The sequence below is a fragment of the Microvirga sp. TS319 genome (genome assembly GCF_041276405.1).
Lineage (GTDB): Bacteria > Pseudomonadota > Alphaproteobacteria > Rhizobiales > Beijerinckiaceae > Microvirga.
Window position 1 is genome coordinate 4,054,023 of the sequence record NZ_JBGGGT010000002.1, and the last position, 112,513, is coordinate 4,166,535.

Genomic DNA, 112,513 nt, shown 5'->3' on the forward strand with positions numbered 1-112,513 from the left:
CTGCGCCGCGCGGGAACGGTGGAGCGCTTCAGCGCTCCCGACGATGGATTGAGCTTCTCCGTCCTCGACGCCTCGGCGCTGCGCTTCGGCGTGGTCGGCCGCTTTGTCGGGGGACGCTACCTGCAGGATGACAGGCGACTCGTCGGCCTCGACAAGATCAACTGGGCCATCGAACCGGGACTTTTCGTGGAGTACTGGCCCGTCGATTTCCTGCGCGCCCGCGCCGAGATTCGCCACGGCATCAACGGGCATGACGGCTTCGTGGCCGATCTGGGACTCGATCTGGTGCAGACCTTCGGAGCCTTCACGGTCTCGGCGGGCCCGCGCCTGTCGCTCGGCGACGGGGAGTTCACGCGCACCTATTTCGGCGTGACGCCCGAGGAGGCGGCACTCAACGGACAGGTCTGGGCCTATCGTCCGTCCGGCGGCATCACGTCCGTCGGAGCGATCGCGAGCGCGTCCTACAACTGGTCGGAGCAATGGGCCACGACGGCTTTCGTGTCCTACAAGCGCCTGGTGGGCGACGCGGCGGACAGCCCGATCGTTCAGGAATTCGGCTCCGAGAACCAGATCGGTCTCGGCCTCACCATCTCCTATTCCTTCGCCGTGGGTCGGTGAGGTTGAAACGCACCGCGCCCGAAGAGACCTTCGGGCGCCGTACTTCTTGATCTTAGAGCGTCTGACGTGACATCGAGCTCACGTCCGACGCTTTAACATTTTGATCTTGAGCATCGGATTGATCCCAAAAGTGGATTCCAATTTTCCCGTTCGATGCTCTCCTTGCTCGAGCATCTTTTCACGCAAAACCGGTTCCCACTTTTGCGTTCGATGCCCTAGGCCGCGAGATGAGCCGACGGCGTCTCGCCGCGATAGATGCAGCCTTCCGACGAGCCCGACATGCCGCGCTTGAGCTCGACTTCCTCGAGGTTCGGGAAGCGTTCCTTCACGTTGCGCCAGATATAAGTCGTGATGTTCTCGAGCGAGGCGAGGCCGATCTCGTCCTGCTTGAGATCGAGGTTGGCATGGTCGAGGCCTGTGCCGTGATCGCCCTTCAGTTCCTTGATGTAGTTCTCGACGTCATAGAGATTGACCGGCCAGCCATAGACCTCGTCGATCAGGCCGCCGAAGGTCAGCCGCGCGATGAACGTGTGGCCGTGCAGCCCGGAATAGGGATGCACCGAATGGGCGGCTTCGAACGTGAATTCGCAGTAGGTCTTCATGGGTCTTCCTCTGGTTTGTGATGGGATTGACCGCTCGCGTCAGGCGACTTCGGCTTTTCGCCGCTTCGTCGCGAGCATGTGGACGAGTTCGGAGGCAGGCTTGGGCCGTCCGAAGTAATATCCTTGGACCTCGGTGCATCCGGCTGCCGTGATCTGAAGGAATTGGTCCTCCGTCTCGACACCCTCGGCGACGGTCGACATGCCGAGGCTTGCGCCCAGTCCCGCGATCGAGCGCACGATCGCCAGGCAATCCGCCCGGGAGGAGAGCTCGCGCACGAAGCTCTGGTCGATCTTGATCTTGTCGAACGGGAAGCTGCGCAGATAGCTCAGCGAGGAATAGCCCGTGCCGAAATCGTCCATGGCGATGCGCACGCCCATGCGGCGCAGCTGATGCAAGGTCGCGACGGTCAGTTCGTTGTCCTGCAGAAGAACAGACTCGGTGACCTCCAGCTCCAGGCGATCCGGCGCCAGCCCTGAGCGGGCGAGCGCGCGGCTCACGCTCTGGACGAGGGTCTTGTTGCGGAACTGCACGGGCGAGAGGTTCACCGCGACCTTGATCCCTCTCGGCCATCCGGTGGCCACTATGCAGGCCTGCTCCAGCACCCAGTCGCCCAGGGGCGAGATCAGTCCGATGTCTTCGGCGACCGGGATGAATTCGGCAGGCGAGATCATGCCGCGCTCGGGGTGCTGCCAGCGCAGAAGCGCCTCGTAGCCTCCGATCTCGTTCGCCCGCACATCGACCTGCGGCTGGAAATACAGCTCGAACTCGCGGTTTACGAGAGCCTTGCGCAGATCGGTTTCGAGCAAGCGGCGGGCCTGCAGCTCCGCATCCATCTCCGGCTCGAAGAAGCGATAGGTCGCCCGGCCGTCGGCCTTGGCGCGGTAGAGCGCAAGGTCCGCCTGCTTGAGCAGCTGATCGGGCGAGAGGTTGCCCTCGGAGGCGACCGCGATGCCGATGCTGGTGCCGATGACGATTTCCTGGCCCTCGAGATCGTAAGGCATGCTCACCGCTTCGACGATGCGCGTGGCGAGAGTCGCACAATCCTGCTGATCGTCGATGGCGAGCTGCAGGATCGCGAATTCGTCGCCGCCGAGTCGCGCGACCACGTCCTGCGGACGGATGCAGCTGCGCAGCCTCTCGGCCACCAGCTTGAGCAGAGCATCGCCGGTCTCGTGGCCGAGAGAATCGTTCACGTCCTTGAAGCGGTCGAGGTCGAGGCAGAGAACCGCCATCTTCAGCCGCTCGCGCCCGGTTTCGGTGAGGGCGTGTTCCAGCTGCTGGCGGAAGAGCACACGGTTGGCGAGATCGGTGAGCGCATCATGATGAGCCATGTAGGCGATCTGCGATTCCGCCTGCCGGCGCTCCGTGATGTCCTCGTATGTCGCCACCCAGCCGCCATTGGACATGGGCTGATGGGAGATGGCGAAGGTCTGCCCGTCGGGCTCCTCGTGGATGAAGCCGAACTGCTGCCTCTTGAGCATGAGTTCCTGCTGTTCGGCCACGATGCCGCGCAAGGGGCTCACTTCCTCGCGATCCTGCGCCTCCGCCTGGCCGATCAGATGGCCGAGCGTGACGCCGGGCTGCACGGTCCTGTCGATGCCGAAGAGTTCCGCGAAACGCGCGTTGAAAACGATGATGCGGTCGGAGCCGTCCACCATGCACAGGCCGTGGGACATGTTGTTGAGCGCCGCATCGAAGCGCTCGTTCTGCATCCTGAGCTCGTGCTCCTGGGCCTGGAGCGCCTCGTTACGGAGCTGCAGCTCCTCATAGGCGCTGCTGAGAGCCTTGTTGGTCCTCTCCAGTTTCGCCGAGATGTTCTCGAAATTGTCGGCGTAAAGCCGCAGTTCGTTGTGCGCCCGTTCCAGGAGCCGGTTGTGCCATCCCAGCAGGGCCAGCAGGAACAGGCCGAAGACGATCAGGCCGGCCGCCAGACTGGAGAACATCCAGTGCAGGCGGATCAGTTCGTGCTGATCCTGCTCGGCGCGCTGTCCGCCGTAATGATTGGCCGCGGACGCGAGGCCCGCGAGCTTGATCTCCAGCGGTTCCAGCACCTTGAGGGCCGCCATCGCGGCATCAGGCCCGTCCAGATGATCGATGGTGGGCTGGATCGCCTTCAGGGCCTTGTCCAGCTCCTGGGCCACGGCGAGCCATTCGGGCGCGGAATAGAGAAATTCCCGGAAATCGCCCGCGAAGAGCAGGTTCGTTCGGCTGACGATGATGTCGTATCGAAGCGAGACCTCGTCCTGAGAGACCGTTGGATCATGGGCCGCGAAGGCGCTCAGGCGCTGCTCCAGGCGCGTGAACTCGTGCACGGCCTGAGCGGCGTGCCAGGGCGTGTTGTAGCGCGCGACATGCTTGAGGACATCCTGGCGCTCGACGATGAGAATCGAGATGTAGGCTGCGGACACGATGAAGCCGGCAATGACGACGGCAAGCACCAGTTTGAGCGTGCGCAGCGACAAACGAAATTCTCCGAAGCGCTCAGGGGGCGTTACTTCACGACGATCTTGGAGACCTGCCACACCGAGCGGCCGTAATAGGTCTGGTGCTGCAGATCGGGATCGGAATCGAAGGGATAGATGATGAAGATAGGGCCCTTGTCACGGACGGATATGTACTCGCCGTTCACTTTGAGTGCGAAAAGGACCTTGTACTTTCTGACATCCGCGACAGGGATGTCGCTGCTGTAGTCGTTGAGGGCGATCACCATGAGGTGCTCGCCCGAGGCTCCAAGCCTGTCCAGGATCTTCGCGATCGGGATCCCCTCGAATTTCGTCGGCTCGGAATACCAGGGAGTCGTGGTCGTGAAGGTTTCCAGGCCCATGGCCTCCAGCATGGGCCGGTCGAACTCCGCCGTATCGCCCTTGTTGGTGACTTTGATCTTGCCGGAAATGGTGAGAATGGGTTTTTCCGTGGGCGCCGGAAGCGGTGCGGCTTCCGCAACTGCAGCCCCAAACCATGCCGAGAGCGCGACGAGCGCACATAAGAAAAGAGCTCTCGCTTTGAACTTAGACATCATCAGCCCCATCATAGTGCTCAGTAAATACACGCTTATATGGGGTGTGGTAAAACTTTATTTATCGGGACAGACGAGACCTTCGTACACACCCAACTATGTAACATGTTCGTTCCTGCGCTCAGGCCTCTCGCCCGACATCGCCTCAGCCATCGCTTTCTCTCGGTCAAAGGCCGGAGCGACTGCGATTTCCAGCCACCCTGCCGCTTCGGCAAGGCGGCTGGAATCGAGGATATGCAAGGCGTTCAGGCCCTGAGCGGCTTCAGGCCCGCCTCGATCTCGGCGCGCCGCGGCTCCAGGAAAGGCGGCAGGGCGAGACTTTCGCCGAGCGCCTCCATGGGCTCGTCCGTGGCGAAGCCGGGACCATCGGTGGCGATCTCGAACAGAATGCCGTTGGGCTCGCGGAAATAGAGGCTGCGGAAATAATAGCGGTCCACCGGGCCGCTCGACGGCGCGCGCAGGCTCTGCAGCCGCTCCCAGCACTCCTGATAGGTCTGCTCGTTCGGAGTGCGGAACGCCACGTGATGCACACCGCCGGCACCCGGCTGCGCGAACGGCAGATCGGGCTCCACGGCCATGTGCAGTTCCGCGGCAGGCCCGCCCTCGCCCATCTCGAACACATGGACGGGCGTGTCGCCGATGCGATACTCGCGGGCCGCCCGCATGTCCATGGCGGCGGTCAGCACGAGAGCCGTGCGTTCGGGCTTCGGAACGCTGATGGTGATAGGGCCGAGGCCCCGGATCTGGTATTCCGCCGGGACGGGGCTGCGCTCCCACGGATGCGCCTCGCCCCGCCCGCCGTCATCGATGAGGCTCAGGCGCTGGCCTTCGAAATCCTCGAAATCGAGAACGAGCCGGCCATCGCGCTCGGCGACCGGCTGATGCGCGATATCGAGGGAGGCCAGGCGGTCCTTCCACCATTGCAGCGCCTTCTCGCCGTTCACGCGAAGACCCGTGCGCGTGATGCTGTGGGTGCCGCGCCGCTCGGGCGCCACCGGCCAGTCGAAGAAGGTGATGTCGGTGCCGGGCGTGGCCCTCCCGTCCGCATAGAAGAGGTGATAGGCGCTCACGTCGTCCTGGTTCACGGTCTTCTTCACGAGCCGCATACCGAGCGCCTGGGTGTAGAAGGCGTGGTTGCCGGACGCGTCGGCCGTGACGGCGGTGAGATGATGAATTCCGGTCAGTTTCATGGGAATGCTCCATGGGTGTTGACCGGAAGATAGGGCCGGGACGTCAGGATCGCGACCCTGCCGCGCGCCAAGGGAACTTTGCTCAAATGCAAGGACTTGGCCGCTCTCAAGCCAAATCCTTGCAGCTTTGAAAAGACGGGTGTCGGGCGGCCCGTTAGGCAGCCTTGGCGCGCAGATCGTCTGGCGTCACCTCCGGCGGAATCGGGCAGAGATAGGCCCTTCCGCCCGTGCGCTCCTTCAGCTCCGCCTTCGCGCGGACGATGATGTCGGGATTGCGCAGGCAATCGGCCGCCGTGGAGGCCATGGCCTTGGCGGCGAGCACCATGCCCTTGTGGGCCGCTGGCAGGTTGCCCTGGGCGACGAGCTGCCAGGTGTGGAACGGGGTTCCGATGGCGAAACAGGCCGCATGGCACTGCACGGTCGGGACGATCCAGCTCACGTCGCCGACATCCGTGGTGCCCATCTGGACCACCTCCCGGGTCGGCATGCAGAGCAGGCCGTCATGCAGCACCTCGGTGGCGAGCGAACGATCGTGCGGGGTGACGCTCGCGAGGATTTCCTCCTTCGTGAGCGCCTTCTTCTGCAGCTCGCCCGCGAAGGCATAATCCGTCTCGTCGAAGCCCGGGCCGCCGAGGCGCTTCATGTTCTCGTACATGACCTCCTGCAGCACCTTGTTGGGCACGACGTTCGAGGTCGCATCCGTGATCTGCACGGTGAAGGACGTCTCGGTCATCAGGGAGGCGCCTTCTGCGATTTTCTTCACGCGCTCGAACAGGCGCTCCGCGTCCGGCAGATGCGGCGAGCGCACGAGATAGAGCGATTCCGCGTAGGCCTGCACCACGTTCGGCGCGTCGCCGCCTGTGTTGGTAATGGCGTAATGCACGCGCGCGTCGGAGGGCATGTGCTCGCGCATGTAGTTCACGCCCACATTCATGAGCTCCACTGCGTCAAGCGCGCTGCGGCCCACATGCGGAGCCGCCGCCGCATGGGCGGCGCGGCCCGTGAAGCGGAAATAGGCCTGGATACAGGCGAGCGACGAGGTGGTCTGCACTTCGTTGACCACGCTCGGATGCCAGCAGAAGGCGGCGTCGAGATCGTCGAACAGGCCCTCGCGGGCCATGAAGGTCTTGCCGGAGCCGCTCTCCTCGGCCGGACAGCCGTAATAGCGCACCGTGCCGGCGATGCCCTCCGCTTCCAGCGCGTCCTTGAGCGCCACTGCGGCCAGCGCCGAACCGGAACCCAGGAGGTTGTGCCCGCAGCCGTGCCCCGGCGTGCCCTTCGTGGTCGGCCGGTGCTCGGTCAGGCCCGACACCTGGGCAAGATCGGGCAGCGCATCGAACTCGCCCAGAATGCCCACGATGGGGCCGCCTTTGCCGTATTCGGCCACGAAGGCGGTGGCCATGCCGCCCACGTTCTTCGTGATCCGGAAGCCCTCGCGCTCCAGCATGGCGATCTGCTCGGCGACCGAGCGATGCTCCTCGAAAGCGAGTTCCGGCATCGCCCAGATGCGGTCGCTCAGGGCGCAGTAATCGGCGGCCTTCGCATTCACGCGACGTACGATTTCATCAAGGCTCAAGGGATCGTTCTGCATGGCGGGACTGTCTCTTCAATGGTGCGTGGCGGGCAACCTATCTCCGGTTCGCCCAATGGGAAAGAGCCGTGCGTCTCAGGCTTCAATGCCGTTCATGCGCGCACGGCGCTCCTGGTCCGCGCGCACGGCAAGCCTGTTCCTGAGCCTAGTGTTCTCGCGCCGCAACGTCTCGATCTCTCCACGCAGCTGGCGCATCCGTGCCTCGGCGGCGCGGGCGTGGTCGATGCCGTATTCATAGACGGTCCTGACGATGACGTCGCCGGGGCGGATGCGCGGCTGCGGGCGAAAGATCTCGCCCCAGCTGGTTCCCATCGCCCTGATGTGCCGGTGCGCGGCCAGCGCCGCCGCCGCCCGCTCGCCGGCATGATCCGACCCCAGCATCCCCAGGATGCGGACGAGTTTGAGCCGATCGCCTTCCTTCATGCTGCCCCCTTTCCGTTCATCCTCAATGTGTCGTCGAGGCAAAGGAAAAGAAGCGCGAAAGGCGCAGATCCCGTAGAACCGGAGGGCCCTTGCTCGAATCTCCGGGTGTGATATCCGGTCTATATTCCCGGACAATCCGCCTTCACCCCGTCGCGAACAGGTCGCGGGTGTCCGGCGCGGCGACCGGCTCCTCGAAGGCGTTCGGATCTCCCGGACCCGTCTCCCAGCCCAGATCCGGCAGAGCGATGATGCGAAGCCCGCGCGGGTCGTTGCGGGTCACGACGATGTTGCGGCTCTCCATATAGGCGATGAGACGGCGCGCACGGCCCGGCGAGCGGCTGCCGCAGGCGCGCGCGATCTCGCCGTCCGGCGGGCACGCGGAGCTTTCCATCGCGGCGCGGGCGAGCAGCAGATAAACGCCCTGAATGTCCTCCTCCAGCGCGCCCGCGAAGGCGACCGCGCGGTCCCATTCGGTGCCCTCGGCCGTCGCCGTATCGACGCCCGCGCGGGCGACCGCGAGGCGGCGGCGGAAAGTGTTGAGATTCAAGGGCTCGCCGGGAATGCGGCGGATGCGGCAGCGCACGAGGAAATCCTGATAGAGCACAGCCACGGACCGGAAGGCGGCCTCGGGATCGTCCAGGATCTCGCGCAGGATCGCATCGAGAGCCGCCTCGCGCTCAGCCTTCGTCTCCGCAGTGACCTCCTCGGCCTGGGGCTCCGGCGTGGCCGCCGCGCGGGTGCGGGCGAGCTGGGCCAGAAGATCGTTGGTGGACGGCGCCGGCGGCGGAGGCGGGGTGCGGCGCGGCAGGGCCGGGCGGGCGGCCATCTCGTCCTCGCCGGCCTTGAAGATGAGGTCGCGCGCATCCTCCCTCTGCTGCTCGGGCAGCGGCATGAGCTTGAAGGAGCCCGAGCGGGCGGCGGTCTCCACCTCGCCGATGCGGATCGGCAGCGGGCGGCGCGAGAGCGCAGGGCCGAGCGCCACGAAATGGCCGCGCTCGAGATCGCGGAACATCTCGGCCTGGCGGCGCTCCATGCCCAGAAGGTCGGCGGCGCGGGCCATGTCGATATCAAGGAAGGTGCGGCCCATGAGGAAGTTCGAGGCTTCCGCCGCCACGTTCTTGGCGAGTTTCGCCAGACGCTGGGTGGCGATGATGCCCGCAAGCCCACGCTTGCGGCCGCGGCACATGAGGTTGGTCATGGCCCCGAGCGAGACCTTTCTGGCCTCGTCCGACACCTCGCCCGCGGCGGCCGGGGCGAAGAGCTGTGCCTCGTCCACGACCACGAGCATCGGATACCAGAAATCGCGCTCCGCATCGAAGAGACCGCCCAGGAAGGCGGCGGCGCAGCGCATCTGCGCCTCGGCGTCGAGGCCCTCCAGGCTCAGGACCACCGAGACCCGGTGCTGGCGCACCCGGGCGGCGATGCGCTGGATGTCGCCCTCGCTGCGGGAGGCGTCCACCACCACATGGCCGAACCTGTCGGCGAGCGTGACGAAATCACCTTCGGGGTCGATGACGGCCTGCTGGACCAGGGATGCGCTCTGCTCGAGAAGGCGGCGCAGGAGGTGAGATTTGCCGGATCCGGAATTACCCTGGACGAGCAGACGCGTCGCCAGAAGCTCTTCCAGATCGAGCTGGGCCCTTTGTCCTCCGGGGGTGGAGGAAACCGCCCCCATGTCGATCCCGACCTTCATCAGCCTCCCTCTTCCATGTTCGAAATTCGTTCCGGTCCTAGAGCATCGGACCCGAAAGGGGAATGCCCTTCAGGCTCGATCCGCTAACACGGCAAGGCTCGTGAAAGTGCCCGGGACGGCGGGTTCCTCCACAGGCAAGCCCCGCTATCCCCAGGCATGACGCCGCAGGTTTGATGGAAACCAGCCACGTTTCCGGCCACGACCAAGGCCAAGCTGGGATTCTCGCACAAGCTTCGGAGGAATCCGTGCCGCCGCATGTCCTGGCCCCTGGCGTCCTTTCCTTCCTGCCCGCCGGTCGGGACGTGCCGGTTTTCAAAGCGCTCGGTCGCCGCCCGATCCTCGATCAAGGAGCCGATCTCGGCCCGCCCCCGGCCGCGGAGCAGCGGGCCGAGACCGTCTTCGAGACGACCGGGATCATCCTCGTTCTGCTGATCGTCCTCGGCGCCGCGTGGATCCTGATTCGCAGGCGGGTCTGAGATGCATGAGGTCCACGCTCTCGAGCACTTCTTCACGGAAAAACCGGTCCCCGCTTCCCGCGTTCGGTGCCTTCCAGCATCCGACGTGGAATCGAATCCACATCCGATGCTGTAGGTCTATGTTCTTGTGAGCATCTTTTCACGCAAAACCGGTTCCCACTTTTGCGTTCGGTGCTCTAATCGGCGATCGCCGCTTCCGCCGCCCTCGCGGCGCCGCCGCGCAGGGGCCGCTCCTCCATGGCGAACAGGAAGGCCAGCGCCAGGCCGAAGCCCGCGACGGCGGCGACGAAGACATAGGCGAAGATGCTGCCGAGATCGATGCCGCTCTGCGCCGCCGCGCCGGCCAGGCTCTCGAAGCTCGCCGCTCCCGAGAGCCCCGCGCCGCTGAGCACGATGGCGCCGAAGACCGCCACGATGAGGGCGCCGCCGAGGGACCGGAAGAAATTGGCCGTTCCCGTAGCGGTGCCGAGTTCGTGCGGCAGCACCGCGTTCTGAATCGCGACCGTCGAGACCGGAAGCAGCGTGCCGAGCCCGATGCTGATGACCGCGAGCAGAACCTCGACCATGACGAGAGGCAGGGTGTGGGCGAAAGCCGCGAGCAGGCCGGTCGCCACCATGGCGACGAGGAGGCCGATCATGGGCAGGCGCTTGTAATGTTTCACCCTGGCCATGCTGCGCCCGGAGATCGTGGCGCCGCAGACGGTGCCGGCCATGAGCGGGATGAGCGCCAGCCCCGACATGGAAGCGGAGAGACCGCGCACGGCCTCGAAATAGACCGGCAGATAGATGGTGAGCCCGATATAGGTGCCCATGCCGAAGCAGGCGGAGAGCACGCCCATGCGCACGACGGGATTGTGCAGCACGCCCGGCGGGATCAGGGGCTCCGGCGCGAGGCGCATGCGGATCGCGAACAGGCCCCACAAAACCAGTGAGCCCAGGACGAGGCCGAAGATCGGCAGGGAGAGCCAGGGATAGCGCAGGCCGCCCCAGCTCAGGGCCAGGAGCAGCGAGACCGTGGCGCTCACGAGCAGCAGGGCGCCGAGGAGGTCGAGCTTGTGGGGGCGGTCGTGGCGCGGCAGTTTCTTGAGGCTGTGGGAGACCAGGAAGAAGGCGACGAGGCCGAGCGGCAGATTGATCCAGAAGATCACCGACCAGTGCAGGTGCTCCGCGAAGAACCCGCCGAGCACCGGGCCGATGAGGCTCGACGTCATGAAGACGCTGGCGAAATAGACCTGGTACTTTCCCCTGTCCCGGGGAGCCACGATATCTGCCACGATGGTCTGAGCAAGCGCGATGAGGCCGCCTCCCCCGAGACCCTGCAGGCCGCGCGCGAGAATGAGCATGAGCATGCTGGGCGCGGCCGCGCAGGCGATCGAGCCGAGGATGAAGATCACGATGCCGATCAGCATGGTGCCCCGCCGTCCGTGGCTGTCGCTGAACTTGCCGTAGAGCGGCGTGACCGCCGTGGAGGTCAGGAGATAGACCGTCACCACCCAGGGCAGGTGCTCGAGATCGCCGAGCTCGCGGCCGATGGTGGGCAGCGCCGTCGCGATGATGGTCTGGTCGAGGGCCGCCAGCAGCATCGCGAGCATGATGCCGACGATGATGGTGCGGATCTCGGCGTGGCTCAGGGCCGGAGCTGCATGGCCTCTCGTGGCCTTGGGGACTGGCTGATCCATCTTCATCCTTCGCGGTTGGGCTAGCCCGTCTAGGAGATCGGCGCGGGTTTGTCTCAAATCCTTTTGCAGGGCAGATATGCGCCGGAAGTGGCGGCCGCCGGCTCCGGACGCACCGGAAGAGCGACGCCGTCGCTGGAGAGAACGGTTCACGCAACCGGGTGTTTCCCATGAGTGCCTGAAAGGACCGACAGGATGCTTCGAACCTGGAGTCTTGTGACCCTCGGTCTGGCTGCCCTGAGCCTGGGCCCCTCCTTCGCCCATGTCCTGGAGGCGCCGCCGCGCCTGATCGCGTGGCCGCCAGAGCTGTGGCGCGAGGCAACGGTCTTCAACGGCCAGTTCGCACTCTTCGCCCTCGTCGGCGGCCCTCTCGACGTCGCGGCCATCGCGGCAACGGCCTTCCTGGTCTTTCTGCTGCGGCGCGACCTGGAGCGCCGGAGGCCGGCCCTGGCAAGCTGCCTGCTCTTCGCGCTGAGCCTCGCCGTCTGGTTCGCCTGGGTCTGGCCTGCGAACAACGTGCTCGCCACGTGGCGGCCCGGACCAATACCCGAAGACTTTGCCGCGATCCGCGACCGGTGGGAGACGGGGCACATGGCGGTGGCGGCCCTCAAGTTCATCGGCTTCGTGGCGACGGCGCTCGCGGTTGTGCCGCGCACAAGGCCCTTGCCCAAAACCTCGCGGTCACGCTAGCTGGTTGTCTGTTTCGCACCGAGCCCATGACCGTCCGCACCAAGCTCTCCCTCGCCCAGGCCCGCCGCATCGCCCTCGCCGCCCAAGGATTTCACGAGGCGCGGCCGGAGGGCGCGAATGCCCGCCACGTGAAACGCCTGCTGAAGCGCTCGCACCTTCTGCAGATCGATTCGGTGAACGTGCTGGTGCGCGCCCACTACATGCCGCTGTTCTCCCGGCTCGGAACCTATGACCGGGATCTGCTCGAAAAGCTCGCCTATCATCGAAGGAAGCGGGAGACCTTCGAGTACTGGGGCCACGAAGCCTCTCTGATATCCCTCGATCTTCACCCTCAGTTCCGCTGGCGCATGGCGCGCGCCGCCAGGGGCGAAGGGATCTATGGCGGCCTCGCGCGATTCGGCCGGGAGAAGCGCGGCTTCATCGAGGAGGTGCGGCGGGAGATCCAGGCGCGAGGGCCCATCGGAGCCGGCGACCTCTCCATTGGCGGCAAGAGCCAGGGCGCCTGGTGGGGCTGGAGCGACGGCAAGCGCGCCCTCGAATGGCTGTTCTGGGCTGGAGAGGTGACGACCGCAACGCGGCGGGGCTTCGAGCGCATCTACGACCTGCCGGAGCGGGCCTTGCCGTCGGACGTGCTGAACACGGCCACGCCCGCCGAGGATGAAGCACAGCGCGAGCTGCTGAGGCGCTCGATCCGCGCCCTGGGGATCGCCTCGGAGCGCTGCCTGCGCGATTATTTCCGCCTGGAGGCGCAGGACGCGAAGGCCCGCATCCCCGAGCTCGTGGAAGCGGGCGATCTCGTCCCCGTCACCGTCGAGAGTTGGAACGGGCCGGTCTACCTCGATCCGCAGGCGAGATTTCCGCGCCGGATCGAAGCACGCTCCCTCGTCTCGCCCTTCGATCCCATCGTCTGGGAGCGCACGCGCACGGAGCGCCTGTTCGATTTCCGGTACCGGATCGAGATCTACACGCCCGCCGAAAAGCGCGAATTCGGCTATTACTGTCTGCCCTTCCTGCTCGGCGAAAGGATCGTCGGCCGCCTGGACCTGAAGGCCGACCGCTCCCGGGGCGCTCTCGTGGTCCACTCGATCCACCCCGAGGCCTCCATCGCGCCCGAGGAGATCGCCCCCGCTCTGAGCGAGGAGCTTCGCCTGATGGCCGAATGGCTGGGGCTGACCCGCATCGACGCGCCCAAGGCATGGCGCGGACGGCTCGGGCTCTGACCTTAAGGTCCGACATGGCCTCGCCGGATCGCCTCCCGCCCCTATTTCCGGCGGGCATGAACAGGTATTTCTCCCCCATCAGAAGCCTGTGGCTTCGCCTCCGGCTGAACGAAATCGGGCCGCTCGTCTCCATGGCCGCCTGCGGCCTGTTCGCCTGGGCCTTCATCGCGCTGGCCGGCGAGGTTCTCGAGGGCGAGACCCACGCCTTCGACAGCGTCGTCCTTTTGGCCCTGCGCAATCCCCAAAATCTCGCCGACCCCATCGGCCCCGGCTGGCTGGAGGAATCGGCACGGGACTTCACGGGGCTCGGCGGCTACGCGATCCTCACCTTACTGACGGCCGCGACGGTCGCCTATCTGCTGATGGCGGGAAAGCGCGCCGCCGCCCTGCTCGTGCTCGCATCCGTCATCGGCGGCGCTCTGCTCTCGGCAGGCCTCAAGCTCGGCTTCGAGCGGCCCCGGCCCGACCTCGTTCCCCATGCCACGCGGGTCTACACGGCGAGCTTCCCGAGCGGCCATGCCATGCTGTCGGCCATCACCTATCTGACGCTCGGGGCCCTGCTCGCCCGGGTGGAGAGAAGCCGCCGCATCAAGGCCTTCATCATGGGTCTCGCCATCGTCCTGACTCTCCTGGTCGGGACAAGTCGCGTCTATCTCGGCGTGCACTGGCCGAGCGACGTGCTGGCCGGCTGGGCCGTAGGGGCGGCCTGGGCATCCCTCTGCTGGTTCGTGGCCCTGCAATTGCAGCGCAAGGGCCAAGTGGAGAAGCCGGGCGAGACCTCCCTTCCGCCCGAGGCCGACCGGACATGACGGAGGACGAAAAGCCCGTCCGGAAGATCCCGGGAAAGGTCACCCCGGCCTATCTCCAGCGGGCGGCGCTCGCCTATCTCGAACGCTATGCATCCTCGGCCGAGAATCTGCGCCGCGTCCTCCGGCGCAAGGCCGACAGGCGCTGCCGCCTGCGCGGCGAGGATCCGGCGGCGTTTCACGACATGATCGACGAGGTGGTGGCCAAAAGCCTGCGCACTGGTCTTATCGACGACACCCGCTACGCGGAGGCCCGCGTGGCTACCCTACGCCGCCGCGGCGGTTCGGCGCGCGCCATCCAGGCGAAGCTCTCGGCCAAGGGCGTCGACCGCGGCACCATCGCGGCCGCGCTCGAAGGCGGCGAGGAGGAGGACGAGGACAAGGCCGCCCATGCCTTCGCCCGCCGCCGCAAGCTCGGTCCCTATCGCCCCGGCGAGCGAGCACCCTACCGCGACAAGGACCTTGCGGCCATGGCGCGCGCCGGGTTCCGCTTCGACGTGGCGCGCAGCGTCATCGAGGGCGAGGGAGACGATCCCCCCTCCTGAAGGAGCACATCGTTCTTGCGGAAAACCGGATCAACTTTTCGCTAGAGCAAATTGCATTCTGACGGGATCAGAATGCTTGCTCTTTCTCTTTGGCGAAGCATCGTTTTTCGCGAAAAACCGGTTCCCACTTCTTCGCACGATGCTCTAGCGCGGCCCGCTGGGTCCGCACGATGCTCTAAGCCCCCGGATTGTCCCGCGCGAACATGATCATCGGATTGTCCTTGTAGGTCGTGCGCAGCAACTCCCGGTATCCGCATTTCTCCGCGACGCGGATCGAGGGCCGGTTCTCCGGAGCGACGATGCAGACGGTTCGCTCGCCTTCGAAGTGAGCATCGCCCCAGGCGATTGCGGCGCGCACCGCCTCGGTGGCGTAGCCCTTGCCATGGGCATGGGGTGCGATCATCCATCCGACCTCGGGCAAGCCGTCGAACGAAGGTTCGATATGGCGCTTGAAATCCGCGAAGCCGACCTCCCCCAGGAAGCGGCCGGTGGTCTTCTCCTCGACCGCCCAATAGCCGAAGCCCAGGAGCGCCCAATGTCCCACATAGCGAACGAGGCGGGCCCATATCTCCTCCCGGGTGAAGGGCCTGCCGCCGAGGAAGCGCGTCACCTCCGGGTCGCGCCAGAGCGCAAGACTTTCCGTGAAATCCGCGATGCCGTGCATGCGAAGGACGAGCCGCTCCGTCTCGAGCGTGGGAGCGGCGGAATGGGACGATATGGACATCGTGACAATTTGCGGCGACCGCGGGCGCAATGCAATGGAGATGCGTTGCGTCGGCGGTCTCCTGTTTAGAGCAGCCCTGCCCCCACGTTCACGGCAAGAGCCAGGATGGTGGTGTTGAACAGGAAGGCCAGCATCGCATGTGCCAGGCTCAGGCGGCGCATGCGCTTGGAGACGATCACCACGTCCGAGGTCTGGGCGGCTGCGCCGAAATTGAACGAAAAGTACAGGAAGTCCCAATAATCGGGCTTGTCGTCGTGCGGAAAGACCAGGCCTCTCCGCTCGCCTTCGTCGCCGTAATACTCATGGGCGTAGTGAATGGCATAGATCGTATGCACGAAGAGCCAGGAGCACAGGATCGTGACCCCGGCGACAGCCAGACGGAAAGCCTCCTGGCTGCGCGCAGTATGGATGCCCGACAGCTCGATCCCGATGGCCGCGAGACTGGCCACAGCCGCGGACAGGGTCAGGATCAGGAAGACCACCGCCTTTTCGTCCTCCTCCTCCGCCCGCTTTTGCATGATGGCCATCGTCGAGCGCGCAGCCATGATCCCGGCCAGGGTCAGGTAGCAGACGATGCCGACATCCCACGCCACCAGGAACCGCAAGACCGCCCCCCAACTCTGCGGCAGGAGCGCGTAGACAACGATCGCCAGGACAGTCGAACCGAAGAGCCGGGGCCGCAGGCGGGATTTGAGATGAAGCATCGACGTGTCTCGTTCGGCCGGGCTTCGGGGCCGACCCGGCGGCAACGCTGTTTTGCAGGCCCCGACTGGAGTCCCATGAGCTTTGTCCTACATCACCCCCGTCAACCTTCAAAGGAGATCGCGATGAACCGCAAGGCAAGAGCCGTCTGGCAGGGTACGGGCAAGGACGGTTCCGGGCAGCTGACGTCGGATTCGGGCGTGCTGTCGTCCACACCCTATTCCTTCAAGACCCGGTTCGAGAACGAGAAGGGCACCAATCCGGAGGAGCTGATTGCCGCCGCGCATGCCGGTTGCTTCACCATGGCCCTTGCCTTCCAGCTGCAGGGAGCGGGCTTTACCCCGACGGAACTCTCGACCGAAGCCGCGGTGTCGGTCGAGAAGCAGGGCGACGGATTCGTGATCACGAAATCGGCACTGACGCTCAAAGCCAATGTTCCGGGAATCGACCGCGCCAAGTTCGAGGAACTCGCCCGCACAGCCGAGAAGAATTGCCCGGTCTCGAAAGTGCTTAACGCCGAAATCACCATGGATTTCACCCTCGCGTGAACCGACACGATTCCTATGATGGCCGGGCTCGTCCCGGCCATCATTTTTGAATGCTCGCGATTCTCTGGCCCGATCGACAGAACCAATTCCCACTTGGCCCGTTGAGACACCAAGCGGCGCTTCACGCCGTACTCTCACGCTTAGGAGGAATACTCATGGTTGCGAAACATCTTGCGGTGGCTCTGCTGGGTTCGGCTCTGTTCGCGGCTCCGGCCCTGGCGCAGACTTCGTCCGGTTCCACGACGAACCCTTCGACCGGTGCGGCCCCGACGATGAACAACACCACCGGCTCGTCGAGCATGAACAGCGGCAACGTCATGACCCAGATGCAGCCTGGTCAGTGGCGCGCCTCGAAGCTCGATGGCCTGAACGTCTACAACAACAACAATGAGAAGATCGGCGACATCAGCGAACTGCTGCTCGACGACAGCGGCAAGGTCCAGGCCGTCGTGGTCGGCGTCGGCGGCTTCCTCGGCATGGGCGAGCACGACGTCGCCATTCCGTTCGATCAGGTCAAGTTCGTGAACGAGCCGCGCTCCAACACGTCGGCGTCCAATACGGGCACGAGCGGCACGGCCGGCACCGGCAATACGGCCATGAACAACACGACCGCTCCGAACACGGCTGCTCCGAACACCACCGGTTCCGTGGCCGGCACGACGAGCAGCACTGCGGACCGTTCCGCGCCCGATCACGCCCTGGTCAACATGACCAAGGACCAGCTCAAGGGCATGCCCGAGTTCAAGTACAACCGCTAAAGGCTTCGGCGGATACGGGAAAGGGGCCCTCGAGGGCCCCTTTCTCTTTGTTGGATTTAGGATTTCTGGTGCGCGATGATGCGGTCCTTGATCGCATCATAGGCGTTTTGGGGAATGATCTTCTTGTCGATGAGATCGCTCTTCGCCTTGTAAGGGCGGCCCTGGATGATCGCATCGGCCCGGGCGGTGCCGATCTGAGGCAGCTTGTCGAGCTCGTCCTTGGAGGCCGAGTTGATGTCGATGAGCTTGCCGACCGAGGCTGTCGAGCTGGGCGCCGGCTTTGCGGCAGGCGCCGGCATGGCCGCGCTTGCCGGCGGTTTGGCCGGAGTGCTGGTGCTTGGTGCGGTGGTCTGCGCCAGAAGCGGTGAGGTGAGCAGGAAAGCGAGAGCAGTGATCGCTCCGAGACGGGACAGATGCATTGTATCCTCCTTCTGTTCGCCAGCCATGATCAGGCCGCTTTCTTCAAAATGCCGAAACCCGCCGAAGGCTCCCCTGAACGGGCTGTTTTCCGGCGTTGAGATTCGCTCCTGATGCCCATCCTGCGCGTTGAGCCGCCGGCAAGCCCCCCGTTTGCAGATCGCGTCCGGCGTCGCCGCACGACCTGCAAACGGGATGAGGCGAGCAGCCTCGGTCGGCTCACCCACGGCTGCCTTCTGGCGCATTGTGCAAAAAGTGGACTTGGTTTTTCAGCATGCGCGATGCGCTGCGTTCGTCAGGAGCCTCGGATGGATCCAAACGTGCAAATCCACTTTTCGCGTTCGATGCTCAGAACGGGTATCCCTCCAGGCGCCGGTAATAGCCGAGATTGGGATAGCCCGCAGCCGTGCACCAATCCGCTCCCGGCAGGCAAGGCCGCCACTCCTCGGATGGAGGAGTAGGCGCGGTCAGCGGTGGCACTCCGGGGACCGAGCCTGTGATGAGAGGCTCTTCCCCGATGATCGCCCTGCGCTCCAGCCGTCTCTGGTGAGGCGTCCGGTAATAATGCGGCGCCGCCTGCTGCGCGTATTGGGCCGAATCGAGCAGCGCGGCGACGTCGTTAGGCGACCGGTCCTGTGCACGGGACACGGTGGCTGTGCCGGCCAGGATGGCAGCGGCTCCAAACATGGTAACTGCGACGGTTGTGAAGAGGGTTCTGGTCATGTGCACCTCCTTTCGAGGGCCATGATACCAATCGGGATCACCGGATCGGCGTTCCTCGCGAACAGCCATGATCGCGCTCCTGTGATGACAGGGCCGGGCCATGGCAAAACCCCGGCGGTCTGAGCCGGGGTTTTGCGAGGTCTTGCGAGGTCTGTCTGGTCCCGACGGGAAGGCCTTTAGAAGTCGCGCTGCACGCGCAGGCGTCCCTCCCAGCCATGGGACGAGCTTTGGACGGTCCCGGGAACTCCTACGACGCTCGACGGCACGAACACGTCTCCCCGGGGATCGATCTTGGCGTACATGATCTCGAGACCGAGATCGAGGCCGGACACCGGAGACCAGATGAGATTCGAGCCGAGACGCAACTCGTTGAAGTCCGAGAGCCCCACGGCGAACCCGCCCGGAGCGATCGCGGAAGCGCCTCCTCCGTACTCGACCCGCATATACGAGCCGAAGACCGACTGGCGGATATCCGGCGTCCAATAGTGGCGCAGGCCGCCCGCGATGGACCAGCCGCGACCGCGTTTGATGTCTCCGGTGATCGGATCGATATAGCCGTCGACCATGCCCACCGCCCCGGAGGCGCCGAGTTCATTGATCGGGTCGACAGCGGTGACGGAATTGCCGCCGTTCATGTAGGCGAGGGCCCCGTCCGTATAGGTCGCGGCGATCCAGAGAGCGTCTCCTGCGGCGATCTGTGGAAGATTGAAGGTCAGATAGCCCGCGACGGCGAAGCCGTATTCGGTATCCGGGATCGTGCCGACGACGCCTGGACCGAAGATGACAGGTCCGCCGACCGGGTTGGTGAGATCCAGACTCCGAAGCTGATGGAGCGCGCCGGAGAGCTGAGCGTTGCCCCAGGTTCCCACGTATTTGAGGTTGCCGACGATGTCGGGCATCCGGTCGCCACCATAGAAGAGCTCGGCCGCGGCCAACCCGCCCGGAATGAAACCGGTAAGACGGCGGTCATCGGGATCTTCGAGGGACAGGGTGGCCGAGAAGCCGTTGCCGAAAGAGAAGGTGTAGGCCAGCAGGTTGACGTCCGGCGCGTCGTCGAAGCGCAGGGTGCCGAAATGCTCGGTCGGAAGGTCGCCGTCCGAGAAGAACGAGACAGCGCGACCGGCCGTCAGGCCTCCGAACTGGACAAACGCCTCGGCCACCTGCGGGGATGTGGAAATCGTTCCGGTATTGGGAATGCCGTTACTGACGCCGGCCGTTCCGCCGAACAGGTTGAACGGCGTTCCCGTCGTGCGGGTGATCTCGTAGCGCACGAACGTGCGCAGCAGACCGTAGGCCGTCGCGGTACGGACATCGAGCTGGATGCGGCCGCGAATGTAGAAGCCGACCGCATCCTGATCACGGTCGTAGGTGGAACTGTACTGGTACTCGGCACGCGCCCGACCGCCCACACGCAGGCACGTGTCGGTGCCGGGAATGTAGAAGAATCCGTTGCCGTAAGTGGAGCAGACGCGAACATATTCGACGGGAGCAGCTTTTGCGACAGGCAGGTCGGCTGCGTGGGCCCCGGCAACGGTGGCGAGACCCGCCACCGATCCGAGGACAAGGCTCATGAAAGGCTTCATCACAATGGTCCTCCAGGCATCACACCCATTTGGTCCGGACGGGAAGCCTGCTTTCAGCACCCATGGCGGGTAGCGGCCTTCTTTTCCCGTCCGTCCAAGAAACGCCACGACTACTGGTGGAATATTCGTGGTCGGGAACACGACTATTTGCAATGCGATGGGCTTTCCTTCCCTCTGTTATTGAGGATTAATACGATTGAGTTCTTTGCGATGCTTGACAGGGAGCGGCCCAGATGCGAACCGCTCGAATTCCTCGATCCGGCGGGATTCGCACCCTTGCGTCCGGAGCCGGGAGCCGATTACATCCGGCCCCCGCAGCAGGGCGCCTCCCTGTCCGTGCGACCCTCCGCCTCGTCCGGCCCGATTCCGAATCAGCCGGTTTTTATGCTAGAACAAAGCACGAACAATCCAGCGGAAGACCTCCGTTTCCATGGACGAAAAACTCAGCCGCAAGCTGCGGATCCTGGCGGATGCCGCGAAATACGACGCGTCCTGCTCCTCCTCCGGAGCCCATGGGCGCAAGGCCGATATCGATGGCCTGGGCTCCACCACGGGAGCCGGAATCTGCCACGCCTACACGCCGGACGGGCGCTGCGTCTCCCTGCTCAAGATCCTTCTGACCAATTACTGCCTGTTCGACTGCGCCTATTGCGTGAACCGGCGCTCGTCCAACGTGAAACGCGCGCGGTTTTCGGTCGACGAGGTGGTGACGCTCACGGTCGCTTTCTACAAGCGCAACTACATCGAAGGCCTGTTCCTGTCGTCGGGGATCATCCGTTCGCCCGATCACACCATGGAGCAGATGCTGCTGGTGGCCAAGAAGCTTCGCCGTGAGCACGGATTTCGCGGCTACATCCACCTGAAGACGATCCCTGAGGCGAGTCCCTGGCTCATCGAGGAGGCGGGCCTCTGGGCGGATCGGCTGTCCATCAATCTCGAACTGCCCACGGAGAAGAGCCTGGAGCGGCTGGCGCCGGAAAAGGACGGCGCGTCGATCGAAGGCGCCATGGCCCAGATGTTCGAGCGAATCGAGGAAGCGCGCGAGGAACGCCGCCATTTCTCGCCCGCGGGACAGACGACCCAGGTCATCGTCGGGGCGGACGACACCACCGACGCGGAGGTCCTGAGCACCTCCGCCCGGCTCTACGGCCGTTACGACATGAAGCGCGTGTACTACTCCGCCTTCAGCCCGATTCCGGATTCGAGCGCCGTCCTGCCGCTGAAGCCGCCGCCGCTCCTGCGTGAAAGCAGGCTCTACCAGGCCGATTGGCTGATGCGCCATTACGGCTTCCAGGTCGAGGAGATCGCCGAAGGCGGCGAGAAGGGCATGCTCGATCTCGATGTCGACCCCAAGCTCGCCTGGGCGCTCAAGAACCGCCACCTCTTTCCCGTGGATGTGAACGCAGCCGCGCGCGAGATGCTGCTGCGCGTGCCGGGCCTCGGGACCCGCGCGGTCGACAGGATTGTGGCGGCGCGACTGCACACCGCGCTGCGGCTCGAAGACGTGGCCCGCCTGACCTCGGGCCTCAGGCGCTCCAAGCCCTTCCTCGTCACCATCGATCATCACCCGAAGGCTACTCTCGACCGGCAGGATCTGCGCGAACGCCTGATCGAGAAGCCCCGACAACTGAGCCTGTTCGCATGAACCTTCACCGCATCACCCTCCGGAACGCCGCGGATCTCGACGGTTTTCGCCGGGCCGTGCGCTGGCTCGCCTGCGAGGAACTCGCGCCGCAGCACGTCGTCTGGTCGCTCGACGAAGCGCCCGGCCTCTTCGGCGAGGACGCCTTGCGCGATGCGCCGCCGGTGTCTCTGCCGAGAGGCGTGGCGCGCCTCATCGAGCTCGGCGTGTGCCACAGCGATCCCGAACGCTATGCCCTGCTCTATCAGCTCGTCTGGCGCGTCCTGAACGGCGAGCGCGATCTTCTGGAGGTGGCGAGCGACCCGCTCGTCCACCGCATCGACGCCATGGCCCGCGCGGTCCGGCGCGACCTTCACAAGATGTACGCCTTCGTGCGCTTCCGGCGCATGAAAGCCGAGCATCTCGAGCGTTTCGCCGCCTGGTATGAACCGGAGCATTTCGTCCTGGAAGCCGCGGCTCCGTTCTTCATCGACCGCTTCCGCTCTCTCGACTGGACGATCCTGACTCCCGTGGGCTCCATGCGCTGGGACCGGCGGGAGCTGCGCTTCGGCCCGCCCGGGCGGCGAGAGGATGCGCCGGCGGAGGACGGCTTCGAGGAGGGCTGGCGCGGCTATTACGAGAGCGTGTTCAACCCCGCACGGGTGAACCCCGTCGCCATGCGGGCCGAGATGCCGAAGAAATATTGGCGCAACCTGCCCGAAACCGCCTCCATTCCGGGCCTGATCCAAACCGCCTCCCGGCGCGTTGACGCCATGATCGGACAGGAGGCGACCATGCCGGCAAAACGTACACCCGAACGGGCTCTCGAAGCCATGTGGGATCAGGAGCCCGCGACGCTCGAGGATCTCAACGCCATCATCGCCAAGGCGGGGCCGCTGGTGCCCGGCGCGACCCAGGCGGTGTTCGGCGAAGGGCCGAAGCACGCGGATATCGTGTTCGTCGGCGAGCAGCCGGGCGATCAGGAGGACCTGCAGGGGCGCCCCTTCGTGGGACCAGCCGGCAGGCTTTTCGACAAGGCCATGAAGGAAGCTGGCATCGACCGCTCACACGCCTATCTGACCAATGCGGTCAAGCATTTCAAATTCGAGCAGCGCGGCCATCGCCGCATTCATTCCAAGCCCACGGCCGGCGAGGTGAAGCATTACCGGCCCTGGCTGATGAAGGAGCTGGAGCTGGTGCGCCCCAAGCTCGTGGTGGCGCTCGGCGGAACGGCTCTCCTCGCCCTGACGGGCAAGTCCACGCCCATCTCCCGCTCGCGCGGGCGCGCCCGGTTCGGGCCTTACCTGGGCTACGTCACCGTGCATCCCAGCTACCTGCTGCGCCTGCCCGACGAGGTGACGAAGCGCGAGGCCTACGAGGCCTTCGTCGAGGATCTGCGCCGCATCCACGATCTCGCACAAGCCGATCCGGACACGGGCGAGCTGCCGCTCGCGGCTGAGTGATCGTCAGGATGATCGCCAGGGGAATCGCCAATGTGACCGCCAGCGCGATCGCCACGGCCCCGCCGTGAGCTTGCGCCTCCGATCGAGGCGGCGCATCACGGGCGTCACCGTGACGCCGTGAAGCACGATAGAGACGAGGATGACGAAGCCCGCCGTGCTCCAGAGCGCGTCCGGCCGGTCGAAATCCTGATGCCGCAGGGCGTAGGCGAGATAGTAGATCGAGCCGAGCCCGCGAATCCCGAAAAAGCTGATCGCCAGCCTTTCCCCGGCCGGAGACTTGGTTCCGATAAGCCCGATCCAGCCGGCGAGCGGCCGGACGACGAACAGTGCCAGCAGGCCGAAGACCACCGCCTCCCAGCTCAAGGCCCGAAAGAGCTGCCCGCCCGTCATCGCGCCGCCGAGAAGCACCAGCAGCGCCATCATGAGAAGGCGTTCGAGCTCTTCGGCGAAATCGTGCAGCTTCTCGTGATAGGCATCCTCCCGCCTGGTGGCGCGCAGCGCCAGCGCGGCCACGAAGACGGCGAGAAAGCCGTATCCCTCCGCCATCTCCGTAGCCCCGTAGGCCAGGCACGTGATGCCCAGCGCCACGAAGCCGGAGCCGGTGCGCGACAGCTTGGCCCGGTTCGGCAGATTGAAGGTGAGCCAGCCCAGGACCCGACCGACCGCATAGCCCATGACGACGCCGGCCACGATCTTCCACAGGACCGCATAGGCGAACCATTTGGCCAGAGACGTCACGCTGCCGCCCTGTGCCAGAGAAAGTGCGAGCAGGACGAAGGGAAACGCGAGGCCGTCGTTGAGCCCGGCCTCGGACGTCAGGGTGAAGCGCACCTCGTCCTCCTGCCCGCTCCTCGGCGGCCCCACCTGCACGTCGCTCGCCAGCACCGGATCCGTCGGCGCCAGCGCCCCCGCCAGCAGAACCGCGGAAGCCGCGCTCAGACCCAGGAGGCTGGAACCGAGCCAGGCGAGGCACAGGATCGTCAGGGGCATGGACAATCCGAGCAGCCGCCACGTGAAGGTCCACCGCTTCCAGCCGAAGGGCCGGTCGATCTTCAGGCCCGCCCCCATGAGCGAAATGATCACGACCAATTCGCTCGCGTGCTCGACGAGGGGGAGCTGCTCCATGGGGTGAGGCATCACCCCGGGCAGGTTGGGGATGGCGAAGATCAGCGCCCCCAGGCCAATGCAGAAGATCGGCAGGGAGAGCGGCAGCTCCTTCAGGACCATGGGGAGCCAGGCGGTCAGCAGGACGATGACCCCGAAGCCCGCCATCACGACGACGTAAGCGCTCATAGGGCAGCGAACGCGGCCACGACCTGGGCAGTTCCACTGTTGCAGGGGTTAACCGCCCCTTAAACCGCCACAATTAGGGTGCTCCAGAGCGTGAAGGCCGGAATCAAACCGGCATCGAGCGAATGTGCGGGGTTGAGAGAAACGTGGCGAACGGACGTGACCGGCGGGAGCCGGTTTTCGATGCGCCAGCCGCCGATGCGGGGGAGCTGGACTTTCACCTCTCGCCCGAGGACCGGGCAGGGGGATCATCCATGGCGAGACGGCGGAGTTCCAGGCGCGATGACGGCGACAAGCCCCTGCGTCGCGGCTCCCGTCCCAAGAAATCCAAGCGCAAGGGCCGTTCGATCCTCGGCAAGCTCGTCTATGCGGGCGTCGTTCTCTGCCTCTGGGGCGTTATCGCCGTCGGCGGCGTGGTGGCCTATTATGCCTCGCAGCTGCCGCCCATCGACCAGCTCACCGTTCCCAAGCGCCCGCCGAACATCGCCATCATGGCCAGCGACGGCTCGCTGATCACCAATCGCGGCGAGACGGGCGGACGCACCGTCGCCCTGAAGGAGTTGCCGCCCTATCTCCCGAAGGCCTTCGTGGCCATCGAGGACCGGCGCTTCTACGACCATTTCGGCATCGACCTGACGGGCATCGCCCGTGCGGTCTACCGCAACCTCGCCCATTCCGGCGGCCTGCAGGGCGGCTCGACGCTCACCCAGCAGCTCGCCAAGAACCTGTTCCTCACCCAGGAGCGCACCGCCTCGCGCAAGATCCAGGAGGCGATTCTCGCCCTGTGGCTCGAGCGCAACTACTCGAAGGACCAGATCCTCGAACTCTACCTCAACCGGGTCTATTTCGGCGCCGGCGCCTATGGGGTCGAGGCGGCCGCGCAGCGTTATTACGGCAAGTCCGCGCGCAACGTCTCGCTCTCGGAGGCCGCGGTACTCGCGGGGCTCGTGCAGTCGCCCTCCCGGCTCGCGCCCAACCGCAATCCGGACGGAGCCAAGGCCCGCGCTCAGCTCGTGATCGCGGCCATGAACGAGCTCGGCTTCATCACGCCGGACATGACCAAGACCGCGCTTGGCCAGCCGGCCGAGCCCGTGCGCCCGAACGGGGCGGGCTCGGCCAATTACGCGGCCGATTACGTGATGGACGTGCTCGACGACTTCGTCGGCACCATCGACGGGGATATCGCGGTCTTCACCACCATCGATCCCAAACTGCAATCCGCCGCCGAGCACGCCCTGGTGGATGAGCTCAACGCCAAGGGCCAGAAATTCAACGTGGGCCAGGGCGCCTTCGTGGCCATGAAGCCCGATGGCGGCGTCCAGGCCCTGGTCGGGGGCCGCAACTACGAGACGAGCCAGTTCAACCGGGCCACCTCCGCCCGCCGCCAGCCGGGCTCGTCCTTCAAGCCCTTCGTGTACCTGACCGCCGTCGAGCGGGGCTATACCCCCGACATGGTCGTCGAGGACGGTCCCGTCAGCTACAAGGGCTGGAACCCGCAGAACTACGACCGCAAGTATCGTGGCCCCGTCACCCTGCGCGACGCCCTCGCCCTGTCGCTCAACACCATCGCGGTCAAGCTCAACATGGAGGTCGGGCCGAAGAACGTGGCGCAGACCGCGCAGCGGCTCGGCATCACCTCGCCGATCCAGGCGAACGGATCGCTCGCGCTCGGAACCTCGGAAGTGACGCCCCTCGAGCTTGTCGGCGCCTATGCGGCCTTCGCCAACGGCGGCACCGGCGTGACGCCCTACGTGATCTCCGAGGTCAGGACCCTCGACGGCAAGATCGTCTACAAGCGCCCCGCCTCCGCCGGCGGCCTCGGCCGCGTCATCGATCCGTCCGCGGTCGCGATGATGAACGAGATGATGCACAACACCTTCGTGATCGGCACCGCCCGGGCCGCGCAGATCCCGGGCTGGCCGATGGCCGGCAAGACCGGGACCACCAACGACTACAAGGATGCGTGGTTCGTGGGCTTCACGGGCAATCTCGTGGCGGGCGTCTGGCTCGGCAACGACGACGGCGCGCTCACCAAGAAGGTCAGCGGCGGCAACCTGCCGAGGGAGGTCTGGCACACCTTCATGAAGACCGCCCTGAAGGACAAGCAGCCCGTGTCGCTGCCCGGCATGGAGCGCTTCCGCGACGACGTGCCCGTCGCCGGTTCGGGGACCGATCCACGCTATGCCAATGCCGGCAACGGCGACACGGGCTGGGGTCAGCCCCAGCCTCAACCGCAGCCGCAGCGCCGGGTCAGCCGCGAGAAGAACTTCTTCGAGAAGCTGTTCGGGCTCTGAATTCCATTACCTCCCGGGTAATCGCCTGAATTCTCCGGGCACGGCATATTGGCTTCACCCTCAAGCCAAGGAGCACGCCATGCCCGCCTACGCCGTCGCCCGCCTGTACGATGTCGCCATGGGGCCGGACATCGTCGCCTATCTTCAGAAGATCGACGCGACTCTGGCGCCTTTCAAAGGTCGGTACATGATCCATGGAGGTCCGGTGGACAGCCTCGAAGGGGCATGGTCGGGCGACCTGATCATGATCGAGTTCCCGGACAGGGCCCGTGCCCGCGACTGGTACGCCTCTGCGGCCTATCGGGCGATCCTGCCGCTGCGGACCCGGCATTCGAAAGGTGACGTCATCCTGATCGACGGCGTTCCCGACGACCATCAGGCAGCCGACATCCTGGCGGCGTGACGGCCAAGGCCGCTCAGGCGGCCCTGCCCCGCACCCGCCCCGTCGCCGCAAAGACGATCAGGGCCAGGATGCCCGTGCTGGCGATGGCGGTCGGAAGCGGCAGCGCGGAGCCGCCGAGATTCTGGCCCAGCACGATGCCCAGGATCGCCGCGAAGGTCATCTGGCAGATCCCGAGCAGGGACGAGGCCGCCCCGGCCCGCTCCGGGAACGGCATCAGGGCCGAGGCCATCGCCTGCGGCATGGTGAGGCCGACCCCCAGGGCGTAGATCGCCATCGGTCCCGTGATGGCGAAGGACGAGGACACACCGGACGCGACGAGCACAAACATGAGTGCGCCGCCGGCCGCGAGGCCCGCCACGCCGAACCGGATCGTGCCGTCGAGCCCGTGCCGCCCGACGAGATTCTGCGCCAGAAACGTGCCGGTGATGTAGCCCACGACCATGAAGGCGAAGGAGAAGGCGAAAGTCAGCTCATCCAGGCGGTACACCTCCTGCAGCACGAAGGACGAGCCGGAGATGAACGCGAACAGGCCGCCATAAGCGAGCATGGAAAAGCTCACATAGGTGCGATAGGCGGGGTGGCGCAGCAGCATTCCGAACCCCGCCAGGATCGCCGTGAAGGAAAGCGGCGCGTCGGATTTCGTCCGGATGCTCTCCGGCAGCCGCAAGAGCACGGTCGCGGCCAGCGCAACGCCGCAGATCACCATGACGGCGAAGGTCATCCGCCACTCGTAGACCTGCGCGATCAGGCCGCCGAGAACCGGCGCGAGCGCCGGCACGACTCCCATGATGCTGCCCATGCGGGACAATTCCCGTCCGGCGCGCGGCCCCTCGTAGAAGTCGCGCACGATGGCGCGCCCGAGCACGATGGGGCCGGAGGCGCCGAGCGCCTGGAGAAACCGGGCTCCGATCAGGACCTCGATGGTGGGCGCGAGCGCGCAGATGAGGCTCGCCAGGGAGAACAGCCCGAGCCCGAACAGCAGCACCGGCCTGCGGCCGACCCGGTCGGAGACCGGCCCGTAGACGAACTGCCCTGCCGCGAAGCCCAGGAGGAACGCCGAGAGCGTCATCTGCGCCTGCCCGGTCGTCGCCTGAAGGCCCGCCGCGATCGCCGGCAGGGAGGGCAGGTACATGTCCGTCGAAAGAGGCCCGAGCGCGGTGAGCAGCGCCAGGACGACGGTGAGGGCCAGGGTATCGGGTTTGAGCATGGAAGGGCCGGATGAGACGTGAAGAATTTAGGGTTAAGCCGGGAACCCGGTTCTGTCACGGGCTCTCAGAGGACGAAACCCTCTTGCTCACACCGAGTTCACGGTACAACATAACAAATTGTCGTATCGATATGAGCTTCGCCTATGTCCCTCGTTCCCCCGTCCGGTCGGTTGCACCCCGGTCTCGCATTGGCTGTCCACCGCTTCCCGTTCGCCATCCTGGCCGCGAGTCTCGCGACAGTCGGTCTTCTCAGCCTGATTTCGATTTCCGGGGATCAACGGATAGAGACCAGCCCCTGGAAGCCGGACGACGTCATGGACGTGCTATTCGCATTAGTCCTGTCGTTCTTCACGGCCGTGATCGCGGCTTTTGCGGCATCCGGGCAGAGCGTCCGGGTCCGGTTTCTCGCCGAGGGCACAGGATTCCTGATCGGCTTCTCGTTCCTGTACTGGGTCAAGCTCGAAGACGATACGGCCCCGTCCCTCCTCTTTGCATGCCTGTGTTTCATGTCGGTCGCGGCGGGCATCGCCGCGCGGCGCGGCGTGAGCGGCTTCTGGTTCGCCAATGCCCATCTCATCGCCAGTCTCGCCATCGGGCTTATCGCTTTGGGAGTCGTTCTCGCCGGCGGGGCAATCCTGTACTTCACCATCGACACCTTGCTGGGCGATACCTTGCCGGGATGGCCCATCGAGAAGCTCGGGACGGCGTTGGGGACCATTGTCATCTTCTTCGCCTTCCCTCTGCTCTGGCTGACGCTCGTGGCGCCCATCGCTGCGGAACCGATCAGGCCGGATCACGACAATCTCCTGCTGCGCATCATTGCCGTTCTGACCGATGCTCTGCTGGTTCCTCTGACGTCGATTTTCGGCGGCGTCCTTCATCTTTACGCCCTGCGCATCGCGGTCACCGGCGAAATGCCGAAAGGGCAGATCGGCACGATCGTGCCGCTCTATCTCGTGCTCGGGTACGGAACCTATCTCCTCGCCTCGGGGCCGCACGCACCGCTGGCACGGGTGCGGTCCCTGTTTCGAGCCTCGTGGCTGGCGAGCACGCTGGTTCCTCTGGCCCTGCTGACGCTCGCGATCGGCATTCGCGTCAGCGCCTACGGCATCACGGAAGAACGCTATTGGCTGATCCTGGTGATCATCGGCGCGGGCTTCCTCCTGGCGTCCGTTCTCGTTCGGCGGCCTTTCGACATCCGCCTCGTCCCGCTCACGGGCGGCATCCTCACACTCGTCGCGGTGATTGGGCCCCTGAGCGCCGAGAAGGTGACGTTCTATAGTCAGTCGGCGCGGACACAGGCGCCGCAGACCGATGCCGACGCGTTGGACTCCTCCGCCAAACCCTCCTCCGACGTCTCAGCCCTTACGGGACCTGAGACCTTCGACTTCACCCAGCCCGCCATCATCCGGGCCGGAACGGTCACGATTCTCAACGATTTCGCCGTCGACTTCGATCAACAAAGGTCGCACACGATCAGGAGCTTTTCGACAAGCGTGACGCTCACCCTCGAGGGCCAATTCCTGACCCTTGAAGGCGACACCTGGACGAGCCGGTTCGATCTCTCGCCTCTCTTGACGATGGACGGCAGAGCTCTGGCGGATCTTGATTCGACCCTGCACAGCGTCAAGGGCAGAGAGGGCGATTTCGTTCTGTCCCGCTTTCAAAGAACGGCCGAACCCACGGGAGATGCCATCCGCCATCTGAGGGGCACCGTCATTCTCCATTGATCGGCCCCGGAAGGCCAAGGCCAGTGTGGCCCCTTTACACGGTCACCTGGGTTCCCACCTCCACTACGCGGTCGGTGGGGATCTGAAAGAACTTGGTGGCGTCGCTCGCGGACTTGGCGAGGGTGATGAACAATTTGTCCTGCCAGCGCGGCATGTCGCTGTGGAGCGCGGGCCGGATCGAGCGGCGCGAGACGAAGAACGACGTCGTCATGATGTCGAACTTCAGGCCCGTCTTGCGCAGGAGGGCGAGGCCGCGCGGAATGTTCGGCGTCTCCATGTAGCCGAAGCTCATCGTCGCGCGCCAGAACGAGTCCCCGAGAGGCTCGATTCGGGCCCTCTCCCCGTCGGAGATCCGGGGCGCATCCTCGGTCCGCACGGTCAGGATCACGTTCTGCTCGTGCAGGATCTTGTTGTGCTTGAGGTTGTGCAGGAGCGCCGATGGAGCGGTCGTCGGATCGCCCGTCATGAACACGGCCGTGCCCTTCACGCGATAAGGCTGGCTTTTCTGCAGCATCGCGATGAGCTCGAGGAGCGGCACATCCGCCTTGCGGGTCTTCTCGATCAGGAGGCGCGTGCCCCGGCGCCAGGTGAGCATGAGCGTGATCAGGGCGGCACCCACGAGGAGCGGCATCCAGCCTCCCTGTGGGATCTTGAGGGCGTTCGCGACGAGAAAGATCATGTCGACGATCAGGAACGGCGCGATCACGGCAATCGCCAGCCAGAGCGGCCACTTCCAGTATTTCCAGACGACCACGAAAGCCATGATGGCGGTCACCACCATCGTGCCCGTGACGGCCAGTCCATAGGCATGGGCCAGGGCACTGGAACTCTTGAACAGGATGACCAGGAACACGACCGCGATCAGAAGCAGGACGTTCATCCTCGGCACGTAGATCTGTCCCTTCTCGGTTTCGGAGGTCCAGCGGATTTCCATGCGCGGCAGCAACCCCAGCTGGATCGCCTGCTGGGTCATGGAGAAGGCTCCGGTAATCACGGCTTGGCTGGCGATGACCGTGGCGACCGTCGCCATGACGACCATCGGGAGCAGCGCCCAATCCGGATAGAGCAGGAAGAAGGGGTTCTCGATCGTGTCCGGATGGGCGAGCAGCAGGGCCCCTTGCCCGGTATAGTTGATCGCGAGGCATGGCAGGACGAGACCGAGCCAGGCGGTCTGGATGGGTTTGCGCCCGAAATGACCCATATCGGCGTAAAGCGCCTCCGCCCCCGTGACCGCAAGGAACACGGCGCCGAGAGCCAAAAGACCGACTGTCCCGTGGGTGGCCAGGAAGGCGATGCCGTAGGTCGGGCTGAGCGCCGCCATGATGCTAGGATCGTCGACGATATGGACGGCCCCGCCTAGGGCCATCAGCAGAAACCAGATCCCGGTGATCGGTCCGAACCAAGCGGCGACACGGGCCGTGCCTCGGCTCTGAATGGAAAAAAGGCCGACCAGGATGGCGAGGCTCAGGGGCAGGACGTAGCGCGAGAAACCGGACGAGGCGACGGTCAGTCCCTCGACGGCCGAGAGCACCGAGATCGCTGGCGTGATGATGGCATCGCCGTAGAACAGCGCGGCCCCGATCATGCCCAGCAGGGTGATGACGAAGACGTTGTGCCCCATCACCTTCTGGGCCAGCGCCATGAGGGTGAGCGTTCCGCCCTCGCCGTTGTTGTCGGCCCGCAGGATGAACAGCACGTACTTGACCGTGACGATGACGATCAGCGCCCACAGGATCAGGGAAACGATCCCGAACACCATCGGGCGGGTGACGGTGCCGCCTCCGGCCGCCGCGGAGAGGGACTCCTTGAGCGCATAAAGCGGGCTCGTGCCGATATCGCCATAGACTACGCCGAGCGTGCCCAGTGTCAGGCTCCAGAGGCCCGGGCGGTGGGGAACGGTCGAGGAGGCTTCGAGTTCAGCCGTCCGGCCTTCGCGGATTGCTGGCATGGCCCTGTCCGTCTGCGGCGGGCATCGCGTCACTCATCCGACCGGCTCCTGGAGCCGCCGGGCATATGGCCATTCGTCCTCGTCGTCCTGAAGGATACGACATTGCTCGATGCCGGCTCGTTGACCCTCAGCCGCTGGGCCTCGACCAGAGCGCCGAAGAGTGCAAGGATCAGGTTGTCGTGCTGGTATTCGACCACGTCCTCGACCCAGTTGAGGGCCAGGCCCCGAAGGGTGATCATGCAACTCCACCGCCGATCGTCGCATGACAGCCGATGCAGGCTCCAGTCCGGCAGTTCCCAGCCGACGAGCCACACGCCCAGATCGAGCCAGGCATGCGCGGCGAACAGCCGGTCGGCGACTTCGCTGGAATGAGCGCTCGATTGAAGCCGGGGGCAGGCCTCCCGCAGGATCTTTGCCACAAGGCTCCCCCGCGGCTTGTCCGCCGCTTCGATCGCCGCCAGGAGTGCGCGAAGTTCACGCTCCCGATCCCGCTTGGACCACATCAAGGGTGTCCGGATCTTCAGGCCCGCGCCTGACCTAGTTTTCCTTCTACCAGGAAGCGGTGTCAAAATCAGGGCGCGGACGGACTACCGCCCTCACCCGATGCGGTGCAGGGCGCTGCCGTAGGTCTTGAGCCAGGCCTCCGCCTCGTCGGTGCGCGGGCAGAGCTGATAGGTGATCTTCCAGAAGCGCTGGGAATGGTTGAGCTCGCGCAGGTGGGCGACCTCGTGGGCCGCGAGATAATCCAGCACGAAGGGCGGCGCCATGATGAGGCGCCAGGAGAAGTTGAGCGCCCCGTTGGCCGAGCAGGAGCCCCAGCGGCTCTTGGTGTCGCGCACGGTGATCCGCTTGGCGGGCTGCCCGAGCTGAGCCGTGTGCTTCTTCACCGCGAGCGCGAAGTCGCGCTTGGCCTCGGCTTCCAGGAAGTCTCGCACGCGGCGGGCCACATGGGTGGCCTCGCCCGTGACGGCGATGATCGGCTCGCCCGCGCTGTCGCGGGCCGCCTGGGTCAGCCCCCGAATCGAGGACCAGTGGACGATGCGGTGGGGCACACCGCGTAGGGGCACGAGCGCGCCCGGCTCGAACAGCACCCGGTCGGGCACCTTGGCGAGGCGGCTTGCGATCCATGCCCCATGACTATCGGCGAATTTCTGGGCGAGGCCCACATCGGTGCGCTCGGGAATGGTGAGCACGACCTCGCCGGTCGCGTGGGAGACGCGCAGCGTGATTCGTTTCGCGGTCGGACGACGTTTCAGGGCCACCTTGAACGACTGGCCCTCGTAGCAAACCTTGAGATGTGGCGGGTCCGCAGGAACGCGGCGGAACAGAGCGGATTTCATGTCCGCAATCTGCCCGCTCACGTCGATTCTGTCAGCGCAGCCGTTTGCCGCTCCTAAGAACGTATCGAGAACGGATCCGGGCTCTTGACGCGGCCGGTCGAGCTGGTTCTCAGCCCTGATTCTCAATGAATTCAACGATTCGAGGAGCGATTTGAGCCCTGAACCGAGAACCGTTGAAGACGCCATAATGACCGACCCCGGCCTGAAGATGATAGAGTTTCTTGTCTGCGGGAAGGTTGGGGGTCAAGTCGAGCGCGGCCAAGGTCTGGCCGACGCCCGAAATGTCGTCCCGCTCGCCTTCGATGGCCATGATGGCGCAGCGGCGGATGGCCGTGAGATCGACCGGCTCGTCCCGGTGCATCATCTCGCCCTTGGGCAGCTCGTGCCGGACAAAGACCTTGTCGACCGTCTGCAGGTAGAACTCGGCCGTGAGATCCATGACGGCGAGATATTCGTCGTAGAAGTCGCGGTGCTTCTCGGCCGAATCGCCATCGCCCTCCACGAGGTGATTGAACATCTCCCAATGGGCCGTGAGATGCCGGTCGATATTCATGGCCATGAAGCCGGACAATTGCAGGAAGCCCGGATACACGTCGCGCCAGAAGCCGGGATGGGACGGCGGCACCTTCGCGATGCAATGCTGTTCGAACCACTCGATGCCGCGCTCCTCGGCCAGCCGGTTCACGGCCGTGGGCGAGCGGCGGGTGTCGATCGGGCCGCCCATGAGGATCATGGAGCGCGGAATGGCCGGGTCGTTCTCCGCCTCGAGGCGGGCCACCGCGGCCACTACCGGGACCGCCGGCTGACACACGGCCATCACGTGCAGGTCCGGGCCGAGCTGCCGGAACATCGCCTTGAGATAATCGATGTAGTCGTCGAGATCGAAGCGGCCGTCGGCGAGAGGCACCAAGCTGGCATCCGCCCAGTCCGTGATCATCACCCGATGGGTGGGAAGAAAGGTCTCCACGGTGCCGCGCAGAAGCGTCGCGTAATGACCCGACATCGGCGCGACGATCAGGAGCTTGGGCTGAGTCTCGGCGATCGCATGATCGCGCCGGAAGGAGATCACCCGGCAGAAGGGGCGCTCCCACACGACCTCCTCGACGACGGGCACCTGCTGGTTGCCGAGGCTGGTGACGCCCAGTCCGAAGTCCGGCTTGGCGTAGCGGCGGGTGGTGCGCTCGAAGAGCTCGCAGGCGGCGGAAACGGTGCGCCCATAGGGCGTGTTGTTGAACGGATTGACCGGATTGTCGAAAAAGAGCTTTGTAATATCCGAAGCTGCGCGGGCGGGGGTCAGGAGCCAATGCGCCGTATCGTACCAGTAATAAGATAAATTCATTTACATCCCCAAAAGGCTGGGCGCCCGATTTCTCCCGCGCGACGGGGTAGGCTTTATCCTCAACCGTAACTTAAAGATTAAAGTTCCTCCCGATTATTGCAACGTCATTATCGAATTAATCGAATTCAAGGGGGTTTTACCCCTTCCGAATCATCGATTCAGTCCCACCTTAGGATTCCTGGCCTTTATCTTGTTGCTTGGCGAACGTCTTAAAGGCCCTATTCTGTTGGTTCATGGCAACCATCGCGTCCAAAAGTCCGAAGCCCTCGCCCCGCCAATTGCGCCTCGATACGCTGGTCAGGCTGCGCTGGCTTGCGGTGACGGGGCAGTCGGCGGCGGTTGCGTCGGTGCGGTTCGGCCTTGGATTTCCACTCCCCTTCGAGCTGTGCTTCCTCATCATCGCGGCCTCCGTCTGGACCAATCTGCTGCTGCGCATCCAGTATCCCGCGAGCCACCGGCTCAGCGACAATGCGGCCACGGCCCTGCTCGGTTTCGACATCCTGCAGCTGGCGGCTCTGCTCTATCTCACGGGCGGGCTGGAAAATCCCTTCGCGATGCTGTTCCTGGCGCCGGTGCTGATTTCGGCGACGGCCCTAACCCCCGAGCGGACCCTCGCGCTCGGTCTGCTGGCCGTCGGCTGCGCGACTTTTCTGGTGCTCACCCACAAGCCTCTGCCCTGGTACCGCGGGCAGAATTTCAGCCTCCCGTTCCTTTACGTCTCGGGGATTTGGACCGCGATCCTTCTGGGCACGGTCTTTACCGGGATCTATGCCTGGCGCGTCGCCGAGGAGGCGCGCCAGCTCGGCCAGGCGCTCGCGGCCACGGAACTCGTTCTCGCCCGCGAGCAGCATCTCTCGCAGCTCGACGGCCTTGCCGCCGCCGCCGCCCATGAGCTTGGAACGCCGCTCGCCACCATCGCCCTCGTGTCCAAGGAGCTCGGCCATGCGCTGCCCAAGCAGGGCCCCGTCGCGGAGGATCTGCGGCTCCTCCAGGAACAGGTGGACCGCTGCCGCTCGATTCTGACCAAGCTCACCTCCATGGGAGAGGAGGACGAAGAAGGCTTCCTGGAAACCGTGTCGCTCAGCCAACTCGTCGAGGAGATCGTCGAGCCGCAGCGGGCCGTGGGTTTCGATGTGCGTGTCTCGGCCCATGGCGACGGCCATGAGCCCCTGGGCCGGCGCAATCCCGGGGTCGTCTATGGCCTGTCCAATATCCTCGATAACGCGACGGACTTCGCGGAAAGCCAGGTCACCATCGACGCGCGCTGGACCCCTCACGAGGTTTTCATCGAGATCCGCGATGACGGGCCGGGCTATGCGCCCGATATCCTGCTGCGGGTGGGCGAGCCCTATGTCACGACCCGCAGCGCGGCGGAGCGGACCGAGGCCGACAACGACGAGGGCGGCGGACTGGGCTTGGGCCTCTTCATCGCCAAGACGCTGATCGAGCGCTCAGGGGCGGAACTGATCCTGACCAACGCGGCTCCGCCTGCGACGGGAGCCGTCGCACGGATCGTTTGGCCCCGTCATGCGTTTGAACAGGGTGCGGCAATTTCGCCGCAGGGAGAATCCAAGGGGTCTCTCAAAGAACAGGGGAAGAATTCCCACATCTAGGGCAGGCCTCCCGGCCTGTTTCAAGAAGGAATTGTTCCGTTATGCAAGGAGATGTTCTGATGGCCGACGCGCCCGTTGCGTTCGAGGACCGTGCCGACAAGAGCCTCTTGATCGTGGATGACGACCGGCCCTTCTCGACCCGTCTCGCCCGCGCCATGGAGGGCCGCGGCTATCAGGTACGCGTTGCCGAGAGCGTGGCCGACGGCATTGCGGCGATCGACAGCGATCCCCCGGCCTTCGCGGTGATCGACATGCGGCTGAGCGACGGGAACGGGCTCGACGTCATCGAGCGGCTGAAGAACCGTCGCCCCGATGCCCGCGGCGTGATTCTCACCGGATACGGCAACATCGCCACCGCCGTCACGGCCGTGAAGATGGGCGCGTTCGACTATCTCGCCAAGCCCGCCGACGCGGACGAGATCCATGCGGCCCTGATGGCCCAGCCGGGAGAGCGCGCGCTGCCGCCGGAAAACCCCATGTCGGCGGACCGGGTGCGCTGGGAGCATATTCAACGGGTCTATGAACTCTGCGGCCGCAACGTCTCGGAAACCGCACGCCGCCTCAACATGCATCGCCGAACGCTGCAACGCATCCTCGCCAAGCGCGCGCCGCGCTGAGTCCCCTCTCTAAAGACGTCCGTCCGCGATCCTGTCCGGATCGGCCAGCGCATGCAGGGCTGACGCAGCCGCATGGGCGAAGCGCAGGGTCACCGCCTTGCGGCGCGCGCCGGCGAGCGGATGGCGCACGGCCTCCCGCAGCACCGCCGCTCCGAAGCTGTCGGCGACGATCAGGCCGCGATCCTCGGGCAGGATATCGAAGGGCACCGTCTCCGGCACGGCGAAATAGAACCGGTCGCAGAAATCCTCGTAATCGGGCCATTTCCGGTCGGAGCGGAAATCCGCGACGCTCGACTTGATCTCGATGATCGTGAGCATGCCGTCGGGCGCAAGCGCGATGAGGTCGGCCCGCCGTCCGTTGGCGAGAGTGAATTCCGGCAGGGTTGCGTGGCCGAGTTCGGCGAAGAGCCGGCGCACGCCGCGCTGAACGCCGGCGGCGACCGGCGATTGCCGCCCGTCGGCGGGAAGGACGATGCTGGAGGAGATCAGGGCGGACGATTCGGACATGGGGGCAGAGTAACCGCTCCTCCCGGGCCTGCAACGGCACCGTTGTCGCGCATGGGAAGTTGGCCGATTTCCTATCGCGGAGCCGCGTGGTCCGGCGCTGGCGCACGCGCCTCCTCGTATCGGGCGCGATACCCCGGCATCATGCGCCAGAGGACGTCGTCGCGCAGAACGTAGTGATGGAAGAGCGCCGCCAACGCATGGCCCGCGGCCACGATGACGATGGTCCAGCCGATCCACTCGTGGAGCTCGTTGACGAGATGGTGAGCCTCGCGGGAGAAGGGCGCGAAAGGCGGCGGGATCAGGAGACCGAAAAAGCTCATGGCCTCGTTGCCCGACCAGCGCAGCACGAAACCCAGAACGGCCTCGGCCGCCAGGAGGCCGTAAAGCAGGTAATGGACCGCCTTCGAGGCCCGCTCGACCCAGCCCACCTCCGCCGCGCGAACCTGATGCCCCGGCATCAATCGCCATGCAACGCGCACGATCAGCACCACAGTGAGAATGATGCCGAGCGACATGTGCGTGACGATCATCAGGTGTCGCGTCTGCCGTGGCGCAAATCCCCACAATTCGGCCAGGGCGAACTGCGCGATCACCAGCACGGCCGTCAGCCAGTGCAGGGTGATGGCGAAACCGTCGTAGTAAGTCCTGTCGTCACCTGCGGCGATTCGGGTGGCAGCGACGAGGCCGCGATCGGATTGAAGTGCCATGCGGGCTCCCGGGGCCGGCGGATTCTTGCATCCGGCAGCATCGGATGTGACATCGGACTTATGTCCGATGCTGCAATATTTTGATCTTGAGCATCTTTGCACGCAAAACCGGCCCCCACTTTTGCGTTCGATGCTCTAACGCTTTGATCCCCGCATCTTTCCACGCAAAACCGGTCCCCACTTTTGCGTTCGATGCTCTGACGCGAGCAACGTGAAAGGGTGTTCCGTTGAAAGCGCCGCGGCGGAGCCCTCGCCTGCCACCTCAATGGAGCATCAGGTTGTGCGGGGAAAGATTCTCCAGCATATCCCGCAACTCCTCCATGTGGGGATTGAAGGTGAGCGCGATCTGGAAGGCCGCGCGGGCCTCGTTCAGATGGCCGTGGCGCAGGCAGACGTTGCCGAAGCCCGAAATGGCCCCGAAATGGCGGGGCTCCAGCCGCAGCGTCTGCGCAATGTCGAGCAGACTGTCCGCGTCGCGCTTCTCGATATAGGCGACCGTCGCGCGCTTGTTCCAGGCCTCGGCCCAATCGGGGTGCGTGGCCACGAGATGGTCGAGCAGAGGCTTGGCCTTGTGAAGCTCGCCCGACGCGATGGCCTCCACCGCCGCCGCCAGCGTCTCCTCCGCCACGCGGTCCTCGTGAGAGCTCCACAGCATCCAGATCTGGTCTTCGATCTCCTCCACCGGATGGTCCGGATCCGCCTGGGCAAGCGCCGTAAAGAGCCTCGTCAGGCGGCTCGGCAAGGCAGGCGACGGCGCTCGCCCCGGAGCCTCGAGGACGAGATGGAAAACCGGATCGACCGGCAGGGACGACGACATAACGGAGTCCGATCCCCTTCGCTAGAGATGCATCTGGAGGGGGACATAGAGGCGAAAACCGAAGCGACGAGGGGCGAAAGGCGGAGTTTGGACTGGTCGGAGCGGCGAGCCTTCGCTAGTTTCCTCCACGCCTTCGATCCAAGCGCCGTTCGGCCCGAGTGTCCTTCGGTCCGCGCGACCAATCACCAAGGAGATGTCATGGAGCGCGATCCGCTGCGCCTGGCGTGGAAAACCTCTCCGCTTCGTCATGTGCTGGGTTTTGCGCTTCTGGCCCTGTCCGGCCTCCTGCTGCTGGTCGGCCTCGAACTGATCCGCGCCGTCGTGGAGCGGGCCGTGTCGGGAGACGGCGCCGCTCCGGCTACCCTGCTGCGGATCGTTCTCCCGTCCGCGGCCCGCCTCTGGCCGGAGCCGCTCGTCCTGTTTCCGGGTTTCGCGCTCGATCCCGAGACCCTCACGCTCGCCTCCATCGGTGGTATCCTTCTCGTTCCCCTCCTCATCGCGCTTCTGCTGATTCCGCTCGACTGGATCGGCGTGAGCATCGGCTCACGGGCTCTGGCGGCGCTGCGCGCGCAGGCGCTCGAAGCCATCCTCAAGGCCCCGCCCTCCGCGCAGGACGATCTTTCGACGGCGACCGCGCTGGCCGCCCACGGGCTGGCCCGCGAGAACTCCGTGCTGGGCCTCAGCCTGTTCGTCCCGGTCAAGCTCGGGGGCATGATCGGGCTCTCCTGCGCCTATGTGTTCGTCATGGATTGGGCCCTCGGCGCCATTCTTGCGACGGTTCTTGCGGTCGGCGCCGTCCTGAGCGCGCGGCGGGCGCTCCTGCGCTTCGACGCCACCTATGCGCGCAACCGGGAGGGCGAAGTCGCCGAAAGGATCCTCGCCGACCTCGAAAACCGCATTCCGGCCATGCGCGCCCACGGCACGGGCTATTACGAGCGGGACCGAGTGCGCAGGCTTCTCGGCGAAGGCCATCGTCCCGTGATTCGGCGCGAATACCGTCTCGCCCTCGTCGATTCCACCTCGGCCGTCGTTCTGATGCTCGCCCCCATCGCGGTGCTGGCGCTCGGGGCCTGGTTCGCGCAGACGCGTCCGCTGAGCGCCGGCACCGTGGCGGCCTGCGCGCTCGCCTCCGCGCTCGCGGCCTATGGGGTGCGCGAGATCGTGCAATGGCAGCGCATGGCGGCGCGGGCCCGCGCCCTGCTGACCGATGTCGGGCAGAGCCTTTCCGCCTTGAGGCCGCGCGACGTCAGGAAGGGCAAGGCCTCGCTGCCCGGGAGCGGTGCGCTCGTGGCGCAGGGCGTTTCGGCCTACGATCCAGCCAGCGGCGCCCGGATCACTTCGGTCAATCTGAACCTTGCCTTTCCGTCTCATGTCGCCCTCGTGGGCGACGGCGATTCCGGGCCGCGGCTTCTCGCCGCCCTCATGAGCGGCCAGATACACCCGTCCGTCGGTCGCATCACCCTCGGCGGCGTGGACCTGATCGAGGCCAACCCCTTCGAGCGCAGCCAGCGCATCGCGTTCGCGGGAGACACCGTGCTCATCGAAGGCAGCCTGCGGGAGAACCTTCTCTATGGCTGCCGGGCGCCCGCGGAGGAACTCGAGCATCGTCTCTCGGACGCCATCGCGGTCACGGGGCTCGACCGGCTCACCCATGCGCGCGGCCTGTCCGGAACCCTCGATCCCAAGCGGGAGACCGCGATCGCCGCCGCGATCGTGGAGGCACGGCGGTTCGTGCAGGAGGCCTTGAGAGACGAAGACCTCGACCGCTTCGTCGACCCCTTCGATGCCGCGCGCTACAACCGCTACGCCACGGTCGGCGAGAACCTTTTGTTCGGAAAGCCCGTGGGCGACACGTTCCGCCAGGGCCGGCTCTCGGCCCATCCTTACGTCCGCGCGATTCTCGAGGCGAACGACCTCACGAAGGCCCTGAGCCAGATCGGTCTCTCCATCGCGTCGAGCATGGTGGAGATCTTCGCCGACGTTCCGGACGGGCATCCGCTCTTCGAGCGCTTCTCGTTCTTCTCCGCGTCCGACCGCCCCTATTTCCAGGATCTCGTGGAACGGCAGAGCGGCCAGAGGCGTCCCGGGCGCGATCAGGAACGCCTGATCGGCCTTGCGCTGCGCTACAACGAAAGCCGCCACCGCCTGGGCCTCGTCGACGAGACGCTCGAAGCCCGCATCCTGACGGCGCGCGGCGATTTCGCCCGCATGCTGCCGGTCAGCCTGAAGCCATCCATCGAATTCTACGAGAGGTCGAGCTTCTGCTCTGCGGCGAGCGTCCAGGACAATCTGCTCTTCGGGCGCATCGCCGCCGATCAGGCCGGGGCGGCCGAGGCCGTGCAGGGCGTCATTCGCCGGGTTCTCACCGAGCGGGGCCTCGACGGCGAAGTGTCGCGCATCGGTCTCGACCTTCCGATCGACGTTCAGGGCGACGACCTGAATCTGACCGACATCGCCGCCATCGATCTGGTGCGCTGCCTCGTGCGCCGGCCCAGCATCCTCGTCGTGCAGCGGGCGCTCGACGGCCTGACGGGGCCCGCCGCCGACCGTCTTGTGACAGCCCTTCGCCGGTCCATGGTCGGGCGCGGGCTGATCATCGTGACGCCCTCCGTGTCCCCGGCCATGGATCATCCGCCCTTCGACGCCGTTATCCATTTCGAGCGGGGCGAGCCTGTCGTGGCGCCCCGCACGCGACAACCGGAAGCGCTCAGTGCATGAAAGCCTGCACTTGCTATCCGGAATTTCCTGAGGTCATCTCATTGTCATGTGCGGCATCGCACAGAAACAGGATTTTCGACCGGGCATGATTCACGAATGGTAAGCCGAGTTGCATCCTCTGACGCGCTTCAGGTCCGCTTTTGGGGCACCCGCGGCTCCACCTGCGCCTCCGGCCCTCAGTTCATGGAATTCGGCGGCCACACGGCCTGCGTCGAAATCCGCTGCGGCGAGCGCCTCTTCATCGTCGATGCGGGAACCGGCATCTCGGCTTTGGGCAGCGCGCTCGGCGAGGACGTGCCCGACACCATCGACATTCTCTTCAGCCATCTGCATCTCGATCACGTAGGCGGCCTGCCCTTCTTCAAGCCCGCTCTCACCAAGGAGCGGCTGGTGCGCACCTATTGCGGCAATCTCGATGGCGACAGCGCCATGGAATCCCTCGACAAGCTGTTCTCGCCTCCGCTCTTTCCGGTGCGCCTGAGCCAGTTTCCGGCCCGGTTCGAGCATGTGGGCTTCAAGGCCGGGGAAACCCTGACCTTCGACGACGGCGCCGTCGTCGAGACCCATTCCCTGAACCATCCCGGCGGGGCGACGGGCTACCGCTTCCGTCACGGTGGCCGCAGCGTCTGCTACATCAGCGACGTGGAGCACACCGAAGCGTGGCCGGATCAATCCCTCGTCGAGTTCGTGCGCGACACGGATCTCATGATCTATGACGGCATGTTCTCCGAAGCCGAATATCCGCGATGCCGGGGCTGGGGACACTCCACCTGGGAGAAGGGCGTGGAGCTCGCCAAGGCCGCGGGCGTGAAAGCCATCGCCATCTTCCACCTCTATCCCGGCCACGACGACGCCTTCATCCGCGCCATGGAGGCCGAGATGCAGGCGGTGATGCCGAGTGCCTTCGTGGCCCGCGAGCGGCAATCGGTGATCCTGGACGCTTCCGATAGGGAAGCGGTTGCGGATTGGCCCGAGGCCGCTAAGGTGCCCGCCGTCTAGCGCATCGTGCGGACAAGGGGATCCGGGTTTCACTTTCGTGGCCCTTGGGGTCCGCTCCCAACGATGCGCTCACGAAGAGAGCGAGCATCGGACGGATTTGGCATGTCGACACCCATCCTCGTGACCGGAGCGGCCGGTTTCATCGGCTATCACGTGGCCGAACGCCTGATGGCGCAGGGGCATCAGGTGGTGGGCGTCGATTGCTTCACCCCCTATTACGATGTCGCCCTCAAGGAAGCCCGCTTCGCCCGGCTCACCCCCCATGGTCTCTTTTCGGGCGAAAGGGTCGATCTTTCCGATCCCCAGGCCGTGCGCGACCTCTTCCGGCGCCATCGCTTCGAGCGCGTGATCCATCTCGCCGCCCAGCCTGGCGTGCGTTTCGTCGATCCCATGCCCTATGCCTCGTCCAATCTCGTCGGCTTCATGAACATGCTGGAAGCCTGCCGCCATGCGGGCGTCGGGCACCTGGTCTATGCCTCGTCGAGTTCGGTCTACGGCGCGAATCGCACGCTGCCCTTCTCCGAGCATGAGAGCACCGAGCATCCGATCAGCCTCTATGCCGCCACCAAGAAGGCCAACGAGATGATGGCGCATTCCTATGCCTCTCTCTTCGGGCTGCCCGCGACCGGTCTTCGCTTCTTCACCGTCTACGGACCCTGGGGCAGGCCCGACATGGCCGTGTACAAATTCACCCATGCGATCGCCGAGGGCCGCGAGATCCAGGTGGCCAATGCCGGCAGGGTCCGGCGGGACTTCACCGATGTGAACGACATCGTGGAAGGCATCGTGCGGCTGGTCGACAGGGCGCCCGCGGCCAATCCGGCCTGGGATGCGGAGCATCCGGACCCGGCCACGAGCGCGGCACCCCACCGGGTCTACAACATCGGCAATGACAATCCGGAAGAGGTGAACGATCTGATCGCCCTGATCGAGGATGCCCTGGGCCGGAAGGCGAACCGCGTGGACGTGCCCCTGCCGCCCGGCGACGTTCTGGAGACCCGCGCCGACGTGACGGACCTGCGCCGGGACGTAGGCTTCGCCCCCTCGACCTCGCTCGCGGATGGCGTCGGCCGCTTCGTCCGGTGGTATCGCGAGTATCACGGGGCGTAAGATGGTTTACATCACCAACTTGGTCGCGACCATTTTTGGGCCGCTCGAACGTGTGCAATTGCTCGTCGTGCTGTTGGTTCTATCGGGATTGCTGTCATCGGCTTCGATCATCCTGCTGATGCCGCTCCTCAAACGCTATGCGCTCGCTCGTCCGAATGCGCGGTCAAGCCACCGGGTTCCAACACCGCAAGGTGGCGGTATCGCGGTCATCATCGCAGCCTGCCTCCCGCTTATGTTGATCCTCCTGTTCTCAGGATCGGACTTTAAATTTGCGTGGGGAAGCGGGATTGGGCTCAGGTTTCTCTGGCTTACATTCGCGGCTGCCATTGGGCTCGCAATCGTTGGCGCCATCGATGACCTCCGTCCGCTTCCGGTCCTGCCGCGTCTTCTGTTTCAGCTCCTGGCTGTCGTCGCTGTTGCCGCATCCGGATCTGGCGGAAACTTCCTTCCCGTGCCGGAATGGATCACGCTGATCATCGTATACCTTGCCGGCCTTTGGTTCGTGAACCTTGTCAACTTCATGGACGGGCTCGACTGGATCACCGTCGCCGAAATGGTACCGATCACAGCTTTCATCACGATTCTCGGCTGGTTCGGATTTGTCCCCCTCTCAAGCGCTCTCATCGCGGCCAGTCTCTGCGGCGCCCTGCTCGGCTTCGCGCCCTTAAACCGGCCCGTCGCACGCCTTTTCCTCGGCGATGTGGGCTCTCTGCCCATCGGCCTGCTCGTCGGCTGGATGCTGCTCGAGCTCGCCGGAACACATGCGCTCGCGGCCGCGATCCTGCTGCCGCTCTACTATCTGATGGACGCCACCATCACCCTGTTCCGCCGCCTCGCGAAGCGCGAACGCGTGTGGGAGGCGCATCGCAGCCATTTCTATCAGCGCGCTACCGACAACGGCTTCCCGGTCATGGCGGTCGTGACGCATGTCTTCGTGCTCAACCTGGCGCTCGCCGCTCTCGCGGCCGTGACACTTCTCTGGCCGACGGGCGTTGTCCAGGTGGTGGCCCTTGCTGCAGGGGCCGTTCTCGTCTGCCTGGTTCTCAGGCGCTTCTCTCAATCCCGCACGACGGCTCCCGTGGAGGTTTCTCGATGAAGAACGCCCCCTTGATCGCTCTCACCGGCTCAACGGGCTTCGTCGGCCGCCATCTCCTCGCCGAGCTGCCGAAGCGCGGCTACCGCATCCGTGTGCTCCTGCGCCGCCCCTCGGAGGTGCCTGACGGCGCATCGAGCGCCGTGATCGGCGACATCGCCTCGCCGCAGAACATGGCGGCGGCCCTGCGCGACGTGGACATGGTGGTCCATTCCGCAGGCCTCGCCCACGCCATGTCCGGTCACCCCGAAGACGATTACCGCGCCATCAACACGCAAGGAACGATCAGGCTCGCCCAGGCCGCCGAGCGGGCCGGCGTGAGGCGCTTCGTCTTTCTGTCCTCCATCCGGGCACAGAGCGGCCCGGTCGCCGAAGGCGTACTGACGGAAGGCATGGAGCCGGGGCCCACGGATGCCTATGGCCGCTCGAAGCTGGAGGCGGAAAGGGGTCTTGCCGAACTCGGTCTGGACTGGGCGGCGCTTCGTCCGGTGCTCGTCTACGGGCCCGGCGTGAAGGGCAACATGGCGGCGCTCCTGAGCCTCGCCCGTTCATCCTGGCCGCTGCCCCTCGGCGGATTGAAGGCCAAGCGGTCGCTGCTCTCCCTCGATAATCTGACGGCGGCCCTCGATACCCTCATGAGAGCCCAGGGTCCTCTGCGGCGCCCATTCATCGCGGCGGATCCGGATCCCGTGACCGTGCCCGAGATCATCGCGGCCCTGCGCGAGGGGCTGGGGCGCGGCCCTGGCCTCGTACCCGTGCCGTCTTTCGTGCTCGGCGCGGCCGCGGCGTTGACGGGAAAGACGGATGCCTATCAGCGTCTCGCCGGCTCTCTCGTCGCGAGCCCCGAAGCGCTGAGGAGCCTCGGCTGGCAGCCGATCAACCGGACGCCAGACGGATTGGCTCGGCTGGCGCGGGAGGCTGGAGGTTCTGCTGCCGGCGCTTGAATTCTGGGATGGCCTCCTCGAACACGCGCTCCGCCGCGGCCCGGTCGCCTTCGAGGACGGCCTTGTCCAAGGCGTCGAGCCACTGGTTGACCTTGGCGCGGTCCGCGAAGATGGGCTTGGCCGCCATGACGCCGTCGATGCCGATCTCGGCCATGGGCTCGTCGCGGGCGAACAGAATCTCGTGCAGGCGCTCGCCCGGACGAGTTCCCATGACGGCGATCTCGATATCGTCCCCCGGCTCGAAGCCGGCAAGCCGGATCATGCGCTCTGCAAGCTCGTAAATGCGCACCGGCTGGCCCATCTTCAGCACGTAGACCGACGCGCGCTCATAGGACAGCTTTGCGCTGGCGGAGATGTGCCGCCCGTCATCCGCATGCGAGGCGGAGGTCAGCACCAGGTCGGCCGCCTCGCGGGTCGTCATGAAATAGCGCACCATGTCGGGATGCGTGACGGTGATGGGCCCGCCGCGGGCGATCTGCGCCTTGAATTTCGGCACCACCGACCCGACGGAGCCGAGCACGTTGCCGAAGCGCACGGCGATGAGGCGCGGCGCGCCGTGGCGGCTCCTGAATTCCGCGTCGAGGGCCTGGGCGTACATTTCGGCGAAGCGCTTGGTGACGCCGAGCATGGAGACGGGATCGATGGCCTTGTCGGTGGAGATGATCACGATCTCGCCGACGCCCGCTTCCACAGCGGCATCGGCCACGTTCACGGAGCCGAACACGTTGGTCTTCACGCCCTCGGTCCAGTTCCGCTCGAGATAGGGGACATGCTTGAGGGCGGCGGCGTGGAAGACCACGTCGGGGGCGAAATCGCGCATGATCTGGCGAATCCGGTCCCGGTCGCGCACATCGGCGATGACACCGTCGACTTGGGTGTCGCTGGAGAGGAGAGTCGGATTCTCCAGGATGTGGTACAGGGACGGCTCCGAGCTTTCCACGATCATGAGATCGCTCGCCCCGAAGGCCACCACGCGGGTGCAGATCTCCGAGCCGATGGAGCCTCCGCCGCCGGTGACGAGCACGCGCTTGCCGCGAATGAACTTCTCGAGACGGCGCCGGTCGATCTGCACGGTCGGCCGCAGCAGGAGATCCTCGATCTCCAGGGGGGCCAGTTCCGCGTCCCGCATGCCTTCGCCCAGGCTCGTGACGCGGACGAGAGGCAGGCCGAGGCGGCGGGAGCGGGCCAGCAGCATGTCCGGATGAGCCTCGGGCGTAAGGGCGCTCGGAGTCGCCACGAGACGCCGGATGATCTCGCCGCGCTCATGGAAATCCTGCACGACCTGATCGAGATCGGTGAAGGTGCCAAGGACCGGCACGCCGCGGATGTTCTGCCCGAGATCGTCCTCGCGGTAGGACAGGATGCCCATAGGGCGCATCTTCTTGACCGTTCCGGTCTCGATGGCGCGCAGGATCATCTCGATGTCGGTGCCCCGGCCCAGGAGCAGGGTCGGCGTGTTCCCGTTGCGGTCGAGAGTGTGGCGGGAGCGGGCATATTTGAAATAGCGGAACGCCAGGCGTGGTCCGCCCAGCAGAAACATCTGCACCAGCCAATAGAGGGCGATCGTGATCTTGCCGAAGAAGAAGGAGCCGAAGAGCTGGGGCGAGAGAACGATGTAGTCGACGACCAGGAGCGCTAGCGCCAGGACGGCGGAAGCCCGGAAAATATTGAAGAGGTCCGGCAGGGAGGCGAAGCGCCACTTGGACCGGTAGAGATGGAAGAACCAATAGACGATGCTGGCGAAGACGATGAAGAACGGCAGGAAGGCGGGCAGATAGACCAAGCGGTCTCCCAGATGCGGCCCCTCGAAGCGGACGACGAACGTCGCGATGACCGCTACGCCCGTCATCACGAGGTCGTGCACGACGATAAGCGCTTTCTTGAAACCCTGCCGATTCATTGTCCTGCCATCAGTTGAAGTGGGGGTATCATTCCAGCCCGTCTCTTTGTCAATGTAAGACTATCACGTTTTTTCGGGTCTCGGGCCCGCCTGCCCCGTTCCCGGAAGTGGACGGTCCGCCACCACGATGAGGTAGCCTCCATCGTGAGAGACATGGGCCTGAATGCCGAAATGGTCGGCAAGTCCCTCCTCGGTCAAAACCTCCTCCGGCGGCCCCGAAGCGACGACCTTTCCCCGGTTCAGAAGGATGATCTCATCGGCAAAGCGCGCAGCCAAGGTCAGATCGTGCATGATGACGGCGGCCGTTCGGCCGGCCCGCGCCTGGCCCTTCAGCACGTCCAGCACGACGAGCTGATGGCGCGGATCGAGCGCCGCGACGGGCTCGTCGGCCAGGAGCGCCGGCGCCTGCGTCGCCAGGGCCCGGGCCAGAAGCACGCGCGCGCGCTCGCCGCCCGACAGTTCCGTCGCAGCCCGGTCCTCGAAACCTTCAAGGTCCACCGCATGAAGGGCTGCGGCGACCGCCGCGCGCCCGGAGGCGGACAGGCTGCCGGGCTTCTCGCCATGCGGCAGACGGCCGAGGGCGACCACTTCGGCGACGGGCAGCGGCCAGGCGATGCTGCCGCCCTGCGGCAGATAGGCGATCAAGCGCGCCCGCTCCCCGGCCTTCATGCGGGCGACCGGCCGCCCGTCGAGGATCACCTGCCCGCCGCCGGGCTCCAGGAGGCCTGCGAGCGCGCGCATCAGGGTCGTCTTGCCCGCGCCGTTCGGACCGACGATCACCGTGAGGCGGCCCGGGCGCAGGGTGAGATCGATGCCCGAGAGCGCACGCCGGCGGCCGAGATCGACGGAGAGGTTCCGGGCCTGGAGCTCGGTCATAGGGGCATCTCCGCGAGTTCCGCCTTGCGGCGGGCGATGACCCAGAGGAAGAACGGCACCCCGAGAATGGCCGTGAGGACCCCGACCTTGATCTCGGTCTGCGAGGGAATGAGGCGCACGGCGCAATCGGCGGCGAGCAGGAGCGCCGCGCCCACGAGACCGGACGGCAGGAGGGTCCGGGCCGGGTCGTATCCCACGAAGGGGCGGATCAGGTGAGGCGCGACAAGGCCCACGAAGCCGATCGATCCCGCCACCGCCACCGAGGCTCCCGTGCCGATGGCTGCTCCTGCCACCAGGAGCAGCCGCAGGCGCGTCACGTCCGCGCCCAGGCTGCGTGCGGTCTCCTCCCCCAGGGCCAGCGCCCGAAGGCCGTTCGAGGCAGACAGGACGAGCGCCGACGCCACGAGGATGAAGGGCGCCGCGAGCCAGACATGCGTGATCGAGCGATCCTCGAAGGAGCCCAGGAGCCAGAACACGATTTCGGTGACCGCGAAGGGATTGGGCGAGAGGCTGATGGCGAGGGAGGTTCCCGCCCCCGCGAGGCTCCCGATCGCCAGGCCCGACAGGACGAGCACCGCCACGGTGGCCCGGCGCCCCGCGACCGCCACCACGAGCGCCACCGAGGCGAGTGCGCCCAGGATCGCCGCGAACGGCAGCGCCCAGGACAGGGCGCCGACGAACCCGGAATAGATCACCAGCACCGCCCCGAAGGCGGCCGCCTGCGGCGCGCCGAACACGGCCGTATCGGCGAGGGGGTTGCGGAGCAGCCCCTGCAGCCCCGCTCCGGTCAGCCCGAAGATCCAGCCGATCAGGAGGGCGAGCAGCGTCCGCGGCAGGCGGATGTCGCGCACCACGATGGTCACACTGCCCTGATCGGAGGCGAGCGCCGTCAGGGCCCGGACGGGCGAGATCGGGGCCGGCCCGATGACGAGGGAAGCGATGCTCAAGCCCGCGACGAGGAGCATGAGGCCGAGGATGAGGGGCAGCCGGGACGGACGCATGAACCGATTGATGTTGTCCCGTTCGGGATAGCAACAGCGCCGCCGGGTGTCACCTGCATGTTACAGGTTCAATCCCGATGCCCTTCCGTGATACGAACGCATCCACGCCACCGCGCATTGCTTGAGGGACCGGCATGAACCGTCTGTTCGCGAACCTGCCCACCACCGTCTTCGAAGTCATGTCGAGCCTGGCCCGGGAAACCGGCGCGATCAATCTCGGCCAGGGCTTCCCTGACGATCCGGGGCCGGAGGACGTGCGGCGCGCGGCCGCCGACGCGGTGCTCGACGGCTACAACCAATATCCCTCGATGATGGGAATCCCGGAGCTGCGCGCGGCGATCGCGGCGCATTACCGGCACTGGCAGGGCCTGGACCTCGACGCGAATACGGAGGTGATGGTGACGTCCGGCGCCACCGAGGCGCTCGCCGGCGCGATTCTCGGGATCGTGGAGCCCGGCGACGAGGTGGTGCTCTTCGAGCCCATGTATGACGCCTATCTGCCGCTGGTGCGGCTTGCCGGCGGCGTGCCGAAATTCGTCACGCTCCAGCCGCCGCATTTCCGACTGACCGAGGAAGCCCTGTCGCGGGCCTTCTCGCCGAAGACGAAGGCGGTGGTGTTCAACAACCCGCTCAATCCATCGGCGACCGTGTTCTCGGACGAGGACCTGGCCCTGCTGGCGGAGTTCTGCCGAAGGTATGACGCCATCGCGATCTCGGACGAGGTGTGGGAGCATGTGGTGTTCGATGGCATCCGGCACCGGCCGATTCTGGGGCTCGACGGCATGCGCGAGCGTTCGGTGAAGATCGGCTCCGCCGGCAAGATCTTCAGCCTCACGGGCTGGAAGGTGGGCTTCGTGGCGGCGGCCCCTCACATCATGAAGGTGCTGGCGAAGTCCCATCAGTTCCTCACCTTCACGACCCCGCCGAACCTGCAATCCGCCGTGGCCTACGGCCTGGGCAAGGACGATGCTTATTTCGAGGGGATGCGGGCGAATTTCACCCGCAGCCGCGACCGCTTCACAGCGGGGCTGAAGACCCTCGGCTTCGACGTGATCCCGAGCCAGGGCACCTATTTTGTCAATATCGACATCTCGGGTCTCGGCGAGACCGACGACGTGGCCTTCTGCCGCCGGCTCGTGCTGGAGCACGGCGTCGCGGCCATTCCGGTTTCGGCATTCTACGCCGAGGGCGCGGTGAAGACCGTGGTGCGCTTCTGCTTCGCCAAGAAGGACCAGACCCTCGACGCCGGCCTCGAGCGGCTGGAGAAGGCGGTCAAGCGGGCGGCGTAAGGCTCTCCCTGGGTGTGGCGGGCGCCGAGGCCTCGCGTCTTCCGCCCCGGCCGCCTCATCAACAGTCCATCCCGAACGGCCTTGACGCGGGAGACATTAGGACTTCAAGTAAGCGCCTAGCCGAGCACGGCTTTTTCCCGCTTTTCTTAAGGAGTTCCCTCCCCTGATGATCCGTCTTCTCGCTTCGGTTGCTCTGGGCCTCGGCCTTGTCACCGCCGCCGCCGCCCAAGAGCGTGTGGTCAACGTCTATAACTGGTCCGACTATGTGGACCCCAAGGCGCTGGACGAGTTTACGAAGGAAACCGGCATCAAGGTGGTCTACGACACCTACGACAACAACGAGATCGTCGAGACGAAGCTGCTCGCCGGCAAGTCGGGCTACGACATCGTCGTGCCGTCGGGCCCGTTCGTGCAGCGCCTGATCGGCGCCAAGGTGTTCCAGAAGCTCGACAAGTCGAAGCTGCCGAACCTGTCGAACCAGTGGCCGGAAATCACGAAGAACCTCGCCGTATTCGATCCGGGCAATCAGTATGCCGTGAACTACATGTGGGGCACCACCGGCATCGGCCTGAACGTGAAGAAGGTGAAGGACATCCTCGGCGACATGCCGCTCAACACCTGGGATCTGGTGATGAAGCCGGAGATCGCCTCGAAGCTCAAGAGCTGCGGCATCTACATGCTGGATAGCCCCGAGGATCTCTTCCCCGGCGTGCTGGCCTATCTGGGGCTGAACCCCGATTCCAAGCGCACCGAGGATCTGAACAAGGCCGGCGACGCCCTGTTCCGCGTCCGCGGCAATATCCAGAAATTCCACTCCTCCGAATACATCAACGCGCTCGCCAACGGCGACATCTGCGTGGCGGTGGGCTATTCGGGCGACATGATCCAGGCCAAGACCCGGGCAGAGGAAGCCAAGAACGGCGTCGAGGTCGCCTACGTGATCCCGCGCGAAGGCGCCCTGATGTGGTTCGACAGCTTCGTGATCCCGGCCGATGCCAAGAACGTGGCCGAGGCGCACGAATTCATCAACTTCATGATGCGGCCCGAGATCGCCGCCCTGAACACGAACTACGTGTCCTATGCCTCGGGCAACCTGGCGGCCAAGCAGCATGTCGATCCGGCGATCCTCGACAATCCCGGCATCTATCCGGACGACGCCACCATGAAGCGCCTCTTCACCAACACGGCCTATGACGAGCGCTCGCAGCGCACCGTCACCCGCCTCTGGACCCGGGTGAAGACGGGCCGTTAATCGCCCGCTCAGGTTGAGCCTGCATTGTTGTTGCGCCCATCAAGCTCCGCCCCCGGGCGGAGCTTTTGTTTTCAGAAGGACCTTCGACAATGCGCCTCGCCCTTGCAACAGCCTTGGTTGCCGCTCTTGGCCTTGCCACCCCTGCTCTCGCCCAGAACACGCCTCCCCGCCAGCCGACCATCAGCGTTATGGGAACCGGCGACGCCGAACTGAAGCCGGACTTCGCCAATCTCTTTGTGAGCGTCGAGACCGAAGCGCCCACGGTGGCGCAAGCGTCTACCGCCAATAGCGCCGCCGCGGAGCGGGTGCTCGCGCGCATCCAGAGCCTCGGCATCAAGAGGGATGACATTCAGACGGCGAATTTCCAGGTGTTCAAGGTCGAGCCGCCGGTCGAGAAGATGAACGTTTCGAGGGATTCAAAGGATGCACTGAAGTTTCGCGCAACACACCAACTGCGTATCAAGACCCGTGATCTCGACAATGTCGGGAAACTCGCGGGCGAGATCCTGGCGAGCGGAGATATGACCTTCCAGTCCGTCTCGTTCGGCCTCGACCGCCAGGAAGAGGGCGGGGACAAGGCCCGGGAGGCGGCGGTGCGCGACGCCAGGCGCCAGGCCGAGGTCTATGCCGGCGCGGCGGGCGTGGCGCTGGGGCGCCTGATCGAGATCCGCGACGGCTCGGCCCAACCCTTCGAGCAACCCATGATGCGCATGCAGATGGCCGCCAAGGCGGCGGATTTCGTCCCGCTCGTGCCCCCGGCGACGATCCGCTACACCGCCAACGTGCAGCTTGTCTGGGAACTCGCCGAGCGTCCCTGAACCCGTTCACAGGGATGCTCCACTCCTTCAATTGCTCATCGTTTGAGCGGACCCGAAGGGCCATGTTCCTGAAAACCGGGTCCGCACGATGCGCTCGGATCCCCGCGCAGGCGGGGATGCCGCAAGAGGGCGAGGAGGTCGGGGCGTATCTGCGCAGGCAGCGTCAGGCAGCCCTGACGCTCCCGAGGAACCGGTGAATCTCGCGGCCGAGGCGCTCGGCCTGACTGTCCAGCGCGGCGGACAGATGCGCCACCGAGCGGGCGGCATCGAGGGAATGGACGGCCACGGTCTGCGTGGTCTCGATAGCCGAGGCTCCGTTTTGAGCTTCCGACGAGACCTGCGCGACGGAGCGCGCGATGTCGGAGACCGCCACAGTCTGCTGGCTCACGGTTCCCGCGACCGCGGACACGACGCCGGCGAGATCGTCCACGGAGGCCTGCACGGAGCCGAGCGCCACGAGCGTCGCGCGGGAGGCCGCCTGGACCGCCTCGATCTGCCGCGCGATCTCCTCGGTCGCCTTGGCGGTCTGGCCCGCCAGATCCTTCACCTCCGCGGCCACGACCGCGAAGCCCTTGCCGGCTTCGCCCGCGCGGGCCGCCTCGATGGTGGCGTTGAGCGCCAGGAGATTCGTCTGCGACGCGATGGAGCGGATGAGATCGGCCACCTGCCCGATATGGGATGTCGCCTCGGCCAGAACCGTCATGCTGCCGGAGGCACCCCGCGCCTCGGAGACGGCGCGCTGGGACGCTTCCGCCGAGGCGCTCGTCCGGGTCGCCACCTCGGCGAGCGATGCATCCAGCTCCTCTGCGGCGCTCGCCACCGTGGCGATGTTCTGCGACGTGCGCGAAGAGACGCTGCCGGCGACCTGCGCCTGCTGGGTCACCTGGTGGGCCGAGCCCTCCAGCTGCCCTGAGGCCGCGGCGAGATCGCCGGTCGCGCGGCGGACCTCCCCGAGGATCTCCTCCACGGAGGCGTCGAAGCTCGCGATCGCCTCGGCGATGGCCTGGGCGCGCCGGGTCTCGAAGGCGGCCTGCCCTTCCTGCTCCCGCGTGAGCCGCTCGCGCTCCTGGGCATTGTCGCGGAAGACCAGCACCGTTCGGGCCATCGCGCCGATTTCGTCGGAAGCGCCCGTGGAGGGCACGTCGATGCCGGCATCGCCGTCAGCCAGGCGCTGCATGGCCTGTTGGAGGCGAGTCAGCGGCAGGGAGATCGATCGTCCGACGAGGAAGTTGAGCGCGAGCCCCAGAAGCAGGGTGACGCCCATCCCCCAGAGGATCAGCGTGAATGTGCGCTGCTGCGAGGCCGTGAGGGCCTCGGCCGTCCGCTCCGCCTGGCCATGGACCTTCGTGAGGAGCCGTTCGAGGAACGGCACAAGCAGATCGAACTGACCTTTAAGGCGCTCGCCCTGGCCGGAGACCTGCTGCTCCAGCCCGGACCAGGCGTTGAAGGCCGTCCGGTAGGCTTCGCCGGCCTGCTCGATGGATGCTTTCTCGGCGGCGGCTCCTGCGGGAAGCTGCGCCAGGGCGCGCGTGAAGCGGCCCTGATCGACGTCGAAGGCGCCCAGAAGAGTCTCGTCCATGACGTGACGGACGCGGGCCTCCTGCCGGAACATGCCCAACGTGGCGGCCCATAAACGAAAAGCGGCCGCTTCACCGTTTCCGGTCAGCGGCCTGACGAGCTTTTCGAGATCATCCTCCGTGGAGAGAAGACGTCCCAGCGCTCCCTCGTTCACCCGGTAGCCGAGACTGCCGTAGAGTTTGTCGAGAGCCGCCCCCTGCTCGGCGAGATGGGTCGATTGCTGACCGAGCTCCTTGATCTCGTCCGCGATGAGCGCTGCCCCCGGTGCCGTGCCCATCGCCGCAAGCTCGGCGCTGAGCGCCTTCTGCTGCTCGAAGAAGGCTTGGCCGTGATGGCCCTGCCGGGTCGCGATCCAATCCTGGGCGACCGCCTTAAGGGCATCGGCGCGCCCGCGGAACTGATAGGCCTTTTCGGCCAGGGAGAAATAGGTCTGCTGCGTCTCGAGGGCCCTCTCCACCTCGCTTCGGCCGATCTGAAACACGGCGCCGATCACCGCGAAGCCCACCACCATGACGCCGCTCAGGGTTGCGACGCGCACCCTGACCGACGGCCAACGCAACCCAGCACGAGTCAGCATTGTCCGATTCTCCCCTCTGTTTATTGGAGAGGACAATAATCCGGCTAGCTTGCGCGAAGTTGTCGTCGGCGCGAGGCGTCAGGCGGCCTTCGGCAGCTCGGTCATGATGGCGTAGAGGGCCGCCGCATCCTTGGTGGCGCGCACCCGCTCGATGAGGCCGGGCTCGCGCAGCACCCGCGCCACGCGGGCCAGGGCCTTCAGATGGTCCGCTCCGGCACCCTCGGGTGCCAGGAGCAGGAAGAGCACGTCCACCTGCTGACCGTCGAGCGCCTCGAAATCGATCGGCTTCTCCAGCCGGGCGACCAGGCCGAAGATACGGGTCAGCCCCGGCAGCTTGCCGTGCGGAATGGCGATTCCCTCGCCGATCCCGGTGGAGCCGAGGCGCTCGCGCTGGAGAAGAGCCTCGTAGATGGCGCTCTCGGACAGGCTCGTGAGCTTGGCCGCATGGGAGGCCAGCTCCTGCAGAGCCTGCTTTTTGCCGCTCACGCGCAGGGCGGGCAGAACGGCCTGGGGGTCTAGGAAATCCAGCAAGGGCATCGATCACGCTGCGTTAAGGTGTGAAGCCATTATGACCATCCACCGTTCCAGGCAAAAACCAGGCCAGGACGGAGTACTCCCCGTCAAGGCTGAGCGGGCGGCGGATCGACCCAACCGATCGCCCCGTCGCCGCGGCGGTATACGACGTTAACGCGGCCGGTGCTAGCATGGATGAACACGAGAGCCGCGGCCCCGGTCAGATCGAGCTGCATCACGGCGTCGCTGACCGAGAAACGGTGGAGCGCCTTCGTGGTTTCCGCAATGACGACAGGATGATAGCTCCCCTCCTCGACGGCCTCGTCGGTGGGCGCCTCGAAGACGGCATAGGGTGCCTCCAGGCTGACATCCCGCTCGCTGCCCGGATTGGCGTGCTCTTTCAGTCGCTGTTTGTAGCGGCGCAGGCGCTTCTCGATGCGAATCGCCGACTGGTCGAAGCTCGCATAGGCGTCCTGAGCGGCCCCGGATGCCTCGATGGTGATGCCGGAAGTCAGATGCAGCACGCAATCGGTGCGAAATCCCGTGCCGTCCCGGGCGAAGGTGACATGGCCGGAATAGCCTCCATCGAAATATTTCGACATGGCGCCCGCCATGCGCGCCTCTACCTGGGATCGGAGCGCCTCACCGATATCGAGATTCTTTCCCGAAACCCTCAGCGACATGGCGAACTCCCTCTGTAAAGGCCCATTTGGATGGGACTGATTAAACGCATGATGACCCGAACCTGTGGCAAAGCAAGCACCTTCGAGCGTCACGATCTCCTGAAGTGGCTCCTCCTCCGGCGCTCGGCGGATGAGGGAATTCGCAGCAATTCCCTATATTTGGCGACCGTCCGCCGGGCCACGTCGATGCCTTCGGCCTTCAGGATCCGGGCCAGCGCCTGATCCGAGAGCTCCCGGTCAGGGGCCTCGGCCTCGATCAGCTGGCGGATGCGATGGCGCACGGCCCCGGCCGCATGCTCCCCCTCCCCCGTCGCCGCATTGAAGAAGAACCTCATGGGATGCGTGACCCCGCCAGCCCCGATGGCCTTGTTGGCCGTGACCCGGGACACCGTGGATTCGTGCAGGCCGACGGCCTCGGCGACACTTTTGAGGGTCATGGGGCGCAAGGCCGCGATCCCTTCGCGAAAGAACCCCTCCTGATGCCGGACGATCTCGGTCGCGACGGTCAGAATGGTCCGGGCCCGCTGGTCGAGGCTGCGGGTGAGCCAGCTCGCGCTCTGCAGGCACTCGGACAGGAAGGTCTTGTCCTCGCTTCTTCGCACCGCCTTGGCGACTTCGGCATAATAGCTCCGGTCGAGCAGGATGCGCGGGTGCGTGTCGGGGTTGAGCTCTACGACGAAGCTGCCGTCGGCAGCCGGCCGCACCAGCACGTCGGGCACGAGAATGTCGATGGGGGCCGCCGTGAAGGCAAGTCCGGGCTTGGGCTCCAGGCGGCGGATTTCGGCGAGCATGTCGATGAGGTCCTCCCGGTCCACGCCGCAGAGCGTCTGGAGGGCGGCGAAGTCTTGCCGGGCCACGAGATCGAGGCGCGAAAGCAGGATCTGCATGGCGGGATCGAGCCGGTTGCGCTCCTTGAGCTGGATTTCCAGGCATTCCCTCAGGCTTCGCGCCCCGATCCCGGACGGTTCGAAGGCCTGGATGAGCCGCAAGGCGGCCTCGGCCCACCCCAACGGGATGCCGAGCCTCTGCGCCACCTGCTCCAGGTCTTCGGTGAGATATCCCGCCTCGTCGAGGGCATGGATCAGGTATCGGCCGATCTCGCGCAGGGGAGGATCCGCGGAGCCGAGATCGAGCTGGGTTTCGAGGTATTCGGTCAGGCTCTGGGCGTGTGCCAGCGTCGCCTCGACCTCGGGTTTCAGCTCGGAATGGGGGGCGGAGCCGGGCGGGGACGCTCCCGCCACACTCTCCAACCTGCCTGGCGGCGGAGCCGGGATCATCCGTCCTGCGGAATCCGCGTATTTCCGCTTCGCGCGCTGGAAATCGGCGAGGCCCGGAGGCGGGGCATCTCCATGCATCTCGCTCGGCTGCAGGAGGGGATTGCGCTCGAGCTCCGCTTCCACATAGGCGGCCATTTCCGCTTGGGAAAGCTGCAGCAGCTTGATGGATTGCACGAGCTGGGGAGTCATCGTCAGGGACTGGCCCTGGCGCAGCTCAAGCCGTTGGATCGAACTCATCACGGCACCCAGCATAGGACAGGCACGATTTTTGACTTGCCCATCTCTTTTATCGCGAGAGGGGCCATACCGTCAAAAGGCAGTTCGCAAAAGGCAGTTCGTCCCGGCACGGCTCTTGTGGGGCCAGAGCTTGGTCAGAGCCGGAAATCCTCGCCCAGATAGAGGCGGCGCACATCCTCGTTGGCCACGATGGCGTCGGGCGCTCCCTCTGTGAGCACACGACCGGAATGGATGATGTAGGCGCGGTCGATGAGGCCCAGCGTCTCGCGCACGTTGTGATCGGTGATCAGCACGCCGAGGCCACGGCGGGTCAGGTGGCGCACGAGGTTCTGGATGTCGCCAACCGCGATTGGGTCGATGCCCGCGAAGGGCTCGTCGAGGAGCATGAAGGTGGGCTCCCCCGCGAGTGCCCGGGCGATCTCGCAGCGGCGGCGCTCGCCGCCCGACAGCGCGATGGACGGCGCCTTGCGCAGGCGCGTGATGTTGAACTCGTCGAGCAGCGCATCGAGCTTGCGCTCGCGTTCCTTGCGGCTCGGCTCCACGATCTCGAGCACCGCCCGGATGTTGTCTTCCACGCTCAGGCCACGGAAGATCGAGGCCTCCTGCGGCAGATAGCCGATCCCGAGGCGGGCGCGGCGGTACATGGGAAGGCCTGTCACGTCGTGCCCGTCGAGGCTGATGACGCCGCGATCTGCCTGCACGAGGCCGGTGATCATGTAGAAGATCGTGGTCTTGCCCGCGCCATTGGGGCCGAGCAGCCCCACCGCTTCGCCGGCGCGCACGTTCAGGCCCGCATCCTGCACCACCGTGCGGCCGCGATAGCTCTTCTGCAGACCTTTGACGGCCAGAATGCCCGGACCGCCGAAGACGCCCTTGTCCTCTGCACGTCCGGAGAGGTGCAGCGCCGGGCCTGTCGATGGGCGGGCCAGGGTCGACGAATCCGCCGGTACGGATGGAGCGCGGTTGAAAAGAGGTTTCACGAAAGATCCATCACCAGGAGGAGAAGGCCATTGGTTCCGGCCTGCCAGGAAATTACGGCTTAGGCTTGGCGTTGCCGGCCCCCGTGGGAGCCGGTCCGCCGCTGCCGGGAACGAACAGCGCCCGGACCCGGCCGCCGGGCTTGGTGTCGATGCTCGCGACGCCCGTGTTGATGTCGTAGACGACCCGCTCGCCGCGGGTCACGTTAGGGCCATCGCTCAGCGCGGCGTTGCCGTTGAGCAGGATCTTGTTGGCTCCCCGATCGAAAGTGGCATTGTCGCCGGTGGCGACCTGCGTCTTGGACACGATGGTGACGGGCCCCTTGCAATCGATCTTCTTGATCGCGCTCTCGCTCGGCCCCTGGGCCTGGGCGGCGGCGGACGGCTGCGAACCGCCTTCGCGGTTCTGCTCGTAGAACACGGTCATGGTGGTGCACTTCATGGTGCTCTCGCCCTGAACCGCCACCACGTCTCCGGAAAAGACCGCCCGGCCCTCCTTGTCGAACACGTCGAGCTTGTTGGCGTCGATCTTGATCGGCTCCTTGCTGGAACCGAAATTGCCGAAGCCCACCGCGCGCTCCTTCGAGGCTTGGGCCCAGGCGGCAGAAGCCGCCGGAACGAGAAGCGCAAGAGCAAGCGCGTGGCGTGCGAGACTCATCATGGACGAACACTTGTCGGTTGAGCCGCCGTGTGGCCGGCGGCGGGAGGAGAGACGGGAGCCGCGGAACCGGCCCCGGTCGGAGCCGGAGCCTCGGGCCCGGAGGACGACGATGGGGTGAAGGTGGTGCGGACCCGCCCCTTGAAGCTCAGAACCTTGCCGTTGTCGATGACCTTGAGACCCTCGGCCTCGATCCGGCCATTATCGCCGAGGAGCACGGTCACGGGCTCGTTGGACGTCACTCCCCCGGACTTGAAGTCCACGAAAGCGGAGCGCATCTGAACCTGCTGGCCCGCATCCGTCGCCACACGGACGCTCTGCTGCAGGTTCATCTGCTCCTTCTGGGTATCGAGCACGCCGATATCGGCCTCGAGCCGGGCGACGCTGCCCTTCTCGTCGGTGACGATGCGGGCCCTCAGATCCTTCAGTTCCACGAAATTGGGCTTGCGCACGTCCTGCGTGGCCGCGCTGGCCGTGACCTCGTAAGGCCGGTTGTCGTTCTTGAACCCGGTGAGCCTGGGGGATTCCATGGTCACGTTCGTGCCGTTGACCCCGATATGGTCGAAGCTCAGGTTCTCGATCTGGGCGAAGGGCTCCAGATACGCAACGAGAGCCACAGCCCCCATGGCCAGAACGGACCCTAAGGGGATCGCGACTTTGGCGAAGCGCACCCAGCGGGAATGGCGTCTGGCCTGTCGGAAGGCGCGCGCGCGCACAGCCGGCCTCGAGGCCGGGCCACTCTGCATCGTGGTCCCCTGGGTTCCCGCCACGTTTAATCCAATCCCTTCCGTCCCATCGCCCGGCGCCATGCCTATCGGGAATGGCGATGTTGTGACGGAGAAGGGTTTTATGCGGGAAAGTTTAAGTCTGCGTCAACTATGGGCGAAAATATCGGTATCGGGCCAGCCGAGCAGGTCGAGCTGGGCCCGGGTCGGCAGGAACGAGAAGCACTGATGGGCGATGCCGAGCCGGTTCTCCCGCTCCAGCCTCTGGTCGAGCTTCTCCTTGAGGGCATGGAGGTGCAGCACGTCGGAAGCCGCGTAATCGAGCTGGGCCGGGGTGAGAATGTCGGCTCCCCAGTCGGAGGATTGCTGCTGCTTGGACAATTCGACCCCGAGGAACTCCCGGACGAGGTCCTTCAGGCCATGCCGGTCCGTATAGGTGCGCACCAGCCTCGAAGCCACCTTGGTGCAATAAACCGGCCGCGGCATCACCCCGAAGGTGTGAAAAAGCACCGCCAGATCGAAGCGGGCATAATGGAAGATCTTGAGCACGCTCTCGTCCGCCAGGACGCGGATCAGAGTCTCGGGCGCCGGACCGTCCTTCAGGATCTGGACCACATCGGCATTCCCGTCGCCCTTCGAGATCTGGACCACGCAGAGCCGGTCCCGGTGCGGGTTGAGGCCGAGCGTTTCGGTGTCGATCGCGATCGCCGGACCGGGCTGATAATCCGCGGGCAGGTCGCCGCGGTGAAAGCGTGTCGTCATGGAAGGTAAGCCATCTGAGAAAGCCGTCTAAATCCGGCTCTAAACCATCGCGTGACAAAGGGGAATCCGCTTTTGGGCTCACGCCGGCGCCCGCTTTTCAGCAAGTACAGCCTTCGCGGCGGCGGCCGGGCCGCCTTTTTAGCCCCAAGGCCCTGTGGGAACGGGGGCTTCGGATGCATCGGCGTGTCGCACGGCCAGGACAGGCGCCCGAACGACGCCTTCGGGTCCAGCCCGGGCTACCCTATCGATCCAGGCCATCCGGCATGGCGGGTAATTGCCGTTGGGACAGGACCTCATCGAGAGCCGCCGCCAGTGTCTCCCGGCTGACCGGCTTCTCGAGCCAGATCACGCCCTGCAACTCGGACGGGCCGTGGCTCGCCGCAGGCAGGCCGGAATAGATCACGAAGGGAATTCCCCGGCTCTTCAAGGCGCGGGCGATCTCCACCGATGTGCCGTCCTTGAGCATGACGTCGAGAAGCGCGACATCCGGCGTCTCGGTCTTGAGCCAGCTCATGGCCTGAGCATTGCTCATGAACGGTCCTTCCACCCTGAAGCCGGCATCTTCGAGGAACGCTTCGAGCGACATGCCGATCAGGGCCTGGTCTTCAACGATCATGCAGCGGGTCAGCGTCATGGGGTCTGCATACCTGTCAGGCGTGTCACCGGGACCGCAACGAGCCCGTAAGGCGATGGGCTAGGACCCGGATCGGGCGAATCATGGCTCCGCGGCCCGAGATCGAATTTCGGCGAACCGCACCGAGATCTCATTCACTTATGTAATCTTCGGACACTTATGTAATCTTCGGACTTGGCAAAAGCTTAACTCTTCAGATGCGAAACTAAAGTCCGAATGGCGGTTGCATCATGAAAATGACTTCACCACACCATGGGACATGCTATGCATGTGAGGACTTGCCGCCTTCTTCGGACCTATTCGCCCGATGCACGCCTTCCATCAGAATGCAGTTGCGCTTCACATAAGTTAATGCGCCGTCCATCCAGGAGACGTCAGCTGTCAAATTCTGAGATCGGAAGGAACGCATGATGGCGGCCGAGACCCCCTTGAAGGCACAGATGCTCGCCGCCATTCCGCATCTGCGCGCCTTCGCGATCTCGCTTTGCGGCAACATCGACCGTGCCGACGATCTGGTGCAGGGCGCTCTTCTGAAGGGCCTAAGCAACCTCGACAAATTCCAGCCCGGCACCAGCATGCAGGCTTGGCTTTTCACGATCCTGCGCAACGATTTTCTCACGCAGGCCCGCCGCCGGAAGCGTGAGGTCGAGGATCCGGAAGGCGCATGGGCCGAAAGGGTCGCCGTCATGCCCGAACAAGGGTCGCGTCTCGACTTCGACGACATGCTGAAGGCGCTCAGCCAGCTCCCCCTCGACCAGCGCGAGGCGCTTCTGCTCGTGACGGCTGAAGGACTGACCTATGAGGACGCCGCGCGGATCTGCGGCACGAATATCGGGACGATCAAGAGCCGCATCAACCGCGCGCGCCGCCGGCTCGCCGAATTGATGAATTTCGACGCACAGGACGACCTCGGCCCCGACCGTCTCGTCAAGGCCGCGCTCTTCATGCATATATCGGCCTGACGCCGAACGCTCTCCGTCGGCAGGGCGCCCGGTAGACGGAACGCCCTGCCGCTCGAGCAGCAACGATGCGCTACAGCATCGGACGTGACATCGGACCCACATCCGATGCTGTAAGTCTATGGTTTTGTGAGCATCTTTCCGCGCAAAACCGGGTCCCACTTTTGCGCTCGATGCTCTAGGTTTCAAGCATCTTTGCACGCAAAACCGGGTCCACTTTTCGCACGATGCGCTAGGCCGCCTTGCTGTGCTCGATCTGCTGCGGCTGAGCCTTGCTGCCCGTGGCAATTTCGATCCGCCGGGGCTTCAGGGCTTCGGGCACCTCACGCTTCAGATCGACGGTCAGCAGGCCGTTCTCTAGGCTGGCGCCGGTCACCTTCACATGATCGGCGAGGTTGAAGGTCTGCCTGAAGGCGCGGGTCGCGATGCCATGATGCAGGTACTGCCTGCCCTCGTCCGAGCCCTTCTTCTGGCCCGACACGACAAGCTGGCTCTCTTTCTGGGTGATCTCGATCTCGTCGGTCGAGAAGCCTGCGACGGCCATGGTGATGACATACTGGTCCTCGCCCTTTTTCTCGATGTTGTAGGGCGGCCAGTTGGTCATGGTCTCGATCTGCGAGGATTGGTCGAGCAGATCGAACAATCGGTCGAAGCCGACCGTGGAACGATAGAGGGGAGAAAAGTCGAAAGCCGATCTCATAGCTACATCCTCCATATGAGCAACGTAACCACAAGGGCACCGGACACCGCCCGGCGCCCGTAGGACCAAGCCGGAAAGGCCTTGGCGATCATGATGTTGGGAATGCCGATCGGGCTTTTCAAGAGGGAGGGGCGGGCATTTTTGGGCGATGCGCTAATAGGCCTGTCGACGGCTCTCCCGATCGAGAAGGAAGAGGCGCATGTCCATGGGCAGAACGATGGTGCAGCGAAGTCCGTTCGGAGTGAAATCCAATGTCGCCTCGCCACCGAGCTCATAGCCCAGGGTGCGCTCGATCAGCTCGGTCCCGAACCCGTGCCTTCGTGGCCGGTCGTTGGCAAGGGGCACTCCCGTTTCGATCCATTGGAAGACGAGCCGCGGCTGGCCGCCCGCTGCGTCGATCATCCAGGCGACCTCGATACGGCCTTGGGGTGCCGCGAGCGCACCATATTTGACCGCGTTCGTGGCCAGCTCATGAATGGCGAGCGCCAGCGTCTCGGCGGCTTTCGGCTGAAGGCGCGTCTGTGGGCCGGAAATGCTCTTCACCTGCTCTCCCTCGTGGGCCGCAACGGCCCGCAGTTCGTCGGCCACGAGCATTTCGAGATCGAGCCCCGCCTTCGGATCGCGGGTGACGGCGGCCTGGACGCGGGCGAAGGCATCGATCCGGCCCTCGAGATGCATGGCGAAATCCTCCGCCGTCCCGCTGTTCGCCGCCGTCCGGCGCGCGATGGAGCGGATCACGCCGAGGGTATTTCTCACGCGGTGCTGGAGTTCCGCGAGCAGGAATTTCGTGTGCCGCTCGCTCGCCTTCAGGGCTTCCTCGTAAGCCCGGCGCTCGGTGACATCCTGGCCGATCTTGAGAAAGCCCTGCAGGCTGCCGTCCGGCCGGCGCAGGGCCGTGACGCCGCCATCGATGAAAACCCTTCGCCCGTCCTTGCGCAAGTGCCAGCGCCGGTTCGCCGCGTTGGCTCCTGTGCGGGCGACAGCGATCTCCTATTCCGGCTCGCCCGCCTCACGATCCTCGGGGGTGAAGATGAGCTCGCCGGAGCGGCCCAGGATCTCCTCGGCGCTCCAGCCGAACACCGCCTCCGCCCCCGGGAACCAATCGGTGACCCGATCCTGCGGATCGGTAATGAAAATCGCGTAATCATGGGCATTCTCGACGATCAGGCGGAGCCGCTCCTCGCTATCGCGAAGCGCGGCTTCCGACCGATTGCGCTCAGTGATGTTCGTGAAGAGCACCGCTACCCGCCGGCTTTCCGCTCCGCCGAGGCGAAAGACATTGAGGTCGAAGACGCGCCCGAGGATCGCCTCGGTTTCCTCGAAACGCACCGGCTCTCCGGTCTCGACCACACGGCCGTACATTTCTGCCCAGCGTGGGTTGGGCGTTCCCAGGATCTGCGTGGCCGTCCGCCCGACCGGATACGGCATTCCCGTATGCTTCATGAAAGCCGGGTTCACTTCCAGGAACAGGAAGTCGTTCCATCCTTTCGCGGCATCGCGCATGACTTCGACCACGGCATAGGCCTCGTCCATCGAGTTGAAGAGCGCGCGGTAACGATGCTCGCTTTCCCGCAACGCGCGCTCCGCGAGCACGCGATTTGTCTTCTCGATCAACGTCACGAGCACACCGGAAACGGTGCCCGTTTCGTTCCGGACCGGGCTGTAGGTCAGCGTGAACCAGGCATCCTCGAACCGGCCCGAACGGGTGACCGGATGGAACCCGTTCTCGAAGATGAGAGTCTCCCCGGCTCGGACCCGGCAGTAGATCGGTTCGTCGATGTGCCAGACTTCGGGCCGGCATTCGCAGGCCGCCTGCCCCAATCCTTGCGGGTGCTCGGCGCCCTTGAGGTCGCGATAGCCGTCGTTGTAGACCTGAATGAGCTGCGGCCCCCAGAGGGCAACCATGGGAAACGCGCCCGACAGCAGAAGATCGACGGTCGTCTTCAGGCTCTGCGGCCACGCCTCGATCGGTCCCAGCGGGGTCGATGCCCAGTCATAATCGCGGATGCGCTCCGCCATCTCGCCAGTGCCGGCGGGCCAAGGGGCTGGGGTGGGTCGAGGCTGTTCCATGTGCTTATCTCGGCCGATGGTTGGAGCCATGCCTCCATACGGTCAGGCTCTGTCGCATCTCATCCATCGTTGGCATCCAACTCGTATCCCTCACGGTCGAGGTGCAGGCAATTTCCGTTGAACAGGGCAACTTCCTGAAAGGCTTTCAGGTTCGGAATCGTAAGGGTCTTTCCCTTCAGGACGACGAGGTTCGAGGCCCGCAACTCCCGCGGCCTGCGGTTCACATGCGCTGTCGAGAGGCCGAGCGTCTTAAGGTAAGCTGCCATTGCCCGGGCGCCTCTTGCGGCGCGAAGCATAGAGGACCGGGAACGGCGCGCGATTAAGCTATGTTATTCGAAAAGGCGCGCAGGAGACTTATTCAAGCATGCGGAAGCTTCCGCGGTTTCGGGCGAGGAGGAATAGGCATGACGGATCCCGCCAACAAAGGAGCGCTCGCACGCTGCCGGGTTCTCGTGGTGGAGGATGAGTATTTCATCGCCGACGACATGGCGAAGGCGCTCGAGAAGCTCGGCGCGGAGGTCGTCGGTCTAGTGCCGAAGCGGGACAAGGCTCTCATGCTGCTCTCTTCGGGCGAAGGCATCGATGCCGCCGTTCTCGACATCAACCTGCGCGGCGAGGAGGTCTTCCCCGTTGCCGATGCCCTTGCGGAGCGCGGCATCCCGTTCGTCTTCGCGACCGGTTACGACCCGTCCTCGGTGCCTGTTGCCTATGCGGACGTGCCGCGCTGGGCAAAACCCTTTGATCCGGACGCGCTGGCCCAGACCCTGCCGGGAATCGTTCGGTGCGCATGAGGCGCGTACCATCCCACTGCATCCGACATGATATCGAACCCGCATCCGATGCAGTCAATCTACGGTCTCGAGCATCTCTTCACGCAAAACCGCTACCCACTTCCCACGTTCGATGCTCTGGGCGCCTCATACGTCGCGACCCGCATCATGATCCGTAATCGGCGGCAGAGCTTATGGGCGCGCCTCGGTGGGCGTGCCCGGAATCTATGATCGTGCGAGCGCCACGAGCATGGGACGAAGCTCATCCGGCCCCTGCAGCGGCTGCGGGAATGTCAGCCGCTGCAATTCGTCGCCCAAAGCCAGCTGCAATCCCTCGGGATCGATGCCGATCAGCCGCCACGCGCCTTCACGGGCGCCGCAGAGCTTCGTCGCATAATAGGCCACGGCTTCGGCGTGATCCTCGTTCATGTGCTCCACTGCGCCCGCCTCCAGCTCCGCGAAGCCGGGAAAGGCGGAAAGGTCGGTGAGCAGATCCTCCCTCGCCATGCGGTAGGCGCGGCCGAAACCGCCGTTGAGGCTGCCCGACGCGACGTTCAGGCGCCAGAAGGCGAAGTCGGGAAAGTCCACGTAAAGCGCGGCCTTGGGATGCTGCAGCAGGTAGCGGCGACGGATCTGCTGCGCCTTGTCCGAGCCGGGCTCGATCCGCTCGGCCCGAGCGAGCAGGGTAAGGCGCGGATGAGCCAGCGGGTCGCCCTTGCCGATCGCGGAGAGCAGCATGGAACAGCGCCCGTCCGCCGCAAGCAGGCGGGTGTGGACCGAGAGCTGGGAGGTGAGGATCACGGGCGAGCCGTCGAGATCGGTGCCCACCGCCACGAGGCTGGCGAAGGGCATGCCCTCGTCGGCGCCGTTCGTGGCGAGAGCGCCGGAACGCGCGGTGCGCATCAGCTTCTTGGCGAGATGCCGCGCCTCGTCATCCACTGGCAGGGTCGGATCTTTCTGCGTCATGCGGATGATCCTAGGCCCTGCTCCCGTTCGAGACAACCGGCGCGCAGCGCCTCGAACCGGACGAGCTGGTCTTCCTTGAGCGTGCGGTCCTCGTTGCGGCCGACGAAGATCTTGAACATCACCCCGCCCTCCTCGTTCACGAACTGCACGGAGCAGGAGCGCTTGCCGAAGAACGGGCGGTCGACGAAATAGATCGCGCGGCAGCGATCGATCCGCAGATGACCGCCGATGGGGCTGTCGCCGTGGATGTTGAAATAGCCGCGGCCGGACGTCCCCGGGGGCACGCGGCCCTTGCACTCGAACACACCGTCGCGGGTGTGGACCACGAAGGTGATGTCGCCCCAGGTGGTCAGATCCTCCCAGATCCTTTCGAAAAGCTTGCCCGGAGCACGCTCAGCCGCCTCCTGTCCGAGGCAATCGAGAACCTGCTGGAGCGGCACTCCGCGCGTCTCGGCGATCGTTTCGAGCACCCCGTCGGGCCGCGCCGCGAGGTCCTGCCGGATCAAAGCTTCCATGTCCTGTCCTGTCGCCACCGCGGTCACCGGGCTTCCGTCTTGGCCTGACGGATGGTCTGGAACACCTCGAAGCCCTCGAATTCCGGGTGCCCGAGGGTCAAGGGCTTGTTGTCGCCGGTGCTCGCCCGGGTATGCGACGCGCGAAACTGCTCGGAGCGCGTCCAGGCCTCGAAATGCGCCTTCGAGGCCCACAGGGTATGCGAGGAATAGAGCACGTGATCGTCGCGCTCCGGCCCGCGCAGCATGTGGAATTCGAGAAAGCCGTCGAGCTCGTGCAGGTGGCTCTCGCGGGACAGCCAACGCTGCTCGAAATCTGCGGTGACGTCTTTCAGGACCTTGAAGCGGTTCATGGCGATGAACATCGAGAACGATCTCCTTGGATCAGGTGAGGGAGTGGACATCAGCGGCTGGCGAATTTCACCGTGAGGCCGAACTTGGCCGTGAGGCCGGGGCTCGGCTCGCTGTTGAGATATTGGATGTATTGCCGGTCGAAGAGATTCTGGATCGTGATGTCGCCGCTGATGTTCTCGTCATAGCGATAGGACGCGAACAGATCGACGAGCCCGTAGCCTGCGGTCGGGTTCGTGACGTTCTTCTTGCTGGCATCGACGAATGTCAGGCGCGTGCCGACCGTGAGCTTGTCGTCGAACAGCCGCAAGCCGAGCGTGGTGCTGATGCGATTGGGAATGACGGAGTTCAACGGATCGCCCGTGATGTCGTTCTTGCCCTCCATCAGGGTGCCCGCGACCGTCACGAAACCTCCGCCCCAATCATACGCCGCTTCGAGCTCCGCGCCCTGCAGCCGGGCTCTCGCGATGTTCTGATACTGCTGATCCTGGATCCCGATGAGGCACAGATACGGAGCAAAGGCGCAGGCCTCGACCGGCATGCCCGGAACGACGGGCACGTTGTAGACCGGCCCCACCGCGACGGTGTCGATGAAATCGTCGATCCTGTTCTGGAACACGGAGATCTTGGCCCGGAATCGGTCGCCGGCCTTCCACACGTCGTCATACTGCAGGTTGACGCCGCCTTCGAGGTTACGCGAGACCTCGGGGCGGAGATAGGGGTTGGGCAGGATGTTGAAGATCGGGAACGGATGAGAACCCTGGATGAGGGTTTCCGTGATCGACGGCGCGCGATAGCCTTCCGCATAGGTGCCGTAGAACTCGATTCCCTTGACCGGCTCCACGCCGAGCGTGATCTTCGGGGACACACGCGAGCCGTCCGCGTTGATGCCGCCGCCGTTCAGCTCGTAGCTGTCGAAGCGCAGGGCGCCGATGGCTCGAAGCCAGGGTGTGAAGCGCACCTCGTCCTGCACGAAGCCACCGAACAGATTGCGCTCGCCTGACGGCGTGAACGCCGCGCCGTAGCCGCCCGCCCGATCGACCGTTTCGCCCCGGTCGCGCGCTCCGTCGATGCCGAGCGTCAGGGCATGTCCCCATCCGAAGGCCTCGAACCGCGAGGTGTTGCTGATGTCGAAGCCGAGGGTCGCCATGCTATAGTCGAGGGGATCACCCGGCTCGACCCCGAGATAGCCGTAGGTGCTGCTCGGCGTCACGACCCGCTTATGATCGTCGGTCGTGGTGTAGTAACCCTTGACGCTCAGATCGAGCCAAGGGTTGTCGGGCCGGCTGAAGCGGTATCCGAGCGTGTAGGTATTGGCCGCGACATCGTTCCTGAAACGGGTTCCGACGCCCGTGTCGCCATTGTTCGTGAAGGAATAGTTCTGCAGAAGGGCGGAACCGCTCAAGGCATGGCCGTCCGCCGGGAAGAGGTTGAACTTGAACAGGCCCGACGTCAGCTCGGAATCGGAATCTCGGACCGTGTCGCCATTGCCGTCGCGATAATCGCCCGTATTGCGGTAAACGAATTGTCCGAACACATCCGCGGCCGTGCCGATGCGGGCGCCGGCCATGCTGTTGGTGACGAAGCCCGCCCCGTTCGTCCCGAGCCCGAGCCTCTGCACTGCCCCGTATCTCTCGTCGGGGTTCAGGATATCGTCGATGGTCCGAGTCCGGAAGGAGGCGACGCCGCCGATGGCGCCCGAGCCGTAGACGTTGGCCACCGGCCCGCGCACCACGTCCACCTGTCCGATCAGTTCAGGGTCGAGATAGAAGGTGCCGTTCGCGCCGTGGCCGCTCACCTGATAATCCTGCCGGGCTCCGTCGACGAGCACGTTCACGCGGCCGAAATCCTGCAGGCCGCGGATATTGATCGCCTGTCCGGGATCGGTGCCCGTCTCCTGCACGGCGACACCGGGCACGCCCTGAAGAACGTCGGAGATGCGGGAGGATTGCAGCAGGTCGATCTGGCGGCGCGTGACCACGCTCGATCCGGCCAGATCGTTGATCACTCTGTCCTCGGTCTTTCCGGACGTCACCGTGATCGTGTCGAGTTCCAGCGTGACGTCCTCGTTCGGCGCGGGCTGCGTCACGGGAACGCTTTGCGCGTGCGCGGTCTGACAGAGCGAGGCGCTCGCCAGAGGCGCGAGAACGAGAAGGGCAAGAGGTGAAGTAGACGCGCGAAGTCCTTCGCGCAGGAAGGTAATCATCCTGACGATCCCAGTCTTTAACCATGTTTTTTCTTGATGACTGGCTGGCTCGCGCGGAAACGAAATCACGCTGGCTGGCTATCGCCCCACCATCCGTCGGAAGAGGCTTTACATCCGATAGCCAAATCAAGTAACCGCGTCAATAGAGGCTCGCGTGTCGGCAGTTTTACATCATTCTAAACTGCGAATACATAATTTCGCCTCCGATTTTCTACTTTAGAACGCGTAAAAACTGGAGAACGCCGTGCATAACCCGCCCCCACCGAATTCCAAAGGCGACAGGTCGGTCCCGACGCGCGAAATCGACGTGGCGAGCCTGATCGGAACGGAACGCGAGGTGGTGCTGCTGCATCGCGGCGAACGCTACCGCCTGCGGGTCACGGCGAACGGCAAGCTCATTCTGACGAAGTAAGGATCGTGTCCATGCTCCTCGCCCGACCCCTCGCCCGACCCCTCGCCCGGACCCTCTCCCGCCGCGCTCTCATCGTCGGCCCCGCCGCGCTGCTCGTCGCGCATCGCGCCATGGCGGCGGCCTCCGCCCGCCGGATCGTCAGCGTCGGCGGCGCCGTGACCGAGATCGTCTACCGGCTCAGGCTGGACGCCGAGATCGTCGGCGTGGATTCCACCAGCCTGTATCCGCCGGAGGCTCTCGGGACGAAGGCGAATGTCGGCTATGTCCGCGCCCTCGGGGCCGAAGGTGTGCTGTCGCTCGCTCCCTCCCTCGTGCTCGCCCTGGAAGGAGCAGGCCCGCCCGATGCGCTGCGTCTGATCGAGCAGGCGGGCGTGCCGGTCGTGCGCGTTCCCGATCAGCCGAGCGCGGCGGGAATCGTCGCGCGCGTCACGGTGATCGCGCAGGCTCTCGACGTGCCAGAACGCGGCGCGGCCCTGACCCGGGAGATCGAAGAGGCCTTCGCGCAATTGGCGCAGGCGAAAGCCCGCGTGACGCGCCCCGCGCGGGCACTGTTCGTGCTTTCGCTTCAGAACGGCCGCCCCCTCGTCGGCGGACAGGGAACGACGGCGGATGCCATCCTGGCCCTCGCAGGGGCCACCAATGCCGCATCGTCGCTGAACGGCTGGAAGCCGATGTCCGATGAGGGGCTCATCGCGGCGGCGCCGGAAGCCATCGTCATGATGGACCAGGGTCCCGGCGGCGCGGCCCAGGATCCTTTCGCGTTCCCGGCCTTCGCCGCGACGCCCGCCGCCGGAACGCGCAGGCTCGTGGTGATGGATTCGCTCTATCTTCTCGGTTTCGGGCCGCGGACGCCTGCCGCCGCGCGCGATCTCATGGCGGCCCTGCATCCCGACCAGATCGGCAAGGCCGGACAGCCATGACAAGGCTCGCGATGGGCAGGAACGGCTTCACACCCTTACGGAACCGCGGCCCGCTGCTGATCACGGCGCTCGGCCTTCTGGTCGCTCTTGCGGGCATCGCGGCTCTGGGCGCGGGCGCGACCGGCGTTCCCTTTGCGCGCGTTGTCAGCATCGTCACCGGCATTGTCACCGGGCACTCCTCCGCGTCGACCGGCGAAGCGCTGATCATTCTGCAGGTGCGCCTGCCGCGTCTGCTGCTCGGGCTCCTGATCGGCGCGGCGCTCAGCAGTTCCGGCGCGCTCATGCAGGGCCTCTTTCGCAACCCCCTCGCCGATCCCGGCCTCGTGGGCGTTTCCGCGGGCGCGGCGCTCGCCGCCGCCGTCACGATCGTCGTCGGCGATACTCTGCTTGCGCCCGTGATCGGCCCGCTTCCGTTCAGCGCGCTTCCTGTCGGCGCCTTCGCGGGCGGTCTGATCACCACGCTGGGCCTCTATCTCGTCGCGACGCGCCAGGGGCGCACCTCGATCGCCGTGATGCTGCTCGCGGGCGTCGCCTTCGGCGCGTTGTCGGGGGCGCTCATGGGCTTCCTCGCCTATCTGAGCGACGACCGGCAGCTGCGCGATCTCTCGTTCTGGTCCCTCGGCTCGCTCAGCGGCGCCACATGGACCAAGGTCGCCGTGGCGGCCCCCCTGATCCTTCCGGTTCTTCTCCTCACGCCGTTCCTGGCGCGCGGCCTCAACGCGCTCGCCCTCGGAGAGGCGGAGGCCTTTCACCTGGGCGTGCCGGTGCAGCGGGTGAAGGCAGTGGCCATCCTGCTCGTGGCGGTGGCTGTCGGCGCGTCGGTGGCCTGCGCCGGCATGATCGGCTTTGTCGGCATCGTCGTGCCGCATATCCTGCGCCTCACGGCGGGCCCGGATCATCGTATGCTGCTGCCGGCCTCGGCGTTGCTCGGAGCCGCGTTGCTCGTGAGCGCCGATACGGTGGCGCGTACCGTCGCGGCGCCCGCGGAACTGCCGATCGGCATTCTCACCGCCGCCTTCGGGGCCCCGTTCTTCCTCTGGCTCCTGCTGCGCCGTCAGGGTGGGATCGTCCTGTGAGCGCGATCCTGGAAGCAAGAGCCGTCGCGTACGCGACAGGCGGGCGCGCCCTGATCGAAACCATCGACCTGTCGGTCGAGAGCGGGACGGTCGCGGTCATCGTCGGCCCCAACGGCGCGGGGAAATCCACCCTCCTGCGGGTCTTGTGCGGCGAGCTTTCTCCCACGCGGGGCGAGGTCCTGCTCGACGGACATCCGCTTCGTGCGATCCCGGCCTGGCGTCTCGCCCATCGACGGGCCGTCATGTCGCAGGCCTCGGAACTCGGCTTTCCCTTTTCGGCGTTCGAGGTCGCCCGGCTCGGCGTCGAAGGCATCGGGCGCGGCCTGAGTCGCGGCGACCGGCAGCGCATCGTCCTCGACGCCCTCGAACGGGCCGATGTGGCGCATCTCGCGCGCCGCAACTATCAGACGCTCTCGGGAGGCGAGCGGCAGCGGGTCCATTTCGCGCGGGTTCTGGCCCAGCTCGAAGCGGGCCGCACCGTCGAGACGCGGCAGGTGCTGTTTCTCGACGAACCCATCGCCAGCCTCGATCTCAAGCACCAGCTCGCGCTGCTGAGCGAGGCCGGAAAGCTTGCGCGGGAAGGCCGCACCGTCATCGCCGTGCTTCATGATCTTCAGCTTGCCGCCGGCATGGGCGACAGCCTGGTTCTCATGCAGGCGGGCCACCTCGTGGCGCACGGCCGGGCCGATGCGGTGCTGAGCCCCGACAGACTCTCCGACGTCTTCGGCGTGAGCCTGACCGCACCCAGCCTTCCTCAGCCCCCCTGGACGCTGGCACTCCGTCAGGAATGAGCGACAGCCTGCCGGACGTGAGCGGCTGAACCCGCTTGCGGCCGCAGAGCTTCGCGTCTTAACTCGCGCAGACTCGGAAATTCGTCGAGGGAATGCGAGGAAGTGATGGAGCTTCAACCGAGCGTGATCACGAGGATCAACGAGGCGCGTCGCGCCCTCGGCCTTCTCGATATCGAGGCCGTGCTGGCCCTGGCGGAGCGCGGCAACGTCATCCTGGATCCTTTCTCCACCCTGATTGGGGCGCATGCGCGGATCGGAACGGGAAACATGTTCTATCCCTGCGTGACCCTTCATGGTTCGGTCCCCGGCGCACTCCTCATCGGAGACGGCAACACGTTTCACTCAGGCACGTGGCTCGCCGCCGAAACCGGCACGATCACGATCGGCGACGGCAATCTGTTCGGAGAAGGCGGAGGCCTCACCGCGAAGGCCAACCGCCCGGGCGCGCGCATCGCCATCGGGGATCACGGCCGCTACCAGGGCGGCGCGTCGGTCTTCGGCGAGACCACCCTGGGATCGGGCAGCCAGCTCCTCGGCGCGATCACGGTCGACACCTGCTCTCTCGCCGCCGGCGGATCGTTCCGCGATCCCGATCCGGACTGCCGCGGCGCCCTCCTGAAAGGTCACGGCACCGCCCGCAATCTCCGCCTCGGCGCCGGGCAGGTCATTGCCGGGAGCGGCATCTTCCGGATGGAAGACGCAAAGCCGCAATCCTTCTTCCATCCGAAAGTCGCCCATCCATGAACGGCATCACAGACAACGCCTCCGTCAGCCTGGGCCTCGGCCTCGTTTCCATCGGCCGGGCGTGGGGTTATCGCGAGGGTCTTCCGCCGACGGAGGAGGACGCGCTTGCGCTCCTCCATCACGCGGTCTCGCAGGGCATCACGTTCTTCGACACGGCCCCCGCCTATGGCGCCAGCGAACGGATCTTCGGAACCTTCCTGAAGCGTCAGGGGGCGAAGGCACCGCACCTCACCGTCAGCACGAAGATGGGCGAGCACTGGAACGCGGCGGAGCAGAGTGCCTTCACGGATCATTCCTATGATGCCCTGTGCCGGAGCCTCGACCGGAGCCTGGAGCGGCTCGGGCGCATCGACCTCCTCCAGATCCATAAGGCGAGCGCAGCGGCGCTCGCATCGAAGGACGTGGAGCGGGCCATCGCCTATGCGCGCTCCAACGGCATCGACACCCTCGGCGCCAGCGTCAGCGATCTCGATGCGGCGCGTCTTGCCTCCACATCGGGAACCTATGCCGTCATCCAGCTTCCCTATTACCGGCTGTTCCCAACCATGGCGCCTGCCTTCGCAATGGCGCGGGCCGCGGGCATGAGCGTGCTGGTCAACCGCCCCTTCGGCATGGGCCGGCTGATCCCGGAGGAGGCCGGCGACAAGGCCTGCCATCTGAAGGAGGCCCTGGCCTTCATTCTGGAGCAACCCTTCAAGGGCGTCATTCTGACGGGAACGCGGTCGCCCCGGCATCTCGACGAATCCCTTGCGGCCTTCCGGATGGCCCGCGATGGCGAAAGCGCCAGAACAGGGTGAACGATAGGGCAATGCATGGAGCCCTCTGCGGTCCCGCATGAGGGAACAGCGGGGAATCGAGGCGTGTTTCCTTCATCTCCGGAAGAACCCGTCAGGACCCTGACCCATGAAAGCCCTTCTTGTCTCCCTTTTCGCCGCGAGCCTATCGAGCAGCGTCATGGCACAGCCGGCCGCCACAACGCTGAGCATGACATGCAATCAGGCCAGACAGCTCGTCGCGGCTCAAGGAGCGGTCGTTCTGCATACAGGGCCCACGACCTACGACCGCTATGTTCGGGATTCCAGCTTCTGCCTGCGTCCGTTCGTGCTCCGGCCCGCCTGGGTCAGAACCGCAGATGTCGCCCAGTGCCCCATCGGGGGAGTCTGCCGCTCGGCGGACACCGAATCCGGGAATTAGCAACCGGGAAGGTCTCACCGCGAATCTCGGTAGGCGGGGCGCTCCTGAAGCCTGAGTTTTTCCGGAGCGAGGTCGTCTCGGACGCCCCCCGAAGTCACGCATCCCAGGCTTTCACCGCATCCCAGGCTTTCACCGCATCCTAGGCTTTCACATGGCGCATCAGGTCCAGCTCTTCGGCTTTCTGCCCCTTGGATTCATCATCCTGAGCGTCGTCTGGCTCCCGGTTTTCCTGCGCAAGTTTCCCTTGAGCATGCCGATGCTCGCCGTCGCGTTCGGCTATGCCTTCTTCTTTTCCATGCCGGCGGGGCGCTTCTTCGCCACCTACAGCAAAACCGTGGAAGTCCTGCTGGAATTCGTCCTCGTCATTGCCGTCATGGGAGCGGGCCTGAAGATCGATCGCCCGTTCAGCCTGACGACCTGGTCGAGCACCTGGCGGACGCTCGGACTCGGCATGCCTCTGTCCATCGCTGCGATCGCCGTCTGCGGCCTGTGGCTTCTCGATCTTTCGCCCGCAGCCGCGATCTTGCTCGCGGGCATCCTCGCGCCGACCGATCCCGTTCTGGCGTCGAACGTTCAGGTCGGCCCGCCGGGAACCGGCGAGGAGGGAGAGGTTCGTTTCGCGCTGACATCCGAAGCGGGATTGAACGACGGTCTGGCCTATCCATTCGTGACTCTGGGCCTCATTCTTCGCGAAAGCACAGGAGACCTCGGGTCGTTCGAGCGCTGGTTTCTGTTTGATGATCTTTGGAAGATCGGCGCAGCCGTCGGTCTCGGATTCGCGATCGGCCGGGCCGTCACATGGATCAATCAGCATCTTCCGGAGCGGTTTCGACTCTCTCAGTCCAATAACGGTCTGGCTGCGGTCGGGGTCGCACTCCTCGTCTATGGTGCGGCGGAGATCATCTGGTGCTACGGGTTCGTGGCCGTTTTCGCGGCGGCATCGACGATCCGCAATACGACGAAGAATCTCAGTTACACCCGCGACGTTCACAGTTCGGCCGAACAGATCGAACAGCTCGTCTCGATCCTGATCCTGACCCTGTTCGGCGGCGCACTTGCCGAAGGGCTGATTTCCTCGCTCTCGGCAAGCGAGATCGTTTTTGCATTGCTGGTTCTCCTGCTTCTGCGCCCGCTCTCCATGCTGGCTGCATTCGCCGGTTCCGGACGCCCGATGCCGGTGCGACTCGCGATCGGTTTCTTCGGCATCAGGGGCCTCGGCTCGCTCTATTACACGGCCTATGCCATCAACCGGGGCCACGCGGCGGATCCGGAGCGCCTCTGGAGACTCACGGGCTTCATCGTGCTCCTTTCGGTCCTCGTCTACGGAATCAGCGCAGGTCCCGTCATGAACCTTCTCGACCGGCTCAGGAAGCGGCATGGCGAATGATCGTTCGTCCCGTCAGACATCCGGCATGAAGGGAATGAGAGCCAGTCCGCAGACGAACATGATCGATCCGAGCCAGAGGGGGACGGCCTCGACGATGAGGAGAGCCCGGGCCCATATCAGGCTCCATCCGGCGACAGTGAGCAGGATGGCGAGGGCCGTCACCCGATCGACCCGCCCGAGCCGGGACAGGAACCAGAGCCACAAAGCCCCCGGACCGGGGCGGCTGGTGCGGGCAGTTCCTTCTTCGACCTTGGGCATGATCGACCGTTCCTTCCCTCTCCAAGGGTTATGGCCATACCGGCGATGTCGCGCGCCTGCTCATTGCGCGGCTCCATGTTCGGCACGACGCTGTCGATTGCAGTCTCGGGCATGGCTCGATGAGACCATTGCCTTGCCCTCTTTCCCTGAAGCGCGTGGCCCATCGTTCCTGGCCGCCATCGGCTCCTGGCTGTTGTCCCGCCGCAGGATCGCGAGATCGGGTGCTGATGGGCCGGGTGGAATGGCGTCGGAGAAGGTCCGGTCGGCGCCGGAAAGAAACGAAAGCCGGCAGCAGAGCCCTCTCATGCCGAGAGCCTCGAAGTGCCTGGACGGCGCAAATTCCCGCATCTGCGCTCTCCTGTCGGGGTCGATGTATCGGGGCGAACGCCAAGCGCGGGTCTTCTCGCGGCCGTGTCCCACGCTTTGAAAATAAACCTTGCGGCAGGAGCATTGTTCCTGTCGAAAACGGATGAGCGGACAGCCGAGACTTGGCCCAAGCCTCTGCATCGTCGTCCGCGCAGGGCGTTTTGTCGTCTCTTGACCCGGGTCGTTCCTTGTCCAGATCCCTGCCGGGAGGTGCGGTCGATGAGCGATGCCGCGTTCGGACGGATCCTGCCGGTGGCCTGCGTGCTTCACGCGTCGGTCCTGGCACTGGTCCTATGGTTTGCGTGCGCCTCTGCGCAGGCCGGCGAAGGAGGACGCCCCACCATCGTGGAGGACCTTGAGAAGGGGTATGGCGGCTTCTTCGTTTTCACGACGGCCGATGGCCGGAACTACGACATCTTTCAGCGGATCGAGAGCAGCCAAGGACTTTCGGCGGACGCCAATATCGTCTGCATGATGAACGAGTGTCTTCTCGAAATCGCCGCGATGCCCCAATCCGCCGTTGCCCGATACAGCGACGAAACCAGCAATATCGGCGGGTTGCGCCGGCGTCTGAGCGGCATCCGCGATGCCTACTCGGCCATGCGAATGGCCTCACCCGACAACCGGCCCGCCACCATCGATGCCTGGCATGAATCCTTGATGCGCCTGACGCTTTGTCTCAAGACCGCCGAGGAGTGCCGGTAAACCGGGCGACGCCATCCCGGCCGTTCTCCCCTCCCCCATTCGGCTTGAGAGAAAGCGGGATCTATCGGGCGGCTCGATCGTTCTAACCAGAGGATCACTCCGGCCCGCGGGACCATTGTCGTCGCCGTGCACGGGGAGCCCCTCATGACTGCCGTGCCCATCGCCCGGTCTTTAGGCCCACGCCCAAGGTCCATCGCGCTGCCGGTGCTCGCCGGATGGCTCTTCGCGATCGCATGCGGCGGCACCGCCTTCGCCCAGGGACAGGAAAGCACCACCTCGACCCAGGCCCCGCATACGAGCCCGCATCCGGTTCCTCTTCTTTCCACGGAGGATGTGACTTCGGTGCCGTCCGGAAATCCCATTCAGGGCCAGCCGCTGCCGCAGGAGATGCGCCCGCGCGCGCCGGACGCCCTCGGCATGACGGGTCCCGTGGCGATCCCGCAGATCCAGCTCGCCTGCGATACCATTCAGGACGAAACGGCGCGGACCCGATGCGAGGGCCGCACCGGTCCCGCCGCGCCGCCGAAAGGGCTTTCCGAGTAGCGCATATCGACGTCCAGGCCGTTCCGACACGGAGCCGAGCATGAGCGAAATTTCCCGCCGCAACCTCTTCCGCGCAGCCGGCGTGCTCGGCGCAAGCGCCGCCATTCCGGCGGAGCTTCGGGCCGAGGCCCGGCAAAGCCGGCCCTCCCCTGCGGCGCGACAGCAGGCACATCCCAAGCCTGCCGCGCGCGCTCCCTACCGGTTCTTCAACACCCTCGAGGCTGCTTTCATCGAGGCCGCCGTCGACAGGCTGATCCCGCCCGATTCCCAATGGACCGGCGCCGTGGGAGCGGGCGTGCCGGGCTATATCGATCTTCAGCTCGCCGGTGCCTACGGGCAGGGTGCGCGCCTCTACCGGTCGGGCCCGTGGGATACGGGCCTGCCGAGCCAGGGCTATCAGCTCGCGCTGACGCCGGCGCAGCTCTACCGCACCGCCATCGCGAGCCTGGACCGGCAGCTGAAGCAGCACGTCTCCTCCGGCGCGAAGAACGCGCCCGCTTTTGCCCGCCTTAGCTCCGACGATCAGGACGGCGTGCTGCGTGATCTCGAAGCCGGCAAGATGGATCTGTCCGGCATTCCGTCGGCCGTGTTCTTCGAGACCCTTCTCGCCAACACGATCGAGGGTTTCTTCTCCGATCCCATGTATGGCGGCAACCGCGACATGGTGGGCTGGCGCATGATCGGTTTCCCCGGCGCCTATGCCACCTATCTCGGCATCTACACCAATCATGGCGAGCGCTTCACGCGCGAGCCGATGTCGATCGCACAATCGCCGCAAGAGCATCACCCCATGCCCGGAGGATTGCCTCCGTTCGACAGCGGAGTGCAACGCCGTGGCTAGAACCCTTCCTTCCGTCGATGTGGTGTTCGTCGGTATGGGCTTCACGGCCGCCATCATCGCCCGCGAACTCAAGGACAGCAGCGTCAAGATGGTGGGCCTGGAGCGGGGCCGGGCGCGCAACACCGTCCCGGACTTCCAAAGTCCGAGCATGCATGACGAACTCGCCTTCGCCGTGCGTCACGGTCTCATGCAGGATCTCTCCCAGGAGACCGTGACCTTCAGGAACACGCCGGACCAGAAGGCTCTGCCCATGCGCCAGCTCGGCTCGTTCCTGCCCGGAACCGATCTCGGCGGCGCGGGCGTGCACTGGAACGGGCAGACATTCCGGTTTCAGCCGGAAGACTTCCGGCTGCGCAGCCATCATGAGGAGCGCTACGGCCGCGACATCATCGCGGAGGAGCTGACGATCCAGGATTGGGGCCTCACCTACGAGGATCTCGAGCCGTATTACGACCGGTTCGAATATCTGCTCGGGGTCGGAGGCTATGCGGGCAATGTCGGCGGCGAGATCAGGCCCGGGGGCAATCCCTTCGAGGCCAAACGCAGCCGCGACTATCCGAATCCGCCGACGGCCCCCGCCTATCTCGGCGTGCTCTTCGCAAAAGCCGCGATGGAGCTCGGCTACAGCCCCTATCAGGTGCCCAGCTCCAACATGACGCGCGCCTACACCAATCCCGAAGGCGTGCGGCTCGAGCCCTGCATGGTGTGCGGTTACTGCGAGCGTTTCGGCTGCGAGCACTTCGCGAAATCGAGCCCCCAGACGACGCTGCTGCCGGTGGTGCTGCAGCAGCCGAATTTCGCGTTGCGCACGAACGCCCATGTGACGCGGGTCAACCTGACGCCGGACGGCAAGCACGCGACGGGCGTCACCTACATCGATCTCGCGACCGGGCAGGAGACCATCCAGCCCGCCGAGCTCGTGGTGCTTTCGGCTTTCGCTTTCCACAATCCGCGACTGATGCTGCTCTCCGGCATCGGCAAGTCTTACGACCCGTCCACGGGCGAGGGCAATGTCGGGCGCAACTATGCCTATCAGACCATGGGTTCCGTGTCGCTGTTCTACGACGAGGATGTCGAGCTCAACCAGTTCATGGGCGCGGGCGCGTTGGGCACCGTGATCTCCGATTACGTGAGCGACAATTTCGATCACTCGAAACTCGGCTTCATCGGCGGCGCCTATATCTGCGCCTACACCACGGGCGCGAGGCCGATCGAGTATCATCCCGTTCCGCCGGGAACGCCGCGATGGGGGCTCGCCTGGAAGCAGGCCGTCGCCCGGTACTACAACCATACGGGCGGCCTGCAGGTGCACGGTCAATCCTGCGCGCGGCGGACGAACTACGTCGATCTCGACCCCACCTACAAGGATGCGTTCGGCCAGCCGCTCCTGCGGATCACGTTCGATTTTCCCGAGAACGATCTGCGCATGTCCCATTATGTGACGGACCGCGCGGGGGAGATCGCCGAGCGCATGGGCGCATCCCAGGTCGTCGTCAATCCGCGCACCGCACCCTATTCGGTAGTGCCCTATCAGACCACCCACAACACGGGCGGAGCGATCATGGGAGCGGACCCGAAGACGAGCGCCTGCAACCGCTACGGACAAAGCTGGGACGTGCCGAACGTGTTCGTGACTGGCACGGCCCTGTTCCCGCAGAACGCGTCCTACAATCCAACCGACACGGTCGGAGCTCTCGCCTATTGGACGGCCGACGCGATCAAGACCCGCTATCTCTCCTCCCCTGCTCCGCTGGTGCAGCCATGAGACCGGTGCTCCTTGCCAGCGTCGCCGCGACGGCCTGCCTGTCGGTCGCGAGCGGTGCCCGCGCCCAGGCTCCGTCGGCTCCCGACTCGCAGCGCGGCGCCACTCTGGCCGCTCAAGGCAATCCGAACGGGGCCGCGCCCTGCAGCCAATGTCACGGCCAGTCCGGCGAAGGCAATCCGACCGGACCCTTCCCGCGGCTGACCGGCCAGTCGGCCGCCTATCTCTACAAGCAGCTGCAGAACTATACCGACGGATCGCGGCCCAGCGATATCATGACGCCGATCGCGCAGGCGCTCTCCGAGCAGGAAAGACTGGATGCGGCGGCCTATTACGCAGGGCTCCCGAGTCAATGGGCGGCTCCGAGCGAGCTGCGCCCCGAAGTGGCGAGGCGCGGGCGCGATCTTGCGCTGAGGGGCATTCCCTCCATCGGAAATGGCGAAGTCGGCGTGCAGGCCTGCGGCAATTGTCATGGACCGGATGGCATCGGGGAAACTCCCGTCTATCCCGAACTCGGCGGCCAATGGGCCGGGTATGCGTCGGGGCAGCTCTCGGCCTTCAAGTCGGGACTACGCAAGAACGACCTGTCCGCCGTCATGCGGGAGATCGCCGGCAAACTCAGCTCCGACGACATCGATGCGGTGTCGCGCTACTACGAAAGCATCCGCCCGCGCGAGACCACGCACTAATCCGTCGCTCGCGAGAAAGGGCTTGCGTAGGCCAGTGCATGTCCGTCCCGGATCGCCCAACGGATGGCCCAGAACCTATTCGCCAGGACCTATTCGCCGGGACCTATTCGGCCGCCATCGGCCGGCTTGCGCGTCGTCCATGCCTGTCCGCACGGGACAGGACGGCATGGTGCAGCCGGTCGAGGTGACGCACGGATTGCAGCGCCTCCAGCATGGGTCCGCAGATCAGCCGCTCTCCGCAGGGGTCGCGGTGGCACACCGGATCCCAGAGGCCCATCGGCGTCCAGATGTCGGGATCGTGCCATTCCGGCATGCCGAGGATCGGATAAAGACATACGCCCCGGATCGGAACACGTTCGCGCAGAAGAGCTTCCGATTCCTTCGCGACTTCGTGCAGCCATCGGCCCCGATTGTCGCCGATATGGCTGGTTTCCGTGATCATCATCTCTCCCCCGTAACGGTCGGAGACTGAACGAACGAGATCACTCAAGGACCAGCGCCGGGGATCGTCGTCGGCGAGCGGCGGGTTCACGCCGTCCTCTCGCGCGAGCCCGCCCCATTCCCACTGATTCGTCCAATAATAGTTGATGCCCACGACATCGAGATGCGCGCGGCTGCCGCCGAGTTCGGGTAGGAGCGTCCCGCACAGCATGTCCCAGCTCTGGAAGACGAGACGCTCGTTGAAGTCGCGCACCTCGTCTTCCAGCTGCGGGCGACCGGGAGGGCAGGCCACTCGGCACAGGGGATCGACATTGACCATGCGGGCCCCGGGACACGCGGCCCACAGGGCATCGATGCCCTCGATCGCGGCGCGCGCGAGCGCGACCTTCAGCTCCCAGCCGCGCCCTGTCACGTGAGGGGCAAAAAGCCCCTTCTCGCCCCCAGCATAGGCCATGAACGAGGGTTCGTTCACCGGCGTGAAGGCGCAGACGCCCTCCGTCCGTTCGGCGACGTAGCGACCGATGGCGTAGCAGTAATCGGCGAAACGCCCCGGAAAATCCTTGCCCAGGGGATCGAGCCCCTGCGGATAGCCGTAATGGAAGAGATCCCAGATCACCTCGACGCCATGGCGGCGCGCCGCCTCGACGAAAGGCTCGACCGTCGAAAAGTCGTATCGTCCCTTACCCCGATGCCCCTTGCCCCGATCGACAAGCGGCCACCGGATGGTCTCGCGCGCGCCATGAAGGCCGAGTGCCGAAAGCTGCCGGTAATCCTCGTCGACGGTTCTGTCGTGCCCCGTCGCGACGACCTGATCGAACCAGTGCCCATGACGGTTGTAGCCGGTCGATCCCTCGAAGCCGGCCAGAAAGAAGCTGCGAAACACCCTGCCGTCCCCCTTTTCCTCATCCCGACGCGGCTACGGGAGCCAAAGCGGAAGCCAGCATGCCGACGGCATCCGATCCGCCCTTCGCGAGATTTCGATAGGCCACCATTGCAGGCGTCGGCACCCGGCGCAGAGGATCCTCCTCGTCCGGAACGATGTCCCACAATCCCATCGGGGCCAGATGGTCCGTCACCGGGCGCCGCCCCTGGCGATAGGCCCAGGTGACGAGGGAGAACATCGGCCACCAGGTATATCCCACGAGCGGAATGCCCTCGGCGCGCAGCTGCCGCGTGGCCGCGACCGAACGCTCGAGCCAGTCGAGCCGACGGCGCAGGGAGCCCATGGATGCGGTCTCCGAGATCATCAGCGGGACCCCGTAACGCTCATGGTAGAGACGTCCGAGACGGGTGATGAGATCGGCGCCCGCGTAGGGCATGCGGATGCGAAAGCGCCCCCCGGCATCCCGCAGAAGCTTTTTCTGCGTGAACATCGGGTAGAGATTCATGCCGATGACCGGAAGCGGGACGGCGCGATCGCGAAACCAGGCGAGTTCGGTCTCGCGCGCGCCGTTCTTCAGGAGCCAGGACCACAGCGGATGATGCTCGTCGATCCGTCCCGAGACGAGGTCGAGGGCCAGGAAGACGATCTCCTGCCGAAGCCGGGCCTCGTTCTCGAAGAGGGGATCGTCCGTATCGAAGAGATCGGTGGCGTCGACGAAATAGGGGACGATCTCCGGATCGACCTCCTGCAGCGCCCTCACGGTCTCGACCATTCCCTTGGCGATCGCCAGCATCAGCGCCACGAAGCCGGGCCAGCTGCGCCGGAACGGCGGCCACCAGCCGAGGCGTCCGCAATACCAGCCCGTGATGCGGGGCTCGTTGAGCGGCGTGTACCAGGTGATGCGTCCGCGGAAGCGCTCCGCGAGGCGTGCCGCGTATTCGGCGACCAGCTTCGGATAATCGGGATGGAGAAATGCCCCTTTGATCCAGGACGGCAGACCGTAATGGACGAGATCGACCTGAGGCGCGATCCCAAGCTCGAGCAATCGCTCCAGGGTCTCGTCCGGAAATGTCCAGTCCCAGACGTCCGGCCGGGGCTGGATGCGATGCCAGGGAACCCCGTAGCGGGCGCACGGCACGCCGAGCTCGGCCACGAGGCCGAGATCGTCGTGCCATCGTTCGTAATGGCCGGTCAGCTCGTATTCGTCGAGCGTCCTGCCGGTCACGGGATGCGGCGCCGTGATGAAGGTGTCCTCGATGCCGGTGGACCACCAGAATGCGTCGGGCGCGGTCAAGCGGCGGAGTTGAGATCGTGACGGGAGCGCTTGGGTCATGCCGAGGCCGTCCCTTGGGCGTCAGTGCTTCCACTGCAGCACAGCGGTTGGGCCGCGGACGAACCTCGGCCGCATGTGATCCAGCTTGAGAAACGACTCCGGCGCGGGAAAGTTGCACCCGATCCGCCGTTCACGAACCTCCCTCGTCCTTACGCGTTGGTGGGCGACAGGAAGCCGTTCCCGGCGTTCAGCCGCAGGATCCAACCGCAGGCGAGGCGAGCCATGCCGAACCGGACTGTTTCCTCCCGACCGGCACAGCGGGCCGGTGCCGACCAGGAAGCCCCCGGCGGGGAGGATCGCAACAAGGAAACGGGGGATGGGACCGTGTTTGCGCGCAAGGCCGGCGCGGCCCCCGACGGGGCGGACCCGCAAGCGCCGCAGCCGAAGCCGCGCTGCCTGAATTTGACCACTCCCCCGGCCGACCATCGCACCATGAAGGGCCGGTACTGACGGCCCTCGGAAAGACCGAGCAGACGAGATGACTGAGACGATCTCCCCGGCCGATCTTCACCCCCGCCCGCATCTGCGCCGTGATCGCTGGACCGACCTGTGCGGCCCCTGGGGCTTTGCCTTCGACGACGCCGATCGAGGGCTTTTCGAGCACTGGTTCGACCGGGCCGAACCCTTCGACCGCGAGATCACGGTGCCCTTCCCGCCCGAGAGCGAGCGATCCGGCATCCACGAGACGGGTTTTCACCGGGTGGTCTGGTACCGTCGCGAAATCAGCCTTGGCGACGATGTCCGTCATGGCCGTCTCCTGCTCCACTTCGGAGCCGTCGACTTCAGGGCCATGGTCTGGGTCAACGGCCGCATGGCGGTCGAACATGTCGGCGGGCAGACCCCGTTCTCGGCGGATATCACCCCACTGCTCGTTCCCGGAGAGGTCCAGGTGATCACCGTGCGCGCGGAAGACGAACCGCGCGACCTGCAGCAGCCGCGCGGCAAGCAATATTGGGAGGAAGAGCCCGGCTACATCTGGTATCACCGCACGACCGGCATCTGGCAGCCGGTCTGGCTCGAACCGCTGCGGAAGGTGGCGATCGCGGAGATTCGCTGGACGCCCGATGTCGACCGGTTCGGCGTCAGGATGATTCTCAGACTGGACGGTCCGCCTCTCGAAGGCTGGCGCGTCCGCGTGCTGCTGAGGGGCGACCTGCCGACGCGCACGCTGGCCGACGACACCTGCCTCCTGTCCGGCCGTGAACTCCGGCGCGATCTCCTCCTCGACATCAACGACGCGGCAATCCGCCGTCGCCGCACGCTGCTCTGGGCGCCGGAGCATCCCAATCTCATCGAGGCCGCGATCGAGCTTCTTGACGATCGCGGCGCCGTCGTCGACCGGGTCGAGAGCTATTTCGGCCTGCGCCGGATCGAGGCCCGCGACGGCCGTTTCATCATCAACGGCATCCCGATCTTTCTGCGGCTGGTGCTGGCGCAGAACTACTGGCCCAGCTCCCTTCTCGCGGCTCCCGACGCCGATGCGCTCAAGCGCGAGGTGGAGCTTGCCCAATCGCTGGGCTTCAACGGCATCCGGATTCACCAGAAGATCGAGGATCCCCGGTTCCTCTACTGGTGCGACAGGCTCGGGATGCTGGTCTGGAGCGAAGCCGCCAACGCCTATGTCTATTCGGATCGCGCGGCCGAGATGCTGACGCGCGAGTGGCTCGAGGCCGTCAGGCGCGACTACAACCATCCCTCCATCATCACCTGGGTTCCCTTGAACGAGAGCTGGGGCGTGCCCGATCTCGATCGCTCGGCCCAGCAGCGCGACTTCGTGCGGGCGCTCTATCATCTCACCCGGGCGCTCGACCCGACGCGCCCCGTGATCGGCAATGACGGCTGGCAGCATGCCGTCGGCGACGTGTTCGGCGTGCACGATTACGCGCCCACGGGCGAGATGCTTCGCGAGCGCTACGCGGATCGCGAAACCATCGAGCGCACGTTCCGCCATGTGCGTCCGCATCACCATTCCCTGCTCGGAGAAGGGACCGAGATGACCGACGAACCGATCGTCATCAGCGAATTCGGCGGCCTCGGATTCGTGCCGCAGGCCAGCGAGGACTGGTTCGGCTACGGTCAGTTCGCCAGCCCCGAGGCGCTGCTCGAGCGTTACGAGGAGCTCGTCGATGCTCTTCTCGCGTCCACCGCCCTTGCGGGCTTCTGCTACACCCAGTTGACCGACACCGCGCAGGAGACCAACGGCCTGCTCACCGTCGACCGCGAGCCGAAATTCGATTCCGAGCGCCTGCGCGCCATCAACAGCCGTCCCTCGAAGGCGGTGCCGAGCGAAATCCTGGACATGTTGATCAAGCACGAGGTGGAACGGCGTCGGCGTGCGCGCGGCCAGAAATAATTCGCACTCCGCCGGAGCGTGCTTCCGGTTCCACCCATGCCGGTTCGGGCTCGGACGCCGGAGCCCTTTTGAACGCATGCGTCAGCCATGTGGAGAACCGGTCGAGATAGAGATAGATCACCGGCGTCGTGAACAGCGTCAGAGCCTGGCTGACCACCAGGCCGCCGACCATGGCGTATCCGAGCGGCTGCCGGATCTCGGCGCCGGTGCCTGCGCCGATCATCAGCGGCAGGCCGCTCAGGATCGCCGCCATCGTGGTCATCATGATGGGGCGAAACCGTAAGATGCAGGCCCTGCGGATCGCCTCCCTGGGCGAGAGCCCTTCCGCCCGCTCGGCTTCGATGGCGAAGTCGACGAGCATGATGCCGTTCTTCTTGACGATTCCGATCAGCAGAATGACGCCGATCAGCGCGATCAGGTTGAAGTCGATGTGGAAGAGCATCAGCGTCGCCAGCGCGCCGAGGCCCGCTGAGGGCAAGGTGGACAGGATCGTCAGGGGATGGATGTAGCTCTCGTACAGGACACCCAGAATGACATAGATGACCACGAGCGCGGCCGCGATCAGATACGGCGTGGACTGGGTCGATTGCTGAAAAGCCTGGGCGTTCCCCTGGAAATTTCCGATCAGCGCGCCCGGCGTTCCCAGCTCCTGACGGGCCCGGTCGATCGCCGCCGTCGCCTGCCCCAGGGCAATTCCTGGCGCCAGGTTGAAACTGAGGGTGACGGCCGGAAACTGACCCTGGTGGCTGACCGAGAGAGGAGCGACCGGACGCGTGGTCCACCGCGCCAGAACGGAGAGCGGCACCTGCTGGCCCGTCAGCGGCGAGCGCAGATAGATCTGCTCCAGCGTCTCCGGTTTGCTCTGCAGCTCGGGCAGGACCTCCAGGATGACATGATAGGAGTTGAGCTGCGTGAAGTATTGCGTCACCTGCCGCTGACCGAAGGCATCGTAGATCGTGTCGTCGATCAATTGCGGATCGAATCCGAAGCGGGATGCCTGATCCCTGTCGATTTCGAGGGTCAGCGTGCCTCCGTTCGTCTGCTGATCCGTCGCGACGTCCTGCAACTCCGGCAGCTGCTTGAACTTTTCGAGGAGCTTCGGAGCCCACTCGTCGAGTTCCGTGAGATTGGCGTCCTGAATCGTGTACTGGTACTGGGTTCGCGTCGAGCGCCCGCCGACATTGATGTCCTGAGCCGCCTGCAGGAACAGGGCCCCGCCCTGGACCTTCGCAAGCTGCGGACGCAGGCGGCCGATGATCTCCGCGGCGGAAGACTTCCGCTCCGGACGGGGCTTGAGTGCGATGAAGACGCGGCCGTTGTTGAGACTTTGCCCACCTCCCGAGCCGACGAACATGGCGACGGTCGCCACGTCGGGATCCTGGGCGATGATTCCGCCGAACGTCTGCTGGATCTGCGACATCTCACGGAACGACACGTTCTGGCTGGCCTCGGAAATGCCCGTGATGAGACCGGTGTCCTGCTGAGGGAAGAAGCCTTTCGGAATGATGACGTAGAGATAGACCGAGGCCGCCACCGTCGCGAAGAAGACGAGCACGGTCAGGATGGAATGCCTGAGGACCCAATCGAGCCCTCGCTCGTAGGCGCGCAAGATACCGTCGAATATCGCCTCCATCAGCATGTAGAGGCGGCCGTGGCGCGCGTGCTTCTCGTCCTTCAGGAAGCGCGAGGCCAGCATCGGCGCAAGCGTCAGGGACACGAGGGCGGAGATGGCGATGGTCATCGTCACCGTGACGGAGAATTCACGGAACAGGCGGCCGATCACGCCTCCCATGAGCAGGAGCGGGATGAAGACGGCCACGAGCGACAGGCTGATCGAGATGATCGTGAAACCGATCTCCCCGGCACCCGTGAGCGCCGCCTGCATGGGCGTCATGCCGCCTTCCAGATGACGGACGATATTCTCCGTCATGACGATCGCGTCGTCGACCACGAAGCCAACCGCGATCGTGAGCGCCATCAGGGACAGATTGTCGAGGCTGTAGCCCAGGATATACATCGTCGCGGCCGTTCCAAGGAGAGCCAGCGGGACCGTCACGCTTGGAATGATGGTCGCCCAGAGGCTCCTGAGGAACAGGAAGATCACCGTCACCACGAGGGCGATCGTCAGCAAAAGCGTCATCTGCACGTCCGACACCGAGGCGCGGATCGTCTGCGTGCGATCGCTCAGGATATCGACCTTGATGCTCGGCGGCAGCGCGGCCTGAAGGCGTGGCAGCGCGGCTTTGACGCGGTCGACGGTGTCAATGACGTTGGCGCCCGGCTGCTTGAACACGACCAGGAGAACCGCGCGGCGTCCGTTCGACCACGCGGCTTTCAGCGTATCCTCCGGGCCGTCCACGGCCTGTCCGATGTCACGGATCCGGATCGGCGCACCGTTGCGATACGCCACGATGACGTCGTTCCACTGCGCCGCAGCGGTCAGCTGGTCGTTGGTGTAGATCGTAAAGGACCGCGTCTGGCCGTTGATGCTGCCCTTGGGGCTGTCGACGGTGGATACGGCGATCTTGCCCCGCACATCCTCGAGGGAGAGGCCCTTCGCGGCCAGGCGGGCGGGATCGATCTGTACGCGAACGGCCGGCTTCTGCTCGCCCCCGATATTGACCTGCGCAATCCCCGGCATCTGGCTGATCTGCTGGGCCAGCTTCGTATCCGCGTTGTCGTCGACCTCGGAGAGGGGCAGCGTGTCCGAACCGACGCCGATGATCAGAATGGGCGCATCGGCAGGATTGACCTTGCGATAGACGGGGGCGTTCGGCAGGTTCTTCGGAAGCTGGCCGCTCGCCGCATTGATCCCGGCCTGAATATCCTGCGCGGCCGCGTCGATATTGCGATCGAGCTCGAACTGAACGGTGATCGCAGTCGTTCCGAGCGTGCTCGTCGAGGTAATCTGCGTGACGCCCGGAATCTGCGAAAATTGCCGTTCAAGCGGCTGCGCGACCGAGGACGCCATGGTTTGCGGGCTGGCCCCCGGAAGGGCCGCGCTCACCTGAATGGTGGGGAAATCCACCTGCGGCAAAGGCGCGACCGGCAGGAAGGGATAGGCGACGGCTCCCACGAAGAGAAGGCCCAGCATGAGGAGCGACGTCCCGATCGGCCTGCGGATGAAGGGACCGGATATGCCGCCGTGGCTGCGGGAGACGTCCGTTGTACCAGGGCCATGAGCCATGGGTAGCCTCGCTATTCGGTGGAGACGCTCTGAGTTTTCGCGTTCCCGGCGGGACCCGGCGCCTGCGGCGGCTGCCCCTCCGTCTTGCGGATCTTCGTTCCGGGCTGGAGCCGGTACTGACCTGACGTCACGACCTGATCGCCCTCGGAAAGGCCGCTTTCGATGACCGCAAGGCCCTGCGTGATCGGGCCGACGTCGACCCGTCGAAACTCAGCCGTGTCATCGGGCCGTACCACATAGACGGCAAGTCCCTGCTGAGTCCGCTGAATGGCGTCGGCCGGTACGGTGAGCGCATCAAGGGTCTCGAGAAGGGTCCGCATGGTCACGGATTGTCCGGGCCAGAGGGCCCGGTCCTTGTTTTCGAAGGTAGCCTTCAGCTTGATCGTGCCGCTCTCCTGATCGATTTCGTTGTTGATCAGCGTCAGCGTGCCCTGCGCCAGCACGGACTTGCTCCCTTGAGCCAGGGCTTGCACCGTCACCGGCCCCGCCGCCTGAGCCTTCTGAAGCGCGGGCAGACTCTGCTCCGGCAAGGTGTAGAGAACCGAAATCGGCTGGATCTGCGCGACGGTCACGATGCCGCCGGAATCCGTCGATCGGACGATGTTTCCCTGGTCGACGAGACGCAGACCCGTGCGTCCGGCGATGGGGGACCGGATCGTGGTGTAGCCGAGCTCTGTCCTGGCGTTGTCGATCTGAGCCTGATCGCCTTGGATCTGGGCCGTGAACTGGTTGACGGCGGCCTGCTGCGTGTCGACCTGCTGCTTGGACGCGAAGCTGCGCGTCGCCAGTTCGTTGTACCGGGCCAGATCGAGCTTGGCATTGGCCAGTTGCGCTTCATCCTGCGCCTTCTTGGCGACCGCCTGGTCGAGCATGGCCTGAAAAGGCCGAGGATCGATCTGGACGAGCAGGTCGCCCTCTTTCACCATCTGCCCCTCCTCGAAGGCGATCTTCTGAATCTCCCCATCGACGCGCGAGCGGACCGTGACGGTGTTGTAGGCCTGCACCGAGCCGAGACCGATGGTGTAGATGGGCACTTTGGAGTGGGCCGCAGCGGCGACCTGGACGGGCGCGGGAGGCAGATCCTGCCGCGCCGTATTCTGGCGCGATTGAGTCCGGTTGACGGCGATCCAGATTCCGTAAGCACCGGCAAGCAGAACACAGACGATGAGGAGGCGGATCGCCCCGCCAAAAAACTTGGACCGGCGCTGTAAAGGCTTCGTCATGCGCATATCCAATCACGCTGCCCAGCCTCAAGCTCAGCGCCGAACGGCACCTCTGAGAGAGCATCCTCGAACGAGGGCATATAGATTGTGGGCTGGATGCTACCAGGGAAGGAGGATCACACCTGCGTGACTCTCCCGCAGGCCGTCGGTCCGCGATGTCGCGCCCGGCGGTCTCCCGCTTCAGGACGCCGGAATCGGACCGGGAAGCGCCCGTCCGCGAGCATGACCGCGCCAAGCCTGACCGCGCCAAGCCTGACCACGCCAAGCCTGACCGCACATGGGCATGTGGCGATTATTCCGCCGCATCCGAGCGCGCTCTGGACATGGCAACGGCCAGAGCCTGCGCCAGATCCTGCTCGGTATAAGGCTTGACCAGCCGCACCGCGCGCGCCGAACCCGGCTCGGCCGGCAAGGCTTCGTCTCCGGTGGCGAAGACCACGCCCAGACCCGGACGAGCGTCCAACGCTCGCTGAGCCAGCTGAGTCCCGGGCAGGTCGGGAAGCCCGACATCGGTGACCAGGAGGTCGATGGATCGGGTTTCGAGCGCCCTCAGGGCCGATGCCGCATCCTGGGCCTGCAGCACCTCATGGCCGAGCTCGGTCAGGATCTCGGCCGTGCTGCTCCGGATCAGCTCATCGTCCTCGACCAGCAGAATGGTCCGGCCCATGACGTTCCCGGCCATGACGTTCCCGGCCATTCTCGCCTGAACTCCTGCCTGAGACGAGCGCGGCGATGCGGCGCGGTTGCGCTGCTGCTGGTTGGCCAGGACATGCCGGATCTTGCGGGCGAGATCCTCCCGCGAATACGGCTTCGGCAGGAGTTCCACGCCGGGATCGAGGCGGCCGCCGTGCACGATCGCGTTCTCGGTGTACCCTGAGGTGAACAGCACCGCGATGTGCGGCAGGCGCAGCCGTGCCTTGCGGGCCAGCTCCGGGCTGCGCAACGGTCCCGGCATGACCACGTCCGTGAACAGGAGATCGATGTCGAGCCCGCTCTCGATCACGTTCAGGGCGCTTGTCGCGTCGCGCGCCTTGAGCACGCGGTAGCCGAGATCCGACAGGAGCGCGACGGCGGTCTCGCGGACCTCGTCGTCGTCTTCCACCACGAGAATGGTCTCGGTTCCGCCCTGGACCGGCACGGTGCGAAGATCGGTGAGCACATCCTCCTGGCCATGCACCCTTGGCAGATAGATCTTCACGGTCGTGCCCTGGCCGACCTCGCTGTAGAGCTTGATGTGCCCGCCGGACTGCTTGACGAAGCCGTAGACCATCGACAGGCCCAGGCCGGTGCCTTTTCCTTCCGGCTTGGTGCTGAAGAAGGGATCGAACACCCGGTCCAGGATTTCGGGCGCAATGCCGCTGCCGGTATCGGTCACCGCCAGCAGCACGTACTGGCCGGCCCCCACGTCGTGCTGCAGGGCATAGCGATCGTCGAGCAGGGCGTTGCCGGCCTCGATGGTCAGGCGTCCGCGGCCGCCCATGGCGTCCCGGGCATTGATCGCCAGGTTCAGGATGGCGTTCTCGATCTGCCCCGGATCGACCTGGGTGTTCCACAATCCCCCCGAGACCACCGTCTCGATGTCGATCTCCTCGCCCAGCGCCCGGCGCAGCATGTCGTCCATGCCCTTGATGAAGCGACCGACATTGACGACCTTGGGCTCCAGCGGCTGGCGCCGGCCGAAGGCCAGGAGTTGGGCGGCGAGCTTGGAGCCGCGCGACACGCCGGCGAGCGCGTTCTGGACCCGCGCTTCGGCGCGGGCGTTGCCTGCGAGATCCTTGGTCAGGAGCTGCAGATTGCCGCTGATCACCTGGAGCAGGTTGTTGAAGTCGTGCGCCACGCCGCCGGTGAGCTGGCCCAGCGCCTCCATCTTCTGGGAGTTGCGCAGGTGCTCCTCGAGCTGCTTGCGTTCGGTGATATCGCGGCCCGCTGCGTAGAACTGGTCGCCTTCCGGCACGCAGAACCAGCTGAACCAGCGGTAAGCGCCGTCCTGCCTGCGGAGGCGGATATCGAAGTCGCGAACGATCTGGCCCTCCGCAATGCGGCCGAGCTGCGTTTCGAAGGCGCCCCAATCGTCCGGGTGAACCAGAGCATCGAACCGCTTGCCGACGAGTTCTTCGGTCTCATAGCCGAGCGCCTCCGCCCATGCCGGATTCAGGCTGCGGTAGCAGCCGTCGAAGCCGCAGAGCACGAAGAGGTCCTGGCTCATGCGCCAGACAAGATCGCGTTCGTAGGTGCGCTCCTTGACCTGCTGCTCAAGGGTTTCGTTCAGCTGGCGCAGCGCCTGTTCGGCGCGCATCTGGTGCGTGACGTCATGTCCCTCGGCGAAGATCCCCGAGACGGATCCGTCGGCCTCGACGATCGGCTGGTACACCAGGTTCACGAATCGCTTTTCGAGGGGGCCTCCGGGCTCGCGCTGGATATGGACCGGCATGTTGCGGCCGACGAACGGCTCGCCTGTCCGATAGACTTCGTCGAGAAGCTCGAAAAATCCCTGGCCCTCGATTTCGGGCAGCGCCGCTCGAACCGGAAGACCCGTGAGATCGCGGCTTCCGACGAGCAGCTGATAGGCCTCGTTCATGAACTCGAAGACGAGCTCCGGTCCCTGCAGGACGCACATGAATCCGGGGGCGCGCTGGAACAGCGCGCGCATGCGGTCGCGCTCGGCCGTCCGGAGCTCGACCTCGGATTCCAGCCGCGCATTGATGTCCTCGAGAGCCTTGGCGGCCTGCTGACGCATGCCCAGGGCCTCGGCCAGGGCCGCGGCCCGCCGATGCTCCGCCTCATAGGCCTCGGCGCTGGCGAGGCTCGACGAGACCTGCCCCGCCATGAGCTGCAGGAAGCCGAGATACTCGGAATCGAATGGCCGATGGGGATTGAGGCCGACGACCATGGCCCCGATCGGCGCCTCCTTGCCCTGTCCGATCAGCGGCACGACCACTGCCTGGGCCGGAGAACGGTTCCAGGGCCCCATGGGCAGATCCGCGAAACCGGACAGGTCGACCAAGGCTTCGGGCCGTTTGAGCGGCCAAAGGCTCGATGTGGCCGGATCGAGATAGCGGGGCGCAGTGGGGTGCCCGCCGAAGAAGCCGGTGGTGAAGGCGAGCTCGGCCGAGCCGTCGTCCTCGAAAAGATAGGTCAGGGTGAAGGGAAGATCCCACGAATTGGCCGCGAGGCCGGCCTGTGCGGCCTGCAGGACCGCCTTGCGGCTGTCGGCGGCCGCCAATCCGCTCGCGAGCACGCGCAGAGAACCGAGCCGGCGCTCGTTGATGACGCGGTCGGTATCTTCGGACACGGCGCAGAACACGCCGCCGACCCGCCCGTCCTCATCGAGCACGGGGCTGTAGGAGAAGGTGTGATAGGTCTCCTCCGGATAGCCATTGCGCTCCAGGATCAGCAGCAGGGCGCGATCGAATGTCGCCTCGCCGCGCTCATAGACCTCGCGCAGCCGAGGCGCGACATCGTCCCAGATCTCGGCCCAGAGCTCGCGGGTCGGCTTTGCCAGGGAATCCGGATGCTTGAGGCCGAGCGTCGGACGATACGCATCGTTATAGAGAAAGGCGATCTCCGGACCCCAGCCGAGCCACATTTCGAACCGCGACGTCAGCAGGATCCGCGTGGCGACCTTGAGTGCCTCCGGCCATTGCTCCGGCGGGCCCAGGGGCGTCCGGCTCCAATCCTTCGCCCGCATCAGCGTGGCCATCTCGCCATTGCCGACGAAGATTTCTGGTGTCCCGGACATAGGCTTCGACAAGGGCGACCCCTCCGCAATTCGCAAGACGCAGCGATATAAGAACCGAAAGCCTTCCGATCTAGGGTAAATATTCGCCATGCCCAGAGCGGGCCCGGTCACGGGAGCGTGGCGGGAACGGCGGGGCCCGACGGCCACCGCGGCCGGGACGATACGCGGCCATACAGATTCCGTTCAGGAAGGCCACTGTAGGTAGCTGTCTCGGCCATGGAGGTGAGCATGATGATCTGGGCGGCCGTTCCCATCCTGGTTCTCTCGGTCCTTGCCAGCGGACCCTTTCGCGACAGCCTCCCGGCCGTCGTCGAGAACATTGCCCAACTGACGGCGGTTCTCAGCCTCTTCGTTCTCGTCTGCCTGTTCGAGGACAGAGGGCACAACCGCGACAGCAGTCAATAAGGCGGCCTTCGGCCCGCCGATCGGAGACATTCCGGTCCGGACCCGATCAGACATCTCGAGACGCCCGGCCGTCGGGCGAACCCGCCTGGGATGAGCAAGACCGGAGGCCCGATATGTCGAGCCTCCTGGAGCTCCCGAAGGACGGTCTGAACCGCGCCGAGCCCTCCGTTCCTATGGCTGAGGTACTCCCCTCACGACATCCTCTGCCGCTTCATCACCTTGAAGATTCCAAAAGCAAAAGAGCCCGACGCATGCTTCGCTCGTGTATCACACGGGCGCCATCGCAACGGACCTCGATCACGGATATCAAACATTTAGTCCTCGATCAGGTAAGTGCCTGATTTACCTATAGCATTAATCCGTCCCTCAACGATCAGGCTCGGATATGCGCGTGACCCGGACGCCAAGAACGATTATCGTGCCGCCATGCTCATTCGCACCGCCCGCCCCGAAGACGCTCCCGCCGTCTGGTCAATCATCGAGCCGGTCATTCGCGCTGGCGAGACCTATACGCTTGACCGCGACATGACCGAGACGGACGCGCTGGCTTACTGGCTTGGCCCGGACAAGGAGACGTTCATAGCCGAGGAAGACGGGACGATCCTCGGCACCTACTACATGCGCCCGAACCAGGCAGGTGGTGGCAGTCACGTCTGCAACTGTGGCTTCATGACGAGTGCGGATGCGACTGGGCGTGGGGTGGCGAGGCGGATGTGCGAGCACGCGTTGGCGCACGCCCGCTCGCGCGGTTACCAGGGTATGCAGTTCAACTTCGTGGTGAGCACGAACGAGCGGGCGGTACGCCTCTGGCAAAAGCTCGGCTTTGAGATCGTCGGTCGGCTCCCTCTGGCCTTTCACCATCCGGTCCACGGCTACGTCGATGCGTTGGTGATGTTCCAGGCGCTTTGAGAACCGCTCCGCGCACGCATACAGCCCCGTCTCGCGCAACCATCCTTCGCTGAACCCCAGGGAGGGGCTCGAACCGCTTAAAGCACCGGTCTCAAGGTCACGGTAACGAGCCGGCAGGCGGCTTCGGCAGGGTGTGGAGCTGATGTTCTACTGCTATCATAGCAATCCCATCGGAGACATGTTGTGCTTTCAGGCATCGCCTTAGACCTTCTCGCGATCTCGGTTGGGACTCTTGGAATGTTGTGCCTGCTGGTTACTCTGTTCGGTCGGACGCCGCCAATCGTACCCTTTCAGGAACCGTTCGAGGCCGATGAAGCGGATGCCGCAGGCACTGACCCGAGGCCACCGTTCATCCCCATGCCCACCGATCTCAACACGCATGCTGAGATGGTCTCTTGGATGACGCGGGATCTTCCCAGCTTGATCGAAGAAGCGTCCAGGCGACCACACGACCACTGATCGGCCCGCACTTCCATGGCCCGTTACGGTGGGTCGCCCGGAACCGCTTGAGGGCAGCGTCAGCGATGGCGTGAAGGCGCTTGGCCTCATTGGGACCTCGCGTCTGGAGCGACATCTGGACCATGTCACCCACCGTCACCGAGACAAGCCCGTCCGCGAGGGGGAGCGTAACTATCGAACCTTTGAGGTGGCTGAGTAGGGCTCGTGGGGTTCGCTGTCGGAGATGCAGGATACCGGACTTCGAATCCTTCCAAGGACAGGCCGTCGAAAACGCCATGTGTGAGATCCCTGTGAGAGTAGGGACCACCCAAGAGCCTTGAAACTAAGGGTTTGTTATCTTGTACGGAGTTGCGCCAACTGAAAAGTTGGTGCCCAGGAGAGGACTCGAACCTCCACGGCTTTCACCACTGGTACCTGAAACCAGCGCGTCTACCAATTCCGCCACCTGGGCATGCCTGTTCGGCGAGGGTTCGTTTAAGGTGCTTCTCGGGGTTCGTCAATCACTGAAAATGCATCCGATGCGCTTTCTTGGCGCGACGCCCCTTCACAGGGGGACGGCGTTTGACTAGAGACATGGCTCAATTCATGGCCAAGTCATTGATCGGCATATTCTTGACTGGCCTGTCCCTTGAGCGGTCAGATGCTTGTGACCAGGAGGATCTCATGATCGGCGCCCTTCGCACGCCTGAGCAGCAAATTGTCACGGTCTTCGGCGGATCGGGCTTTCTCGGCCGCTTCGTGGTCAGCCTCCTGGCCAAGCGCGGCTACCGCGTGCTGATTCCCACCCGCCAGCCGAATCTCGCGAACTTCCTGCCCATGGGCAAGGTCGGGCAGGTTCACCCGATCCAGGCCAATATCCGCAATCCCGATTCGATCCGCCATGCGGTGATGCGGGCCGATCACGTGGTCAATCTCACAGGCATCCTGCAGGAAGGCGGCCGCCAGACCTTCGAGTCGGTCCATGTGCAGGCCCCGCGCCTCATTGCCGAGGCCGCCGAAAAGGCAGTGTCCTTCACCCATGTCTCGGCTCTCGGCGCCGATGCCCATTCCGAATCGGCCTATGCCCGCTCCAAGGCGGCCGGCGAGGAGAACCTCCTGAAGGTTCGGCCGGACGCGGTGATTGTGCGTCCCTCCCTCCTGTTCGGACCGGGCGACAGCTCCTTCAACCGGTTCGCGTCGCTCGCCCGCATGCTGCCCGTGCTGCCGCTGCCGGGCGCCGACACCCGCTTTCAGCCGGTCTATGCGGGCGACGTGGCCGAGGCCATCGTGCGCGCGGTGGACGGCGCCGTGAGGCCGGGCACCTACGAGCTCGGCGGCCCCGAGATCCGCACCCTCCGCCAGATCATGGAGTTCGTCTGCACGGTGACCGAGCGCAAGCGCGCTATCATCCCGGTTTCCAATGCGGCCGCCCGCTTCCAGGGCATGGTCATGGGCGCGCTCGATATGGTCACCCTCGGCCTTCTGCCGGACGAGTTCGTCACCACCCGCGACCAGGCGATCCTGCTCGAAACGGACAACGTGGTGTCCCAGGCAGCCGTTGCGGAAGGCCGCACCCTCGAGGGCATGGGCGTGACGCCCACCACCATCGAGGCCATCGTGCCGTCCTATCTCGTGCGCTTCCGCAAGACCGGTCAGTTCGACCTCAAGCGCAACAACGCCGCCTCCGCGACGCCCGATCTGCTGGCGCCACGATCAGGAGGCGCGGCGTCCGACTTCCACCCGGAGCGGGCCTCCGGCCCGGCCGTCGGCCAGCCGTCGAGCCATTAGGGCCTTGTGCAGATGGACCATCATCGCCACGCCGAAGATCGGGGTGATGAGGTTCAGAACCGGCACGAGAACGAGACACGCCAGAACGACCCCCGCGCCGAGCACCGTCCCCCTGTGTTCGGCGCGCAGGCGCTTTGCGTCCTCCGGGCCCCAGAAGCGCCCCGCCGCCAGCTCGAAATATTCCCGGCTCAGCAGATAGGCGTTGGCGGCGAAGAACACGCCGATATTGATCCCGGGCACGAACAGCAGGAGCAGGGCGACGAGGTTGACCGCCAGCGACAGGGCGGCAAAGCGCAGGCCGTAGAGAAGGGCCTTGCCGAAGGGCAGCGGCTGCCCCGGCGGATCGGCCGGGTAGCTCCCGCGCTCCACCACCTCGGCCACGTCGTCGAGAAAATAGCCCGCCACGAGGGCGGACACGGCGGGAAGCAGATAAGCGAGCGCGACGAAGAGGCCGAAGCCCGCCAGGAAGACCGCAAGGGTATCGAGAAACGGATAGGCCTCGCTCAGGTGATGGCCGGTCAGGAAGATGTCGAGAAGATGCGTCAGGCCGAGCCAGACCAGCGCCAGCAGCGCGACGGTCAGGCCGATGGACTTCCACAGGATGCGCCGGAGCGCCGGGGAGAACACATCGCGGGCCGCCGCCAAAACCGTCTGAATCAACATGTCTCTGTTCGTCTTTCCTGAAGAGCCGCCTCGCAGGACGAGGCGTGGCCTTTACTTATGAACGGACCTCTCGGATCGCGAGAGGGCGCAGGAAAATGGAAACGATCCGTGCCGAGCGATAGTCTCTCCCCGTCTCATGTCCCGCAGGAGCCCGACGTGGTGATCGTCGGGGCGGGCAGCGCCGGCATCGCCGCCGCGCGACGCCTGCTCGCTTCGGGCCTCACCGTCACGGTGCTGGAGGCGCGGGACCGGATCGGCGGGCGCGCCGTCACGCGCGCCTTCCGCGGGCATCCGCTGGATCTCGGCGCCCATTGGCTTCACGCCGGGCCGATCAACCCGCTCGTCAAGCTGGGTGTGCGGCGGGGCGAACCCCTGCGCCGTGCCCCGACGGACGGGCATTTCTACGTGCGCGGAAAGCCCGCAGGCTGCCTCCGGTCCGCGGCCCTCGACCGCGCCTTCGCCATGGCCGACCGCGCCATGACCCAAGCCGCGAAGGGCCCGGAGGATCAGGCCGCCGCGAAGGCCCTGCCGCCCGGCATGGGCCCCCAGGGCCGGCGCGTCTTCGATATCCACGGCCTCGTCTCCGGACGGCCGCTCGGCGAGGTGAGTCTGCATGACTTCCCGAGCATGGAATATGCCGACAACCTGTTCATCGCGGGTGGCCTCGGGAGCTATGTGGCGCGGCTCGGCCGGGATCTGCCGGTCCGCCTGCGGAGTCCGGTTCACGCCATCGACTGGTCGGGCCATGGCGTGCGGGTCGCGACGTCCACCGGATCTCTTCGGGCGAAAGCCGTTATCGTCACCACGCCCATGGCAGTCCTGCAGGCAGACGTGATCCGGTTCGCGCCCGCCCTGCCGCACCGTATCGAGGAGGCGATCCACGGATTCCGTCAGGGCGTCTACGAGCACGTGATCCTGCACTGGCCGGATGCGCCCTTCAAAGGCCCCGACCGGCTCGCGACGCTGACCGGTACACGCCGTACGCCGCCGGGCCTTCTCACCCGGATCGACGATACGCCCTTTCATTTCTTCGAGCTCGATCAGCCCCATGCGGCGCGCTTCGACGGACGCGACGCCGATGCGCCCGCGCGCTTCGCCCGGGATGTTCTGGCCGAGCATTTCGGGGCACGCGCGATCCGCAATCTCAGCGTCCCGCATGCCACCGCCTGGCACAACGACCCCTGGGCGCGCGCCTCCTGGGCCGTGGTGCCGCCGGGTCTCGCGCCCATTCGTGATGCCTTGAAGGCTCCCGTGGCCGAGCGGATCTGGTTCGCGGGCGAGGGGCTGTCGCGCGCCCAATGGGGCACGGCGGGAGGGGCCTGGGAAGAAGGCGAGAGGGCGGCCGGCGAAATCATCGCCGCTCTGCGGTTTGCCTGGCCGCAAGTCGGGAGTCGCTCGTAGCGATGCTATATTATGTTATGTTAAATCGTGATCCTCATCCTGGCTCAGGAGGAGTGGACTGTGCTTTTTCAATTGTATCTGTTTCTGACGGATCTGCCCGATGCGGTCTATGTCGCTGCATTCGTTCTCGCGATCGTTGCGGCTTTCACAGCCCGCAGACGCCTGTCCGGTAAAGTCCTCTTGATCGGCGTGTTGACCGTTGTCGCAGCCTGGATTCCTCTTCTCCTGATCGGTGCAACCGGCCTGGGAGGAAGCAATCCGGTAGGATTGGGGCTGCTGGCTTGGATCGGAAGCGGGCTGGGCCTTGTCGTGATTGTCGTAGGCCTGGTCCTGCGCGTCTGGGAACTCATCAAGCCCGTTTAGGAAATCTGTCGGGCAAGGGCCGCCGCCCGGAAGCGGATCACCCGGCGCCTCAAGACCTCACGATGACGGCAATCCCGTATCCAGGCGCTTGCGCACCCAAGCGAGGGCCTCGCCCAGGGTCGGGAAGACGGACGGCCGGGACGTCATGAGGATGCTGCAAGGGCCGAACCCTGCCTCCAGGAACCAGCCGCCGGTGCGTCGGGGACTGCCCGCGTTCTCCTCCTCCGAGACCTTGGCGAAGACGGCCACGAGATCGTCGTCGGAAAAGACGAGCCGCCCTTCATGGCCGCCGCCGTCGCTCAGGACGGAGACGGGCTCGAGGCGGAGATTTAGTGCGGATGGTCCCGGCATTTATCGATGATCGTACTGAAGGTTGAGATAGGTCGGCGTGAACTCGCCCACCGCTTCCAGCCGCTCCCAATCGAGAATCGTCAGGGCGTCGCCCTGCCATCGGATAAGGCCTTCCTTGCGCAGCTCCTGCAGCACGCGGTTCACATGTACGGTGGAAAGTCCCAGCGTGTCGCCGAGTTCCGCCTGGGTGAGGGGCAGCTGGATCGTATCGCGGTCCGTGCGGCCGACGGCCTTGAGCCGCAGGAAGAGCTCGCACATGAAATGCGCCATGTGGGCCGTGGCCGACAGGCGCCCCATGGTGGTGAGCCATTCCCGGTGGATGGCGCCGTCGATGAGCGTGTTGAGCCACAACAGCCGCGTGAGATGCGGATGTTCGTCGGTGATTCTCTCGAGCGCCGCATGGGGCACCATGGCGACGCGGCAGGGGGTGAGCGCCAGCACGCCGTGATCCATGGCTTTCAAGAGGAAACTGTGGAGGTCGACGAAATCGCCGGCGACGTGGATGGCCGTGATCTGGCGCCGCCCGTTGGAGAAGATCTTGTAGCGGGCGGCAAATCCGTCGAGGAGCAGGTTGCTCTCGGACGGGGTGGCCCCCTCATGCACGATGTCCTCGTCGGCCTCGACCACCCGAATGCGCGAAATAGAATTTTCGAGAACCCGCTTCTCGTCGTCCGAGAGCCGGTCGCGCTGTTCGAGTTTGAGGACGAAGGGATTGGTGGTCATGAAGACTTTTCAGAAGGAATGGAAGTTCCTTCTGGCCGTTTCCGGCCAAGTCCCGCACTCACATATGTTATATGACAGAGGCTTCTCGGCGGTCCTCGGTCAAAGCATGCTCGGCAGCACCCGATCCGGCGGCCTGTGGCCATCGATGAAAGCCTTGATATTGACGATCACCTTCTCGCCCATGGCGATGCGGCCCTCGACGGTGGCCGAACCCATATGGGGCAGCAGCACCACCTTGCCCTGCTTGGCGAGCCGCACGAGGCGGGGATTGACGGCGGGCTCCTCCTCGAACACGTCGAGGCCCGCGCCCGCAATGGCTCCGGATTCGATGAGCTTGGTGAGCGCGCCCTCGTCGATGATCTCGCCGCGCGCTGTGTTCACGAGAATGGCGTCGGGCTTCATCAGCTTGAGGCGCCGGGCGGAGAGCAGGTGGTAGGTCGCGGGCGTGTGCGGGCAGTTGACGGACACGATGTCCATACGCGCCAGCATCTGGTCGAGGGATTCCCAATAGGTCGCCTCGAGCTCCGCCTCGATCTTCGGCGGCACGTGGCGGCGGTTGTGATAGTGGATCGAGAGGCCGAAGGCCCGGGCCCTGCGGGCGAGCGCCTGGCCGATACGGCCCATGCCGACGATGCCGAGCCGCTTGCCGGTGATGCGCCGGCCCAGCATCCAGGTCGGCGACCAGCCGGCCCATTCCCCGTCGGGGATCACCCTCGCGCCCTCCGGGATGCGGCGGGCGACAGCCAGGATGAGCGCCATGGTCATGTCCGCCGTGTCTTCCGTGAGCACCCCGGGCGTATTGGTGACGGTGATGCCCTTCGCGACGGCGGCCGGTACGTCGATATTGTCGACGCCGTTCCCGAAATTGGCGATCAGCTTGAGCTGGGGCCCTGCCTGCTCCAGCAGCGCGGCGTCGATCTCGTCCGTGATGGTGGGCACGAGCACGTCCGCCACGCGAATCGCCTCGGTCAGCTCCTCGCGGGCGAGAGGCTTGTCCTCGAGATTGAGGCGGGTGTCGAACAATTCGCGCAGCCGCGTTTCGACAACGTCCGGAAGGCGGCGGGTGACGACGACGACAGGTCTCTTTTTCATTGCTGCAGCAATCTCCCGCGTCAGAACGGCCCGGTTTTCGGGCGGGTTTTCACGGTCCCTTAACCCTGCTCCGGCCACAAAGGCGACGAGCCGCCGCGTGGCGGCTCAAGCCAAGCTTCTCTATCAGAGGCTTGGACAGACACAAAGTCGCCGAGAGAGTTTCCATGCGCAAGATCGCCGCCGTCATTGCCGCTTTCCTTCTCAGCGCAGTGTCGGCCGAGGCGCAGCAGCCGCCCGGCGGACGCCTCGGCACCGGCCTGCCGGTGCCGCGCTTCGTGAGCCTGAAGACCGACCGCGTGAACCTGCGCGAGGGTCCCTCCAAGGATCACCGGACGGCTTGGGTGTTCCAGCGCGCGGGCCTGCCTGTCGAGATCGTCGCCGAATACGAGACCTGGCGGCGCATCCGCGATTCGGAGGGTACCGAAGGCTGGGTTCTGCACTCCCTTCTGTCCGGACGGCGCACGGCCCTCGTCATGCCCTGGGCCAAGAAAGGCGAGGCGCCGATCGGCCTTCTCGACCGGCCGGATGACAAGGGAGGTGTCGTCGCCCAGATGCAGCCGGGCGTGATCACCAACGTAAAGGCCTGCGACGGCAAATGGTGCCGCGTCATGATCAGCATGGATCGCGCGCGGGACCTCGACGGCTACGTGCAGCAGGAGAAGCTCTGGGGCGTCTATCCCAACGAGCAGATCGAATAGGCTCCAAAGCGGCGCGCCTGGACCGCCTTTTCCGATTTATCAAGAATTCCCTGTCTTCAGTAATAGAGTATCATCTTTTGTCTCCGGATCCTGATGCATGTCCGTCAACTTAGGCTTCAAGCTCCTGCCGATCCTCGCGGCAATCCTCGGCGTCGCCTCCCTGGTGGTGCCGCGTTTTCTCAATATCTTCGTTGCGGTCTTCCTGATCGCCTATGCGCTGGTTCAGTACGGCTTCATCCGCTGAAGGAGCCTCAAAGGGCCCTCTGGCGCGCGAGGACACGTCCTCCGAACAGGTTGAGGGCGAGGCCCGCCAGGATCACCGCGCCGCCGAGGGCCTCGACGGGCTGCATCGCCTCGCCCAGGACGAGCGCGGAGCCGAGAATGCCCGCCACCGGCACGAGCAGGGCGAAGGGTGTCACGGTCGCGGCCGGGTGCCGGGAGAGCAGATAGGCCCAGACCCCGAAGGCGAAGACCGTGGTGGGATAGGCGAGATAGGCCACGGCGCCCCAGGTGCCTAGGTTCATGGCGGTCAGGGCGGAGGCGACCTGCGCGGGCCCGTCGAGCAGAAGCGACAACCCGAGCAGCGGCAGGGGCGCGACGAGGCTCGCCCAGACGATATAGCCGAGCATGTCGACCCGCCCCGCGCGCTTCGACACGATGTTCGCCACGGCCCAGGCGGCCGCGGCCGCCACCGTCATGAGAAACGGCCCGGCCCCGCTGCCGGACAGGCGCGGCACGGCGATGACGAGAAGGCCGCAGAAGCCGACGAGGCCGCCCGCGATCTGGTAAAGCCCGGGCCGCTCGTTCATGACGAGGGCCGCGAAGAGGATCGTGAAGAAGACCTGCGCCTGCATGACGAGAGAGGCGAGGCTCGCCGGCATGCCGAAGGCGATAGCGGCAAAAAGCAGCCCGAACTGCGCGACGCCGAGGAAGAAGCCGTAGGCCACCACGTTCCCGAGGGACGCCTTGGGGCGAGGAACGAAGAAGACCGCCGGAACGGCCGCGAAGAAGAAGCGCAGGGCACAGAGCAGCAGGGGCGGCACCGCGCCCACGCCGAGCTTGATCACGACGAAGCTCAGGCCCCAGATGACGGCGACGAGAATGGCGGCAAGGCTATGAACGGGCGGCATGACAGGAGCTCCGGGCCGCCGGTCATATACCCTACGCGAATGCTTTTCGAGCGCTCTTTAAGACGATTTGCGGCGAAGCCGCACGATGACCTCGACGCCGGCCACTTCCATCCCCTCCGGGGGGGCGGGCAGGTCGGCTACGCTCACGCCGGAGATGGGCATGTCCACGAGCTCGCCCTCTTCCTCGAGGAAGAAATGGTGATGCTCGGTGGGGTTGGTGTCGAAATAGGCTTTCGACCCGTCGACGGCCAGCTGGCGCAGGAGGCCGGCTTCCGTGAACTGGTGCAGGGTGTTGTAGACGGTGGCCAGGGACACGGGCACGCGGGCGCGGCTCGCCTCCTCGAAGAGGATCTCGGCCGTGATGTGCCGGTCGCCCTTACCGAACAGAAGCCAGCCCAGCGATACCCGCTGGCGGGTGGGCCGCAGACCGACGCGGCGAAGCTTGTCGCGCAGCTCGGACAGGGGGCAACCCCTCCGGTGGGCCGGAGCCGTGGTGGACTCGATATAGGCGGACAAAGGATCGGTCATCATCGGAACTGTTTGCGGGAACGAGCGCTTCTATCATTACAATCATAGGAAAGCGAGGGGGGCGCCGCAAGGTGCTCCGCGGTCGCGCTTAAGGAATGATCCTTAAGACCTGCGTGGCAAAAGAATTGCTGCGTGGCGTCCCGGGTCCCTTTGATGGAGGGCCAAGCCTGTGCTACCAGAGCTCCCGTCGAAGGCCTGGGGACCCGCCCTCAGGCCGCTTTTTGAGAACGCGATGAAAGGATCGGCACCCCGGATGGCCCGCCAGTCCAGCTTTAATTACGAAGAGCTCCTCGCCTGCGGGCGCGGAGAATTGTTCGGCCCCGGCAATGCGCAGCTGCCGCTGCCTCCCATGCTGATGTTCGATCGCATCACCTCCATCGGCGAGGACGGCGGCGAATACGGCAAGGGCCATGTGCGCGCCGAGCTCGACATCCGTCCGGATCTCTGGTTCTTCCCCTGCCATTTCCACGGCGACCCCGTCATGCCGGGATGCCTGGGACTGGATGCTCTCTGGCAGCTGACCGGCTTCTTCCTGGGGTGGGGCGGCTCGCCGGGCCGTGGCCGGGCGCTGGGCGTCGGCGAGGTGAAGTTTTCCGATCAGGTCCTGCCCACCGTGAAGAAAGTGGTCTACGGCGTGGACCTCAAGCGCGTGTTCCGGTCCAAGCTGGTGCTCGGCATCGCCGACGGCTGGCTCGAAGCCGATGGACGGCGCATCTACGAGGCCAAGGACATGCGCGTCGGCCTCTTCCAGGCCGAGACCCCGGCAGGCGGCTGAGTCCCGGCAGGTTCGGGCGGACGCAACGTCACCACACTCATCATGTTGACAAAACGTGATCTTTTTTAAAGAACCGACCCCGCCGCGCTCGGCGGGGGCATCGGATTCGACGGATCAATTCCCGATCCCCGCCGGCTCGCGGTTGAGAATGAGCCGGTCAGGCCTTACGTGTTGGGACACAAGGCTGGCATCCAAGATCCTATGAAGAGGTAGGCTATGAGGCGCGTCGTCGTCACCGGAATGGGCATCGTTTCGTCCATCGGCAACAACACGCAGGAGGTGCTTGCCTCTTTGCGCGAAGCAAAGTCGGGCATTGCGAAGGCCGAGGATTACGAGAAGTTCGGTTTCCGCTGCCAGGTGCACGGGGCCCCGCAGATCGATGTGGAATCCCTCGTCGACCGCCGTGCCATGCGCTTCCACGGCCGTGGCACCGCCTGGAACCACGTGGCCATGGATCAGGCGATCCGTGATTCGGGGCTCGAGGACGGCGACGTCTCCAACGAGCGCACCGGCATCATCATGGGATCGGGCGGCCCCTCCACCCGCGTGATCGTGGAAGCCGCCGACATCACCCGCGACAAGGGCCCCAAGCGCATCGGCCCCTTCGCCGTGCCCAAGGCCATGTCCTCCACGGCGTCCGCGACGCTCGCCACCTGGTTCAAGATCAAGGGCGTGAACTATTCCATCTCGTCGGCCTGCGCGACCTCCAACCACTGCGTCGGCAACGCCTACGAGATGATCCAATACGGCAAGCAGGACGTGATGTTCGCCGGCGGCTGCGAGGATCTGGATTGGACCCTGTCCAACCTCTTCGACGCCATGGGCGCCATGTCCACCAAGTACAACGACACGCCCGCCAGGGCCTCGCGCGCCTATGACGCCAACCGCGACGGCTTCGTGATCGCCGGCGGCGCGGGCGTGCTGGTGCTCGAGGAGCTTGAGCACGCCAAGGCTCGCGGCGCCAAGATCTACGGCGAGATCGTGGGCTACGGCATGACCTCCGACGGCTACGACATGGTGGCGCCCTCGGGCGAGGGCGCGGTGCGCTGCATGCGCATGGCGCTCAAGGACGTGCACAACCCCATCGACTACATCAACCCGCATGCCACCTCGACTCCGGTCGGCGACCAGAAGGAGATCGAGGCGATCCGCGAGGTGTTCGGCTCCGGCGACAAGTGCCCGCCGATCTCGGCCACCAAGTCGCTGACCGGCCACTCGCTCGGCGCCACCGGCGTGCAGGAGGCGATCTATTCCCTTCTGATGATGCAGAACGGCTTCATCTGCGAGAGCGCCCATATCGACGAGATCGATCCGGCCTTCGCCGACATGAACATCGTCCGCAAGCGCATCGACGATGCCAGGATGGATACGGTCCTGTCGAACTCGTTCGGCTTCGGCGGCACCAACGCCACGCTCGTCTTCAGCCGTTATAACGGATAAGACGTCATAAACCTGAGACAGCGCCGTGCGATGTCCCCACGCCTGAAGGGGATCTCGCATGGACACGCTCATTGAAATGAAGACCAAGGCTCCGGATGCACGATTTGCTAACGATCGGCATCCGACACTGGAGCCGACGCATAGGGGGACCCGAATGGGCGGTCTGATGCAAGGTAAGCGCGGCCTCATCATGGGTGTCGCGAACGACCATTCCATTGCCTGGGGAATCGCCAAGGCCCTGGCGTCGCAGGGCGCGGAGCTCGCCTTCACCTATCAGGGCGAGGCGCTGGGCAAGCGCGTGACGCCGCTGGCCCAGTCCCTGGGTTCGGACCTCGTGGTCCCCTGCGACGTGGAGGATCTCGCCTCGGTCGACGCCGCGTTCGAGGCCATCGACGGACGCTGGGACTCCCTCGACTTCGTGGTCCACGCCATCGGCTTCTCGGACAAGTCGCAGCTCAAGGGCCCCTACACCGAGGTCACGACCCGCGAGAACTTCTCGCGCACCATGGTGATTTCCTGCTTCTCCTTCACGGAGGTCGCGCAGCGCGCGGCCAAACGCATGAGGAACGGCGGCTCGCTCCTCACCCTGACCTATGGCGGTTCGACCCGCGTGATGCCCAATTACAACGTCATGGGCGTGGCCAAGGCGGCCCTCGAGGCGTCCGTGCGCTATATCGCCAACGACCTCGGACCGGCCGGCATCCGCTGCAACGCCATCTCGGCCGGGCCCGTGCGCACGCTGGCCGGCGCCGGCATCGCCGATGCGCGGCTGATGTTCACCTATCAGAAGGCCCATGCGCCGCTTCGCCGGAACATCACCATCGAGGACGTCGGAGGCGCGGCCCTCTACATGCTCTCCGACCTGTCCTCGGGCGTCACCGGGGAAATCCACTACGTGGATTCCGGCTACAACATCATCTCCATGCCGCGCCCCGAGGTGCTCAAGGCCCAGGACGCCGCCGGCGTGACGGGCGAGGACGCTTAAAGGCGCATTCACAGCCGGTTCAGGACAACTCGTCTAGTGCCGCCCGCTTCGCCGGGCGGCATTGTCGTTTCGCGCATCGCGCCGTGACTTTTCCTGACTAAGGGCGTTCCCGGAAGAACCCCCTCTCATGACCGAAGGCTTGCGAATGAGTCCCGAACCGCGACTCTCCTCCGTTCCCGATCTTCGCAAACCCACCGGTTCGTTCCGTCTCGTCGGCCTGGCGGCGGTCCTCGGCTGCCTGACAGGCGTCGCCGTCGCCGGAATCCAGAGTTTCGTCATCTTTGCCCAGCGGGCGACCTTAGGGTTCGCCGCCGAACGGCGGATCGTGCTGCCCGACCACGCATCCTATCTGCGCATCGCGCTGGCGCTCATCGGCAGCGCGCTCCTCGTCACCGTTCTGACGCGGCTGCTCTCCCGCTGGAAGACCAGGGAGCCCATCGACGCCGTGGAGGCCAACGCGCTCAGCGGCGGGACCATGAGCTGGTTCGATGCGGTGGGCGTCGTCATCCCGATTCTGGCATCCGTGTCGTTCGGGGCCTCGGTGGGCATCGAGGCCGCCGTGACCCAGCTCGGCGCGGTGCTCGCCAGCCGCATCGGGCGGCGACTGGGACGGCCGCGCTCGGACCTGCGCCTTCTGGTGGGTGCAGGCTCGGCCGCAGCCATCGCGGCCGCCTATCGCGCACCGATCGCCGGCATGCTCTACGCCTATGAGCTCGTCCTCGGCACCTATACCAAGCGGACGCTGGCGCCCATCGGACTTGCGGCCATCTGCGCAGTGATCACCATGTGGCTGCTCACCGGACAGGCGAAGCCTTTCAACCTGCCGCTGGAGACCCAGGCGTCGTGGTCCGATTTTCCGCTCGCCCTGGCGATCGGGCTTCTGGCCGCTCTGTTCGGCATCGGGGTCATGCTGCTCGTGACCATTCTCGAGCGCCTGTTCAAGCGCCTGTTTCCGGGCCATGCGATGCGCCGCGCCGTGGCCGGTCTGCTTCTCACGGCTCTGGCGATCCGGTTTCCCGCCGTGCTGGGCAGCGGCCATGCGGCGGTCGAGCATGCCGTGAACGGCGACATCGCCGGACGCCACGCCCTGGGCCTTCTCGGCGCCAAGACCGTCGCGTCGGCGGCAAGCCTCGGCAGCGGTTTCCGGGGCGGCCTCTTCAGCGCCTCGCTGCTCCTGGGTGCGCTTCTCGGACAATGCGTCGCCTGGATCGTCCCCTTCTTCCCGGGCGTGCCGCCCGTGAGCCCCACGCTCTGCGCCGTCATCGGCATGGCCTCGGTCGGCGCGAGCATCATCGGCAGCCCTCTGACCATGATCTTTCTCGTGCTCGAAACCACGGGCGATTACGATGCGGCCATCGTGGTGGCCATCGGGGCGGTGGCGGCTTCCTTTCTGACCGACCGGCTCTTCGGCTATTCCTTCGCGACCTGGCGCTTCCAGCAGCGCGGGCTCGCCATCGAGGGCGGGCACGACGTATCGCGCCTCGCAGCCTCGCCGATCTCCGGCATCATCAAGCCGCCCAAGCGCTCGATCGCCGCCAATGCGGAGCTGGACGACGTCCTGCGGGCGATCTCGACCGCCGGGGCCCGCGGCACAGCCGTCTATCAGCATGACGGCTCCTTCACGGGCCTGATCGATCCGCGCCTGGTGGAGGCGATCGAGGGGGAGGACGTCCAGTTGCCCGTCGTCGCGGCGGAGCTCGTCTATGAAACCAACCCGGTCGTGACGCCCCGGACCAATCTGGCCGAGCTGGTCGACATCTTCCGCAACGATGACCGCGCGACGGTCGCCGTGATGGACCAGACCGACAGCCGCGCCCTCGTCGGCGTCGTGCGCGCCCGCGACGCCTACGCGCTGGCGTCGCACATCCTCGACATGCAGCGGCGCGAGGACCTCGGCATCGCCAAGTGAGGCCGCCCAGCCGTCCTTTCACAAGTGCATGAGCGCGGGAAGCTTGGCCTTGCTCCCGACACGATCGGACGGCACCAGGGGCCTTCCGTTTCGAGAGTTGCTTTCATGATCCTGTCCCGCCGCACGCTTCTGGCCGGCCTCGCTGCTTCCGGCACCGGTCTCCCCGCCTTCGCCCAGTCCGCGCCCGAGCCGCAGATGGTTCCGGTCGAGCTCGTCGAGGACGCGCTGGCCCTGCCCTCCGCCGTCAGGATCGGGCATCCGCACGGCGACGTGATCATGGTCGAATATTTCGATTACAATTGCCCCTGGTGCCGAAAGTCGGCCGCCGACCTGCCCGCGCTCCTCGAGGCCGAGCCCGAACTCACCTATGTGCTCGTGAACTTCGCGGTCCTCGGCATCCCGTCCGTCACGGCCACGAAGGCCGCCCTCGCCTATCTCCAGGTCTACGGCCCCGGGCGCTACCTGCCGCTCCACCTCGCTCTCTTCAAGCTGAAGGGAGCCGTCGACGGCGGGCGGGCGCTGAAGGAGATCGAACGCCTGGGAGGCGATACCGCGCGCCTGGAGGAGGTCGCGAATGCCGACCGGACCACCCAATGGATGAGGGATGCGTTCAAGATCGGCGATTCGCTGGGCTTCACCGCCACCCCCTCCTACCTCGTCGCGACGGAAGCCTATGTGGGCGGGATAACGCTCGCCCAGAAGCGCGAGGCGATTGCGCGCGCGAGGGGATAGCATCCTCCCCTCGTCCCAGACCCGCCATGAACGGCCGTGAGGACGTTCACCGTCACCATTTCTTAGACATTCGCCGCGGAAGCGTTTAAGCGCGACTCTGCCCATGTCGCTCATCCGCTCCTCCCTTTTGGTCGGCTTCGGCTCGATCGCCTCGCGCATTCTCGGCTTCGTCCGGGACATGCTGTTCGCGCAGGCGCTCGGCGCGGGACCCGTCGCGGATGCGTTTCTCACCGCCTTTCGCCTGCCGAACCTCGTGCGGCGCATCGTCGGCGAGGGCGGGCTCAACCCGGCCCTCGTTCCGCACCTGAGCCGCCTGGAGCCGGAAGAGGCCGCCGAGGCGGCCGGCGACGTGATCGGCGTCTTCGCCCTCGCGCTTCTCGGCCTCAGCGCCCTCGTCGAGATCGGCGCGGGCCCCTTGGCTTTCCTTCTCGCTCCGGGCCTTCACGCCGATGGGGAGACTCTGGCACTGGCGGCCCTCTACACGCGCCTGTCCTTTCCCATCGTATTGGGGGTGACGCTCTCCTCCGTGGCGGCCGCGATCCTCAACATGCGCGGTCGCTATGGGGCGACGGCGCTCGCGCCCCTTGCGGTCAATGCCGGACTGATCCTGACGCTCGTGGCGCTGGAGACCGCCTTCGCCCTACCCCTCGACGCCAAGGCGGCCTGGTTGTCGGGGGCGTCGAGCCTCGCAGGCTTCCTTCAGCTCGCCGCAATGCTGGTCGCGCTGCGGCGGGGCCGGGAAACGCTCGTGCGCTTCCGCAGGCCGCGCTGGTCCCCGGGCCTGCGAAATCTGCTCCTGGCAGGCTTCCCGGCACTCGTCGCCAGCGGCGCCGTGCAGCTTTTCCTGCTGGCGGGAACCCAGATGGCCTCCTTCTGGGCGTCCGGCATCTCCTGGCTTTATTACGCCGACCGGGTGATGCAGCTGCCGCTCGGACTCATGGCGGCCCTGGGCGCCAGCGTCCTGCTGCCGGAGCTCGCCCGGCACCATCGCGCGGGTGAAACGGACGCGATCGTGTCGGCCCAGCACCGGGCGCTCGAAATGGCCCTGCTGCTGGCCCTGCCGGCCAGCGCGGCCCTGCTGATCCTGGCTTTCCCGATCACGGTCGTTCTCTTCCAGCGGGGGGCCTTCCAACCCTCGGATTCCGCCGGAACCGCGCTGGTGCTCGCGGCCTTGAGCCTCGGCCTGCCCTTCGCCACCGCCGCCAAGGTGCTGAGCCAGACCCTGTTCGCGCGCGGAGCTCTGCGCAAGACGGTCGCCGCCGCCGGGCTCGGCATCGTCACG

The 112,513-nt window shown here is 65.4% G+C and carries 107 protein-coding genes and 1 tRNA gene (2 of these 108 only partly in view); 53 read left to right on the forward strand and 55 right to left on the reverse strand.

Going from position 1 to position 112,513, the window contains the following annotated elements; translation table 11 throughout:
• Positions 1-618, forward strand: partial view of a MipA/OmpV family protein gene (locus AB8841_RS28495; RefSeq protein WP_370439102.1) — the 3' portion only. The gene continues 204 nt to the left of window position 1, outside the view; only the last 618 of its 822 coding nucleotides appear in the window; the start codon falls outside the window, past its left edge; its stop codon occupies positions 616-618.
• Between the two features lie 215 nt (positions 619-833).
• Here AB8841_RS28495 and AB8841_RS28500 read toward each other — a convergent pair whose 3' ends face one another.
• From AB8841_RS28500 to AB8841_RS28530, 7 genes are all read right to left on the reverse strand, one after another.
• Entirely contained in the window at positions 834-1,220 is a 387-nt protein-coding gene (locus AB8841_RS28500; protein ID WP_370439103.1) for a 6-carboxytetrahydropterin synthase, read from the reverse strand.
• Between the two features lie 39 nt (positions 1,221-1,259).
• The gene (locus tag AB8841_RS28505) at positions 1,260-3,683 is read right to left on the reverse strand and encodes a putative bifunctional diguanylate cyclase/phosphodiesterase (RefSeq protein ID WP_370439104.1); all 2,424 of its coding nucleotides are present in this window, start codon (positions 3,681-3,683) and stop codon (positions 1,260-1,262) included.
• A 29-nt stretch (positions 3,684-3,712) separates the two neighbouring features.
• On the reverse strand, positions 3,713-4,240 hold the full coding sequence (locus tag AB8841_RS28510) for a molybdopterin-dependent oxidoreductase (protein WP_370439105.1): 528 nt from the start codon (positions 4,238-4,240) through the stop codon (positions 3,713-3,715).
• A gap of 242 nt (positions 4,241-4,482) precedes the next feature.
• A complete protein-coding gene (locus tag AB8841_RS28515) occupies positions 4,483-5,427 on the reverse strand; it encodes a ring-cleaving dioxygenase (protein WP_370439106.1) in 945 nt (314 codons plus the stop codon).
• Between the two features lie 154 nt (positions 5,428-5,581).
• On the reverse strand, positions 5,582-7,018 hold the full coding sequence (locus tag AB8841_RS28520) for a M20 family metallopeptidase (protein ID WP_370439107.1): 1,437 nt from the start codon (positions 7,016-7,018) through the stop codon (positions 5,582-5,584).
• Positions 7,019-7,093: 75 nt separating this feature from the next.
• Positions 7,094-7,441 carry a hypothetical protein gene (locus tag AB8841_RS28525; RefSeq protein ID WP_370439108.1) on the reverse strand — a complete coding sequence of 116 codons (348 nt, stop codon included), beginning with the start codon at positions 7,439-7,441 and terminating at the stop codon, positions 7,094-7,096.
• A 142-nt stretch (positions 7,442-7,583) separates the two neighbouring features.
• Complete coding sequence (locus AB8841_RS28530) at positions 7,584-9,134, reverse strand: helicase HerA domain-containing protein (RefSeq protein WP_370439109.1); 1,551 nt, start codon at positions 9,132-9,134, stop codon at positions 7,584-7,586.
• Between the two features lie 245 nt (positions 9,135-9,379).
• Here AB8841_RS28530 and AB8841_RS28535 point away from each other — a divergent pair, with 245 nt between their 5' ends.
• Positions 9,380-9,610 carry a hypothetical protein gene (locus AB8841_RS28535; protein WP_370439110.1) on the forward strand — a complete coding sequence of 77 codons (231 nt, stop codon included), beginning with the start codon at positions 9,380-9,382 and terminating at the stop codon, positions 9,608-9,610.
• A gap of 176 nt (positions 9,611-9,786) precedes the next feature.
• On the opposite strand, the gene AB8841_RS28540 is transcribed toward AB8841_RS28535, so the two are convergent.
• Positions 9,787-11,289 (reverse strand): MDR family MFS transporter, encoded by a 1,503-nt coding sequence (locus AB8841_RS28540; RefSeq protein ID WP_370439111.1) that lies wholly within the window; start codon positions 11,287-11,289, stop codon positions 9,787-9,789.
• A gap of 192 nt (positions 11,290-11,481) precedes the next feature.
• On the opposite strand from AB8841_RS28540, the gene AB8841_RS28545 reads away from it, so the two are divergent.
• From AB8841_RS28545 to AB8841_RS28560, 4 genes are read left to right on the forward strand one after another with little or no spacing between them, the layout of a single operon-like run.
• Positions 11,482-11,976, forward strand: a complete 495-nt coding sequence (locus AB8841_RS28545; RefSeq protein ID WP_370439112.1) for a DUF1772 domain-containing protein — start codon at positions 11,482-11,484, stop codon at positions 11,974-11,976.
• 26 nt (positions 11,977-12,002) lie between these two features.
• Positions 12,003-13,196 (forward strand): winged helix-turn-helix domain-containing protein, encoded by a 1,194-nt coding sequence (locus tag AB8841_RS28550; protein WP_370439113.1) that lies wholly within the window; start codon positions 12,003-12,005, stop codon positions 13,194-13,196.
• 14 nt (positions 13,197-13,210) lie between these two features.
• Entirely contained in the window at positions 13,211-14,005 is a 795-nt protein-coding gene (locus AB8841_RS28555) for a phosphatase PAP2 family protein (RefSeq protein WP_370439114.1), read from the forward strand.
• The gene (locus AB8841_RS28560) at positions 14,002-14,547 is read left to right on the forward strand and encodes a regulatory protein RecX (protein ID WP_370439115.1); all 546 of its coding nucleotides are present in this window, start codon (positions 14,002-14,004) and stop codon (positions 14,545-14,547) included. The genes AB8841_RS28555 and AB8841_RS28560 overlap by 4 nt, the downstream gene beginning before the upstream one ends.
• 175 nt (positions 14,548-14,722) lie before the next feature.
• Here AB8841_RS28560 and AB8841_RS28565 read toward each other — a convergent pair whose 3' ends face one another.
• Both AB8841_RS28565 and AB8841_RS28570 read right to left on the reverse strand, forming a co-directional pair.
• On the reverse strand, positions 14,723-15,271 hold the full coding sequence (locus tag AB8841_RS28565; protein ID WP_370439116.1) for a GNAT family N-acetyltransferase: 549 nt from the start codon (positions 15,269-15,271) through the stop codon (positions 14,723-14,725).
• Positions 15,272-15,336: 65 nt separating this feature from the next.
• Complete coding sequence (locus tag AB8841_RS28570) at positions 15,337-15,975, reverse strand: DUF1345 domain-containing protein (protein WP_370439117.1); 639 nt, start codon at positions 15,973-15,975, stop codon at positions 15,337-15,339.
• A gap of 123 nt (positions 15,976-16,098) precedes the next feature.
• Between AB8841_RS28570 and AB8841_RS28575 the strand changes: the two genes are divergently transcribed.
• Together AB8841_RS28575 and AB8841_RS28580 are read left to right on the forward strand one after the other, a co-directional pair.
• Positions 16,099-16,521, forward strand: a complete 423-nt coding sequence (locus tag AB8841_RS28575) for an OsmC family protein (RefSeq protein ID WP_370439118.1) — start codon at positions 16,099-16,101, stop codon at positions 16,519-16,521.
• Positions 16,522-16,676: 155 nt separating this feature from the next.
• The gene (locus AB8841_RS28580) at positions 16,677-17,279 is read left to right on the forward strand and encodes a PRC-barrel domain-containing protein (RefSeq protein ID WP_370439119.1); all 603 of its coding nucleotides are present in this window, start codon (positions 16,677-16,679) and stop codon (positions 17,277-17,279) included.
• A gap of 56 nt (positions 17,280-17,335) precedes the next feature.
• Here AB8841_RS28580 and AB8841_RS28585 read toward each other — a convergent pair whose 3' ends face one another.
• The 3 genes from AB8841_RS28585 to AB8841_RS28595 all read right to left on the reverse strand — a co-directional run bounded on the left by AB8841_RS28585 (position 17,336) and on the right by AB8841_RS28595 (position 19,990).
• On the reverse strand, positions 17,336-17,698 hold the full coding sequence (locus tag AB8841_RS28585; protein ID WP_370439120.1) for a ComEA family DNA-binding protein: 363 nt from the start codon (positions 17,696-17,698) through the stop codon (positions 17,336-17,338).
• 346 nt (positions 17,699-18,044) lie between these two features.
• The gene (locus AB8841_RS28590; RefSeq protein ID WP_370439121.1) at positions 18,045-18,419 is read right to left on the reverse strand and encodes a hypothetical protein; all 375 of its coding nucleotides are present in this window, start codon (positions 18,417-18,419) and stop codon (positions 18,045-18,047) included.
• Between the two features lie 176 nt (positions 18,420-18,595).
• Entirely contained in the window at positions 18,596-19,990 is a 1,395-nt protein-coding gene (locus tag AB8841_RS28595; RefSeq protein ID WP_370439122.1) for a porin, read from the reverse strand.
• Positions 19,991-20,432: 442 nt separating this feature from the next.
• On the opposite strand from AB8841_RS28595, the gene AB8841_RS28600 reads away from it, so the two are divergent.
• The gene (locus AB8841_RS28600; protein WP_370439123.1) at positions 20,433-21,647 is read left to right on the forward strand and encodes a putative DNA modification/repair radical SAM protein; all 1,215 of its coding nucleotides are present in this window, start codon (positions 20,433-20,435) and stop codon (positions 21,645-21,647) included.
• The gene (locus tag AB8841_RS28605; protein WP_370439124.1) at positions 21,644-23,086 is read left to right on the forward strand and encodes a UdgX family uracil-DNA binding protein; all 1,443 of its coding nucleotides are present in this window, start codon (positions 21,644-21,646) and stop codon (positions 23,084-23,086) included. Before AB8841_RS28600 ends, AB8841_RS28605 begins: the two co-directional genes overlap by 4 nt.
• A gap of 3 nt (positions 23,087-23,089) precedes the next feature.
• Here the strand turns inward: AB8841_RS28605 and AB8841_RS28610 are convergent, their stop codons facing one another.
• The gene (locus AB8841_RS28610) at positions 23,090-24,379 is read right to left on the reverse strand and encodes a cation:proton antiporter (RefSeq protein WP_370439125.1); all 1,290 of its coding nucleotides are present in this window, start codon (positions 24,377-24,379) and stop codon (positions 23,090-23,092) included.
• A gap of 143 nt (positions 24,380-24,522) precedes the next feature.
• Here AB8841_RS28610 and AB8841_RS28615 point away from each other — a divergent pair, with 143 nt between their 5' ends.
• Both AB8841_RS28615 and AB8841_RS28620 read left to right on the forward strand, forming a co-directional pair.
• Positions 24,523-26,670: a transglycosylase domain-containing protein gene (locus AB8841_RS28615; protein WP_370439126.1), complete on the forward strand. Its 2,148-nt coding sequence runs from the start codon at positions 24,523-24,525 to the stop codon at positions 26,668-26,670.
• Between the two features lie 79 nt (positions 26,671-26,749).
• The gene (locus tag AB8841_RS28620) at positions 26,750-27,073 is read left to right on the forward strand and encodes a DUF1330 domain-containing protein (RefSeq protein WP_370439127.1); all 324 of its coding nucleotides are present in this window, start codon (positions 26,750-26,752) and stop codon (positions 27,071-27,073) included.
• A gap of 13 nt (positions 27,074-27,086) precedes the next feature.
• On the opposite strand, the gene AB8841_RS28625 is transcribed toward AB8841_RS28620, so the two are convergent.
• Entirely contained in the window at positions 27,087-28,280 is a 1,194-nt protein-coding gene (locus tag AB8841_RS28625) for a multidrug effflux MFS transporter (protein WP_370439128.1), read from the reverse strand.
• Between the two features lie 144 nt (positions 28,281-28,424).
• Here AB8841_RS28625 and AB8841_RS28630 point away from each other — a divergent pair, with 144 nt between their 5' ends.
• A complete protein-coding gene (locus tag AB8841_RS28630) occupies positions 28,425-30,011 on the forward strand; it encodes a DUF4153 domain-containing protein (RefSeq protein ID WP_370439129.1) in 1,587 nt (528 codons plus the stop codon).
• A 34-nt stretch (positions 30,012-30,045) separates the two neighbouring features.
• On the opposite strand, the gene AB8841_RS28635 is transcribed toward AB8841_RS28630, so the two are convergent.
• The 4 genes from AB8841_RS28635 to AB8841_RS28650 form a co-directional block, all read right to left on the reverse strand.
• A complete protein-coding gene (locus AB8841_RS28635) occupies positions 30,046-31,959 on the reverse strand; it encodes a potassium transporter Kup (protein ID WP_370439130.1) in 1,914 nt (637 codons plus the stop codon).
• 29 nt (positions 31,960-31,988) lie between these two features.
• Complete coding sequence (locus tag AB8841_RS28640) at positions 31,989-32,465, reverse strand: hypothetical protein (RefSeq protein WP_370439131.1); 477 nt, start codon at positions 32,463-32,465, stop codon at positions 31,989-31,991.
• A 90-nt stretch (positions 32,466-32,555) separates the two neighbouring features.
• Positions 32,556-33,299: a M48 family metallopeptidase gene (locus AB8841_RS28645; protein ID WP_370439132.1), complete on the reverse strand. Its 744-nt coding sequence runs from the start codon at positions 33,297-33,299 to the stop codon at positions 32,556-32,558.
• Between the two features lie 109 nt (positions 33,300-33,408).
• A complete protein-coding gene (locus tag AB8841_RS28650) occupies positions 33,409-34,638 on the reverse strand; it encodes a polyhydroxyalkanoate depolymerase (protein ID WP_370439133.1) in 1,230 nt (409 codons plus the stop codon).
• A gap of 233 nt (positions 34,639-34,871) precedes the next feature.
• Here AB8841_RS28650 and AB8841_RS28655 point away from each other — a divergent pair, with 233 nt between their 5' ends.
• The gene (locus tag AB8841_RS28655; protein ID WP_370439134.1) at positions 34,872-36,251 is read left to right on the forward strand and encodes an ActS/PrrB/RegB family redox-sensitive histidine kinase; all 1,380 of its coding nucleotides are present in this window, start codon (positions 34,872-34,874) and stop codon (positions 36,249-36,251) included.
• 59 nt (positions 36,252-36,310) lie between these two features.
• Positions 36,311-36,868 carry an ActR/PrrA/RegA family redox response regulator transcription factor gene (locus AB8841_RS28660; RefSeq protein WP_370439135.1) on the forward strand — a complete coding sequence of 186 codons (558 nt, stop codon included), beginning with the start codon at positions 36,311-36,313 and terminating at the stop codon, positions 36,866-36,868.
• Positions 36,869-36,877: 9 nt separating this feature from the next.
• On the opposite strand, the gene AB8841_RS28665 is transcribed toward AB8841_RS28660, so the two are convergent.
• The 3 genes from AB8841_RS28665 to AB8841_RS28675 form a co-directional block, all read right to left on the reverse strand.
• Positions 36,878-37,375, reverse strand: coding sequence for an MmcB family DNA repair protein (locus AB8841_RS28665; RefSeq protein WP_370439136.1), 498 nt, complete (start codon positions 37,373-37,375; stop codon positions 36,878-36,880).
• Positions 37,376-37,446: 71 nt separating this feature from the next.
• Entirely contained in the window at positions 37,447-38,082 is a 636-nt protein-coding gene (locus AB8841_RS28670; RefSeq protein ID WP_370439137.1) for a cytochrome b, read from the reverse strand.
• A 262-nt stretch (positions 38,083-38,344) separates the two neighbouring features.
• Complete coding sequence (locus tag AB8841_RS28675; protein WP_370439138.1) at positions 38,345-38,899, reverse strand: tetratricopeptide repeat protein; 555 nt, start codon at positions 38,897-38,899, stop codon at positions 38,345-38,347.
• A gap of 198 nt (positions 38,900-39,097) precedes the next feature.
• Here AB8841_RS28675 and AB8841_RS28680 point away from each other — a divergent pair, with 198 nt between their 5' ends.
• The 5 genes from AB8841_RS28680 (at position 39,098) to AB8841_RS28700 (ending at position 45,763) form a co-directional block, all read left to right on the forward strand.
• Positions 39,098-41,617 carry an ABC transporter ATP-binding protein gene (locus tag AB8841_RS28680; RefSeq protein ID WP_370439139.1) on the forward strand — a complete coding sequence of 840 codons (2,520 nt, stop codon included), beginning with the start codon at positions 39,098-39,100 and terminating at the stop codon, positions 41,615-41,617.
• Between the two features lie 96 nt (positions 41,618-41,713).
• A complete protein-coding gene (locus tag AB8841_RS28685; RefSeq protein WP_370439140.1) occupies positions 41,714-42,616 on the forward strand; it encodes an MBL fold metallo-hydrolase in 903 nt (300 codons plus the stop codon).
• 102 nt (positions 42,617-42,718) lie between these two features.
• Positions 42,719-43,726: an NAD-dependent epimerase/dehydratase family protein gene (locus AB8841_RS28690; protein ID WP_370439141.1), complete on the forward strand. Its 1,008-nt coding sequence runs from the start codon at positions 42,719-42,721 to the stop codon at positions 43,724-43,726.
• Between the two features lies 1 nt (position 43,727).
• Entirely contained in the window at positions 43,728-44,822 is a 1,095-nt protein-coding gene (locus AB8841_RS28695; RefSeq protein ID WP_370439142.1) for a glycosyltransferase family 4 protein, read from the forward strand.
• A complete protein-coding gene (locus AB8841_RS28700) occupies positions 44,819-45,763 on the forward strand; it encodes an NAD-dependent epimerase/dehydratase family protein (RefSeq protein ID WP_370439143.1) in 945 nt (314 codons plus the stop codon). The genes AB8841_RS28695 and AB8841_RS28700 overlap by 4 nt, the downstream gene beginning before the upstream one ends.
• On the opposite strand, the gene AB8841_RS28705 is transcribed toward AB8841_RS28700, so the two are convergent.
• The 3 genes from AB8841_RS28705 to AB8841_RS28715 all read right to left on the reverse strand — a co-directional run bounded on the left by AB8841_RS28705 (position 45,696) and on the right by AB8841_RS28715 (position 49,540).
• Entirely contained in the window at positions 45,696-47,663 is a 1,968-nt protein-coding gene (locus AB8841_RS28705; protein WP_370439144.1) for an SDR family NAD(P)-dependent oxidoreductase, read from the reverse strand. The genes AB8841_RS28700 and AB8841_RS28705 overlap by 68 nt on opposite strands.
• Positions 47,664-47,726: 63 nt before the next feature.
• A complete protein-coding gene (locus AB8841_RS28710; protein ID WP_370439145.1) occupies positions 47,727-48,539 on the reverse strand; it encodes an ABC transporter ATP-binding protein in 813 nt (270 codons plus the stop codon).
• Positions 48,536-49,540: a FecCD family ABC transporter permease gene (locus AB8841_RS28715; protein ID WP_370439146.1), complete on the reverse strand. Its 1,005-nt coding sequence runs from the start codon at positions 49,538-49,540 to the stop codon at positions 48,536-48,538. The genes AB8841_RS28710 and AB8841_RS28715 overlap by 4 nt, the downstream gene beginning before the upstream one ends.
• Positions 49,541-49,674: 134 nt before the next feature.
• On the opposite strand from AB8841_RS28715, the gene AB8841_RS28720 reads away from it, so the two are divergent.
• From AB8841_RS28720 to AB8841_RS28730, 3 genes are all read left to right on the forward strand, one after another.
• Positions 49,675-50,829 (forward strand): aminotransferase, encoded by a 1,155-nt coding sequence (locus AB8841_RS28720; protein WP_370439147.1) that lies wholly within the window; start codon positions 49,675-49,677, stop codon positions 50,827-50,829.
• A gap of 166 nt (positions 50,830-50,995) precedes the next feature.
• Positions 50,996-52,081, forward strand: coding sequence for a polyamine ABC transporter substrate-binding protein (locus AB8841_RS28725; RefSeq protein ID WP_370439148.1), 1,086 nt, complete (start codon positions 50,996-50,998; stop codon positions 52,079-52,081).
• 89 nt (positions 52,082-52,170) lie between these two features.
• Positions 52,171-52,899 carry an SIMPL domain-containing protein gene (locus AB8841_RS28730; RefSeq protein ID WP_370439149.1) on the forward strand — a complete coding sequence of 243 codons (729 nt, stop codon included), beginning with the start codon at positions 52,171-52,173 and terminating at the stop codon, positions 52,897-52,899.
• A gap of 163 nt (positions 52,900-53,062) precedes the next feature.
• Here AB8841_RS28730 and AB8841_RS28735 read toward each other — a convergent pair whose 3' ends face one another.
• From AB8841_RS28735 to AB8841_RS28775, 9 genes are all read right to left on the reverse strand, one after another.
• A complete protein-coding gene (locus AB8841_RS28735; protein WP_370439150.1) occupies positions 53,063-55,054 on the reverse strand; it encodes a methyl-accepting chemotaxis protein in 1,992 nt (663 codons plus the stop codon).
• A 78-nt stretch (positions 55,055-55,132) separates the two neighbouring features.
• On the reverse strand, positions 55,133-55,591 hold the full coding sequence (gene ptsN, locus AB8841_RS28740) for a PTS IIA-like nitrogen regulatory protein PtsN (protein ID WP_370439151.1): 459 nt from the start codon (positions 55,589-55,591) through the stop codon (positions 55,133-55,135).
• An 83-nt stretch (positions 55,592-55,674) separates the two neighbouring features.
• Positions 55,675-56,250, reverse strand: coding sequence for a ribosome hibernation-promoting factor, HPF/YfiA family (hpf, locus tag AB8841_RS28745; RefSeq protein WP_370439152.1), 576 nt, complete (start codon positions 56,248-56,250; stop codon positions 55,675-55,677).
• 89 nt (positions 56,251-56,339) lie between these two features.
• The gene (gene rpoN / locus AB8841_RS28750; RefSeq protein ID WP_370439153.1) at positions 56,340-57,764 is read right to left on the reverse strand and encodes an RNA polymerase factor sigma-54; all 1,425 of its coding nucleotides are present in this window, start codon (positions 57,762-57,764) and stop codon (positions 56,340-56,342) included.
• A 134-nt stretch (positions 57,765-57,898) separates the two neighbouring features.
• Entirely contained in the window at positions 57,899-58,744 is an 846-nt protein-coding gene (lptB, locus tag AB8841_RS28755) for an LPS export ABC transporter ATP-binding protein (protein ID WP_370439154.1), read from the reverse strand.
• A gap of 52 nt (positions 58,745-58,796) precedes the next feature.
• The gene (locus tag AB8841_RS28760) at positions 58,797-59,402 is read right to left on the reverse strand and encodes an LptA/OstA family protein (RefSeq protein WP_370439155.1); all 606 of its coding nucleotides are present in this window, start codon (positions 59,400-59,402) and stop codon (positions 58,797-58,799) included.
• Positions 59,399-60,169: an LPS export ABC transporter periplasmic protein LptC gene (gene lptC, locus AB8841_RS28765; protein ID WP_370439156.1), complete on the reverse strand. Its 771-nt coding sequence runs from the start codon at positions 60,167-60,169 to the stop codon at positions 59,399-59,401. The genes AB8841_RS28760 and lptC overlap by 4 nt, the downstream gene beginning before the upstream one ends.
• 102 nt (positions 60,170-60,271) lie before the next feature.
• Entirely contained in the window at positions 60,272-60,886 is a 615-nt protein-coding gene (locus tag AB8841_RS28770; RefSeq protein WP_370439157.1) for a ribonuclease D, read from the reverse strand.
• 241 nt (positions 60,887-61,127) lie between these two features.
• Complete coding sequence (locus AB8841_RS28775; protein ID WP_370439158.1) at positions 61,128-61,520, reverse strand: response regulator; 393 nt, start codon at positions 61,518-61,520, stop codon at positions 61,128-61,130.
• A 410-nt stretch (positions 61,521-61,930) separates the two neighbouring features.
• Between AB8841_RS28775 and AB8841_RS28780 the strand changes: the two genes are divergently transcribed.
• Positions 61,931-62,482, forward strand: a complete 552-nt coding sequence (locus AB8841_RS28780) for a sigma-70 family RNA polymerase sigma factor (protein ID WP_370439393.1) — start codon at positions 61,931-61,933, stop codon at positions 62,480-62,482.
• A gap of 229 nt (positions 62,483-62,711) precedes the next feature.
• Here AB8841_RS28780 and AB8841_RS28785 read toward each other — a convergent pair whose 3' ends face one another.
• The 4 genes from AB8841_RS28785 to AB8841_RS28800 all read right to left on the reverse strand — a co-directional run bounded on the left by AB8841_RS28785 (position 62,712) and on the right by AB8841_RS28800 (position 65,515).
• A complete protein-coding gene (locus AB8841_RS28785; RefSeq protein WP_370439159.1) occupies positions 62,712-63,179 on the reverse strand; it encodes an Hsp20 family protein in 468 nt (155 codons plus the stop codon).
• 153 nt (positions 63,180-63,332) lie between these two features.
• On the reverse strand, positions 63,333-64,118 hold the full coding sequence (locus AB8841_RS28790; RefSeq protein ID WP_370439160.1) for a sensor histidine kinase: 786 nt from the start codon (positions 64,116-64,118) through the stop codon (positions 63,333-63,335).
• 51 nt (positions 64,119-64,169) lie between these two features.
• A complete protein-coding gene (locus AB8841_RS28795) occupies positions 64,170-65,249 on the reverse strand; it encodes a PAS domain S-box protein (protein WP_370439161.1) in 1,080 nt (359 codons plus the stop codon).
• A 59-nt stretch (positions 65,250-65,308) separates the two neighbouring features.
• Positions 65,309-65,515 carry a hypothetical protein gene (locus AB8841_RS28800; RefSeq protein WP_370439162.1) on the reverse strand — a complete coding sequence of 69 codons (207 nt, stop codon included), beginning with the start codon at positions 65,513-65,515 and terminating at the stop codon, positions 65,309-65,311.
• Between the two features lie 138 nt (positions 65,516-65,653).
• Here AB8841_RS28800 and AB8841_RS28805 point away from each other — a divergent pair, with 138 nt between their 5' ends.
• Positions 65,654-66,040 carry a response regulator gene (locus tag AB8841_RS28805; RefSeq protein WP_370439163.1) on the forward strand — a complete coding sequence of 129 codons (387 nt, stop codon included), beginning with the start codon at positions 65,654-65,656 and terminating at the stop codon, positions 66,038-66,040.
• Positions 66,041-66,244: 204 nt separating this feature from the next.
• Here AB8841_RS28805 and AB8841_RS28810 read toward each other — a convergent pair whose 3' ends face one another.
• The 4 genes from AB8841_RS28810 to AB8841_RS28825 are packed head-to-tail and all read right to left on the reverse strand — an operon-like array spanning position 66,245 to position 70,054.
• Positions 66,245-66,985, reverse strand: coding sequence for a HugZ family protein (locus AB8841_RS28810; protein ID WP_370439164.1), 741 nt, complete (start codon positions 66,983-66,985; stop codon positions 66,245-66,247).
• Entirely contained in the window at positions 66,982-67,500 is a 519-nt protein-coding gene (gene hutX / locus AB8841_RS28815) for a heme utilization cystosolic carrier protein HutX (protein ID WP_370439165.1), read from the reverse strand. The genes AB8841_RS28810 and hutX overlap by 4 nt, the downstream gene beginning before the upstream one ends.
• Before the next feature lie 23 nt (positions 67,501-67,523).
• Positions 67,524-67,862, reverse strand: coding sequence for an antibiotic biosynthesis monooxygenase (locus tag AB8841_RS28820; RefSeq protein WP_370439166.1), 339 nt, complete (start codon positions 67,860-67,862; stop codon positions 67,524-67,526).
• 38 nt (positions 67,863-67,900) lie between these two features.
• Entirely contained in the window at positions 67,901-70,054 is a 2,154-nt protein-coding gene (locus tag AB8841_RS28825) for a TonB-dependent hemoglobin/transferrin/lactoferrin family receptor (RefSeq protein ID WP_370439167.1), read from the reverse strand.
• A 244-nt stretch (positions 70,055-70,298) separates the two neighbouring features.
• Between AB8841_RS28825 and hemP the strand changes: the two genes are divergently transcribed.
• The 8 genes from hemP to AB8841_RS28865 all read left to right on the forward strand — a co-directional run bounded on the left by hemP (position 70,299) and on the right by AB8841_RS28865 (position 76,578).
• Positions 70,299-70,466: a hemin uptake protein HemP gene (gene hemP, locus AB8841_RS28830; RefSeq protein ID WP_370439168.1), complete on the forward strand. Its 168-nt coding sequence runs from the start codon at positions 70,299-70,301 to the stop codon at positions 70,464-70,466.
• An 11-nt stretch (positions 70,467-70,477) separates the two neighbouring features.
• Positions 70,478-71,386 carry a hemin ABC transporter substrate-binding protein gene (locus AB8841_RS28835; RefSeq protein WP_370439169.1) on the forward strand — a complete coding sequence of 303 codons (909 nt, stop codon included), beginning with the start codon at positions 70,478-70,480 and terminating at the stop codon, positions 71,384-71,386.
• Complete coding sequence (locus tag AB8841_RS28840; RefSeq protein WP_370439170.1) at positions 71,383-72,462, forward strand: FecCD family ABC transporter permease; 1,080 nt, start codon at positions 71,383-71,385, stop codon at positions 72,460-72,462. The genes AB8841_RS28835 and AB8841_RS28840 overlap by 4 nt, the downstream gene beginning before the upstream one ends.
• Positions 72,459-73,253 carry a heme ABC transporter ATP-binding protein gene (locus AB8841_RS28845; protein ID WP_370439171.1) on the forward strand — a complete coding sequence of 265 codons (795 nt, stop codon included), beginning with the start codon at positions 72,459-72,461 and terminating at the stop codon, positions 73,251-73,253. Before AB8841_RS28840 ends, AB8841_RS28845 begins: the two co-directional genes overlap by 4 nt.
• Before the next feature lie 105 nt (positions 73,254-73,358).
• Positions 73,359-73,997, forward strand: a complete 639-nt coding sequence (locus tag AB8841_RS28850; RefSeq protein ID WP_370439394.1) for an AraC family transcriptional regulator — start codon at positions 73,359-73,361, stop codon at positions 73,995-73,997.
• Entirely contained in the window at positions 73,994-74,794 is an 801-nt protein-coding gene (locus AB8841_RS28855) for an aldo/keto reductase (protein WP_370439172.1), read from the forward strand. Before AB8841_RS28850 ends, AB8841_RS28855 begins: the two co-directional genes overlap by 4 nt.
• A 106-nt stretch (positions 74,795-74,900) precedes the next feature.
• Complete coding sequence (locus tag AB8841_RS28860) at positions 74,901-75,191, forward strand: hypothetical protein (protein ID WP_370439173.1); 291 nt, start codon at positions 74,901-74,903, stop codon at positions 75,189-75,191.
• Positions 75,192-75,342: 151 nt separating this feature from the next.
• Complete coding sequence (locus AB8841_RS28865) at positions 75,343-76,578, forward strand: cation:proton antiporter (RefSeq protein ID WP_370439174.1); 1,236 nt, start codon at positions 75,343-75,345, stop codon at positions 76,576-76,578.
• Between the two features lie 12 nt (positions 76,579-76,590).
• On the opposite strand, the gene AB8841_RS28870 is transcribed toward AB8841_RS28865, so the two are convergent.
• Positions 76,591-76,836, reverse strand: a complete 246-nt coding sequence (locus tag AB8841_RS28870) for a hypothetical protein (protein ID WP_370439175.1) — start codon at positions 76,834-76,836, stop codon at positions 76,591-76,593.
• Positions 76,837-77,421: 585 nt separating this feature from the next.
• Here AB8841_RS28870 and AB8841_RS28875 point away from each other — a divergent pair.
• The 5 genes from AB8841_RS28875 (at position 77,422) to AB8841_RS28895 (ending at position 81,742) form a co-directional block, all read left to right on the forward strand.
• Positions 77,422-77,907, forward strand: coding sequence for a hypothetical protein (locus AB8841_RS28875; RefSeq protein ID WP_370439176.1), 486 nt, complete (start codon positions 77,422-77,424; stop codon positions 77,905-77,907).
• Between the two features lie 144 nt (positions 77,908-78,051).
• Entirely contained in the window at positions 78,052-78,450 is a 399-nt protein-coding gene (locus AB8841_RS28880) for a hypothetical protein (RefSeq protein ID WP_370439177.1), read from the forward strand.
• 40 nt (positions 78,451-78,490) lie between these two features.
• Positions 78,491-79,291, forward strand: a complete 801-nt coding sequence (locus AB8841_RS28885; RefSeq protein ID WP_370439178.1) for a gluconate 2-dehydrogenase subunit 3 family protein — start codon at positions 78,491-78,493, stop codon at positions 79,289-79,291.
• Positions 79,284-81,056, forward strand: a complete 1,773-nt coding sequence (locus AB8841_RS28890; protein ID WP_370439179.1) for a GMC family oxidoreductase — start codon at positions 79,284-79,286, stop codon at positions 81,054-81,056. The genes AB8841_RS28885 and AB8841_RS28890 overlap by 8 nt, the downstream gene beginning before the upstream one ends.
• Positions 81,053-81,742 (forward strand): cytochrome c, encoded by a 690-nt coding sequence (locus tag AB8841_RS28895; RefSeq protein ID WP_370439180.1) that lies wholly within the window; start codon positions 81,053-81,055, stop codon positions 81,740-81,742. The genes AB8841_RS28890 and AB8841_RS28895 overlap by 4 nt, the downstream gene beginning before the upstream one ends.
• Before the next feature lie 103 nt (positions 81,743-81,845).
• Here AB8841_RS28895 and AB8841_RS28900 read toward each other — a convergent pair whose 3' ends face one another.
• Both AB8841_RS28900 and AB8841_RS28905 read right to left on the reverse strand, forming a co-directional pair.
• Positions 81,846-83,066, reverse strand: coding sequence for a glycoside hydrolase (locus tag AB8841_RS28900; RefSeq protein ID WP_370439181.1), 1,221 nt, complete (start codon positions 83,064-83,066; stop codon positions 81,846-81,848).
• Positions 83,067-83,085: 19 nt separating this feature from the next.
• Positions 83,086-84,399 (reverse strand): family 1 glycosylhydrolase, encoded by a 1,314-nt coding sequence (locus AB8841_RS28905; RefSeq protein WP_370439182.1) that lies wholly within the window; start codon positions 84,397-84,399, stop codon positions 83,086-83,088.
• A gap of 222 nt (positions 84,400-84,621) precedes the next feature.
• On the opposite strand from AB8841_RS28905, the gene AB8841_RS28910 reads away from it, so the two are divergent.
• Entirely contained in the window at positions 84,622-84,849 is a 228-nt protein-coding gene (locus tag AB8841_RS28910; RefSeq protein WP_370439183.1) for a hypothetical protein, read from the forward strand.
• A gap of 28 nt (positions 84,850-84,877) precedes the next feature.
• Entirely contained in the window at positions 84,878-86,752 is a 1,875-nt protein-coding gene (locus AB8841_RS28915; protein ID WP_370439184.1) for a glycoside hydrolase family 2 protein, read from the forward strand.
• Here AB8841_RS28915 and AB8841_RS28920 read toward each other — a convergent pair.
• The 3 genes from AB8841_RS28920 to AB8841_RS28930 all read right to left on the reverse strand — a co-directional run bounded on the left by AB8841_RS28920 (position 86,706) and on the right by AB8841_RS28930 (position 94,862).
• Positions 86,706-89,939 (reverse strand): multidrug efflux RND transporter permease subunit, encoded by a 3,234-nt coding sequence (locus AB8841_RS28920; protein WP_370439185.1) that lies wholly within the window; start codon positions 89,937-89,939, stop codon positions 86,706-86,708. The two genes, AB8841_RS28915 and AB8841_RS28920, sit on opposite strands and share 47 nt — an antisense overlap.
• An 11-nt stretch (positions 89,940-89,950) precedes the next feature.
• Positions 89,951-91,162: an efflux RND transporter periplasmic adaptor subunit gene (locus AB8841_RS28925; protein WP_370439186.1), complete on the reverse strand. Its 1,212-nt coding sequence runs from the start codon at positions 91,160-91,162 to the stop codon at positions 89,951-89,953.
• Between the two features lie 292 nt (positions 91,163-91,454).
• Entirely contained in the window at positions 91,455-94,862 is a 3,408-nt protein-coding gene (locus AB8841_RS28930) for a PAS domain-containing protein (protein WP_370439395.1), read from the reverse strand.
• A 267-nt stretch (positions 94,863-95,129) separates the two neighbouring features.
• On the opposite strand from AB8841_RS28930, the gene AB8841_RS28935 reads away from it, so the two are divergent.
• A complete protein-coding gene (locus AB8841_RS28935; protein ID WP_370439187.1) occupies positions 95,130-95,306 on the forward strand; it encodes a hypothetical protein in 177 nt (58 codons plus the stop codon).
• 426 nt (positions 95,307-95,732) lie between these two features.
• Positions 95,733-96,215 carry an N-acetyltransferase family protein gene (locus tag AB8841_RS28940; RefSeq protein WP_370439188.1) on the forward strand — a complete coding sequence of 161 codons (483 nt, stop codon included), beginning with the start codon at positions 95,733-95,735 and terminating at the stop codon, positions 96,213-96,215.
• Between the two features lie 825 nt (positions 96,216-97,040).
• On the opposite strand, the gene AB8841_RS28945 is transcribed toward AB8841_RS28940, so the two are convergent.
• Positions 97,041-97,125 (reverse strand) — tRNA-Leu (locus AB8841_RS28945).
• A 212-nt stretch (positions 97,126-97,337) separates the two neighbouring features.
• Between AB8841_RS28945 and AB8841_RS28950 the strand changes: the two genes are divergently transcribed.
• A complete protein-coding gene (locus tag AB8841_RS28950; protein WP_370439189.1) occupies positions 97,338-98,441 on the forward strand; it encodes a complex I NDUFA9 subunit family protein in 1,104 nt (367 codons plus the stop codon).
• Here the strand turns inward: AB8841_RS28950 and AB8841_RS28955 are convergent.
• Positions 98,367-99,104 (reverse strand): sulfate transporter family protein, encoded by a 738-nt coding sequence (locus AB8841_RS28955; RefSeq protein ID WP_370439190.1) that lies wholly within the window; start codon positions 99,102-99,104, stop codon positions 98,367-98,369. The two genes, AB8841_RS28950 and AB8841_RS28955, sit on opposite strands and share 75 nt — an antisense overlap.
• 57 nt (positions 99,105-99,161) lie before the next feature.
• On the opposite strand from AB8841_RS28955, the gene AB8841_RS28960 reads away from it, so the two are divergent.
• Entirely contained in the window at positions 99,162-100,505 is a 1,344-nt protein-coding gene (locus AB8841_RS28960) for a flavin monoamine oxidase family protein (RefSeq protein WP_370439191.1), read from the forward strand.
• A gap of 60 nt (positions 100,506-100,565) precedes the next feature.
• Positions 100,566-100,868 (forward strand): hypothetical protein, encoded by a 303-nt coding sequence (locus tag AB8841_RS28965; protein WP_370439192.1) that lies wholly within the window; start codon positions 100,566-100,568, stop codon positions 100,866-100,868.
• Between the two features lie 57 nt (positions 100,869-100,925).
• Here AB8841_RS28965 and AB8841_RS28970 read toward each other — a convergent pair whose 3' ends face one another.
• From AB8841_RS28970 to AB8841_RS28980, 3 genes are all read right to left on the reverse strand, one after another.
• On the reverse strand, positions 100,926-101,219 hold the full coding sequence (locus AB8841_RS28970; protein ID WP_370439193.1) for a hypothetical protein: 294 nt from the start codon (positions 101,217-101,219) through the stop codon (positions 100,926-100,928).
• Positions 101,220-101,942 carry a Crp/Fnr family transcriptional regulator gene (locus tag AB8841_RS28975; RefSeq protein ID WP_370439194.1) on the reverse strand — a complete coding sequence of 241 codons (723 nt, stop codon included), beginning with the start codon at positions 101,940-101,942 and terminating at the stop codon, positions 101,220-101,222.
• Between the two features lie 99 nt (positions 101,943-102,041).
• On the reverse strand, positions 102,042-103,034 hold the full coding sequence (locus AB8841_RS28980; RefSeq protein WP_370439195.1) for a 2-hydroxyacid dehydrogenase: 993 nt from the start codon (positions 103,032-103,034) through the stop codon (positions 102,042-102,044).
• Positions 103,035-103,198: 164 nt separating this feature from the next.
• Here AB8841_RS28980 and AB8841_RS28985 point away from each other — a divergent pair, with 164 nt between their 5' ends.
• Positions 103,199-103,732, forward strand: coding sequence for an SH3 domain-containing protein (locus tag AB8841_RS28985; protein ID WP_370439196.1), 534 nt, complete (start codon positions 103,199-103,201; stop codon positions 103,730-103,732).
• A 97-nt stretch (positions 103,733-103,829) separates the two neighbouring features.
• Complete coding sequence (locus AB8841_RS28990) at positions 103,830-103,976, forward strand: DUF3096 domain-containing protein (protein WP_370439197.1); 147 nt, start codon at positions 103,830-103,832, stop codon at positions 103,974-103,976.
• 7 nt (positions 103,977-103,983) lie between these two features.
• Here the strand turns inward: AB8841_RS28990 and AB8841_RS28995 are convergent, their stop codons facing one another.
• Both AB8841_RS28995 and irrA read right to left on the reverse strand, forming a co-directional pair.
• Entirely contained in the window at positions 103,984-104,862 is an 879-nt protein-coding gene (locus AB8841_RS28995) for an EamA family transporter (protein WP_370439198.1), read from the reverse strand.
• Between the two features lie 57 nt (positions 104,863-104,919).
• The gene (gene irrA, locus AB8841_RS29000) at positions 104,920-105,390 is read right to left on the reverse strand and encodes an iron response transcriptional regulator IrrA (RefSeq protein WP_370439396.1); all 471 of its coding nucleotides are present in this window, start codon (positions 105,388-105,390) and stop codon (positions 104,920-104,922) included.
• A 253-nt stretch (positions 105,391-105,643) separates the two neighbouring features.
• Here irrA and fabA point away from each other — a divergent pair, with 253 nt between their 5' ends.
• The 6 genes from fabA to murJ all read left to right on the forward strand — a co-directional run.
• Positions 105,644-106,165, forward strand: a complete 522-nt coding sequence (fabA, locus tag AB8841_RS29005) for a 3-hydroxyacyl-[acyl-carrier-protein] dehydratase FabA (RefSeq protein WP_370439199.1) — start codon at positions 105,644-105,646, stop codon at positions 106,163-106,165.
• Between the two features lie 216 nt (positions 106,166-106,381).
• The gene (gene fabB / locus AB8841_RS29010; RefSeq protein ID WP_370439200.1) at positions 106,382-107,605 is read left to right on the forward strand and encodes a beta-ketoacyl-ACP synthase I; all 1,224 of its coding nucleotides are present in this window, start codon (positions 106,382-106,384) and stop codon (positions 107,603-107,605) included.
• Between the two features lie 154 nt (positions 107,606-107,759).
• Positions 107,760-108,590, forward strand: coding sequence for an enoyl-ACP reductase FabI (fabI, locus tag AB8841_RS29015; RefSeq protein WP_370439201.1), 831 nt, complete (start codon positions 107,760-107,762; stop codon positions 108,588-108,590).
• A gap of 145 nt (positions 108,591-108,735) precedes the next feature.
• Entirely contained in the window at positions 108,736-110,499 is a 1,764-nt protein-coding gene (locus tag AB8841_RS29020) for a chloride channel protein (protein WP_370439202.1), read from the forward strand.
• Positions 110,500-110,604: 105 nt separating this feature from the next.
• Entirely contained in the window at positions 110,605-111,231 is a 627-nt protein-coding gene (locus AB8841_RS29025) for a thioredoxin domain-containing protein (RefSeq protein WP_370439203.1), read from the forward strand.
• Positions 111,232-111,334: 103 nt separating this feature from the next.
• Positions 111,335-112,513: the 5' portion of a murein biosynthesis integral membrane protein MurJ gene (gene murJ, locus AB8841_RS29030; RefSeq protein WP_370439204.1), read on the forward strand. It continues 336 nt past the right edge of the window; only the first 1,179 of its 1,515 coding nucleotides appear in the window; the start codon lies at positions 111,335-111,337; its stop codon lies off the right edge, out of view.

Coding starts and splice junctions, on each gene's coding strand:
- AB8841_RS28500 (WP_370439103.1), bottom strand. CDS start 1,220: ATGAAGACCTACTGCGAATTCACGTTCGAAGCCGCCCATTCGGTGCAT.
- AB8841_RS28510 (WP_370439105.1), bottom strand. CDS start 4,240: ATGATGTCTAAGTTCAAAGCGAGAGCTCTTTTCTTATGTGCGCTCGTC.
- AB8841_RS28515 (WP_370439106.1), bottom strand. CDS start 5,427: ATGAAACTGACCGGAATTCATCATCTCACCGCCGTCACGGCCGACGCG.
- AB8841_RS28520 (WP_370439107.1), bottom strand. CDS start 7,018: ATGCAGAACGATCCCTTGAGCCTTGATGAAATCGTACGTCGCGTGAAT.
- AB8841_RS28525 (WP_370439108.1), bottom strand. CDS start 7,441: ATGAAGGAAGGCGATCGGCTCAAACTCGTCCGCATCCTGGGGATGCTG.
- AB8841_RS28530 (WP_370439109.1), bottom strand. CDS start 9,134: ATGAAGGTCGGGATCGACATGGGGGCGGTTTCCTCCACCCCCGGAGGA.
- AB8841_RS28540 (WP_370439111.1), bottom strand. CDS start 11,289: ATGGATCAGCCAGTCCCCAAGGCCACGAGAGGCCATGCAGCTCCGGCC.
- AB8841_RS28545 (WP_370439112.1), top strand. CDS start 11,482: ATGCTTCGAACCTGGAGTCTTGTGACCCTCGGTCTGGCTGCCCTGAGC.
- AB8841_RS28550 (WP_370439113.1), top strand. CDS start 12,003: ATGACCGTCCGCACCAAGCTCTCCCTCGCCCAGGCCCGCCGCATCGCC.
- AB8841_RS28555 (WP_370439114.1), top strand. CDS start 13,211: ATGGCCTCGCCGGATCGCCTCCCGCCCCTATTTCCGGCGGGCATGAAC.
- AB8841_RS28560 (WP_370439115.1), top strand. CDS start 14,002: ATGACGGAGGACGAAAAGCCCGTCCGGAAGATCCCGGGAAAGGTCACC.
- AB8841_RS28565 (WP_370439116.1), bottom strand. CDS start 15,271: ATGTCCATATCGTCCCATTCCGCCGCTCCCACGCTCGAGACGGAGCGG.
- AB8841_RS28570 (WP_370439117.1), bottom strand. CDS start 15,975: ATGCTTCATCTCAAATCCCGCCTGCGGCCCCGGCTCTTCGGTTCGACT.
- AB8841_RS28575 (WP_370439118.1), top strand. CDS start 16,099: ATGAACCGCAAGGCAAGAGCCGTCTGGCAGGGTACGGGCAAGGACGGT.
- AB8841_RS28580 (WP_370439119.1), top strand. CDS start 16,677: ATGGTTGCGAAACATCTTGCGGTGGCTCTGCTGGGTTCGGCTCTGTTC.
- AB8841_RS28585 (WP_370439120.1), bottom strand. CDS start 17,698: ATGCATCTGTCCCGTCTCGGAGCGATCACTGCTCTCGCTTTCCTGCTC.
- AB8841_RS28590 (WP_370439121.1), bottom strand. CDS start 18,419: ATGACCAGAACCCTCTTCACAACCGTCGCAGTTACCATGTTTGGAGCC.
- AB8841_RS28595 (WP_370439122.1), bottom strand. CDS start 19,990: ATGAGCCTTGTCCTCGGATCGGTGGCGGGTCTCGCCACCGTTGCCGGG.
- AB8841_RS28600 (WP_370439123.1), top strand. CDS start 20,433: ATGGACGAAAAACTCAGCCGCAAGCTGCGGATCCTGGCGGATGCCGCG.
- AB8841_RS28605 (WP_370439124.1), top strand. CDS start 21,644: ATGAACCTTCACCGCATCACCCTCCGGAACGCCGCGGATCTCGACGGT.
- AB8841_RS28610 (WP_370439125.1), bottom strand. CDS start 24,379: ATGAGCGCTTACGTCGTCGTGATGGCGGGCTTCGGGGTCATCGTCCTG.
- AB8841_RS28620 (WP_370439127.1), top strand. CDS start 26,750: ATGCCCGCCTACGCCGTCGCCCGCCTGTACGATGTCGCCATGGGGCCG.
- AB8841_RS28625 (WP_370439128.1), bottom strand. CDS start 28,280: ATGCTCAAACCCGATACCCTGGCCCTCACCGTCGTCCTGGCGCTGCTC.
- AB8841_RS28630 (WP_370439129.1), top strand. CDS start 28,425: ATGTCCCTCGTTCCCCCGTCCGGTCGGTTGCACCCCGGTCTCGCATTG.
- AB8841_RS28635 (WP_370439130.1), bottom strand. CDS start 31,959: ATGCCAGCAATCCGCGAAGGCCGGACGGCTGAACTCGAAGCCTCCTCG.
- AB8841_RS28645 (WP_370439132.1), bottom strand. CDS start 33,299: ATGAAATCCGCTCTGTTCCGCCGCGTTCCTGCGGACCCGCCACATCTC.
- AB8841_RS28650 (WP_370439133.1), bottom strand. CDS start 34,638: ATGAATTTATCTTATTACTGGTACGATACGGCGCATTGGCTCCTGACC.
- AB8841_RS28655 (WP_370439134.1), top strand. CDS start 34,872: ATGGCAACCATCGCGTCCAAAAGTCCGAAGCCCTCGCCCCGCCAATTG.
- AB8841_RS28660 (WP_370439135.1), top strand. CDS start 36,311: ATGGCCGACGCGCCCGTTGCGTTCGAGGACCGTGCCGACAAGAGCCTC.
- AB8841_RS28665 (WP_370439136.1), bottom strand. CDS start 37,375: ATGTCCGAATCGTCCGCCCTGATCTCCTCCAGCATCGTCCTTCCCGCC.
- AB8841_RS28670 (WP_370439137.1), bottom strand. CDS start 38,082: ATGGCACTTCAATCCGATCGCGGCCTCGTCGCTGCCACCCGAATCGCC.
- AB8841_RS28675 (WP_370439138.1), bottom strand. CDS start 38,899: ATGTCGTCGTCCCTGCCGGTCGATCCGGTTTTCCATCTCGTCCTCGAG.
- AB8841_RS28680 (WP_370439139.1), top strand. CDS start 39,098: ATGGAGCGCGATCCGCTGCGCCTGGCGTGGAAAACCTCTCCGCTTCGT.
- AB8841_RS28685 (WP_370439140.1), top strand. CDS start 41,714: ATGGTAAGCCGAGTTGCATCCTCTGACGCGCTTCAGGTCCGCTTTTGG.
- AB8841_RS28690 (WP_370439141.1), top strand. CDS start 42,719: ATGTCGACACCCATCCTCGTGACCGGAGCGGCCGGTTTCATCGGCTAT.
- AB8841_RS28695 (WP_370439142.1), top strand. CDS start 43,728: ATGGTTTACATCACCAACTTGGTCGCGACCATTTTTGGGCCGCTCGAA.
- AB8841_RS28700 (WP_370439143.1), top strand. CDS start 44,819: ATGAAGAACGCCCCCTTGATCGCTCTCACCGGCTCAACGGGCTTCGTC.
- AB8841_RS28705 (WP_370439144.1), bottom strand. CDS start 47,663: ATGAATCGGCAGGGTTTCAAGAAAGCGCTTATCGTCGTGCACGACCTC.
- AB8841_RS28710 (WP_370439145.1), bottom strand. CDS start 48,539: ATGACCGAGCTCCAGGCCCGGAACCTCTCCGTCGATCTCGGCCGCCGG.
- AB8841_RS28715 (WP_370439146.1), bottom strand. CDS start 49,540: ATGCGTCCGTCCCGGCTGCCCCTCATCCTCGGCCTCATGCTCCTCGTC.
- AB8841_RS28720 (WP_370439147.1), top strand. CDS start 49,675: ATGAACCGTCTGTTCGCGAACCTGCCCACCACCGTCTTCGAAGTCATG.
- AB8841_RS28725 (WP_370439148.1), top strand. CDS start 50,996: ATGATCCGTCTTCTCGCTTCGGTTGCTCTGGGCCTCGGCCTTGTCACC.
- AB8841_RS28730 (WP_370439149.1), top strand. CDS start 52,171: ATGCGCCTCGCCCTTGCAACAGCCTTGGTTGCCGCTCTTGGCCTTGCC.
- AB8841_RS28735 (WP_370439150.1), bottom strand. CDS start 55,054: ATGCTGACTCGTGCTGGGTTGCGTTGGCCGTCGGTCAGGGTGCGCGTC.
- ptsN (WP_370439151.1), bottom strand. CDS start 55,591: ATGCCCTTGCTGGATTTCCTAGACCCCCAGGCCGTTCTGCCCGCCCTG.
- hpf (WP_370439152.1), bottom strand. CDS start 56,250: ATGTCGCTGAGGGTTTCGGGAAAGAATCTCGATATCGGTGAGGCGCTC.
- rpoN (WP_370439153.1), bottom strand. CDS start 57,764: ATGAGTTCGATCCAACGGCTTGAGCTGCGCCAGGGCCAGTCCCTGACG.
- AB8841_RS28760 (WP_370439155.1), bottom strand. CDS start 59,402: ATGATGAGTCTCGCACGCCACGCGCTTGCTCTTGCGCTTCTCGTTCCG.
- AB8841_RS28770 (WP_370439157.1), bottom strand. CDS start 60,886: ATGACGACACGCTTTCACCGCGGCGACCTGCCCGCGGATTATCAGCCC.
- AB8841_RS28775 (WP_370439158.1), bottom strand. CDS start 61,520: ATGACGCTGACCCGCTGCATGATCGTTGAAGACCAGGCCCTGATCGGC.
- AB8841_RS28780 (WP_370439393.1), top strand. CDS start 61,931: ATGGCGGCCGAGACCCCCTTGAAGGCACAGATGCTCGCCGCCATTCCG.
- AB8841_RS28785 (WP_370439159.1), bottom strand. CDS start 63,179: ATGAGATCGGCTTTCGACTTTTCTCCCCTCTATCGTTCCACGGTCGGC.
- AB8841_RS28795 (WP_370439161.1), bottom strand. CDS start 65,249: ATGGAACAGCCTCGACCCACCCCAGCCCCTTGGCCCGCCGGCACTGGC.
- AB8841_RS28800 (WP_370439162.1), bottom strand. CDS start 65,515: ATGGCAGCTTACCTTAAGACGCTCGGCCTCTCGACAGCGCATGTGAAC.
- AB8841_RS28805 (WP_370439163.1), top strand. CDS start 65,654: ATGACGGATCCCGCCAACAAAGGAGCGCTCGCACGCTGCCGGGTTCTC.
- AB8841_RS28810 (WP_370439164.1), bottom strand. CDS start 66,985: ATGACGCAGAAAGATCCGACCCTGCCAGTGGATGACGAGGCGCGGCAT.
- hutX (WP_370439165.1), bottom strand. CDS start 67,500: ATGGAAGCTTTGATCCGGCAGGACCTCGCGGCGCGGCCCGACGGGGTG.
- AB8841_RS28820 (WP_370439166.1), bottom strand. CDS start 67,862: ATGTTCATCGCCATGAACCGCTTCAAGGTCCTGAAAGACGTCACCGCA.
- AB8841_RS28825 (WP_370439167.1), bottom strand. CDS start 70,054: ATGATTACCTTCCTGCGCGAAGGACTTCGCGCGTCTACTTCACCTCTT.
- AB8841_RS28835 (WP_370439169.1), top strand. CDS start 70,478: ATGCTCCTCGCCCGACCCCTCGCCCGACCCCTCGCCCGGACCCTCTCC.
- AB8841_RS28840 (WP_370439170.1), top strand. CDS start 71,383: ATGACAAGGCTCGCGATGGGCAGGAACGGCTTCACACCCTTACGGAAC.
- AB8841_RS28850 (WP_370439394.1), top strand. CDS start 73,359: ATGGAGCTTCAACCGAGCGTGATCACGAGGATCAACGAGGCGCGTCGC.
- AB8841_RS28855 (WP_370439172.1), top strand. CDS start 73,994: ATGAACGGCATCACAGACAACGCCTCCGTCAGCCTGGGCCTCGGCCTC.
- AB8841_RS28860 (WP_370439173.1), top strand. CDS start 74,901: ATGAAAGCCCTTCTTGTCTCCCTTTTCGCCGCGAGCCTATCGAGCAGC.
- AB8841_RS28865 (WP_370439174.1), top strand. CDS start 75,343: ATGGCGCATCAGGTCCAGCTCTTCGGCTTTCTGCCCCTTGGATTCATC.
- AB8841_RS28870 (WP_370439175.1), bottom strand. CDS start 76,836: ATGCCCAAGGTCGAAGAAGGAACTGCCCGCACCAGCCGCCCCGGTCCG.
- AB8841_RS28875 (WP_370439176.1), top strand. CDS start 77,422: ATGAGCGATGCCGCGTTCGGACGGATCCTGCCGGTGGCCTGCGTGCTT.
- AB8841_RS28880 (WP_370439177.1), top strand. CDS start 78,052: ATGACTGCCGTGCCCATCGCCCGGTCTTTAGGCCCACGCCCAAGGTCC.
- AB8841_RS28885 (WP_370439178.1), top strand. CDS start 78,491: ATGAGCGAAATTTCCCGCCGCAACCTCTTCCGCGCAGCCGGCGTGCTC.
- AB8841_RS28895 (WP_370439180.1), top strand. CDS start 81,053: ATGAGACCGGTGCTCCTTGCCAGCGTCGCCGCGACGGCCTGCCTGTCG.
- AB8841_RS28905 (WP_370439182.1), bottom strand. CDS start 84,399: ATGACCCAAGCGCTCCCGTCACGATCTCAACTCCGCCGCTTGACCGCG.
- AB8841_RS28910 (WP_370439183.1), top strand. CDS start 84,622: ATGCCGAACCGGACTGTTTCCTCCCGACCGGCACAGCGGGCCGGTGCC.
- AB8841_RS28915 (WP_370439184.1), top strand. CDS start 84,878: ATGACTGAGACGATCTCCCCGGCCGATCTTCACCCCCGCCCGCATCTG.
- AB8841_RS28920 (WP_370439185.1), bottom strand. CDS start 89,939: ATGGCTCATGGCCCTGGTACAACGGACGTCTCCCGCAGCCACGGCGGC.
- AB8841_RS28925 (WP_370439186.1), bottom strand. CDS start 91,162: ATGACGAAGCCTTTACAGCGCCGGTCCAAGTTTTTTGGCGGGGCGATC.
- AB8841_RS28930 (WP_370439395.1), bottom strand. CDS start 94,862: ATGGCCACGCTGATGCGGGCGAAGGATTGGAGCCGGACGCCCCTGGGC.
- AB8841_RS28935 (WP_370439187.1), top strand. CDS start 95,130: ATGATGATCTGGGCGGCCGTTCCCATCCTGGTTCTCTCGGTCCTTGCC.
- AB8841_RS28940 (WP_370439188.1), top strand. CDS start 95,733: ATGCTCATTCGCACCGCCCGCCCCGAAGACGCTCCCGCCGTCTGGTCA.
- AB8841_RS28950 (WP_370439189.1), top strand. CDS start 97,338: ATGATCGGCGCCCTTCGCACGCCTGAGCAGCAAATTGTCACGGTCTTC.
- AB8841_RS28955 (WP_370439190.1), bottom strand. CDS start 99,104: ATGTTGATTCAGACGGTTTTGGCGGCGGCCCGCGATGTGTTCTCCCCG.
- AB8841_RS28960 (WP_370439191.1), top strand. CDS start 99,162: ATGAACGGACCTCTCGGATCGCGAGAGGGCGCAGGAAAATGGAAACGA.
- AB8841_RS28970 (WP_370439193.1), bottom strand. CDS start 101,219: ATGCCGGGACCATCCGCACTAAATCTCCGCCTCGAGCCCGTCTCCGTC.
- AB8841_RS28975 (WP_370439194.1), bottom strand. CDS start 101,942: ATGACCACCAATCCCTTCGTCCTCAAACTCGAACAGCGCGACCGGCTC.
- AB8841_RS28980 (WP_370439195.1), bottom strand. CDS start 103,034: ATGAAAAAGAGACCTGTCGTCGTCGTCACCCGCCGCCTTCCGGACGTT.
- AB8841_RS28985 (WP_370439196.1), top strand. CDS start 103,199: ATGCGCAAGATCGCCGCCGTCATTGCCGCTTTCCTTCTCAGCGCAGTG.
- AB8841_RS28990 (WP_370439197.1), top strand. CDS start 103,830: ATGTCCGTCAACTTAGGCTTCAAGCTCCTGCCGATCCTCGCGGCAATC.
- AB8841_RS28995 (WP_370439198.1), bottom strand. CDS start 104,862: ATGCCGCCCGTTCATAGCCTTGCCGCCATTCTCGTCGCCGTCATCTGG.
- irrA (WP_370439396.1), bottom strand. CDS start 105,390: ATGACCGATCCTTTGTCCGCCTATATCGAGTCCACCACGGCTCCGGCC.
- fabA (WP_370439199.1), top strand. CDS start 105,644: ATGGCCCGCCAGTCCAGCTTTAATTACGAAGAGCTCCTCGCCTGCGGG.
- fabB (WP_370439200.1), top strand. CDS start 106,382: ATGAGGCGCGTCGTCGTCACCGGAATGGGCATCGTTTCGTCCATCGGC.
- fabI (WP_370439201.1), top strand. CDS start 107,760: ATGGGCGGTCTGATGCAAGGTAAGCGCGGCCTCATCATGGGTGTCGCG.
- AB8841_RS29020 (WP_370439202.1), top strand. CDS start 108,736: ATGAGTCCCGAACCGCGACTCTCCTCCGTTCCCGATCTTCGCAAACCC.
- AB8841_RS29025 (WP_370439203.1), top strand. CDS start 110,605: ATGATCCTGTCCCGCCGCACGCTTCTGGCCGGCCTCGCTGCTTCCGGC.